General features: G+C 53.2%; 113 protein-coding genes, 2 tRNA genes, 2 rRNA genes and 1 other RNA gene (2 of these 118 cut by a window edge). 67 read left to right on the forward strand and 51 right to left on the reverse strand.

Translation table 11 applies throughout. From position 1 onward, the window contains the following. The 4 genes from BB497_03645 to BB497_03660 all read right to left on the reverse strand — a co-directional run. Positions 1–678: ribosomal RNA gene (locus tag BB497_03645) — 23S ribosomal RNA — on the reverse strand; it reaches 2,237 nt to the left of the window's first position. A 259-nt stretch (positions 679–937) separates the two neighbouring features. Further along, a tRNA-Ala gene (locus tag BB497_03650) sits at positions 938–1,013 on the reverse strand. Between the two features lie 112 nt (positions 1,014–1,125). Beyond that, positions 1,126–1,202: transfer RNA gene (locus BB497_03655), tRNA-Ile, on the reverse strand. 81 nt (positions 1,203–1,283) lie between these two features. Further along, a 16S ribosomal RNA gene (locus tag BB497_03660) occupies positions 1,284–2,821 on the reverse strand. Together the 16S and 23S rRNA genes with 2 tRNA genes alongside form the textbook arrangement of a ribosomal RNA operon. 570 nt (positions 2,822–3,391) lie before the next feature. On the opposite strand from BB497_03660, the gene BB497_03665 reads away from it, so the two are divergent. Continuing rightward, the gene (locus BB497_03665) at positions 3,392–4,417 is read left to right on the forward strand and encodes an aspartate carbamoyltransferase (GenBank protein ID AVI61858.1); all 1,026 of its coding nucleotides are present in this window, start codon (positions 3,392–3,394) and stop codon (positions 4,415–4,417) included. Between the two features lie 14 nt (positions 4,418–4,431). Here the strand turns inward: BB497_03665 and BB497_03670 are convergent, their stop codons facing one another. From BB497_03670 to BB497_03700, 7 genes are all read right to left on the reverse strand, one after another. Then, positions 4,432–4,887, reverse strand: a complete 456-nt coding sequence (locus BB497_03670; protein ID AVI61859.1) for a Holliday junction DNA helicase RuvA — start codon at positions 4,885–4,887, stop codon at positions 4,432–4,434. A gap of 12 nt (positions 4,888–4,899) precedes the next feature. Then, positions 4,900–5,457: a hypothetical protein gene (locus tag BB497_03675; GenBank protein AVI61860.1), complete on the reverse strand. Its 558-nt coding sequence runs from the start codon at positions 5,455–5,457 to the stop codon at positions 4,900–4,902. Positions 5,458–5,524: 67 nt separating this feature from the next. After that, positions 5,525–6,481, reverse strand: a complete 957-nt coding sequence (locus BB497_03680; GenBank protein AVI61861.1) for a glutathione synthase — start codon at positions 6,479–6,481, stop codon at positions 5,525–5,527. A 79-nt stretch (positions 6,482–6,560) separates the two neighbouring features. Then, positions 6,561–7,265, reverse strand: coding sequence for an RNA-binding protein (locus BB497_03685; GenBank protein AVI61862.1), 705 nt, complete (start codon positions 7,263–7,265; stop codon positions 6,561–6,563). A 165-nt stretch (positions 7,266–7,430) separates the two neighbouring features. Further along, positions 7,431–8,198 carry a 16S rRNA (uracil(1498)-N(3))-methyltransferase gene (locus BB497_03690; protein AVI61863.1) on the reverse strand — a complete coding sequence of 256 codons (768 nt, stop codon included), beginning with the start codon at positions 8,196–8,198 and terminating at the stop codon, positions 7,431–7,433. Between the two features lie 3 nt (positions 8,199–8,201). Further along, complete coding sequence (locus BB497_03695; protein ID AVI61864.1) at positions 8,202–8,711, reverse strand: protein-export chaperone SecB; 510 nt, start codon at positions 8,709–8,711, stop codon at positions 8,202–8,204. A 61-nt stretch (positions 8,712–8,772) separates the two neighbouring features. Then, the gene (locus BB497_03700; protein ID AVI64248.1) at positions 8,773–9,195 is read right to left on the reverse strand and encodes a sulfurtransferase; all 423 of its coding nucleotides are present in this window, start codon (positions 9,193–9,195) and stop codon (positions 8,773–8,775) included. Between the two features lie 254 nt (positions 9,196–9,449). Here BB497_03700 and BB497_03705 point away from each other — a divergent pair, with 254 nt between their 5' ends. The 3 genes from BB497_03705 (at position 9,450) to BB497_03715 (ending at position 13,559) form a co-directional block, all read left to right on the forward strand. Then, positions 9,450–11,015, forward strand: coding sequence for a phosphoglycerate mutase (2,3-diphosphoglycerate-independent) (locus BB497_03705; protein ID AVI61865.1), 1,566 nt, complete (start codon positions 9,450–9,452; stop codon positions 11,013–11,015). Continuing rightward, positions 11,015–12,160 (forward strand): peptidase M23, encoded by a 1,146-nt coding sequence (locus BB497_03710; GenBank protein AVI61866.1) that lies wholly within the window; start codon positions 11,015–11,017, stop codon positions 12,158–12,160. The genes BB497_03705 and BB497_03710 overlap by 1 nt, the downstream gene beginning before the upstream one ends. Before the next feature lie 94 nt (positions 12,161–12,254). Beyond that, positions 12,255–13,559 (forward strand): peptidase S41, encoded by a 1,305-nt coding sequence (locus tag BB497_03715; GenBank protein AVI61867.1) that lies wholly within the window; start codon positions 12,255–12,257, stop codon positions 13,557–13,559. On the opposite strand, the gene BB497_03720 is transcribed toward BB497_03715, so the two are convergent. The 4 genes from BB497_03720 to BB497_03735 all read right to left on the reverse strand — a co-directional run bounded on the left by BB497_03720 (position 13,556) and on the right by BB497_03735 (position 18,106). Next, on the reverse strand, positions 13,556–14,812 hold the full coding sequence (locus BB497_03720) for a 2-octaprenyl-3-methyl-6-methoxy-1,4-benzoquinol hydroxylase (GenBank protein ID AVI61868.1): 1,257 nt from the start codon (positions 14,810–14,812) through the stop codon (positions 13,556–13,558). The two genes, BB497_03715 and BB497_03720, sit on opposite strands and share 4 nt — an antisense overlap. 26 nt (positions 14,813–14,838) lie before the next feature. Further along, positions 14,839–16,065 (reverse strand): 2-octaprenyl-6-methoxyphenyl hydroxylase, encoded by a 1,227-nt coding sequence (locus BB497_03725; protein AVI61869.1) that lies wholly within the window; start codon positions 16,063–16,065, stop codon positions 14,839–14,841. A gap of 73 nt (positions 16,066–16,138) precedes the next feature. Further along, entirely contained in the window at positions 16,139–17,479 is a 1,341-nt protein-coding gene (locus BB497_03730; GenBank protein ID AVI61870.1) for a Xaa-Pro aminopeptidase, read from the reverse strand. A gap of 48 nt (positions 17,480–17,527) precedes the next feature. Beyond that, a complete protein-coding gene (locus tag BB497_03735) occupies positions 17,528–18,106 on the reverse strand; it encodes a hypothetical protein (GenBank protein AVI61871.1) in 579 nt (192 codons plus the stop codon). 169 nt (positions 18,107–18,275) lie between these two features. Here BB497_03735 and BB497_03740 point away from each other — a divergent pair, with 169 nt between their 5' ends. The 3 genes from BB497_03740 (at position 18,276) to BB497_03750 (ending at position 19,462) form a co-directional block, all read left to right on the forward strand. After that, a complete protein-coding gene (locus tag BB497_03740) occupies positions 18,276–18,584 on the forward strand; it encodes a cell division protein ZapA (GenBank protein ID AVI61872.1) in 309 nt (102 codons plus the stop codon). A 42-nt stretch (positions 18,585–18,626) separates the two neighbouring features. Then, positions 18,627–18,809, forward strand: a non-coding RNA gene (gene ssrS, locus BB497_03745) — 6S RNA. A gap of 5 nt (positions 18,810–18,814) precedes the next feature. Beyond that, positions 18,815–19,462, forward strand: coding sequence for a 5-formyltetrahydrofolate cyclo-ligase (locus tag BB497_03750; GenBank protein AVI61873.1), 648 nt, complete (start codon positions 18,815–18,817; stop codon positions 19,460–19,462). A 415-nt stretch (positions 19,463–19,877) separates the two neighbouring features. On the opposite strand, the gene BB497_03755 is transcribed toward BB497_03750, so the two are convergent. Further along, on the reverse strand, positions 19,878–21,392 hold the full coding sequence (locus BB497_03755; GenBank protein ID AVI61874.1) for a PLP-dependent threonine dehydratase: 1,515 nt from the start codon (positions 21,390–21,392) through the stop codon (positions 19,878–19,880). A 160-nt stretch (positions 21,393–21,552) separates the two neighbouring features. Here BB497_03755 and BB497_03760 point away from each other — a divergent pair, with 160 nt between their 5' ends. Next, on the forward strand, positions 21,553–22,227 hold the full coding sequence (locus tag BB497_03760; protein ID AVI61875.1) for a ribose 5-phosphate isomerase A: 675 nt from the start codon (positions 21,553–21,555) through the stop codon (positions 22,225–22,227). Here BB497_03760 and BB497_03765 read toward each other — a convergent pair whose 3' ends face one another. Genes BB497_03765 through BB497_03775 form a run of 3 tightly spaced genes read right to left on the reverse strand, consistent with a single transcriptional unit; the run spans position 22,228 to position 26,037 of the window. Continuing rightward, positions 22,228–23,520, reverse strand: a complete 1,293-nt coding sequence (locus tag BB497_03765) for a 3-deoxy-D-manno-octulosonic acid transferase (protein ID AVI61876.1) — start codon at positions 23,518–23,520, stop codon at positions 22,228–22,230. Further along, complete coding sequence (locus tag BB497_03770; protein ID AVI61877.1) at positions 23,520–24,950, reverse strand: bifunctional heptose 7-phosphate kinase/heptose 1-phosphate adenyltransferase; 1,431 nt, start codon at positions 24,948–24,950, stop codon at positions 23,520–23,522. Before BB497_03770 ends, BB497_03765 begins: the two co-directional genes overlap by 1 nt. Beyond that, positions 24,940–26,037, reverse strand: coding sequence for a glycosyl transferase (locus BB497_03775; GenBank protein ID AVI61878.1), 1,098 nt, complete (start codon positions 26,035–26,037; stop codon positions 24,940–24,942). Before BB497_03775 ends, BB497_03770 begins: the two co-directional genes overlap by 11 nt. Here BB497_03775 and BB497_03780 point away from each other — a divergent pair. From BB497_03780 to BB497_03805, 6 genes are all read left to right on the forward strand, one after another. Continuing rightward, the gene (locus BB497_03780; protein AVI61879.1) at positions 26,036–26,758 is read left to right on the forward strand and encodes a 3-deoxy-D-manno-octulosonic acid kinase; all 723 of its coding nucleotides are present in this window, start codon (positions 26,036–26,038) and stop codon (positions 26,756–26,758) included. The genes BB497_03775 and BB497_03780 overlap by 2 nt on opposite strands. A gap of 13 nt (positions 26,759–26,771) precedes the next feature. Continuing rightward, complete coding sequence (locus BB497_03785; protein ID AVI61880.1) at positions 26,772–27,530, forward strand: hypothetical protein; 759 nt, start codon at positions 26,772–26,774, stop codon at positions 27,528–27,530. After that, positions 27,527–28,357, forward strand: a complete 831-nt coding sequence (locus tag BB497_03790; protein AVI61881.1) for a hypothetical protein — start codon at positions 27,527–27,529, stop codon at positions 28,355–28,357. The genes BB497_03785 and BB497_03790 overlap by 4 nt, the downstream gene beginning before the upstream one ends. Beyond that, complete coding sequence (locus BB497_03795; GenBank protein AVI61882.1) at positions 28,323–29,354, forward strand: hypothetical protein; 1,032 nt, start codon at positions 28,323–28,325, stop codon at positions 29,352–29,354. Before BB497_03790 ends, BB497_03795 begins: the two co-directional genes overlap by 35 nt. Further along, positions 29,351–30,331, forward strand: a complete 981-nt coding sequence (locus tag BB497_03800) for a hypothetical protein (GenBank protein ID AVI61883.1) — start codon at positions 29,351–29,353, stop codon at positions 30,329–30,331. Before BB497_03795 ends, BB497_03800 begins: the two co-directional genes overlap by 4 nt. A gap of 92 nt (positions 30,332–30,423) precedes the next feature. Next, positions 30,424–32,079: a phosphatidylglycerol--membrane-oligosaccharide glycerophosphotransferase gene (locus tag BB497_03805; protein AVI61884.1), complete on the forward strand. Its 1,656-nt coding sequence runs from the start codon at positions 30,424–30,426 to the stop codon at positions 32,077–32,079. A gap of 52 nt (positions 32,080–32,131) precedes the next feature. Here BB497_03805 and BB497_03810 read toward each other — a convergent pair whose 3' ends face one another. Together BB497_03810 and BB497_03815 are read right to left on the reverse strand one after the other, a co-directional pair. Further along, on the reverse strand, positions 32,132–33,148 hold the full coding sequence (locus tag BB497_03810; GenBank protein ID AVI61885.1) for a lipopolysaccharide heptosyltransferase II: 1,017 nt from the start codon (positions 33,146–33,148) through the stop codon (positions 32,132–32,134). Next, entirely contained in the window at positions 33,141–34,097 is a 957-nt protein-coding gene (locus BB497_03815; GenBank protein AVI61886.1) for an ADP-glyceromanno-heptose 6-epimerase, read from the reverse strand. The genes BB497_03810 and BB497_03815 overlap by 8 nt, the downstream gene beginning before the upstream one ends. 109 nt (positions 34,098–34,206) lie before the next feature. Here BB497_03815 and BB497_03820 point away from each other — a divergent pair, with 109 nt between their 5' ends. From BB497_03820 to BB497_03835, 4 genes are all read left to right on the forward strand, one after another. Beyond that, on the forward strand, positions 34,207–35,178 hold the full coding sequence (locus BB497_03820) for a glycine--tRNA ligase subunit alpha (GenBank protein AVI61887.1): 972 nt from the start codon (positions 34,207–34,209) through the stop codon (positions 35,176–35,178). Beyond that, positions 35,178–37,244, forward strand: coding sequence for a glycine--tRNA ligase subunit beta (locus BB497_03825; protein ID AVI61888.1), 2,067 nt, complete (start codon positions 35,178–35,180; stop codon positions 37,242–37,244). Before BB497_03820 ends, BB497_03825 begins: the two co-directional genes overlap by 1 nt. A 248-nt stretch (positions 37,245–37,492) precedes the next feature. Beyond that, on the forward strand, positions 37,493–38,290 hold the full coding sequence (locus tag BB497_03830) for a hypothetical protein (GenBank protein AVI61889.1): 798 nt from the start codon (positions 37,493–37,495) through the stop codon (positions 38,288–38,290). An 8-nt stretch (positions 38,291–38,298) separates the two neighbouring features. After that, complete coding sequence (locus tag BB497_03835; GenBank protein AVI61890.1) at positions 38,299–38,877, forward strand: D-glycero-beta-D-manno-heptose-1,7-bisphosphate 7-phosphatase; 579 nt, start codon at positions 38,299–38,301, stop codon at positions 38,875–38,877. 101 nt (positions 38,878–38,978) lie between these two features. On the opposite strand, the gene BB497_03840 is transcribed toward BB497_03835, so the two are convergent. The 4 genes from BB497_03840 to BB497_03855 all read right to left on the reverse strand — a co-directional run bounded on the left by BB497_03840 (position 38,979) and on the right by BB497_03855 (position 45,264). Beyond that, positions 38,979–41,399, reverse strand: a complete 2,421-nt coding sequence (locus BB497_03840) for a DNA gyrase subunit B (GenBank protein AVI61891.1) — start codon at positions 41,397–41,399, stop codon at positions 38,979–38,981. 39 nt (positions 41,400–41,438) lie between these two features. Beyond that, positions 41,439–42,542, reverse strand: a complete 1,104-nt coding sequence (locus tag BB497_03845; GenBank protein ID AVI61892.1) for a DNA replication/repair protein RecF — start codon at positions 42,540–42,542, stop codon at positions 41,439–41,441. 95 nt (positions 42,543–42,637) lie between these two features. Further along, a complete protein-coding gene (locus BB497_03850) occupies positions 42,638–43,741 on the reverse strand; it encodes a DNA polymerase III subunit beta (protein AVI61893.1) in 1,104 nt (367 codons plus the stop codon). Between the two features lie 56 nt (positions 43,742–43,797). Next, positions 43,798–45,264 carry a chromosomal replication initiation protein DnaA gene (locus BB497_03855; GenBank protein ID AVI61894.1) on the reverse strand — a complete coding sequence of 489 codons (1,467 nt, stop codon included), beginning with the start codon at positions 45,262–45,264 and terminating at the stop codon, positions 43,798–43,800. A gap of 533 nt (positions 45,265–45,797) precedes the next feature. On the opposite strand from BB497_03855, the gene BB497_03860 reads away from it, so the two are divergent. The 4 genes from BB497_03860 to BB497_03875 all read left to right on the forward strand — a co-directional run bounded on the left by BB497_03860 (position 45,798) and on the right by BB497_03875 (position 49,631). Beyond that, on the forward strand, positions 45,798–45,932 hold the full coding sequence (locus BB497_03860; protein ID AVI61895.1) for a 50S ribosomal protein L34: 135 nt from the start codon (positions 45,798–45,800) through the stop codon (positions 45,930–45,932). Between the two features lie 73 nt (positions 45,933–46,005). Then, a complete protein-coding gene (locus tag BB497_03865; GenBank protein ID AVI64249.1) occupies positions 46,006–46,347 on the forward strand; it encodes a ribonuclease P protein component in 342 nt (113 codons plus the stop codon). A 115-nt stretch (positions 46,348–46,462) separates the two neighbouring features. Then, positions 46,463–48,151: a membrane protein insertase YidC gene (locus BB497_03870; protein AVI61896.1), complete on the forward strand. Its 1,689-nt coding sequence runs from the start codon at positions 46,463–46,465 to the stop codon at positions 48,149–48,151. Between the two features lie 109 nt (positions 48,152–48,260). Continuing rightward, entirely contained in the window at positions 48,261–49,631 is a 1,371-nt protein-coding gene (locus BB497_03875; protein AVI61897.1) for a tRNA uridine(34) 5-carboxymethylaminomethyl synthesis GTPase MnmE, read from the forward strand. Positions 49,632–49,638: 7 nt separating this feature from the next. Here the strand turns inward: BB497_03875 and BB497_03880 are convergent, their stop codons facing one another. The 4 genes from BB497_03880 to BB497_03895 all read right to left on the reverse strand — a co-directional run bounded on the left by BB497_03880 (position 49,639) and on the right by BB497_03895 (position 53,081). After that, a complete protein-coding gene (locus BB497_03880; GenBank protein ID AVI61898.1) occupies positions 49,639–50,484 on the reverse strand; it encodes a hypothetical protein in 846 nt (281 codons plus the stop codon). Between the two features lie 106 nt (positions 50,485–50,590). After that, positions 50,591–51,265, reverse strand: a complete 675-nt coding sequence (locus BB497_03885) for a cell envelope biogenesis protein OmpA (GenBank protein AVI61899.1) — start codon at positions 51,263–51,265, stop codon at positions 50,591–50,593. 45 nt (positions 51,266–51,310) lie between these two features. Next, positions 51,311–52,480: a YggW family oxidoreductase gene (locus tag BB497_03890; protein AVI61900.1), complete on the reverse strand. Its 1,170-nt coding sequence runs from the start codon at positions 52,478–52,480 to the stop codon at positions 51,311–51,313. Beyond that, a complete protein-coding gene (locus BB497_03895) occupies positions 52,473–53,081 on the reverse strand; it encodes a non-canonical purine NTP pyrophosphatase, RdgB/HAM1 family (GenBank protein AVI61901.1) in 609 nt (202 codons plus the stop codon). The genes BB497_03890 and BB497_03895 overlap by 8 nt, the downstream gene beginning before the upstream one ends. 281 nt (positions 53,082–53,362) lie before the next feature. Between BB497_03895 and BB497_03900 the strand changes: the two genes are divergently transcribed. From BB497_03900 to BB497_03925, 6 genes are all read left to right on the forward strand, one after another. Continuing rightward, positions 53,363–54,055, forward strand: a complete 693-nt coding sequence (locus BB497_03900) for a helix-turn-helix transcriptional regulator (protein ID AVI61902.1) — start codon at positions 53,363–53,365, stop codon at positions 54,053–54,055. A gap of 16 nt (positions 54,056–54,071) precedes the next feature. After that, positions 54,072–54,599, forward strand: a complete 528-nt coding sequence (locus BB497_03905) for a curli production assembly protein CsgE (GenBank protein ID AVI61903.1) — start codon at positions 54,072–54,074, stop codon at positions 54,597–54,599. Further along, complete coding sequence (locus BB497_03910) at positions 54,599–55,021, forward strand: curli production assembly protein CsgF (protein AVI61904.1); 423 nt, start codon at positions 54,599–54,601, stop codon at positions 55,019–55,021. The genes BB497_03905 and BB497_03910 overlap by 1 nt, the downstream gene beginning before the upstream one ends. A 91-nt stretch (positions 55,022–55,112) precedes the next feature. After that, complete coding sequence (locus BB497_03915) at positions 55,113–55,943, forward strand: curli production assembly/transport protein CsgG (GenBank protein AVI61905.1); 831 nt, start codon at positions 55,113–55,115, stop codon at positions 55,941–55,943. Positions 55,944–56,243: 300 nt separating this feature from the next. Then, entirely contained in the window at positions 56,244–56,783 is a 540-nt protein-coding gene (locus BB497_03920; protein ID AVI61906.1) for a hypothetical protein, read from the forward strand. A gap of 60 nt (positions 56,784–56,843) precedes the next feature. Then, positions 56,844–58,094, forward strand: a complete 1,251-nt coding sequence (locus BB497_03925; GenBank protein AVI61907.1) for a hypothetical protein — start codon at positions 56,844–56,846, stop codon at positions 58,092–58,094. Positions 58,095–58,159: 65 nt separating this feature from the next. Here the strand turns inward: BB497_03925 and BB497_03930 are convergent, their stop codons facing one another. From BB497_03930 to BB497_03950, 5 genes are all read right to left on the reverse strand, one after another. Beyond that, a complete protein-coding gene (locus BB497_03930) occupies positions 58,160–58,537 on the reverse strand; it encodes a hypothetical protein (GenBank protein AVI61908.1) in 378 nt (125 codons plus the stop codon). A gap of 87 nt (positions 58,538–58,624) precedes the next feature. Then, positions 58,625–59,905 carry a glutamate-1-semialdehyde-2,1-aminomutase gene (locus BB497_03935; protein AVI61909.1) on the reverse strand — a complete coding sequence of 427 codons (1,281 nt, stop codon included), beginning with the start codon at positions 59,903–59,905 and terminating at the stop codon, positions 58,625–58,627. A 36-nt stretch (positions 59,906–59,941) separates the two neighbouring features. Beyond that, on the reverse strand, positions 59,942–60,751 hold the full coding sequence (locus BB497_03940) for a hydroxymethylpyrimidine/phosphomethylpyrimidine kinase (protein AVI61910.1): 810 nt from the start codon (positions 60,749–60,751) through the stop codon (positions 59,942–59,944). Then, positions 60,751–61,182, reverse strand: a complete 432-nt coding sequence (locus BB497_03945; protein ID AVI61911.1) for a TIGR00701 family protein — start codon at positions 61,180–61,182, stop codon at positions 60,751–60,753. Before BB497_03945 ends, BB497_03940 begins: the two co-directional genes overlap by 1 nt. A gap of 50 nt (positions 61,183–61,232) precedes the next feature. Continuing rightward, positions 61,233–63,038, reverse strand: a complete 1,806-nt coding sequence (locus BB497_03950; protein ID AVI64250.1) for a Cl- channel voltage-gated family protein — start codon at positions 63,036–63,038, stop codon at positions 61,233–61,235. A 223-nt stretch (positions 63,039–63,261) separates the two neighbouring features. Between BB497_03950 and BB497_03955 the strand changes: the two genes are divergently transcribed. The 20 genes from BB497_03955 (at position 63,262) to BB497_04050 (ending at position 80,874) form a co-directional block, all read left to right on the forward strand. Next, positions 63,262–64,296, forward strand: a complete 1,035-nt coding sequence (locus BB497_03955; protein AVI61912.1) for an N-acetyl-gamma-glutamyl-phosphate reductase — start codon at positions 63,262–63,264, stop codon at positions 64,294–64,296. A 103-nt stretch (positions 64,297–64,399) separates the two neighbouring features. Next, positions 64,400–64,753 carry an iron-sulfur cluster insertion protein ErpA gene (locus BB497_03960; protein ID AVI61913.1) on the forward strand — a complete coding sequence of 118 codons (354 nt, stop codon included), beginning with the start codon at positions 64,400–64,402 and terminating at the stop codon, positions 64,751–64,753. 148 nt (positions 64,754–64,901) lie between these two features. Beyond that, positions 64,902–65,675, forward strand: coding sequence for a hypothetical protein (locus BB497_03965; GenBank protein ID AVI61914.1), 774 nt, complete (start codon positions 64,902–64,904; stop codon positions 65,673–65,675). 90 nt (positions 65,676–65,765) lie between these two features. Then, on the forward strand, positions 65,766–66,437 hold the full coding sequence (locus BB497_03970) for a nickel transporter (GenBank protein ID AVI61915.1): 672 nt from the start codon (positions 65,766–65,768) through the stop codon (positions 66,435–66,437). Between the two features lie 11 nt (positions 66,438–66,448). Then, positions 66,449–67,207, forward strand: coding sequence for a peptide ABC transporter ATP-binding protein (locus BB497_03975; GenBank protein ID AVI61916.1), 759 nt, complete (start codon positions 66,449–66,451; stop codon positions 67,205–67,207). A gap of 195 nt (positions 67,208–67,402) precedes the next feature. After that, positions 67,403–67,720 (forward strand): hypothetical protein, encoded by a 318-nt coding sequence (locus BB497_03980; GenBank protein ID AVI61917.1) that lies wholly within the window; start codon positions 67,403–67,405, stop codon positions 67,718–67,720. A gap of 40 nt (positions 67,721–67,760) precedes the next feature. Next, positions 67,761–69,665 (forward strand): tRNA uridine(34) 5-carboxymethylaminomethyl synthesis enzyme MnmG, encoded by a 1,905-nt coding sequence (locus BB497_03985; GenBank protein ID AVI61918.1) that lies wholly within the window; start codon positions 67,761–67,763, stop codon positions 69,663–69,665. After that, positions 69,662–70,327, forward strand: a complete 666-nt coding sequence (locus BB497_03990; protein AVI61919.1) for a 16S rRNA (guanine(527)-N(7))-methyltransferase — start codon at positions 69,662–69,664, stop codon at positions 70,325–70,327. Before BB497_03985 ends, BB497_03990 begins: the two co-directional genes overlap by 4 nt. Continuing rightward, positions 70,327–71,094, forward strand: coding sequence for a chromosome partitioning protein (locus tag BB497_03995; GenBank protein AVI61920.1), 768 nt, complete (start codon positions 70,327–70,329; stop codon positions 71,092–71,094). Before BB497_03990 ends, BB497_03995 begins: the two co-directional genes overlap by 1 nt. 43 nt (positions 71,095–71,137) lie before the next feature. Further along, a complete protein-coding gene (locus BB497_04000) occupies positions 71,138–72,067 on the forward strand; it encodes a chromosome partitioning protein ParB (protein ID AVI61921.1) in 930 nt (309 codons plus the stop codon). Between the two features lie 203 nt (positions 72,068–72,270). Further along, positions 72,271–72,675, forward strand: coding sequence for a F0F1 ATP synthase assembly protein I (locus BB497_04005; GenBank protein AVI61922.1), 405 nt, complete (start codon positions 72,271–72,273; stop codon positions 72,673–72,675). A 15-nt stretch (positions 72,676–72,690) separates the two neighbouring features. Next, positions 72,691–73,518, forward strand: coding sequence for a F0F1 ATP synthase subunit A (locus tag BB497_04010; protein ID AVI61923.1), 828 nt, complete (start codon positions 72,691–72,693; stop codon positions 73,516–73,518). Positions 73,519–73,583: 65 nt separating this feature from the next. After that, the gene (locus BB497_04015) at positions 73,584–73,811 is read left to right on the forward strand and encodes a F0F1 ATP synthase subunit C (GenBank protein ID AVI61924.1); all 228 of its coding nucleotides are present in this window, start codon (positions 73,584–73,586) and stop codon (positions 73,809–73,811) included. Positions 73,812–73,887: 76 nt separating this feature from the next. Next, on the forward strand, positions 73,888–74,358 hold the full coding sequence (locus BB497_04020; protein ID AVI61925.1) for a F0F1 ATP synthase subunit B: 471 nt from the start codon (positions 73,888–73,890) through the stop codon (positions 74,356–74,358). Positions 74,359–74,369: 11 nt separating this feature from the next. Further along, positions 74,370–74,906, forward strand: coding sequence for a F0F1 ATP synthase subunit delta (locus BB497_04025; GenBank protein AVI61926.1), 537 nt, complete (start codon positions 74,370–74,372; stop codon positions 74,904–74,906). 16 nt (positions 74,907–74,922) lie between these two features. After that, positions 74,923–76,467: a F0F1 ATP synthase subunit alpha gene (locus BB497_04030; GenBank protein AVI61927.1), complete on the forward strand. Its 1,545-nt coding sequence runs from the start codon at positions 74,923–74,925 to the stop codon at positions 76,465–76,467. A 65-nt stretch (positions 76,468–76,532) separates the two neighbouring features. After that, on the forward strand, positions 76,533–77,423 hold the full coding sequence (locus BB497_04035; GenBank protein AVI61928.1) for a F0F1 ATP synthase subunit gamma: 891 nt from the start codon (positions 76,533–76,535) through the stop codon (positions 77,421–77,423). Between the two features lie 76 nt (positions 77,424–77,499). Beyond that, a complete protein-coding gene (locus BB497_04040) occupies positions 77,500–78,879 on the forward strand; it encodes a F0F1 ATP synthase subunit beta (GenBank protein AVI61929.1) in 1,380 nt (459 codons plus the stop codon). Between the two features lie 24 nt (positions 78,880–78,903). Continuing rightward, positions 78,904–79,332: a F0F1 ATP synthase subunit epsilon gene (locus BB497_04045; protein ID AVI61930.1), complete on the forward strand. Its 429-nt coding sequence runs from the start codon at positions 78,904–78,906 to the stop codon at positions 79,330–79,332. A gap of 153 nt (positions 79,333–79,485) precedes the next feature. After that, positions 79,486–80,874 carry a magnesium transporter gene (locus tag BB497_04050; protein AVI61931.1) on the forward strand — a complete coding sequence of 463 codons (1,389 nt, stop codon included), beginning with the start codon at positions 79,486–79,488 and terminating at the stop codon, positions 80,872–80,874. A gap of 29 nt (positions 80,875–80,903) precedes the next feature. Here BB497_04050 and BB497_04055 read toward each other — a convergent pair whose 3' ends face one another. The 9 genes from BB497_04055 to BB497_04095 are packed head-to-tail and all read right to left on the reverse strand — an operon-like array spanning position 80,904 to position 89,298. Then, positions 80,904–83,717 carry an NADH-quinone oxidoreductase subunit N gene (locus tag BB497_04055; GenBank protein AVI61932.1) on the reverse strand — a complete coding sequence of 938 codons (2,814 nt, stop codon included), beginning with the start codon at positions 83,715–83,717 and terminating at the stop codon, positions 80,904–80,906. Further along, complete coding sequence (locus BB497_04060; GenBank protein AVI61933.1) at positions 83,711–84,016, reverse strand: hypothetical protein; 306 nt, start codon at positions 84,014–84,016, stop codon at positions 83,711–83,713. The genes BB497_04055 and BB497_04060 overlap by 7 nt, the downstream gene beginning before the upstream one ends. Then, positions 84,013–84,948, reverse strand: a complete 936-nt coding sequence (locus tag BB497_04065; GenBank protein ID AVI61934.1) for a sodium:proton antiporter — start codon at positions 84,946–84,948, stop codon at positions 84,013–84,015. Before BB497_04065 ends, BB497_04060 begins: the two co-directional genes overlap by 4 nt. Then, positions 84,920–85,246 (reverse strand): Na+/H+ antiporter subunit G, encoded by a 327-nt coding sequence (locus BB497_04070; GenBank protein ID AVI64251.1) that lies wholly within the window; start codon positions 85,244–85,246, stop codon positions 84,920–84,922. The genes BB497_04065 and BB497_04070 overlap by 29 nt, the downstream gene beginning before the upstream one ends. Further along, complete coding sequence (locus BB497_04075; protein ID AVI61935.1) at positions 85,233–85,529, reverse strand: multiple resistance and pH regulation protein F; 297 nt, start codon at positions 85,527–85,529, stop codon at positions 85,233–85,235. Before BB497_04075 ends, BB497_04070 begins: the two co-directional genes overlap by 14 nt. Before the next feature lie 6 nt (positions 85,530–85,535). Then, positions 85,536–86,063 carry a cation:proton antiporter gene (locus BB497_04080; GenBank protein ID AVI61936.1) on the reverse strand — a complete coding sequence of 176 codons (528 nt, stop codon included), beginning with the start codon at positions 86,061–86,063 and terminating at the stop codon, positions 85,536–85,538. After that, the gene (locus BB497_04085) at positions 86,053–87,222 is read right to left on the reverse strand and encodes a cation transporter (GenBank protein AVI61937.1); all 1,170 of its coding nucleotides are present in this window, start codon (positions 87,220–87,222) and stop codon (positions 86,053–86,055) included. Before BB497_04085 ends, BB497_04080 begins: the two co-directional genes overlap by 11 nt. Continuing rightward, on the reverse strand, positions 87,219–87,929 hold the full coding sequence (locus BB497_04090) for a hypothetical protein (GenBank protein ID AVI61938.1): 711 nt from the start codon (positions 87,927–87,929) through the stop codon (positions 87,219–87,221). Before BB497_04090 ends, BB497_04085 begins: the two co-directional genes overlap by 4 nt. A gap of 19 nt (positions 87,930–87,948) precedes the next feature. Then, positions 87,949–89,298 carry a magnesium transporter gene (locus BB497_04095; GenBank protein AVI61939.1) on the reverse strand — a complete coding sequence of 450 codons (1,350 nt, stop codon included), beginning with the start codon at positions 89,296–89,298 and terminating at the stop codon, positions 87,949–87,951. Positions 89,299–89,916: 618 nt separating this feature from the next. On the opposite strand from BB497_04095, the gene BB497_04100 reads away from it, so the two are divergent. From BB497_04100 to BB497_04125, 6 genes are all read left to right on the forward strand, one after another. Next, the gene (locus tag BB497_04100) at positions 89,917–90,717 is read left to right on the forward strand and encodes an undecaprenyl-diphosphatase (protein ID AVI61940.1); all 801 of its coding nucleotides are present in this window, start codon (positions 89,917–89,919) and stop codon (positions 90,715–90,717) included. A gap of 31 nt (positions 90,718–90,748) precedes the next feature. Then, positions 90,749–91,870 carry a thiamine biosynthesis protein gene (locus BB497_04105; GenBank protein ID AVI61941.1) on the forward strand — a complete coding sequence of 374 codons (1,122 nt, stop codon included), beginning with the start codon at positions 90,749–90,751 and terminating at the stop codon, positions 91,868–91,870. A 1-nt stretch (position 91,871) separates the two neighbouring features. Continuing rightward, positions 91,872–93,239: a UDP-N-acetylglucosamine diphosphorylase/glucosamine-1-phosphate N-acetyltransferase gene (locus BB497_04110; protein ID AVI61942.1), complete on the forward strand. Its 1,368-nt coding sequence runs from the start codon at positions 91,872–91,874 to the stop codon at positions 93,237–93,239. Between the two features lie 64 nt (positions 93,240–93,303). Further along, entirely contained in the window at positions 93,304–95,142 is a 1,839-nt protein-coding gene (locus BB497_04115) for a glutamine--fructose-6-phosphate aminotransferase (protein ID AVI61943.1), read from the forward strand. Positions 95,143–95,171: 29 nt separating this feature from the next. Beyond that, positions 95,172–96,095, forward strand: coding sequence for a GCN5 family acetyltransferase (locus tag BB497_04120; GenBank protein ID AVI61944.1), 924 nt, complete (start codon positions 95,172–95,174; stop codon positions 96,093–96,095). A gap of 191 nt (positions 96,096–96,286) precedes the next feature. After that, the gene (locus BB497_04125) at positions 96,287–97,117 is read left to right on the forward strand and encodes a cytochrome C (GenBank protein ID AVI61945.1); all 831 of its coding nucleotides are present in this window, start codon (positions 96,287–96,289) and stop codon (positions 97,115–97,117) included. Between the two features lie 103 nt (positions 97,118–97,220). Here the strand turns inward: BB497_04125 and BB497_04130 are convergent, their stop codons facing one another. Further along, positions 97,221–99,290, reverse strand: coding sequence for an ATP-dependent DNA helicase Rep (locus tag BB497_04130; protein AVI61946.1), 2,070 nt, complete (start codon positions 99,288–99,290; stop codon positions 97,221–97,223). 94 nt (positions 99,291–99,384) lie between these two features. Here BB497_04130 and BB497_04135 point away from each other — a divergent pair, with 94 nt between their 5' ends. Next, positions 99,385–99,852, forward strand: a complete 468-nt coding sequence (locus BB497_04135; GenBank protein AVI64252.1) for a tRNA (cytosine(34)-2'-O)-methyltransferase TrmL — start codon at positions 99,385–99,387, stop codon at positions 99,850–99,852. Here BB497_04135 and BB497_04140 read toward each other — a convergent pair. Both BB497_04140 and BB497_04145 read right to left on the reverse strand, forming a co-directional pair. Next, entirely contained in the window at positions 99,849–100,403 is a 555-nt protein-coding gene (locus BB497_04140; GenBank protein AVI61947.1) for a hypothetical protein, read from the reverse strand. The genes BB497_04135 and BB497_04140 overlap by 4 nt on opposite strands. 57 nt (positions 100,404–100,460) lie before the next feature. Beyond that, positions 100,461–101,120, reverse strand: a complete 660-nt coding sequence (locus tag BB497_04145) for an orotate phosphoribosyltransferase (GenBank protein ID AVI61948.1) — start codon at positions 101,118–101,120, stop codon at positions 100,461–100,463. 138 nt (positions 101,121–101,258) lie between these two features. On the opposite strand from BB497_04145, the gene BB497_04150 reads away from it, so the two are divergent. Next, positions 101,259–102,026: an exodeoxyribonuclease III gene (locus BB497_04150; GenBank protein AVI61949.1), complete on the forward strand. Its 768-nt coding sequence runs from the start codon at positions 101,259–101,261 to the stop codon at positions 102,024–102,026. Positions 102,027–102,125: 99 nt separating this feature from the next. Here the strand turns inward: BB497_04150 and BB497_04155 are convergent, their stop codons facing one another. Next, complete coding sequence (locus tag BB497_04155; GenBank protein AVI61950.1) at positions 102,126–102,875, reverse strand: ribonuclease PH; 750 nt, start codon at positions 102,873–102,875, stop codon at positions 102,126–102,128. Between the two features lie 122 nt (positions 102,876–102,997). Between BB497_04155 and BB497_04160 the strand changes: the two genes are divergently transcribed. Beyond that, complete coding sequence (locus tag BB497_04160) at positions 102,998–103,876, forward strand: YicC family protein (GenBank protein AVI61951.1); 879 nt, start codon at positions 102,998–103,000, stop codon at positions 103,874–103,876. Between the two features lie 127 nt (positions 103,877–104,003). Here BB497_04160 and BB497_04165 read toward each other — a convergent pair whose 3' ends face one another. Further along, entirely contained in the window at positions 104,004–104,309 is a 306-nt protein-coding gene (locus BB497_04165; protein ID AVI61952.1) for an XRE family transcriptional regulator, read from the reverse strand. 577 nt (positions 104,310–104,886) lie between these two features. Between BB497_04165 and BB497_04170 the strand changes: the two genes are divergently transcribed. The 3 genes from BB497_04170 to BB497_04180 all read left to right on the forward strand — a co-directional run bounded on the left by BB497_04170 (position 104,887) and on the right by BB497_04180 (position 107,675). Beyond that, the gene (locus tag BB497_04170) at positions 104,887–105,969 is read left to right on the forward strand and encodes a polyphosphate kinase 2 (protein ID AVI61953.1); all 1,083 of its coding nucleotides are present in this window, start codon (positions 104,887–104,889) and stop codon (positions 105,967–105,969) included. Between the two features lie 151 nt (positions 105,970–106,120). Beyond that, entirely contained in the window at positions 106,121–106,696 is a 576-nt protein-coding gene (locus BB497_04175) for a histidine phosphatase family protein (protein AVI61954.1), read from the forward strand. 103 nt (positions 106,697–106,799) lie between these two features. Continuing rightward, positions 106,800–107,675: a nuclease PIN gene (locus BB497_04180; GenBank protein AVI61955.1), complete on the forward strand. Its 876-nt coding sequence runs from the start codon at positions 106,800–106,802 to the stop codon at positions 107,673–107,675. Positions 107,676–107,686: 11 nt separating this feature from the next. On the opposite strand, the gene BB497_04185 is transcribed toward BB497_04180, so the two are convergent. Then, complete coding sequence (locus BB497_04185) at positions 107,687–108,313, reverse strand: DNA-3-methyladenine glycosylase (protein AVI61956.1); 627 nt, start codon at positions 108,311–108,313, stop codon at positions 107,687–107,689. A 112-nt stretch (positions 108,314–108,425) separates the two neighbouring features. Between BB497_04185 and BB497_04190 the strand changes: the two genes are divergently transcribed. Continuing rightward, positions 108,426–108,677, forward strand: a complete 252-nt coding sequence (locus BB497_04190; protein AVI61957.1) for a hypothetical protein — start codon at positions 108,426–108,428, stop codon at positions 108,675–108,677. A gap of 12 nt (positions 108,678–108,689) precedes the next feature. Here the strand turns inward: BB497_04190 and BB497_04195 are convergent, their stop codons facing one another. Further along, positions 108,690–109,385 (reverse strand): extensin, encoded by a 696-nt coding sequence (locus BB497_04195; protein AVI61958.1) that lies wholly within the window; start codon positions 109,383–109,385, stop codon positions 108,690–108,692. 214 nt (positions 109,386–109,599) lie between these two features. Here BB497_04195 and BB497_04200 point away from each other — a divergent pair, with 214 nt between their 5' ends. The 4 genes from BB497_04200 to BB497_04215 all read left to right on the forward strand — a co-directional run bounded on the left by BB497_04200 (position 109,600) and on the right by BB497_04215 (position 113,248). Then, on the forward strand, positions 109,600–110,232 hold the full coding sequence (locus tag BB497_04200) for a guanylate kinase (GenBank protein ID AVI61959.1): 633 nt from the start codon (positions 109,600–109,602) through the stop codon (positions 110,230–110,232). A gap of 91 nt (positions 110,233–110,323) precedes the next feature. Further along, positions 110,324–110,578, forward strand: a complete 255-nt coding sequence (locus BB497_04205; protein ID AVI61960.1) for a DNA-directed RNA polymerase subunit omega — start codon at positions 110,324–110,326, stop codon at positions 110,576–110,578. A 49-nt stretch (positions 110,579–110,627) separates the two neighbouring features. Continuing rightward, positions 110,628–112,766 carry a bifunctional GTP diphosphokinase/guanosine-3',5'-bis(diphosphate) 3'-diphosphatase gene (locus BB497_04210; GenBank protein AVI61961.1) on the forward strand — a complete coding sequence of 713 codons (2,139 nt, stop codon included), beginning with the start codon at positions 110,628–110,630 and terminating at the stop codon, positions 112,764–112,766. Between the two features lie 92 nt (positions 112,767–112,858). Next, positions 112,859–113,248, forward strand: coding sequence for a reactive intermediate/imine deaminase (locus tag BB497_04215; GenBank protein AVI61962.1), 390 nt, complete (start codon positions 112,859–112,861; stop codon positions 113,246–113,248). Positions 113,249–113,335: 87 nt separating this feature from the next. Here BB497_04215 and BB497_04220 read toward each other — a convergent pair whose 3' ends face one another. Next, positions 113,336–114,217 carry an NAD(P)-dependent oxidoreductase gene (locus tag BB497_04220; GenBank protein AVI61963.1) on the reverse strand — a complete coding sequence of 294 codons (882 nt, stop codon included), beginning with the start codon at positions 114,215–114,217 and terminating at the stop codon, positions 113,336–113,338. Positions 114,218–114,387: 170 nt separating this feature from the next. Between BB497_04220 and BB497_04225 the strand changes: the two genes are divergently transcribed. Next, positions 114,388–115,317 carry a LysR family transcriptional regulator gene (locus BB497_04225; protein AVI64253.1) on the forward strand — a complete coding sequence of 310 codons (930 nt, stop codon included), beginning with the start codon at positions 114,388–114,390 and terminating at the stop codon, positions 115,315–115,317. Continuing rightward, positions 115,314–115,343 carry the start of an ATP-dependent DNA helicase RecG gene (locus tag BB497_04230; GenBank protein AVI61964.1) on the forward strand. Its footprint extends 2,049 nt past the window's final position, so 30 of the gene's 2,079 nt are visible here — the first part of the coding sequence; its start codon is at positions 115,314–115,316; its stop codon lies off the right edge, out of view. Before BB497_04225 ends, BB497_04230 begins: the two co-directional genes overlap by 4 nt.

The following is a 115,343-nucleotide window of genomic DNA, read 5'->3' on the forward strand; positions in this document are numbered from 1 at the left end:
TCGGTTTCGGGTCTATATCCAGCGACTGTGTCGCCCAGTTAAGACTCGGTTTCCCTACGGCTCCCCTAAACGGTTAACCTCGCCACTGAATATAAGTCGCTGACCCATTATACAAAAGGTACGCAGTCACAGAACAAGTCTGCTCCTACTGCTTGTACGCACACGGTTTCAGGATCTATTTCACTCCCCTCTCCGGGGTTCTTTTCGCCTTTCCCTCACGGTACTGGTTCACTATCGGTCAGCCAGGAGTATTTAGCCTTGGAGGATGGTCCCCCCGTCTTCAGTCAAGGTTTCTCGTGCCCCGACCTACTCGATTTCACATGATCAGATTTTCGACTACGGGGCTATCACCCGCTACGGCCGCGCTTCCCAGCGCGTTCGTCTAATCAGTCACATGCTTAAGGGCTGGTCCCCGTTCGCTCGCCGCTACTAGGGGAATCTCGGTTGATTTCTTTTCCTCAGGGTACTTAGATGTTTCAGTTCCCCTGGTTCGCCTCTTACGCCTATATATTCAGCGTAAGATACTCATCTTATGATGAGTGGGTTTCCCCATTCAGAAATGCCCGGGTCAAAGGTTGTTTGCCACCTCGCCGAGCCTTATCGCAGGCTACCACGTCTTTCATCGCCTCTGGCTGCCTAGGCATCCACCGTGTGCGCTTAATTGCTTGACCCTATAACCCGAAGGAGTCTGGATTTCGCAATAATAACGATTGCCGGATACGCTTGAGACGTATCACAAAACAATTACGTATAAACACTTCTACGAAGCGTTTATGTCAGCATGATATACATTGTTAAAGAGCGGCTGTTCAATGAACAGTGATAAAGCAGTATGTTAAAACAACGTGTTAAAACACAGTGACTTATCAATGGTCACGAAACATTCACAAACGGTCGTTAAGGTACGATAAAACAATATGTACAACACAGTACGTAATGGTGGAGCCAAGCGGGATCGAACCGCTGACCTCCTGCGTGCAAGGCAGGCGCTCTCCCAGCTGAGCTATGGCCCCATTGTTTTTTGCTGACCTTACCTCTTGCCATTAATTTCTGTGAAACAAGGCAAAATGCGACGACGTATAGCCTGCTATACGAGGAGCATTTTAACGCAGTATCGCAGGAATTTGGTGGGTCTGGGCAGACTTGAACTGCCGACCTCACCCTTATCAGGGGTGCGCTCTAACCAACTGAGCTACAGACCCAAGAGGGGATCGTGCTTAAACCGTTTGCTCTATATCTGATCAGGTAATTCATTGTGAGCGCTTACCGCGAGGAGTGATGCATCGTTTAAGGAGGTGATCCAGCCGCAGGTTCCCCTACGGCTACCTTGTTACGACTTCACCCCAGTCATGAACCACACCGTGGTGATCGCCCTCTTGCGTTAGGCTAACCACTTCTGGTGCAGTCCACTCCCATGGTGTGACGGGCGGTGTGTACAAGGCCCGGGAACGTATTCACCGTGACATTCTGATTCACGATTACTAGCGATTCCGACTTCACGGAGTCGAGTTGCAGACTCCGATCCGGACTGAGACCGGCTTTTCGGGATTAGCGCACTCTCGCGAGTTGGCAACCCTTTGTACCGGCCATTGTAGCACGTGTGTAGCCCTACTCGTAAGGGCCATGATGACTTGACGTCGTCCCCACCTTCCTCCGGTTTGTCACCGGCAGTCTCCTTAGAGTTCCCACCATTACGTGCTGGCAAATAAGGACAAGGGTTGCGCTCGTTACGGGACTTAACCCAACATTTCACAACACGAGCTGACGACAGCCATGCAGCACCTGTCTCTGCGTTCCCGAAGGCACCAAGTGATCTCTCACAAGTTCGCAGGATGTCAAGAGTAGGTAAGGTTCTTCGCGTTGCATCGAATTAAACCACATGCTCCACCGCTTGTGCGGGCCCCCGTCAATTCATTTGAGTTTTAACCTTGCGGCCGTACTCCCCAGGCGGTCGACTTATCGCGTTAACTTCGCCACAAAGTGCGCTAGGCACCCAACGGCTGGTCGACATCGTTTACGGCGTGGACTACCAGGGTATCTAATCCTGTTTGCTACCCACGCTTTCGCACCTCAGTGTCAGTGTCAGTCCAGAAGGCCGCCTTCGCCACTGGTATTCCTCCCGATCTCTACGCATTTCACCGCTACACCGGGAATTCTACCTTCCTCTCCTGCACTCTAGCTTGACAGTTCCGGATGCCGTTCCCAGGTTGAGCCCGGGGCTTTCACAACCGGCTTATCAAGCCACCTACGCGCGCTTTACGCCCAGTAATTCCGATTAACGCTTGCACCCTCCGTATTACCGCGGCTGCTGGCACGGAGTTAGCCGGTGCTTCTTCTGCGAGTGATGTCTTTCCTAGGGGGTATTAACCCCTAGGCGTTCTTCCTCGCTGAAAGTGCTTTACAACCCGAGGGCCTTCTTCACACACGCGGCATGGCTGGATCAGGCTTTCGCCCATTGTCCAATATTCCCCACTGCTGCCTCCCGTAGGAGTTCGGGCCGTGTCTCAGTCCCGATGTGGCTGATCATCCTCTCAGACCAGCTACGGATCGTTGCCTTGGTGAGCCATTACCTCACCAACTAGCTAATCCGACATAGGCTCATCCAATAGCGGGAGCCGGAGCCCCCTTTCTCCCGTAGGACGTATGCGGTATTAGCCTGGGTTTCCCCAGGTTATCCCCCACTATCGGGCAGATTCCTATGCATTACTCACCCGTCCGCCGCTCGTCAGCATCTAGCAAGCTAGATCTGTTACCGCTCGACTTGCATGTGTTAGGCCTGCCGCCAGCGTTCAATCTGAGCCATGATCAAACTCTTCAGTTTAAAATCATTGTGATGCTTACTCGTTGCTTAAGGACTAGCCGAAAGCAACAAAAGCGCATCAAACTTGGCTCAAGGTTCAAACGAATTCATTCAAACTTACGTTTTCATGACCGCTTGCCTTGATATTTGGTGATTTATCACCCTCATCGGCAAGCGCCCACATGAATTACCTGATCAAATTGTTAAAGAGCGTTTCGCTAATAACTGGCTTGCCGTTGAATTGGCTTGCCTCAGCGAGGAAGGCGTATTCTACGCATTTCCTGGTGGTTGTCAACCGCTATTTTCAATGACTGGATTCAGCGAACGAGGCGAGCCATACAACCGCTCTAACCTACTGACAAACCGAAGGTTTTCACCTTCATTCACCGCTGGTAACGCTTGGCGTCCCCGGCAGCGGATGCGTACTTTACGGATTCGCCGCCGTCTTGGCAAGGGCTTTTAGAAAATAAGGAGAAGAAAGTTTCAATACGCTCAGATTTGGCTTTTGAAAGCACTTCGGCGCCACTGCTTTGGCAGTTACACTTATACCTGCCTTATAGCACTGAATGCCTATCTACTTTGAGGTCTACGATGAGCCAGCACTTATTAACCGTCGATTCATTAAGCCGCGAAAGCGTTAATCACTTATTGCGTGTTGCCTCGCGCATGGAGCCGATTGCACAGCGGCGCCAGGTGACGCGTGTGCTGGAAGGCGCGGTGCTCGGCAATCTTTTCTTTGAGGCCAGTACACGAACGCGGGTGAGCTTTAATGCTGCTTTTTGCCGCTTAGGGGGCAGCGTATGCGACACCACCGGTTTTACCTTCTCTTCCATGGCGAAGGGAGAATCGCTCTACGATACTAGTCGGGTAATGAGTGGCTACTGCGATGCGATTGTCATGCGCCATCCTGATCAAGGCTCAGTGGCAGAGTTTGCAGCGGCGACCAACGTGCCGGTGATTAACGGTGGGGATGGCCCGGGAGAACACCCAAGCCAAGCGTTGCTAGACCTTTATACGATTGATAAAGAGTTTCAGCGGTTAGGTAAATCGCTCAGTGGCGCGCATATCTTACTGACCGGCGATTTAAAGTATGGCCGTACAGTGCATTCGCTGATTAAGCTGTTGTCCCTTTACGATCCGCTGCGCATTACCCTGGTTTCTCCGCCTGGGCTTGAGATGCCTTCAACACTGATTGACTTAGTGACCTCACGCGGGCACCGCATTGAACAGCGCGACTCATTGGCCAGCGATTTCTCGGACCTGGATGTGGTTTACACCACGAGGATTCAGAAAGAGCGCTTTACCGACGAGATGAACGAGAGCTTTCAGGGGCTTTCCGACGACTTTATGGTCAATCGCGAATTTCTTGACCACCGTTGCAATCAGGGCACGATTGTCATGCACCCACTGCCCCGAGATAGCCGCCCGGGCGCCAATGACCTGCATGTAGACTTAAACGGGGATCCGCGTTTGGCGATTTTCCGTCAGACGGATAACGGTATTCCCATGCGCATGGCTATTTTCGCAACGCTTCTGAACGTTGACGATTTGATTGAGAAAGACCTGCGCTCAGTACGCTGGTTCGTCCCCTCCCAAACCGGTACGCTGGATCGATAATTTTCTATACCGCGTTAATAAGCGCTACGCCCGCCGGGTAGTCCTTCCTGGTGGGCAAACCAGCCTTCTAAAATAAGCACGGCGGCGATGCCGTCAACGCTCTCTTCCCGGTAATTACCACGGTGGCCCGCCGCATGCGCAATTTGCTTGGCTTCGCGAGTAGAGCCTCGCTCATCAACCATTTCAATCGGCTTGCCGAAACGCCCATGAAGGCGATTAGCAAACTTACGTGCCCGCGTGCTCATCGCTGATTCAGTGCCATCCATATTGAGTGGCAACCCCACTACAAACAGATCAGGCTGCCACTCCTCTACTAAACGTGTGACAAGGTTCCAATCAGGAATGCCGTCGCGTGCGGTGAGCGGCGACAGTTCTCGCGCACTCTTTAGCAGCTCGTTCGCCACGGCAACCCCTATGCGCCGGGTGCCAAAATCAAATCCGAGGATCAGCCGCTGCCCGCTATCAGCCATGACACTTCACCATCACGCATGCCCTGCATCACGGGTCATCAGATTTAGGTCAACGCCCAAAATTCCAGCGGCGGCAGTTAAACGCTCGGCTGGGGGCGTATCAAACAGCACGCTTCCCTCGCCTTCAACGGTCAGCCACGCGTTCTCTTTTAGCTCCTCCTCCAACTGCCCAACATCCCAGCCCGCACAGCCTAAACAGACCAGAAAATGCTCAGGCCCTGTGCCATCAGCTAGCGCCTGGAGAATATCCATTGAGGTGGTAAGCGCAATATTATCTTCCACTTGGACGCTGGAGTCCCACTCTTGACTATCACCCAGGTGCAAAATGAAACCACGATCCTTATGCATGGGGCCGCCATAATAAACCGGTGCATTACGATGTGGACTGTCGTCGCCCCCTAATGAGAGCTGTTCAAACAGGGCGTCCAAGGTAATCTCTAGCGGCCGGTTAGCGATAACGCCCATGCAACCATTGTTATCATGGTCACAAAGATAGATCAGGCTGCCGGCAAAATTGGGGTCTTCTAAGTGCGGCATTGCCATTAAAAAGTGATGCTTTAAACTTTGCATGCGTCTCCTACGGCCCGCCGATTGCTCGGCAAGCCTCGAATTATTTAGCGACTAGAACGTTCAACCTTTAGGTAAGCCGACGCTCAATCGCGTCCAGCAGCATGCCAGCAATATCGGTACCGCGCTGGTCATCGATTTCACGCACGCAGGTTGGGCTAGTGACGTTAATTTCGGTGATGTAATCGCCGATCACGTCTAAACCAACAAACATCAACCCTTTTTCGCGAATCATGGGCTGCACCTGCTGGATGAGCCAGTGGTCACGCTCGGTCAGCTCTCGGCTGACGCCACGTCCACCGGCGGCAAGATTGCCTCGGGTTTCCCCTGCTGATGGTATACGTGCCAACCCAAAGGGTACCGGCTCACCATCAACCAACAAGATACGCGTGTCGCCATCTTTGATTTCCGGCAAATAGCGCTGCGCCATAATTTGCCGTTGGCCACGCAATGTCAGCTGCTCAATCACGGCACCAATGTTACGGCCATCGGGGCCAATATGGAAAATACCGGTGCCGCCCATGCCATCAAGCGGCTTGAAGATCACATCGCCGTGCTCGGCGTGGAAAGCACGCAGTACGTCATCACGGCTAGCGACTATCGTGGGGGCACAGCAGTGGGGGAACTGCTGGGCAAAAAGCTTTTCGTTGCACTGCAAAAGCGCTGCGGTGGGATTGACCACTAGCACGCCATCTCGCTCGGCAAACCCTAATAGATGAACCGCATTGGTAAAATCAGCATCTACCGGCGGGTCTTTGCGCATTAGCACCACGTCTAACTCAGCGAGCGGACGCTGCGCCGCTTCTCCCAAGTCGAACCAGTGACTGGGGTCACGATGCACCGTCAGCGGGCGCATACGCGCGTAAGCTTTTCCCGCCTGCAAGAAAAGATCCTCCTGCTCCATATAGTGCAGGGTGTAGCCGCGCTCTTGAGCTGCCCACAACATAGCCATAGTGGTATCTTTCTTGTAAGCGATGTCGCTGATGGGATCCATCACCACACCGAGATGCAACGTTGCCTGGCTCATTGAGGTACCTATCCATACATGAACAATAGCCGCCAGTATGCCGCACTGCCTGTACGGCTCCAACCATCACTATTTGCGGCTACTTAGTTTGCTCATCAGTGAGGGCGCCGACAACAAGGCGCACAGCCCCCGGTTCTAAGGTGATTAACTGCTGCTTGTAGAGCCGCCCAATCGCCTGCTTATAAGCGCTCTTACTTACCCCCAACCGTGTTTTGATTTCGTGAGCCGAGCTTTTATCGCCCAAGGGCAAGTAACCACCGCTTTCGCGCAGCGCCTGTAGCACCTTGTCACCCACCACGTCTAAGCGGGCAGCCCCTGGTGGCAGTAGCGAAATATCCACTCGGCCATCTTCACGGCGCTGCTTAACATAGCCCTTAAGCGACTGCCCACGGCGCAGCGGCTGAGTAATATCATCTTGATAAATCAGCCCCCAGTAGCGGTGATTAACCACGACCTTCATACCTAAATCCGTTCGGTCGGCAACCACCACAGAGACTTCATCCCCCTTCTCCAGGGCCCAGGCATCGTCGGTTAAAAAACGGTCAAGACGCATGGTGGCCACTGGACGCCCCTGGTCATCACTATAAAGCATGACCAGTACCCGCTTGCCGGGGTCAGGCCGAAAGCGCTGCTCACTGTAAGGCAACAGCACATCTTTAGGCTGCCCCCACTGTAGAAACGCCCCCGTACTGTTGACCGCCGTCACGGTTAAGTACGCCACATCACCCAACTGGGCAGATGCATCGCTAGCGGAGCGGGGAGATGAGTGTGACTCACGGACCATGGGTACCGTCCTTACAAGAAGTAGAGCTTCATTATGGTGGGTTGCGCACGCAAGGCAAAGCGTCGCGGCGGCCAGCCAAACCAACCGAGGGGAAAAGCGTATAAAAACGCTGCCACCGCATTGCTGGGCAGCGACTGCGTGGAAGGTGTTTACACTAATCAGTGCTTACAAATCACCAAAGTGATGCTGCAGTAGCGTTAAAGCCACCACCGGGGCGGTTTCAGTACGCAGTACCCTAGGCCCTAGCGTGAGCGGCGTAAAACCGCTGGCAATAGCGGCGTTAATATCCACGTCGCTTAAACCACCTTCAGGGCCAATCAACAGCGCCGCCGCATTAGGGCGAGACTGTTGGTTAAAGGCGTTGCCTGTTGCCAAGTGCAGCATTAAACGCAGCGGCTCCTGGCGATCGGCGAGCCACTCATCAAGCGCGATGGGTGGATAAACCGGTGGCACTACCGCACGCCCGCACTGTTCGCAGGCACTGGCAGCGACTGCCTGCCAATGCGCCAGCTTTTTCTCTTCCCGGTCACCTTTGAGGCGTACATCACCCCGCTCGGTATAGAGCGGGGTAATCGCGGCAACGCCTAACTCCACGGCTTTTTGAATGGCGTAGTCCATTCGGTCGCCTTTGGAAATCGCTTGACCAAGATGCACGGCCAGTGGCGACTCGCCGCTGCCTTGCCAGAGCGCCTTAATACGCACCGTCGTGTGTTTGCGACTCACGTCAGCTAAGCGCACGCCCGCCTCTCGCCCCTGACCGTCAAACAGCATCAGTGGCGCGCCTTCGCCCATCCGCAGCACCCGCGTAACGTGTCGCGCAGGGCCTTCCGGAAGCGTTAAGGTTGCGCCTACTACAAACTCAGCAGGCACATAGAGACGCGGCATTTTACCGTGCAAGGCAACCCAATCAGCGGCGAGCAACGTTTCCGACATAGCTTAGTGAGTATTCTCTGCGGCTTGTTGAGCCTGCTGCGCTTCACGCTGCTTGCGCTGGGCGTACATGGCTTCAAAATTTACCGGCGCCAGCATCAGCGGGGGGAAGCCGCCACGATTGACGAGGTTGTCCACACACTCACGGGCGTAAGGGAACAGCAGGTTAGGGCAGAACGCACCTAACGTTTGCTCAAGCTGGGCACCTTCGATACCCGAGATACGGAATAGGCCCGCTTGCTCGACTTCAGCGAGAAACGACGTGGTGCCCGTTTCGCTATCGTTAACCTGAGCCGTCACCTTCACCACGACTTCGTACTGGTCGTCAGCGATTTTCTGGCTGGTGGTGTTAAGGTCGAGATTGACCTTAGGTTTGAACGCCTGCTTAAACACAGAGGGCGAATTAGGCGCTTCAAACGAAATATCTTTTACGTAGATACGCTGTAAAGAGAACTTCAGCTGTGGCTTTTCGCCTTCTGCGGCGCCAGCCTGGGGGGTATTGTTATCTTCCGCCATTGGAATGCTCCTGATAATTCATTCGATAAATAACGTCACGCAGATATTACCAACCACGTGATTACTTTTTAACGACCGGTAAACCATCGGCCTGCCATTGCGCCATACCACCTTTAAGCTTGGTAGCACGCTCGAAACCCGCTTTGGAGAGTTTTGCATGGGCAGCGCCAGAGCTCTGGCCATGCTTACACACCACGATAATCGGCTGGCTTTTAACTTTCTCCAGTTCGCTCATGCGGCTATCAAGGCTGCTTTGGGGTATGTTGCGTGCGCCAGCGATATGCCCGGCTTTAAAGTCTTTGCTTTCACGAATATCCAGCACCACCGCGTCTTCACGGTTAATGAGCTGGGTGGCCTCTGTAGAGGTCACGGCATTGGTGGCAGCACTGCGCGTTTCATAGGTAATCCACGCTATCAGTACCAGCAAAAACGCCCCCACTAATAGGGGGTGATTCATTACGAATTCGAACAGCTGATCGATCATCGCGAACATAATCTCTTGGTCTATGCAGAAAAAAGCGGCCTAGCCACTGTCAGAAACGCGACAAGTATACACGTCACACAGCATTCCGCGCAGGCCATGACGCCCGACGGCTGCCTGCGTTATGATGCCCCATGCACGCGAGCGTCGCGACCCCGATCATAAGGTGTTGCCTGAAAACTGCCTGAGCAGCCTTTAATAAGGTTTCAAAGCGCTCCTCACATTGTTTGACGGACCCACTTAACGAGGTTTTTTCCATGGCTACATCTACTACTCCGCGCCCCGTGGCGCTGATCATTTTAGACGGCTACGGCCATAACCCCGACAGCGCTCACAATGCCGTGGCCGCCGCCAACACGCCTGCCATGGATAAACTGTGGGCCAACCGCCCCCACGCCTTCGTCCACACCGACGGCCTTCATGTGGGTTTGCCTGAGGGGCAAATGGGCAACTCCGAAGTGGGCCATATGAACATCGGCGCCGGGCGCGTTGTGTATCAGGACTTTACCCGTATCACGAAAGCCATTGAAGAAGGCGACCTAGATACGATTGAGGTGCTAACCAAGCCGATTGACGAAGCCGTCGCCAACGGTCGTCCTGTCCACCTGCTGGGGCTACTCTCCCCTGGCGGCGTACATAGCCATGAAGACCACTTTATTGCCATGGCTGAACTGGCCGCCCGCCGCGGTGCTCAGCGTATTTATGTCCATGCTTTTTTAGACGGCCGCGATATGCCACCACAAAGTGCGCTACGTTCAATTGAGCGTGCTAACGCCCGTTTAGCGGAGCTGGTTGGCGCTGACAACGGTTTCGTGGCCTCGGTGATTGGTCGTTTCTACGCCATGGACCGCGATAATCGCTGGGAACGCGTTGAACAAGCTTACCGTCTACTTACCGACGGTCATGCCGACTTCATTGCCTCCAGTGCCGAAACCGCCCTACGAGACGCTTACCAGCGCGGTGAGACCGACGAATTTGTAGCTTCTAGCAGTATTCCGCTCAATGAAGGCGCTATTACCCTACAAGATGGTGACGCGGCGATTTTCCTCAACTTCCGTTCTGACCGCGCCCGCGAGCTAACCCGCGCCTTCACCGAGCCCAATTTCACGGGGTTTGAGCGTCGCGTTTGTCCAAAACTCGCGGGTGACGGCTTAGTAATGATGACCCAGTACGCTGCCGACATTCCCGCGCCAGCGGCGTTTCCGCCGTCAGATCTGAGCGACACTCTTGGTGAAGTGGTTGCTAAGCGCGGCCTTACCCAGCTACGCATTGCCGAAACCGAGAAATACCCTCACGTTACCTTCTTCTTCTCGGGTGGCAACGAAGCCGAGTACGAAGGCGAAGAGCGCATCCTCGTGCCCTCACCGCGGGACGTCAAAACCTACGACGAAAAGCCCGAAATGAGCGCTTTTGAAATCACCGATAAGCTAGTAGAAGCAATCGACAGCGGCCGTTTTGACCTAATGATCTGCAACTATGCCAATGGCGATATGGTCGGCCACACCGGCGATTTTAATGCTGCCGTTAAGGCAATTGAAACCGTCGACACCTGCGTTGGCCGCGTGGTAGAAGCCATCGAGCGCGCAGGCGGCGCCTGTTTGATTACGGCTGATCACGGTAACGCTGAACAGATGGTGCATCCAGAAACCGGCGCCCCGCAAACCGCCCACACCACCTTTATGGTGCCGTTGATTTACGTAGGTGAGCGAAGCGGCGCTTTAGAAGATGGCCGCCTGTGCGATTTAGCGCCTACGCTGCTGACGATAATGAACCAACCCCTTCCCGAAGCAATGACCGGGAAGCCGCTCATACGTTTTAATTAATGCCCATGCGGCACTGTTTAACGCTCCTGGCTATGCTGGCGCTATGGTATGCGCCAGCGGTTACTTTCGCCCAGCCAAATGAAAGTGCCGCACGCCAGCAGCTAGATGCCCTTGGCCAAGAAATTGATTCGCTCTCCCAGCGCCTGGGCGCCACTGGTCAAGCGCGCGACAGCGCTGAACGCGAGTTAAAAGAGGTAGAAACCGAGCTGGCCGACACCCACCAGCGCCTGGATACGCTTCAGGCCGAACGCCGCCAGCTAAACGAGGAAACCACGCAGTTACTTCAGCACAGAGATCGCTTACAAACTGAGCGAGATGCTCAATACACCGCGCTCGCTCAACAGCTGGCCGCGCTCTTCCGCCTTGGCCCAACGCCTCAGCTTAAACTCCTGCTTAACCAAAACGACCCGGCTGAGCTAGATCGTATGCAGGCCTACTTAAACCGACTGACCCAAGCTCGCCAGCAGCGTCTAGCAGACATTAGACGCCTTGATACCGCGCTTGCCGATACGCAACACGCCTTGAGCGAGCGCCAAACACGGCTTGATACATTGGCAGACGAGCTGGAGGCCCAGAGCGAGCTACTCGCCCAGCGCACTACTGAGCGACGCGGCGTCGTGGCAACGCTAGATGACCGTTATGGCAGCGAAGCTGATCGCCTTGCGGACCTTAACCAGAGCCGGGAACAGGCAGAGCAGCAGCTGCGCGCTATTCAGGCAGAGCTTGCCCGCTTATCGCAACCCACCCCTACCACCCATATCACCCGCACCCAAGGCGACCTGCCCTGGCCAGTGCAGGGGTCAATTACCGCGGATTTCCAACGCCGTGACGGCGTACACTATAACGGCATTGTTATCCAGGCCAACGAAGGCACTGCGGTAACGGCGGTTCACAGCGGCCGCGTCGTTTTTGCTGAATGGATGCGTGGTTTTGGCAACCTGCTGATCATCGACCACGGCGACCAGATTATGACCCTGCACGCCCATTTACAGCAGTTCAGCGCTCGCCCTGGCCAACAAGTCAGCCGGGGCGATGAAATTGGCCGGGTCGGTAACAGTGGCGGCCAGTCACGCTCGGCGCTCTACTTTGAAGTGCGCCGTGGCGGTGAACCAATTAACCCTCAACGTTGGATTGCACGCCGCTGACGGGATAAGCTGACGTGTATCACCACCTATAAAGCTTTAACGATTAACTTTGCGCAGCGCAGAGATGCGCTGCCTTTCGCCTAGCGGAGTCTGCATGACGCTATCTGTTACCGAGGTATCGGTCCCCGCCAAGCGTTTTTTGGCTACCCTGCTACCGCTTGCCCTGTTGTTAGCGCCGCTACCGCTAGTGGCCCAGCCCGCAGGTAACAGCGCGGCTGACGATCTTCCGTTAGAAGAGATTCAAACCTTTGCGGAAGTATTTGAGCGCATTAAACGCGGCTATGTAGAAGAAGTGGATGACCGCACGCTGCTGCGTAACGCCATGCGCGGCATGCTCAACGAGCTGGATCCTCACTCGGCCTATTTGGACGAAGAGGAGTATCAAAGCCTGCGTGAATCCACCCAGGGCGAGTTTGGCGGCATTGGCATTGAAGTGGGCACCGAAAATGGCCAGCTGATGGTTATTACGCCCATTGACGACACCCCCGCCTCCCGTGCTGGGCTGCTCTCCCGGGATATTATTATTGCCATTGACGGCACCCCCACCGACAACATGTCACTTCAGGAAGCGGTCAGCATGATGCGCGGTGAGCCGGGCAGCCAGCTTCGTATTTCCGTACTGCGCGCAGGCGAAGATGCGCCCCGCGAATTTACCCTGAACCGAGAAATCATTCGCAGTGAAAGCGTCAAGCATGAGGTGCTTGAACCTGGCTATGGCTATTTACGCATCAGCCAGTTCCAGTCACGCACCCCAGATCAGGCGCGCCAAGCAATAGAACGCATGGGCCGCGAAAAACCTCTTGAAGGCTTAATTCTCGATTTACGTAATAACCCTGGCGGCGTGCTGCAGGCCGCTGTCGGCGTGGCCGACCTGTTCCTAGATGAAGGGCTGATTGTGTACACTGAGGGGCGGCTTTCCGACACCGAAATGTCGTTTTCAGCCTCACCGGCAACGCCCGCTGGTGACGTACCGCTAGTGGTGCTGATTAATAGCGGCAGCGCCTCAGCGGCTGAAATTGTCGCAGGGGCACTGCAAGACCAGCGCCGCGGGGTCGTCATGGGTACCGAAAGCTTCGGTAAAGGCTCAGTGCAACAGATTATGCCGCTGGGTAACGGTGAAGGCCTTAAGCTCACCACCGCGCTTTACTACACGCCCAACGGGCGCTCGATTCAAGCACAAGGCATCGCGCCGGATGTAGAGGTAGTACGTGGCCGACTAGAGGTTGCCGAAAGCCGCCGCGAGATCCGCGAAGCCGACCTTGATGGACATCTGGGCGGTCAATCGGCTCTACCTCGTGAGCGCTCCGCCGCCGTCCAGCGTTTGCAGGATGATTACCAGCTCAGCGAAGCGCTTAATCTGCTTAAAGCGCTCAACGTTGTGGACCGCCGCCGCCGCTAACGGCACGACAGCGGCAGGCGACCACGCTCTCCAGTGGCCTGCCGCATAATCACGCGCTTTAACGGCACCAGTTGATTCATACCGCTCATACCTATATTTCGCGCGAGGGTGAGCACCGGCACATGACTACCAAACAGCACCTTAAAGCCTTTCATGAGCCCTAACATGGCGCTGTTATCAAAACGCCGCCGCCGCTCGTAGCGGGTCAAGGTGGTTAACGCCCCCCACGGCGCGCCGCGTTGCCAGGCAGTGATCACCTCTTCAGCCAACACCGCCGCATCCATAAAGCCCAGGTTTACGCCCTGCCCAGCCAGCGGGTGTATGCTGTGGGCGGCGTCGCCTACCAGGGCAAGGTTGGGCTGCACGTAGTGCGCTGCATGCCGCTGCACGAGCGGAAACCGATGGGCACTATCTACCACTGTCACCTCACCCAGCCGGTGACTAAATGCACTCCCCAGCGCGTCACCTAATGCTTCCCGGGAAAGACTCGCGAGTGACGTTGCATGGTCTGGGGTGGTAGACCATACAATTGAGCAGTAACGATCATCGCCCTTCACCGTCAGCGGTAAAAAGGCTAAAGGGCTTCCTGCAATAAAAGCCTGACGCGCCGTGGCACCATGCGTTTTTTCGCACAAAACCGTCGTCACTAGCGCATCCTGCTCCATCGCCTCTTCAGCGACCTCAATCCCTGCCAGCTCACGCAGGGCAGAGCGAGCGCCGTCTGCAGCGACTAACAGCGGGGTATGCAGCTGACGACCGTCCTCCAGTACCAGCCAACGCCCGGTATCGGTGGTTTGTAACGCTTGAATACGCGAACCGAAAAGGGGGCTAACCCCGGGCAAATGAAGCACCTGCTCATTGAGCGCCGCTAAGGTGACATCGTTTTCAACAATATGCCCCAGCACGGGGGCGCCCGCTTCATCGGAAGAAAAATCAATGCTGCCGCTGCCGTCAGCATCCCACACCTGCATATAGCGGTAAGGCGTTACTCTGGTCGCCTCCATGGCGGGCCATGCCCCTAGGTGGGTCAACAGGCGCTGGGAAACCGGTGTAAGGGCGCTTACCCTTGGCGCAGGCGCATGGCCACCAAACGCGCTAAGTTGCAGTGGCGACGCTTTCGCTTCTACCAGTGCTACCCGCATACCCGCTTTTGCTAGCAACCCTGCCAGCGCCGTTCCGACCATGCCCGCTCCAACAATCACCGCGTCAAAGTCTTCAACCGGCGCTTTGCTTGCCGCTGTTTGCGTTGTCATAGCACGTCCCTTAATTGCTTAGTAAATCAACGCTCCAGGCCCATGGCCCGACGCGCAAGGCCACGGCGCAGCGGGCCTATCAAATTAAGCCCAATCAGCCCAGCCGCGCGGGCATGGGGCAACAGAGGCAGTGAGTATCCGAATAAACGCACCAAGCCGTCGCTAAATCGGATAACGTTGGCCCGGTCTCGGGCACGCCGCTGTTCAAAGGCAAGCAGCGTTGGCATATCGCCCAACGAGCGCTGATGTTGGGCACCCTGCTCTAGCGCTTCCACTAGATCCATTACCGAGCGTAGCGCAAGATTGAACCCCTGGCCTGCTACCGGATGAAGCGCATGGGCCGCATTGCCCAGTACCGCCAACCCAGGCCGTACGGGTTCTTCGGCAGTAACTAGCGATAGCGGATAGCTGAAACGCTGCCCAACCCGCGTAAAACGTCCAACCCGATCGCCAAAGGCGGTTTGTAATTGATGCAAAAACGCTCGGTCAGATAGGGCTAAGCGCGCTTGGTCGGCGCCACTGGTATGGGTCCATACTAGCTCCATGGCTTGGCCTGGTAACGGCAGTAGCGCAATGGGCCCCTCTGCGGTAAATCGTTCATAGGCCACACCTTGATGGGGTTGGCTTACCCCAACATGGGCAATCAGCGCGGTTTGTTCATAAGAGTGGTGGCGGCTACTGATCCCCAGTTGCTCTTTAAGATCGGAACGTCCACCGTCTGCCAAAATAGTGAGCGCCGCCGTTAGCTCGCGCCCATCAGAGAGCACTAAGTGGTGGCCGTAGGCTTGGGGCGTTAGCTGGTCAACCTTAGCCGGGCAGTACCACTCTATGGGCAATCGCTGAAGCTGCTGGTGAAGCACGCGTCCCATCCAGGCATTGGGTATAACATGCCCTAATGCTGCAACACCCAGCTCTTTAGCGCTTAACCGCGCTGCGCCTAAGCGCCCTCGTTCGCTAATATGAATGCGCTCAATGGGCGCGGCTTCTTGCTGCATGGCTTCCCAAACGCCCAGTTGGCGAAAGCGCTGGGCAGACCCTTCGGCAATAGCGCTGGCCCTGGCATCAAAGCTGGGCTGCCAGGGCGTTTCCTGACTGTTTTCAGGCAACGCTGCCGCTTCAATAATCGCCACGCGCCAGCCGTAACGCTCAATCAGCGGCGCCAATGCACAGCCCAAGCTTGCCCCTACCAGCCCACCGCCGACTATCACGATATCGTGGCTGAGCGTTTGTTTCTCCTGATTAGCGCCTAGCATGGGCTTCTCCTGAAACTCTATCGTAAACCGTAACGTAATTTACATAATGCAGAAACAGCTTAATTCTCAGCGGTTATTTAGTAGCCATCAACTGCTCAATTTCAGCCACCTGCTTAGGCACGCCTGAGGTAAGCACCTCATGCCCTGCTGAAGTCACCACCACATTGTCTTCAATACGAATGCCTATGCCGCGATACACCGCTGGCAGTTCGTCGTCCTCAGGAATATACAGGCCAGGTTCAACCGTCAGCACCATGCCTTCTACTAGCGGGCGCGGGGTTTGCTCATCAAGGCGGTAAGTACCCACATCGTGAACATCCAGCCCTAGCCAGTGAGACGTAGAGTGCAGATAGAAGCGGCGATAGCTCTCATCATCAATACGCGCCTCTACATCGCCCTCTAGCAGCCCTAGAGAGATCAAGCCTGCCGTTAAGTCACGCACCACCCTTTGGTGGATATCCACCAAGCTTGCACCAGGCGCAACCGCTTGGATAGCGCGCTCTTGGGCCTCTAAGACGACTTGGTAAAGAGCCCGCTGGGCTTCGCTAAAACGCCCGCTAACAGGAAAGGTGCGCGTGATATCCCCGGCATACAGATCAAATTCGGCGCCTGCATCGATCAGCACCAGCGTATCCGCATCCAGCACATCGCTATTTTCAATATAGTGCAGCACGCAGGCGTTAGCGCCACCGCCCACAATAGTGCTGTAAGCCGGCCCGCTGGCACCCTGCCACTTAAACTCGTGCTCCAGTTCCGCCTGCAGTTGGTACTCGCTCAACCCTGGTTGGCAAACGCGCATTGCACGAACATGGGCCTGGGCGGAAATAGCTGCTGCATGACGCAGCAGTGCGATTTCTGCAGGGCTCTTAATCAAGCGCATTTGGTGAGTTAACGGTCGGCTATCGAGCCAGCCTTTTAGCGCTGGTTTACCACGCCGCAATCCCGCCTGCGCATGGGCTAGCGCGTTTTCTGCAATGCTTAAGGCCTCGGGGTTATCCAGCGGTACATAAAGCAATTCGCGGCCTTCCAGCAGGCTTGGCAACAGCTCATCGCGCTGGGCATTTTCATACGCCTGGTCAATACCATGCAGGCGTTCAACACCCAGGGCGCCCAGCCGCCTACCCGTCCAGGCTTCCAGAGTGGGGTCGCGGTCTTGGCAAAACACCACGCTTTGACCCTCCTCGCGGCCGGGCAACAGCACCAGCAACCCATCGGGCTCTTGAATGCCGGTAAGGTAGTAGAAGTCGCTCTGCTGGCGAAACGCGTACTCGCTATCGTGGGAGCGCGTTACCAAAGAAGCACCTGGCACCACCATGGCAGCATTTTGCGGTAGCTGCGCTATCAGCGCCTCGCGCCGCTTCAGGTACTCGGCTGGCTCAATCGCTGCGGGGCGGGGCAATAGCTCAGGCAACATATCGACTCCTAACAATTAATGGGCTGGTTAGAGATTACGTAAAAAAACTTAGTGAACGGGGGTGTCTGTTTGTTCAACCTGAGGCATGCCGGGGTGTTGTTCGGTATACAGCAACATGGCCGCCATACGTGCGTGTTCAGTCAGCGCAAATAGGTCATTCTCGTTTTCAGGGCTATCGTCGATATCAGTTTCGATCTGCGCAAGCCCTGCCAAGTCCTCAATGGCTTCACGCAGGGTTTGCGACCAGCGTTCACGCATCGACTCGTCGGCAGCGTCTTCGACAACTTCCATAAAGCCTAGCGTCCACTCTTTCAGACCCTGGGCCTGCTCGGCCAACGAGAACAGTTCATCAGGCAGCAACGGGGCATAATTCAAATCGCTGGCGCTAAGCGCTTCCAGCGTTTGCCGACGCCAGCCTAGTAAGCGTTCAGCGCTGGCCTCGTCACGGGGTTGCTCAACGCCTAGACTTAAGCAGACCTCCTCCAGCCACGCTTGGGCGGTAATGTCACGCAGCGCCAAGAGGCCAGACAGGCGACCGTCCAAGAAAGCCGGGGACTGCATGCTGCCATGCAGTAGAAACACATCCGCAACGTCAGAAAAGTCCTGGCGCTCTTCAATAAGAGACATGGTAATAACTCGCTTTAGAGTAAGTGAAGACGAATACAATAGAACAACGGTCGGCGCGCCTGCGCGTTGACCCCACGTAAGCGGCTCTCTTATAGTGAACGCCGTCTATCCTTCCTATGCAGTGATGTTAACGCATCGGTCAACAAAATGACCTGTGCTGGAGCCTTTGATGAGTAACGCTAAGCGGCCAACTAAAGAAGTCACCCTACTGGGTCGCAGCTATGTAATTGCCTGCGATTCCGGTGAAGAAGCCAAGCTTGAGCGCGCTGCTCGCTATTTAGACCGCGCCATGCAAGGCATTCATGCTCAAAGTAGCGTGCTGGGCAGTGAGCGGATTGCCATTATGGCGGCGCTTAATATTACCCATGAGTTGCTTGAAACGTTAGACGAGCACCGTGCTGGCGAAGCGAACCTCAGCCGCTTGAATGACCAGCTTGAACGCGCACTGGCCAAAACGCGCCGTGCCGAAGAACCTTAACGCGATACTTTGGCATTAGCCCTGGCTCTGGTAGGATAGTGGTGTTCTCTGGGGTGTACGCCAGTCGTTATAGTCCCTCGAGCCTATGCGCAGTACCCAGGGGGCCAAATGCTAGCCAGGCCCGTGTGCATGTCCGTGCGTCGGAAAGCCTGACGGTCTGGCTGCGGCCACCCACCTGAACCAGTAGGTTCAGGGCCAGAACGACAGCGGCACTCTGGGGAACACTTTCAATGCACGACCTCTCTTCCCGCCATACCACTTACCATTGCCGCTTGGATGATAAGCGCGCCCTGCGGCGCGAACTCAAGCGCAAGCGACAGGCACTTTCCCCTTACCAACAGCGCCAGGCCGCCATGGCCCTTTGCCAACGGCTAAAACGGCTGCCCGAAATTCGCCGAGCTAAACGCATCAGCCTCTATCTACCGGTGAATGGTGAGATTGACCCAACACCGCTACTTCCTTGGCTACGCCAGCGTAATGTCGAGGTTTATCTACCGGTGCTTCGCCCTTTCAGCGCCAATAGCCTCTGGTTTGTGGTTTACCGGGCTACAACACCGATGGTTAAAAACCGGTTTGGCATTGCCGAACCGTGCCCACGCTTCGCAGCTAACAGGCGTCATCGGTTACCTGCCTGGGCATTGGATACGTTGATTGTGCCACTGGTAGGCTTTGATGCTGAAGCAAACCGTATGGGCATGGGCGGCGGTTTTTATGACCGTAGTCTCGCCTTCATGCAAAGAAAAGGGCCTGCCCCCGCACTGATCGGTGTTGCCCATGCCTGCCAGCAGGTAGAGACGCTCCCCGTGGAGCCTTGGGACATTCCACTTAATGCCGTCGTCAGCGACCAAGTGACGGTGCGTCCAACAAAAACGGGCTAACCCTAGAGGGCAGCCCGTTTGCAAAACAATTAATTACCAATAGGTGCAGCAGCGTGAGCTGAATGCGCGGGAGGTATAACCTGATGAGTTAACTCCCCGACACTGCCTGCGCATATCCAGTGGCAAGTACGCCGAGTAAAAACACCACTGTTAACGCCATCACCATATCAGGCTTCTTCCGCCGCATGCCTCTTCTCCAACATCTTTCACGGTTGCCAAATACCCCTCAGTGCGTCACCCAGGCTTTACCTTTGGAAAGGAGACACACTGCATTAATTTCGATCATGACTATAGGGCTATAAGGCCCTGCTGACAACAGCGATAAGCGCTATTTTTAACGTCCAATTAAACGTTTCATAGCGTTTAGACTGCCTAGCTGCTCTCACTCATGGCGTTAGTAAGCGCTTACATACTACTAAGCCATAAACAAACGATAGGCTGGGTTATCGCTCTCCTGCCAATAGCGGTATCCAATTGCATCTAAATATTCAGCCACGTGGGTGCGGTCACTGCTCGGCACTTGCATCCCCACCAATACGCGGCCGTAGGCGGCACCGTGGTTGCGGTAATGAAACAGCGAAATATTCCAGTCGTGGGGCAGCTGGGTTAGGAAGTTCATCAACGCCCCTGGCCGCTCTGGAAACTCAAAGCGATAAAGCTCCTCTTCGAAGCGCTCGCTGGGGCGGCCGCCACTCAGGTGACGAATATGCAGTTTCGCTAGCTCGTTATCAGTAAGGTCTTCCACCTGGTAGCCCCCTTCGCGAAGCTTATCCAGTACCGCTTGGCGGTCTTCCCCGCCGGGCTTCACCTGCACACCGACAAAGATGTGGGCTTCGCTATTGTCAGCGTAGCGATAGCTAAACTCAGTCACCATACGCTTGCCTAAGGTACGGCAGAATTTTTTAAAACTGCCGGGCTTCTCGGAAATCGTCACCGCCAAGATCGCTTCACGCTGTTCACCAAGCTCGGTGCGCTCAGCGATATGCTGCAGGCGGTCAAAGTTGGTGTTAGCCCCCGAGTTGATGCAAATCAGCGTTTGGCCTTCAACGCCCGTTTGCTGCACGTACTTTTTCAGCCCCGCCAGCGAAAGCGCACCCGAGGTTTCCGCCACCGCACGCGTATCTTCAAAGATATCTTTCACCGCAGCGCACATTTCATCGGTGTTAACCGTAATCACCTCGTCCACCAAATCGCGCACAAGAGAGAACGGCACCTCGCCAATTTGTGCAACCGCCACACCCTCGGCAAATACACCCACCTGATCCAGCACCACCCGCTCACCCGCCTCTAAGGCGGCTTTCAGGCAGGCACTGTCTTCGGCTTCTACACCAATAATCTTGATATCAGGACGCAAGTACTTCACATAGGCGGCCACTCCAGCGATTAACCCACCGCCGCCCACCGGAATGAAAATAGCGTCTAGGCGGCCACTGTGCTGGCGCAGAATTTCTACGCCAATGGTGCCCTGGCCTGCCACCACATCGATATCATCAAAGGGTGGGATGTAGGTATAGCCGTGCTCTTTGATCAATTCCTGCGCGTGCTCGGCAGCGGCGGCAAAGGCATCGCCTTTCAGGATGACTTTAGCCCCACGAGCACGCACCGCCTGAACCTTGATGTCCGGCGTAATGCGTGGCATCACAATGATGGCTTTAACGCCCATTAGCTTGGCTGCCATAGCCAACCCCTGGGCATGATTGCCTGCTGATGCAGCGATCACCCCCTTGGCCTTCTGCTCTTCGGTGAGCTGAGCCATTTTGTTATAGGCGCCGCGAATTTTGAACGAGTACACCGGCTGCAAATCTTCGCGCTTAATTAAAATTTGGTTATGGAAGCGACGCGACAAAAAGGGAGCAGGAGAAATGGGGGTCTCACAAGCGGCTTCGTAAACGCGGGCTTGGAGGATCTTTTTGACGGTTGCTTCTAGCATGCGGAATTCCCAGAAAAATAGCGTGACCCATAGGGGTACGGACAAGGCTCTTATTGGTAGCAGATTACGCCTAGCGACGTCTAGCAGCGTTTCCATCGGCAGTTATCGCTGGGGCCGTTATACTAGGGATCACCTGCCAACCCTGACGCTGGAAAACACAATGACCCAAGATGAACTAAAAGCCGCCGTGGCGGACGCTGCCATTAAAGAGATAGAACTACACCTTGAGAAAGATACCGTGTTGGGTATCGGCACAGGTTCAACCGCCAACCTGTTTATTGACTGCTTAGGCCCGCTACGTGACCGCTTCAGAGGGGCCGTTGCCAGCTCAGAGGCGAGTGCCAAGCGCCTACAAGCCTTAGACATTGAGGTGTTTGAGCTTAACAGTGTTGGCAGCATTCCTTTCTATATAGATGGTGCAGACGAAGTTAATGCTCACTTACACATGATAAAAGGCGGCGGAGCCGCGCTTACCCGTGAAAAAATTGTTGCCGCCTGCGCTGAACGTTTTATCTGCATCGCCGACGGCTCGAAAGAAGTGGCTCGGCTCGGTAGCTTTCCACTGCCGGTAGAAGTCATCCCGATGGCGCGCTCTTACGTTGCCAGAGAGCTGGTCAAGCTAGGCGCAGACCCTGTGTATCGGCAAGGTGTAGTGACCGATAACGGTAATCAAATCATCGACTGCTTTGATTTTATGATCGACGATCCCGTCGCTATGGAAACACGGATTAATGCCATTGTGGGCGTGGTTACCAACGGCTTGTTTGCTGCTCGCGGTGCCGATGTATTGCTATTGGGTAAGGCAGATGGCGTAGAACGCACTGCGCTACGCTAATCAACGCTCCAACCAACCATCAAGCCCTTCGAGAGTGCGCGCTAGCGCGCCTCGATGGGCATTGATGGCAACACGCCCTGCCTCACCCTGCTCGCGAGCACACTCTGGCGCGTCAAAATACTCGACTAGCCTTACCGCTAGCGCATCGGGCGTGCTGACCAACGTGAGTGCGCCAACGGCTAACAGCGGATCGGCCACGTCGTTAAAATTCTCGATAAAGGGGCCGCTGAGCACCGGTTTACCCAACGCAGCCGGTTCAAGCACGTTGTGGCCACCCAATGGCACTAAGCTCCCCCCCACATAGGCCACGCAGCCTGCTGCATACAGCGTAGCCAACTCACCTAACGTATCCCCCAGGTAGACCTGCGTTTGTGGCGTGACTGCCTGTTGCTGGCTGCGGCGGCTTAACACCCACCCGCCGTCAGTGCAGAGAGTCGCTACCTCATCAAAACGCTGGGGGTGACGCGGCACTAGCACCAATAGCGCATTAGGAAAGCGCTTACACAGCTGGCGGTGCGCTTCTAACAGTAGCATCTCTTCCCCTTCACGGGTGGAGCCTGCTACCCATACAGGCCGCTCCGCCCAGCCGCGAAGTAAGCGCTCACTTTCTTTTATCGCCTTATCTTTAGGGGCAAGCTCGAATTTTAACGACCCAACCACAGTCGTGATCTCGGCCCGCGCGCCGAGGGCTTGAAAGCGCGCAGCATCGGCTGCCGATTTCGCCGCCAGCCACGTCAGGTTCGCTAAAGCGCTAGCCATCAACGGGCGCAGACGCTGATAGCGTGTAAAGGCCCGCGGCGATAGCCGACCGTTCACCACGACAACAGGCACCCCTTGTTGATGGCAAGCGTGGAGCAGGTTGGGCCACAGCTCGGTTTCAAACAGCAGGGCAACCTTAGGTTTCACACGGTTGAGGAAGCGCTTTGCCGCGCCAGGATAATCTAGCGGCAGAAAACAGTGGGCAAGCCTTACGTTGTCGGCTGCAGTTTGCTCATCCATCAGCACTTGGGCCTGCTGGGCGCCGGTAGCGGTCATGGTGGTAAGCAGCAGGCTGTGCTTCGGGTACCGCGCCAGCAAGCCCTCTATTAACGGGCGGGCAGCGCGCACCTCCCCCACCGAGGCGCAGTGCAGCCAAATGCGCGGCGCCGGGGGGAGTTCGCCAAGGCGCAAACCAAGCCGCTGAAGGCGGGAGTAAGTAAGTACTTGCTCTCGCCAAATACGCCAAGTAATCAGCGGAGACAGTACATAAAGCACCGCTGAGTAAGCCCACCGAGGCCACGTCGGAAGCGACATTAACGCTCGCGATCCAAAATAGAGCTAATCATTGCCGTCGTCGATACGCCATCTTCAAAGCCTAATACCTTTACTTCGCCACCGTTGGCCATCACCGCGGCCCCACCAGCAATGTCTTCAGGGCGATAGTCGCCGCCTTTCACCAAAATATCCGGCAAAACGGCTTCAATTAGTGCCTGAGGCGTATCGTCACTAAAAGGCACGACCCAATCGACGGCGCCTAACCCTGCTAGTACCTGCATCCGTCGGTTTAGCGGGTTAATAGGGCGCTTGGGGCCTTTTAGACGGCCTATGGATGCATCGTCATTGACGGCCACGATCAACCTGTCCCCCAAACGTTTAGCCTGCTCAAGATACGCCACGTGGCCAGCATGGAGGATATCGAAACAACCGTTGGTCATCACCAACCGCTCGCCGCGAAGCTGGGCACCTCGAACCGCTTCCACCAGCGGGGTCTGCTCAATTACGCCAAACTCCGCAAGCTTGTCACCGTGCAGCGCGGTATATAGCTCGGCAACCGAAAGCGTTGCGGTGCCCGGCTTAGCAACTACAAGGCCAGCACCCAGGTTAGCCAGCATCATGGCTTCGGGCAGTGCGTGGCCTGCCGCCAGGGCGAGGCCCATCAAGCCAATCACGGTATCGCCCGCGCCGGTTACGTCGAATACTTCCTGGGCGCGGGTAGGCAAGTGCAGCGGCGCATGGCCTTCACGAATGAGGGTCATGCCTTTTTCACTGCGGGTGATGAGCAAGGCTTCCAATTCAAGCTCGGTGCGCAGCGCCTCACCGCGTTGGGCAAGCACGTCATCGGTCGCACACAGCCCAACCACCGCTTCAAACTCGGTTAAGTTGGGGGTAATCAAGCTAGCGCCGCGGTACTTGCTAAAGTCCTGGCCCTTAGGGTCAATCAGCACCCGTTTACCATGGGCGCGTGCCATCGCGATTAACTTCTCCACCTGATTGAGCGTGCCTTTCCCGTAATCAGAGAGGATCACCACATCACAGGCTGGCAGCGCTTTTTCGACTTGTGCTAACAGCGCTGACGTATCGACCCCCTCAAGGCTCTGCTCAAAATCTAAGCGCAGCAACTGTTGGTTGCGGCTCATCACACGCAGCTTCGTAATCGTGGGTACTTCTGAGCTACGCTGAAAGTAAGTACTTACATTTGAAGCCATCAAGCGCGACGTCAACAGCTCAGCGTTGTCATCCTCTCCGACGACGCCTGCTAAAGCAGCATGGCCGCCCAAGGAGGCCACATTAAGCGCGACGTTCGCAGCGCCGCCTGGACGGTCGTCGGCGTTCTCTACACGCACTACCGGCACCGGCGCTTCTGGCGAAATACGCGTTGTGCCACCGTGCCAGTAGCGGTCGAGCATTACGTCTCCCACCACCAGCACGCGGGCGTGTTCTAGGGCGGTTAAATCAACTTTCATCCGAAGGTCCTGTTGTTGGCTGCGCTGCGGTATACGCCAGCAGCGCGTCTAGCTTTGCAATCACATCATCAGCTTTGATTAGATCCATCGCATCGGCATGGCGCACCCGCTGCCCCCAACTAACCTCCTCTACCGATTTATGTAGGTACGTGCGCACCGCATCAGGGTAGGCATTGACGGCAAAGTCGCGCCACAAATAAGGCGCTGCCCTCTGCGGATTGGTGGTGGCATAAAGGCCAAGCGTTGGTGTCCCCATGGCGTTGCCCATATGGACAGGGCCAGTATCCGGGGCAATCACCGCCTGTGCATTATCAATAAGGGCCAGCACCCCTTTTAACGATGTGCCGCCTATGGCGTTAATCACGCTACCTGGCTGGCATAGCGCTTCAATCTGGTCACTCACTTCACGCTCAAGGGAGCTACCGCCGCCGGTTAAAACGCTCTTCAAGCCATGCTGCACCCACGCATGTTCTATAACGCTAGCGTAGCCTTCCACCGACCAGTTGCGAAAGTTACGCAGCCGCGCGTTGCTGCAGGGGTTAATCACTAAATAAGGCCCTTCGCCGCTGATCACCCGCGCCTCATCGTAGGCCACCGGGGGTACGGCTAAGTTCCACTCGAGGCGGTCGTCTTCTACTCCCAATAAGCGTGCGAAGTCCATAAACGACTCCAACACATGGGCATTGGGGTGTGGCGCAAGCTGGCGCTGGGTAAACCAGTGCTGGGCATCTTTGGCGCGGGCTTTGTCGTACCCTACCCGCACATCGGCCTTTAACCCCAGTGAGAGCACGCTGGCGCGAATGGCCTGCTGCATGTGCAGCAGCACATCAAAACGCGTATCGGCCAGTTCCCGCCAAATGGCTCGCATGCCGGAAAGACCGGTAGACTTGTCATAGACAACAAACTCGACCCCAGAAAGCCCCGCCAGTAAACTGTATTCCCCCTTGCCGATAATCCAGGTAATACGTGCGTGGGGCCACTGGCGCTGCAATGCCCGCACCGTGGGCACGAGATTGCACACGTCTCCCAACGCGGAGAGGCGCAAAATGGCAATATGGTTGGGTTGAGCAGGCAGAGAGGGCTTCATGCGCTTAGCGGCACTCCGGAAGGAAAGTTGGCTGATTTTATATGATGTAGACAGTTTAAGTGACGCTGGCGCATCACACCAACTCGATACAACGCTGTTTGAAGAGGAGTATTGGCGCAAACAGGGGTTAATCGTCGGTGAGGCGCCTGGGCGTGGCAGTAGCCTTTTTTTACAGGCCCGCGCTAACGAGCAGTGGGTAATGCGCCCCTACCGCCGTGGCGGGCTGGTCGCCAAGCTAAGCCAAAAACGCTATCTATGGCTTGGAGAAGAGCGCACCAGAGCGTTCCGCGAGCTACGCTTAACCGCCAAGCTGTATGAACAAGGTTTACCTGTGCCACGTCCGGTTGCCTGCTGCGTAACGCGCTTCGGGGTCACCTACGAGGCGGCACTGCTTACGGTGCGAGTACCAGGCGCCCAGGCGCTGGCATCCTTACTCGCTGCTGATAAAGCCGACCATGCACTGCTAAAGCGCGTTGGCGCGATGATTAAACGCTTTCATCAGGTAGGGCTTGACCATGTGGATCTCAACGCCCGCAATATTTTAATCGACCCTAATGGCGAACCTTGGCTGATTGACCTGGACCGCTGTCGCCTTCGGCCACCTGGCAAGTGGCAGGAACGAAACTTGAAACGGCTGGAGAGGTCGATATTAAAATTTACTCGCACCTTAGATGCAATGCTGACGATAAAAAGCAGCTACAATTCAAGCAGAATTATTTAATATTAGGCTTTTTATGTTATTAGAAAATATAACGCCCGTCATCATTTCAAAGAATAGCGAAAATACCATTAAGCAATGCTTGGAGTCTCTTAAAGGCTTCAAGAATGTGCTTGTTTATGACAACGGTTCTACCGATGCCACTATCAGTATTTGTCGCTCGTTCGACAATGTTATTGTTATTGAGGGCGATTTTTTTGGGTTTGGGCCAACAAAAAATTATGCTGCAGAGAAAGCACCAACAGACTGGGTATTCTCTCTTGATTCAGACGAAGAGCTTCATCAAAGTGCCTTTGACGAGCTTTCAAGCTGGGACATTAAGGATACTCAAACCGTTGGCCAGATATTAAGAGAAAATTGGTTTTGCGGTAAAAAAATTACCACAAATGGCTGGGGAAATGATTCTATCATTCGACTTTATAATAAAAAAATACATAGATTTACTGATAGCCAAGTTCATGAAAAGATCGAGACCAATAGCCAAACCAAAATCATAAAGCTCAAAGGAAAAATAATACATTACGCTATTTTTGATATAAAACAGACATTAGACAAGGCACAGCTTTATTCCGAAATATATGCATCTTCTAACAAAAAAGTTAAATACAGCTTCTTTTTTATTATCGTGAAGACTTTTTTTGCGTTCTTCCGATCATATATTTTAAAGCTGGGTATCACTTCTGGCTGGCGTGGCTTTGTTATTTCCTTTGGCGATGCAATCGGCGTTTTCTTCAAATATGCCAAGGTATACCAAAGGTCTGAGGCTAAAAAATGAAAGTGAGCTTAATAGTCACCACGTACAATTGGCCAGAGGCTCTAAAGCTTGTGCTTAAGAGTGCCTTAATGCAAGACTATCAAAACTATGAAATTATCATTGCGGATGATGGCTCCGATGAGAAAACAAAGCGATGCATTGAAGGATTCACTAAATTAAGTAATATTGTTATAAAGCATGCTTGGCATGAGGATATAGGCTTTCGGGCTGCCCAAATACGGAACAAGGCCGTTTCTATATCTGATGGAGAGTACCTTATCTTTCTTGACGGGGACTGTATTCTTCCTCATAGCTTTATCACAGATCATGTTCACCTATCTCAGCCAGGATTTTTCGTACCGGGCTCAAGGTTAAAGCTTTCTGAAAATTACACTTACCAATTAATTAATAATGGTGTACCACATCAATTCCAACGTAATGAAATTGTTAAGCTATGGCTTAAAAGAAAAATAAAGAGAGTCCACCCTATTTTCAGAATGCCAGCCAACTCCTCATTTCGTTTTAAACGAAAAAATAAATGGCAAGGAGCTGTTACGTGTAATCTTTCATTATGGCGAAAAGATTTCTTCGACATAAATGGCTTTAATAATGACTTTATAGGCTGGGGCCTAGAAGATAGTGACTTAGTTATAAGGCTAATGAACAACAATATTTATAGAAAAGATGGCAAGTTTTACAGTTATGTCATGCACCTTCATCATAAAGAAGCTTCACGCCTTAATGAAAGTGAAAACTATGCAAAATTTAAGCTCTCTTTAGAGAAGGGAACAACATTCTGCACATTCGGTGTAAATGATATGGCAAAGGAAAGCAATGAACTTATCTAGCCGCTTGCAAAAAACCAACAAAAACCTAGAGAAAGCAAGGCGCTACTTCAAGTATGCGGCATTAAAAATTACATCTAAAAATCATCAAAAGAAAAAGTTAAATCACCTTTTTGACATGTGTTACACGCAGGCCAGTCCTTGTGAAAAAAACGACATACTTAAAAGAGTAAACTACTATAACAAGTTGAACCATAACTTCGAAATAAACAAAGAACTGCTCGTTCACAATGTTTTAAATTTAAAGAAGACTGGCAGCTGGTTTTACCACTATGACTTAACGATGCAGCTAGCTGCTTTTACGGATAACCTGCTGTTTCACTATACCCCTGGTGACGTACAAACCATTCCTTGCACGCCAACGTTTGTAAAGAGCAGGCCCATATCTCAGAAGAACGAAAACTCAATTTTATTAAAATTAAACACTATCAGGCATTTTAATTTTGTAGATGACCCTTTTGATTACGCTACAAAAAAAGATCAACTAGTTTGGCGTGGGGCTTGTCATCAACCCCATCGCCGCTATTTTATCGAGTATTTCCATGCTCACCCATTATGTAATGTTGGAGACACTAACAGAGATGCTGAACTAGGCAAGAAACCGTTCATGAGCATTCAGGAACAATTGAAATATAAATTTATTTTAAGCATCGAAGGCAATGAGGTAGCCAGTAATTTAAAGTGGATAATGGCATCCAATTCACTTTGCTTTATGGTAAAGCCTAAATTTGAAACCTGGTTTATGGAAGGTTTGCTCATCCCTAACGTCCACTACGTCGAACTAAAAGATGATTATTCTGATCTGGAGGATAAAATTAATTTCTATCGAAAAAACGAAGACGCAGCTGCCAGAATAATTAAGAATGCTAACAACTATGTAAAACCTTTTTTAAATCACCAGCGAGAATTATTAATATCACATCTAGTGCTGCAGAAATATTTCTTAATGAGCAAGCAACCTCACGAGCCCAACTATTTTAACTTGGTTTCAAGTATATGAAGAAAATACATATTTTTAATAGCTTCAAAACTGAACACGGAGGAAGCGAACAGGAAGCCCTACACTTAGCTAAGATGCTTTCAAAGCATGTAGAGGTAAAACTTTGGGCGAGCACCTCTCGCGCCTGCCCTAAATTAATGGAAAAGTACGGCATACAAAAAATTTCGCTCCTTACTAAGGGTAGCTACCCTAAGGGAGGCACTTATGTCTTTGTAGGCTGCCACTGGCGTAATAAGCTTTGGCCTTATCTAATACCTCGCCCAGAAAGACTCATTAATATTTATAATACTTTTCATCCTAAACATGTAAAGCTAACCTCACATCACCCTAAATTACTCAGGTGGCCTGATGTTGAGTATGTTGTTGTGTCTAATTACCAAAAAAATGCTGAAAATATAGATGCAAAGGTTTTCCCGTCACCCATTGATATTTCTACATTTCTTCAACATAAAGAAAGAGATTTGAACGATCAAAAAATGATTGTTGTTGGCAGAATGAGTAGAGATGATCCGGGCAAACACAACATTTCAGACGTAGATATTTATAAAAGCTTAGCCAAGTCAAACGTTAAAATCATCCTCCAGGGAGCCTCTTGTTTAAAGAATGAACTTTCAAACACTGAGAATATAGAAATATTTAACACCGGTACTTTAAAATCAAATGATTTTTACCATCACATAGATATTTTCTACTATCGCACTGGCGAACATATTGAAACATTTGGTCGCGTTGTTTTTGAAGCAATGGCAGCTGGTTTACCTATCGTAGTTGAAAGAAAGGGTGGATACGTAGATTGGATTGAGCATGGAAAAAATGGTTTTCTTTTTGATACTACTGAAGAGGCTAAGAAGTTGTTAGAAATGCTTATTAACGATCAGCATCTTAGAGAGTTTATAGGTAGAAATGCAGTTAAAACAACTCAAAATATGTACGGAGAAGAAAATATGTTGAAGCAAGTAGAGTTTTATACTAGATAAAAGTGAGCTTGATAAAATTTTCAACGCCTGGGTAGTTTGATGAGTTACATAGAACTTAAATGGCTAGTTAACATAAACAGTGTGGGAGACTCATGCCTCAATTAATAACACCCAAGCTTTCTCCATGGCTACCTCTGCTTATTATTGGCTTCAGCATTAGCTACTCCATTACCGTGCTGACCCGCCTCCCCTGGTGGACGCTGTTTGTCGTCACGAGCATATGGCTGATCGTCAGCCTGAAGCTTCACTGGGGAACATCAGCAAGCTACCGCAGAGCATGGCCCTGGTCGCTATTACCGCTCTGCCTGTGGGGTTTATATGTCTATCTAGCAGATAGCTTCGGAATTGTTGATTTAGGCGCGGTCTTCTTCCACTTACAGGCCGGCATAACCGATCACGGTGGATCAGGGCGCATGGTAGCTGCTGTGTTGTACACAGCCTGCATGCTGAGCTTGTTAATTGCTTTTACCTGGCTTATTCGCCATGACCACCGCTGGCGACGCGTGGAACCCTTGATTGCTATTGCCCTACTGGTTACCAATCCCCTGATTTTTGGCATCGGTCAGCGTAGTGCAGCCGTGGTCACTGACGATGGGGGCTGGCTGGACAGGCGCTATGTCGAACCCGTTATCAGCGCTCAGGAAAATCCTCCCAACCTTCTGCTGCTGTATCTGGAGAGCATTGAGCGCACCTACGATGATCCACGCTTTGGTGATGCTTACGCCGATTTAAGTGCCATTGGTGAATCGGGAAAAGTCTTTGAGGGTGTTCGTCAAATTGATAATACCGGCTGGACGATGGCGGGCATGATCGCTAGCCAATGTGGAACGCCATTGATGCCTGCAGGGTTACTACACGACCGTCAATTTGAGCCGCTCTCCACGGTTGTTCCGGGCGTTCGTTGTCTGGGTGACCTCTTGTCAGAGCAAGGATACCGTCTCAGTTATTTAGGTGGTGCAAGCACTGAGTTCGCCGGTAAAGGCTTATTCTATAGAGACCACGGCTTCGATAACGTTTACGGACTAAGGGAGCTGCAACCGCGTCTGGACGACCCCAATTATGTCAATAACTGGGGACTGTACGACGACTCGTTATACGACTTTACGGTGAAAGAGATTGAGCGTTTAGACGCTGAGAGCGACGGCCCTTGGGGTGTCGTCAACCTGACTATTGCAGGGCACGCTCCAAATGGATATCCCGCCCAGCGTTGCATAGAACGACAGGGAGAGTGGGACGGTGTGGATATTCTTTATTCCGTTGAGTGCTCGGCTTGGCTAGCGCGAGATTTGCTGGAACGACTCACAGAGCAGGGTCTACTAGAAAACACCGTGGTCGCCATTGCGAGCGACCATCTCACCATGCGTGTTTCTGTTTGGGATGAACTTATCACCATGGATCGTGATAACACATTTATGCTACTGGGGGACGACCTTAGCCCTAAGCGTATTATCCGTGAAGCCTCAATGGTAGACATATTTCCTACTCTATTGGATGCCATGGGCTATAAGCCGGAAGATTCCCGTGCGGGTCTGGGCGTTTCACTTCTCGACAGCGAAACACGCACTTTACTTGAGCGCCATGGTCTTGCGGATATCAATGCGCGACTGCGCGAAGAGAATGTTCTTCAGCAGCGCTTGTGGGAGGGGCTAGCCCCTCAACGTCGTGAAGCTGACGAAGCAGCGAACGAAGGAGAGCAGGTAACAGAGACCCCTAGCGACAGTGCTGACGAAATCATTATTTCGTATTAATATTTTAAAAGCTAGACAGTCGCTAGAGCGGCCAGGTGAACTCAAAAAACTACTAGACGCATCTCTTCACTGCCTGATGCACCTGCTCAACGCTCAAGTCATTAAGGCAATTGGTGTGGCCCAGTGGGCAGGTGCGCTTGAAGCACGGCGAACAGGAGAGTCCAAGGTAGTGAATAGTGGCATTATCCGTTAGCGGCGGTGTGTAAGCAGGCGATGAGGAGCCGTACAGGGCGTGAATACGCACGCCTACTGCGGCCGCCACGTGCATTAAGCCTGAGTCGTTTGTCACCACCTGACGGCAGTCGGCCAACAGATCAACCGCATCCGCTAGCTGGGTTTTACCGCACAGGTTATGCGCGTGGGAAAGCCCTTTGATAATGGCCTCCCCCGCTTCGTGGTCTTTTGCCCCGCCTAGTACGCGCACCTCAAAACCATCGGCGATAAGCCGCGCCGCCAAGGCGTGAAAATACTCCAGCGGCCACTGTTTGGCAGGCCCATATTCGGCGCCGGGCATCATGCCGATGGCAGGGCGTGATGACAGCGCATGAGTAAGGCGCAGGTTCACCAGATTATCTCGGTCGATGGATAAGCGTGGCGTGGGGATGGTGAAATCACCGTGTAGGGTTTCTTCCAGGGGCAAGCCTAGGGAGACAAACCGCTTTACGGTTTGATCCAGCACTTGCTTGTCCAGCTTGCGGCGCTCTTTAAGCAGGCCATAGCGGTGCTCACCTAAAAAGCCCACACGCTCGGGGATGCGTGCCATAAACGGTACTAACGCTGCTTTCCAGGAGCGCGGCAGCACAATGGCGCGATCATAACGCCCCCGCAACCTAGCCGCCAATTCGCGGCGGCTTCCCAAGCCAAACTCGCCATGCCCCACCGCCAGCGGCAGTACTTCGTCCACCTCGGGCATACGCTCAATAATAGGCTGCGACCAAGCCGGCGCGACAACGCCCAAGGTTGAGCCAGGGTAGCGAGCTTTTAACGTCATAAACAGGCTTTGTGCCATGACCATATCGCCCACCCAAGAGGGGCCTATAACGAGCAACCGCTTGGCAGAATTAGCCATTCAGCCACTCCAAGTAGGCGTTAACGCCTTGAGCAACAGTTTTGAACTCCACATCGCAGCCAGCGGCACGCAGGTTACTTATATCCGCACGCGTATAGCTTTGGTAGCGCCCTTTTAGCTCTTCTGGGAAAGGGATGTAATCAATCTCACCCTGGCCGTAAAAGTCGATTACCGCTTCACCAATGGCTTTAAACGGCTCTGCTCGGCCAGTACCCAGATTAAAAATACCGGATGCGCTGGGATTATCTAAAAACCAGAGGTTTACATTGACCACATCGCCTACGTAAACGAAGTCGCGGCTCTGCATGCCCGCCTCATAGCCGTCGTAAGCCCCAAACAGCTTCAAGGTTTCGCCATTACGAACCTGCAGATGGTTGTGATACGCCACGCTGGCCATCTTGCCTTTATGCTGCTCCCGCGGCCCGTAAACATTAAAGTAGCGGAAACCCACCACCTGGGTGGTTAGCTCGCTCCAGCGCGAGCGCACGTGCTGATCAAACAACAGCTTGGAGTAACCGTATACATTGAGCGGCTTCTCGTGCTCAGGCGCTTCTTTAAACACCTCGCTGCCACCATAGGTAGCCGCCGACGAAGCATATAAGAACGGGATCCCAAACTTCTCACAGTAGTTGAGCAGCACTTTGGAGTACTCGAAATTATTCTCCAACATATAGTGCCCATCCCACTCGGTGGTATCGGAGCAGGCACCCTCATGGAAAATCGCATCGATAGTCGGCAGGTCAACCATCTCACCACGTAGCGCTGCCTTAACCCGTGCCAGAAAGTCATTTTTGTCCAGGTAATCGGCCAACGTGCAGTCAGCTAAATTGACAAACTTGGTGCCATCGCGCAAATCATCGACGACCATCACATCATTTCGGCCACGAACATTTAGCGCTTTGACAATATTGGCACCGATAAAACCGGCCCCGCCTGTTACAACGATCATCTCGTTCTCCTTACCAAAAGCGGCTCTTTGGCTAACGTGCCTATAACCCATCTGCCTGTGATTGTATACTTGACGGCTTATGAATTCATGGCCAACGGTGCTTTCCGCGATGAGTGTTTCGACAAACCAATCGACACCCGATGTGTCGACCTTTCAAGGCTTGATCCTTGCTCTTCAGCAGTACTGGGCAGAGCAAGGCTGCGTCATCCTTCAACCCCTCGATATGGAAGTCGGCGCGGGCACCTTCCACCCCGCCACGTTCCTGCGGGCGATTGGCCCTGAAACCTGGAACGCGGCCTACGTGCAGCCCTCTCGACGCCCTACCGACGGCCGCTATGGGGAAAACCCGAACCGTCTGCAGCACTACTACCAGTTTCAGGTAGTCATGAAGCCCTCACCCAGTAATCTGCAGGATCTCTACCTGGGCTCGCTAAAGCGCCTGGGGCTCGACCCGCTGATTCACGACGTGCGCTTCGTGGAAGATAACTGGGAATCCCCCACCTTGGGCGCCTGGGGCCTGGGCTGGGAGGTCTGGCTTAACGGCATGGAAGTGACCCAGTTCACCTACTTCCAACAGGCGGGCGGCATTGAGTGCTACCCCGTCACCGGCGAGTTGACCTACGGGCTTGAGCGTATCGCCATGTACCTGCAGAACGTCGACAGCGTATATGACTTGGTTTGGGCGATAGCACCCGATGGCAGTAAAGTCAGCTACGGTGACGTTTACCTACAAAACGAGCGTGAGCAGTCCGCCTACAATTTCGAGCACGCGGATGTGGATCAGCTCTTCGCGGCGTTTGATCACCAGGAAAAAGAGTGCAGCAAACTGCTAGCCGTTAATCTACCGCTGCCCGCCTACGAACAAGTGCTGAAAGCTTCCCATACGTTCAACCTGCTTGATGCCCGCCATGCGATCTCCGTGACCGAGCGCCAGCGCTTTATTTTACGTGTACGCACCATGGCAAGGGACGTCGCCACCGCTTACTTCGAGTCACGCAAAGCAGCGGGGTTCCCCATGGCCCCCGAGGCCCTGCGCCGCGAACTGTTACAAGAACCACTCGCCGACCAGGGAGAGACATAATGGCTGTTGATACACTTTTATTAGAACTGGGTGCCGAAGAGCTGCCGCCCACGGCACTGGATGCGCTGTCAGATGCGTTTGCAGCGGGTATTAAAAAAGGGCTACAAGAGGCTGACATTCCTTTCCAGGCGATTAGCGCTTACGCCACACCACGCCGTTTAGCGGTGCAGGTGACCGGTCTTGCGGACAAGCAGCCTGACCGCGCAGTAGAGCGCCGTGGCCCCGCCCTGGCCGCTGCGTTTAAAGATGGCGTGCCCACCAAAGCGGCCGAAGGCTTTGCCCGCTCTTGCGGTGTTAGCGTGGATGAGCTGATTCATCTGGAAACCGACAAAGGTACTTGGCTAGGTTTTCAGGAGCAGCAGCAAGGCGAAAGCGTTCAAGCGCTGCTGCCGGAGATGATTCGCAAAACGCTGCAATCACTGCCGGTGCCCAAAAACATGCGCTGGGGCGCATCCCGGGTTGAGTTCTCCCGTCCGGTTCACTGGCTGGTCACCCTTTACGGCAGCGATGTGATTGCCGCTGAGGCACTTGGCCTAGAGGCTAGCCGCACTACCTATGGTCACCGCTTTCATGCCCCGGATGCCATTCAGCTCGCGCATGCCGACGACTACCTCGCCACGCTAGAAAACGCCTACGTACTGGCCGACCGTCAGCGCCGCCGTGAACGCATTCGTGAGCAGGTGTTAGCAGAAGCCGAAGTGCAGGAAGCTCATGCGGTCATCGATGAAGACCTGCTAATCGAAGTGAGTGGTTTGGTGGAGTGGCCTGTCGCACTGACCGGCAGCTTCGATGAGCGCTTCTTGGAAGTGCCTGCGGAGTGCCTGATTTCTTCCATGAAGGCTAACCAGAAATACTTTCACCTGCTGGATGACCAAGGCAAGCTGAAGCCGCTGTTCATTACCATTTCGAACATCGACAGTGCCGACCCCCAGCAGGTGATTTCAGGGAATGAGAAAGTCATTCGTCCGCGTCTTGCAGATGCCGCCTTCTTCTACGACACCGACCGCAAGCGCACTCTTGCATCGCGCATTCCTCAGTTGGAAAGCGTCGTATTTCAGCAGCAGCTGGGCACGCTGGCCGATAAAGCACGCCGCAGCACGGCAATTGCCACCTTTATTGCTCAGCAAATTAATGGCGATGTCGCCCACGCCCAGCGCGCTGTAGCGCTCGCTAAGTGCGACTTGGTCTCTGAGATGGTGCTCGAATTCCCTGAACTCCAGGGTATTATGGGCCGCTACTACGCCGAGCAAGATGACGAGCCTGCTGAGGTTGCTCAGGCGTTAGAAGAGCAGTACCTGCCTCGGTTTGCCAGCGACATTATCCCACAAAGCCTAACTGGCCAAGCCCTGGCGCTGGCGGATCGCTTGGATACTCTGGTGGGTATCTTTGGTATTGGTCAGCGCCCTACCGGCGCAAAAGACCCCTTTGCTTTACGTCGTGCGTCCATCGGCGTACTCAACATTCTGGTGAAAGGTGAGCTCAGCCTCGACCTCCGTGAGCTGCTAAGCGTTGCCGCTGAGCAGCACCGGAACTTGCCTAGAGCAGAAGGCTTGGTCGACGATGTGTTGACCTACATGCTGGACCGCTTCCGCGCATGGGGTCAAGATGAAGGCATTAGTGCGGAAATGTACCTCGCGGTACGCGCCCGGCCGGTCACTAAGCCGCTGGATTTCGCTCGTCGCCTGCGCGCTGTTAAAGCATTTGCCCAGCGGGAAGAAGCCGCAGCCCTGGCCGCAGCCAATAAGCGGGTTTCTAATATCCTGAGTAAGCAGGAGCACGATGGCAGCACCCAGGTCGACCAGCCTTTGCTACAAGAAGAGGCAGAACTGAATCTGTTCAACGCCGTCTCAGCTAGCCAACAACAGGTGGCTCCGCTATTTGCAGAGGGTAACTATCAGCAGGCGCTTGATGCCTTAGCGACGCTGCGCGAGCCGGTTGATGCGTTCTTTGACCAGGTTATGGTGATGGCCGATGACGAAGCGGTGCGTCGGAACCGCCTTGCGTTGCTAGCCAGCCTGCAGGCGCTGTTTCTTGAAGTTGCGGATATTTCCCAGCTGCCACAGTAAGACGCTTTTAGTAGCATGCTATAAAACGCTGTCTAGCGTGTGCAGGCCAACATCCCAACCGGCACTTTAAAAGTGCCGGTTTTTTATTGCTAGTTCTCGCCTCCTGAAAAGCCTGCAAACCTTTTTGTTTCACGTGAAACATACAGGTAAGATTAGTGAAACATTTACCCTACTCGCTGTGCCTTACTGCTAACTAGCTAAGCTTTGCATTCAAAGTCGACGAGCGAAGACTCGCCATGGAACCGGCTATGTACGAATTTTTTCTTTTAGACACACTTCCCCAGCAGCAAACCAACATTGCGTCTTATACGCTTGATGGGCGCAAGGTCTGGCTTAAAAAAGCCGCTAAACGTAACTCACGCCTTACCTATCTGCCACTTACTCTACTCGCCAAATGGCTGCGTGTTGATGCGCTCAAGCCGGTTCACAACCTGGGGGGCAAACAGAGCATTGCCCAAGAAGCCGCGCGCATTAAAGCACTTTCCTCGGCCGGCGTGGCAGTGCCCACTATTTTGGCTGAGACACCTGAAGCACTATTGCTGGCCGATGCTGGCAGTGAAAATCAGCCATCGCAAACGCTGCTGGATAAACTACTCACAGCGCAGCAAGTGGAAGAGATCGATCATTACCTTATGCTGGGAACGCAGGCGCTAAATGATGTCCATGCACGCCAGTGTTATCTCAGTGAAGCGTTTGCGCGCAATATTTTGGTAAACCAGGAAGAAGTTGTTTTTATCGATTTTGAGACCGATCCAGGTGAGCGCCATGAGCTAATAGACTGCATGGTGCGCGACTGGCACTGCTTTATTTTTTCACTGTATGGCAAACTTAGTAAACGTGACACACATCGAGAGCGTTTAGCTTTTGCGCTACTTAACGGCTTACGCCAGGCCCAACCTGCTGTAAGGGAGCGATTTCTAACGACGCTGCCACGCCTTGCACGCTTAAATCGGTTTCCGTTCCAGCGCTTTGGTAGTGATGGGAAAAAAATCGCTATTACATTACAAGCGCTGTCACTACTCAACCAACAGCTAAGCGCTAAATAGAGCTAAAAATGCCCCCTACTAACGAACGCTACGTTAATGTGCCTCCTGAAAAGCTGGTTATCCTAGACCGAGATGGCGTGATTAACCGTGACTCAGACGCCTATATAAAGTCCCTAGCAGAATGGATACCGTACCCTTCCGCCATTAACGCTATTGCTCGTTTAACTAAGGCAGGATTTACCGTTACCGTCGCGACGAATCAATCCGGCATCGCTCGTGGTTACTATGATGAAGCGACGCTGCACGCCATGCATGAGTGTCTAAATGCACTCGTAGAAGCAGAAGACGGTCGTATTGCTCATATTGCTTACTGCCCACACGGGCCTGACGATGGCTGCAGTTGCCGCAAACCACTGCCGGGGCTACTGCTAGAAATTCAGCAGCAGTTAGGTATAGAGAGTTTAGAGGGCAGCTGGATGGTCGGCGACAGTTTGCGTGATTTACAGGCAGGCGAAGCAGTCGGCTGCCATAGCGTACTTGTCAAAACGGGAAAGGGAGAGAAAACCTTGGCCCACAATGCGGGACTTGAGAATGCTACTGTTTTCGCTGATTTGGCTGCATTTACCGACTGGCTTTGCCAGCAGTAGAGCGTGATAAGTATCAAAAAACGGCCCCTGGTTTTTAACCAGGGGCCGTTTTTTATTCAGCAATCACTATTTTGTTTCACGTGAAACATCAGCAGTGACGCCTAGACATCAAGATTAGCCACTAGCGCATTTGTCTCAATAAACTCGCGACGAGGTTCAACTTCATCTCCCATGAGCGTATTGAACATCATGTCGGCGGCAACCGCATCTTCGATAGTAACGCGCAGCATGCGGCGGCTGTCAGGATCCATGGTGGTCTCCCAAAGCTGGTCAGGATTCATCTCACCCAACCCTTTATAGCGCTGGAAAGAGAGCCCACGCTGACCTTCTTGCATTAACCAAGCCAGCACCTCGGAGAAGTGGGAAACCGGTTTCTGCCGCTCACCACGGGCAATATAAGCCCCCTCCTCCAACAGCCCATTGAGCGTATCGCCTAACCCGGTAATGGCGCGGTAGTCGGCGCTTTCAAAGAAATCCAAGCCCCAAACGTACTCTGTGGTTACCCCATGGGCAATGAGCGACACCGCGGGCAAATGCAGACCACGTTCAGTATCTTCGTGAATATAGAACTGGTAACGAGGGCCACCTTCATAGGCCACCTTATCGTCCATCGCTTTTTGAAGCTCAGCGATCCAGTTTTCCATTGTCACCCGATCTTTCAGGCTCGTTTCGCCTAGCAGCGCCGCTGTGTGCACCGTCTGCTTGAGCACTTCAATCGGATAGACACGGGCTAGGCGATCGATTCGTTTCATCACGTTGCGATACTGATTAACCAGCGCTTCCAGCTGTGAGCCCGTGATGCCTGGCGCATCGGCATTCACGTGAAGCCCCGCTCCATCCAGCGCGGTGGTCGTCAGGTAGTCGACCATTGCCTGCTCATCTTTAAGGTAAAGCTCTTGCTTGCCTCGCTTGATTTTATATAGCGGCGGCTGGGCAATAAAGATGTGGCCACGTTCAATCAGCTCCGGCATTTGTCGGAAAAAGAACGTCAGAAGCAGTGTGCGAATGTGAGAGCCGTCTACATCCGCGTCGGTCATAATAATGACCGAATGGTAGCGCAGCTTGTCAGGGTTAAACTCTTCCCGCCCAATGCCACAGCCAAGCGCAGTAATTAACGTGCCCACTTCCGCTGACGAAAGCATTTTGTCGAAGCGTGCTTTCTCAACGTTTAGGATCTTACCTTTCAGCGGTAAAATCGCTTGGGTGCGGCGGTCTCGCCCCTGTTTCGCGCTGCCACCTGCCGAATCACCCTCCACCAAATAGAGTTCTGACTGGCTAGGATCTTTTTCTTGGCAGTCCGCCAGCTTGCCCGGCAAACCGGCAATGTCCAGCGCGCCTTTGCGTCGTGTCATATCCCGCGCTTTACGGGCAGCTTCACGGGCGCGGGCGGCATCCAGCATTTTGTTGACGATGGATTTTGCTTCACTAGGCTTTTCAATTAAGTACTCTGAAAACAGCCTGCCCATCTCCTGCTCAACAGCTGTTTTTACTTCACTGGAAACCAGCTTTTCCTTAGTTTGAGACGAGAACTTAGGGTCTGGAACCTTAACAGATATAACCGCGGTTAAACCCTCGCGCGCATCGTCGCCCGAGGTATTTACTTTGGATTTTTTCAGCAACCCTTCCGCTTCAATGTAGTTATTGAGCGTACGGGTCAGCCCCGCACGGAAACCCGCCAAGTGGGCACCGCCATCTCGCTGTGGAATATTGTTGGTATAACAGAAAATATTTTCTGTGAAGGCTTCGCTCCACTGCATGGCGACTTCTACTTCAACGCCATCTTCACGCACTGCATTAAAATGAAAAACCGGATTCAAGACAGTTTTATTCTTATTCAGGTGGTCAACAAATGCTTTTAGACCACCTTCATAATGAAACAGCTCTTCTTTCCCGCTGCGCTCATCCACTAGACGAATGGCAACACCTGAATTTAAGAAAGAGAGCTCACGCAGGCGTTTTGCTAAAATATCGTAATGAAATTCGATATTTGCGAATGTATCCGGTGATGGACGGAAATGGATGCTAGTGCCAGTCTTTTCAGTTTTACCCACCACACCTAGCGGTGCTTGTGGTACGCCGTGGCGATAAATCTGCTCAAACACTTCATTTTGGCGCCATATGGTCAAACGCAGCTCTTCCGACAGCGCGTTGACAACCGAAACCCCTACACCGTGAAGTCCACCTGAGACTTTATAAGAGTTGTCATCAAACTTACCGCCAGCATGCAGCACCGTCATAATAACTTCTGCTGCTGACACCCCTTCCCCTTCATGAAGCTCGGTAGGAACACCACGGCCGTTATCACTGACAGTTACTGATTCATCGGGGTGAATAACCACTCGAACTTCACTGCAGTGGCCTGCCAAAGCCTCATCGATGGAGTTATCCACCAACTCGAAAACCATGTGGTGCAGACCGGTACCGTCGTCGGTGTCACCGATATACATACCTGGGCGCTTGCGTACTGCATCTAGCCCTTTGAGCACCTTGATGCTTGATGAATCGTAAGCCTGCTCGCTCATTGACCACTCCGTCGTGAAGTCTGTCTCATTCCATGTCACCTACCCATCCGTTACTAACTGGCTTAAGCCTTGCTCAGTATGTTTCACGTGAAACATCTTAACCGTAGTCTCAGGTTGCCACATATCGCGTAAAGCGGCTGGGTCGACGCTGGTAATAAATGCTTGGCACTGCATCTCTTCAAGTAATTTGCAAAACCGCAAGCGATGCTGTTCATCCAGTTCCGCAGGCAAATCATCTATCAGGTAAACACAGTGCCGCTTTGCTGTACTTTCCAGAAGCCGCCCTTGGGCTAGCTTAAGCGCGCTAACAACCAGCTTTTGCTGGCCTCTGGAAAGCACTTCAACTGCTGGCTGCTTATCAAGACGAATCCGTAAATCTGCACGCTGAGGCCCCTGCTGAGTAAACCCCATTTGCTGATCTGTTTCACGGCTACTCTCTAGCACATCCGCTAGGGACCTCTGCTTATCCCAACCTCTGGCATAACGAAGCATTAGCCCAGGCACTGAGAATAGCCTTGCCAGCGTTTCCTCAAAAACAGGTAAAAATTGACTAAACCAGCTTTGACGCAGCGTATCCATCTGCTCGCCCCAGGTAGCTAGCTCCTGCTCCCACACTGCAATTTCGCCGGGTACTATTCTACCACGCCTAAGCAGCGCATTCCGATGTTTCACCGCCCGGCGCGTTCGCTTCCATGCCTCCAAAAATTGATGTTTCACGTGAAACACTCCCCAATCGAGAAACTCTCTCCGACCAGCCGGTGATCCCTCTAACAAACGAAACGCATCGGGATTAATCAGCTGTAACGGCATGGCTTCCACCAGCTCAGCCAAGCGTACCCCTTTCTCGCCCCGCAGGCGCAGCTCAAGTTCTCTCTCCGCTCTTAATCGCCTAACCCCAAGGGCAACCTCAGGGTCACCTGCCAAACGGCCATAAAGCGTCATATATGGAGCATCTGACTGGATAACATTCTTAAGCTGACGAGTACGAAATGAACGGCCCATCCCTAATATATGGATGCCTTCTAACAGGCTGGTTTTCCCACTACCGTTAACCCCATGGAGAATATTAATACGCAGAGAGGGGTCCATTTCCACGGGTGCGAGATTACGCAAGCCTTGCAGGTGTAACCGAGTTAGGCTCATTAACAGTCGCCGCCAAATTAAGTCATGTTGGTATTAAACGTGAAAACGGCGCTTCTGACAGCAGAAGCGCCGTTTTATCATAGAGCTAAAGCTTGCTATAAACGCATGGGCATCACTACATAGAGTGCGTCGCCGCCACCTGGCTCTTCTAACAGCGCACTACTATTGGGGTCAGCCAGAGTCACCTGCACCCGGTCCTCATCTAGCACCGAGAGCACATCGACTAAATAACCCACGTTAAAGCCCACTTCCATAGCGCCGCCGCTGTACTCAACCGCCACATTCTCTTCGGCTTCTTCCTGCTCTGGGTTGTTAGCCATTACCTTGAGATTATTCTCCTCAAGATAGAGGCGCACACCACGATACTTCTCATTGGAAAGAATGGCAGTACGCGAAAGCACCTGACGCAGTTCAGCACGCTCAGCAATCAACACTTTGTCCCCGTTACGTGGCACCACGCGCTCGTAATCAGGAAACTTGCCGTCAATCAACTTAGACGTAAAAGTAAAGTCGCCAGTGTGTGCTCTTACGTGTGTAGAACCTAGCGTTAAGCTAACCGGTTCGTCGCTATCGTCTAATAGACGCGACAACTCGAGAATCCCCTTACGTGGCACTATTAGCTTTTGGGACTGGTTAACAGAGATATCGATAGGACGAGAGCACATAGCCAAACGGTGACCATCAGTGGCCACTGTACGCAACAAATTACTCTGAATCTCAAGCAGCATGCCATTAAGATAATAGCGTACATCCTGCTGCGCCATGGCGAACGAGGTAGCTTCAATAAGGTGTTTTAACGTACCGCGGGGAACGCTTATCTCTTGGCTACCATCAGCATCTTCAATATTAGGGAATTCGGCTGCTGGCAGCGTTGAAAGCGTGAAACGCGAGCGTCCACTACGCAGAACAGCCCGCCCCTCTTCGACGGCAAGCTGAATATCTGACTGGTCGGGCAGTGACTTACAAATATCCATCAGCTTGCGTGCAGGCACCGTTGCCGCACCTTCCTGGTCCACCTGGCTTGCAACCGTGCGCCCGATCAGCTCAACTTCAAGGTCGGTACCCGTGAGTGAAACTTGATCACCTTCAACTTGAATCAGCACATTAGAGAGCACAGGCAGTGTTTGGCGCCGTTCTACCACGCCCGCCACCAGTGTCAGCGGGCGCAGCAGCGCCTCTCGGGAAATTGAGAATTTCATCAATACTCCGGTTGTATATCCTGAAAGGCCTCTCTACTTAAGACCCAACAATATGGTTAACTGGTTAACAGACGCAGCAGATTTTTATAATCTTCGCGTATATCCGCACTCTCTTCCTGCAACGCTTTTACCTTTCGACAAGCATGCAAGACCGTCGTATGGTCACGCCCACCAAACGCATCGCCTATCTCGGGTAAGCTGTGATTCGTCAGCTCTTTGGCAAGCGCCATAGCAACTTGGCGGGGCCTGGCCACTGAGCGCGAACGTCGCTTGGACAGCAAATCCGCTACCTTAATTTTGTAATACTCGGCCACCGTGCGCTGAATATTGTCGACCCCTACTTGCTTATCCTGAAGCGCGAGCAGGTCCTTTAAGGATTCACGAATAAAGTCTTGGGTAATGGTTTTACCCATGAAGTGAGAATCTGCAATGACTTTTTTCAGCGCACCCTCAAGCTCACGGACATTAGAACGAATTTTTTGGGCAATAAAAAAGGCAGCATCGTGAGGAAGGTCCACTTTTGCTTGGTCGGCCTTCTTCATCAGAATTGCGACGCGGGTTTCCAGTTCAGGGGGTTCAATCGCGACGGTAAGCCCCCAACCGAAGCGCGACTTCAAACGCTCTTCAACACCACTGATCTCTTTTGGGTAGCGGTCAGAGGTAAGGATCATCTGCTGCCCCCCCTCTAACAGCGCGTTAAACGTATGAAAAAACTCTTCTTGAGAGCGCTCTTTACCCGCGAAGAACTGAATATCATCGATTAATAGTGCATCAACACTGCGATAAAAGCGCTTGAAGTCATTAATCGCATTTAGCTGCAGCGCTTTGACCATATCTGCGACAAAGCGCTCCGAGTGCAGATAAACCACTTGAGCATTTTCACGCCGATCCGCCAGGGCATTCCCTACTGCGTGCATTAAGTGTGTTTTACCTAAACCAACTCCCCCGTATAAAAACAAGGGGTTATAGGCGCCGCCGGGGTTTTCTGACACCTGACGTGAGGCAGCGCGAGCTAGTTGGTTCGATTTACCCTCGACGAATTTATCAAAGGTGAAATTAGGGTTCAGGCCGCTACCATGCTTCAGGCTGCCTTCAACCTGCACCTGACGCTCATTACCTCGTCGGACAGGCGCCTCTTCTCTTAGCTGACTAATTTCTCGTTCATCAGAGACGTTACCGCGGGGTGAGGTGTGGACTGCTGGAGCCATTCGTTGGGTGGGCGTAGCCGAAACAGGATTACCCAACTCTCGGGGCTGTGGCGCAGGAGTCGCGGCACGGCGGCTACCCACTGTTAAGCTAACTTTGGGAGGTTTTCCAGGTGCCAGCTCACGAATCAGTTCACTGATTCGTTTGGCGTACTTATCACTCACCCAGTCGCGCACAAAGCGATTCGGCGCCAACAAGCATAGCTCGTTGGCCTCTCCTTCTTCTGCCTGTAACGGACGTATCCAGGTGTTGAACTGTTGAGAATTCAGTTCGTCCTGTAGGTAGTCCAGGCACTGTTGCCAAAGCGCGAGTGACACTCATCTCACCATCGGTTGAAAACGGTCGACCATTGTAGCGCCCAACGAAGCGGTTATCCACACGCAGTAGAGGCTCTTTTTTACCTGTGGACAACTTCTTTTGAGCTACAAGGAAAACCTCATGATGGAATCGGGATAAGTCGAAAAAGCGCTATTTCCGTTGCATCTAGTCACACCTAGTTAACAGCTTATTTAGTGCTTATTTGATAGTTATGCACAGATTTTTTATGATTTTAACCTGTTGATAAAATTATCTTTAAATAGCTTATCCACAATTAGTATCCCCACTATTAATAACAATAGGTTTTAAGTAATACTACTAGTAATAATAGTCCATCGGTGTGGCGCCACTGATGAACAGTCACTAAAACGGGCATTGCCTTTTTAACGCTTTTTATGCAAGGAAAAATTGCACCGGCGGCGGGAAGTCTCTACAATTTCCGGTCTTGAATTGAATCTACCCGGCTAGTTCTCACTGGACCGGGTCTTTTGGAATTCATTTTCCGTCCTAAACCACGTGGGAATAACGAGTTATGAAACGCACTTTTCAACCTAGCGTTCTCAAGCGCAAGCGCGCGCATGGCTTCCGTGCTCGTATGGCAACCAAAAACGGCCGTGCTGTAATTTCACGCCGCCGCGCCAAAGGCCGCAAGCGTCTGAGCGCCTGATTTCGGATTGCGTGTGCTGCATCAAGGCTTTCCCCGGTGCTTGCGTTTGCTAAACGCTGGGGATTTTAGTCACGTGTTTGAACAAGCAGACCTAAAAGTTCATGGCAAAGGTATGATGGCGCTAGCGCGCTTAAGTACTCGGGGGCATCCCCGCATTGGACTGGTGGTCAGCAAAAAAAATGTGAAGCGCGCTGTTGATCGCAACCGCTTTAAGCGTCTTGTTAGAGAATCCGCTCGGCTTCGCCAAGATCACTTACCCTCAATGGATATAGTAATTCTGGCTAAGCGTGGTGTTCAGGATATTGATAATGAAACGCTCCACCGCCAGCTACACGGCATGTGGAAGCGACTTCAGCGTGACGCACAGGCGGTGTCTTCAACTCCCCCGCTTGATGGCGTAACACGTGACGCTTGACGACACACCTCGCCGCTCGACCTCGGCCTGCCGCCTGGCAGGCTTTCGTGTGTCATGGGTCGAGTAAATGACACTGCGCCATTAGCATGTTCACCACCCATCGGGCAGAACCCTCATGGACGTAAAACGACTTTTATTACTGATTCCACTGGCTGTACTGGCCTACCTACTGGTAGTCCAATGGAATCAGGATTACGGGCAGATCTCCTACGATTCGTCGCCTGAGATTACACAAAGTAGCAACGGCGCCCCGGCAAGCGATCCCTCCAATGGCGATGATTTGGCGGTTCCCAGCACCTCGGCCCCCCAAAGCGCTATCGGCGATGGCATGCAGGATGCGACTGAAAGTGAAACGGCAAGCCGCGACTTTATTGCCGTTACCACTGATGTTCTCGATGTGCGTATTGACCCGCACGGCGGCGATATCGTCTATGCAGCGCTACCTCAGCATAAGTTAACCCTGGATTCAGACCGGAACTATGTACTGCTTTCAGACAACACAAACCGCAGCTACGTAGCACGTTCAGGCCTACAGTTAGATGGCCAGGCTAGCCGCATCGTGTTTACCCCTGAGCGCTCTGAGTATCGCCTGGGTAATAACGAAGAGCAGCTAAGCGTGGATCTAACCGCCGAGGTTAACGGTGTCGATATCATCAAGCGGCTCTCGTTTGAGCGCGGAAGCTATGCTGTCGAAGTGAGCTACTACTTAGCTAATAATACCGACGCGCCTGTTAGCGCACGCTTTATTGGCCAACTAGCGCGGGATAACAGCCCCGACCCGTCTAGCGGTGTTGCAATGGGTATGAGCTCCTATTTAGGGGCTGCCTATTCCACGCCAGATACGCGCTACGACAAGATCGACTTTGACGATATTCAACGTGGTCGATTCGAAAACCGTGAGGCGCAAGGTGGCTGGGTGGCCATTATCCAGCACTACTTTGTTTCTGCCTGGGCGCCTGCACAAAATCAGCAGAACCTTTTTTACGCCACGACCGATTCTCGCGACCGTAATGTAGCTGCTTTTGCAGGCCCAACCACCAGCATTGCTGCTGACGGTGAGGCCACGTTAAGCGCAACGCTCTATATGGGCCCTAAGGTTCAAGACTATCTTGAACAAGTGGCACCCAACCTGCGCTTAACCGTGGATTACGGCTGGCTATGGTTTATCGCCAACCCGCTGTTCTGGCTACTGGATAAAATCCATGATGTGGTCGGCAACTGGGGGTGGTCGATTGTACTGCTGACCGTATTGGTGAAACTGGCACTGTTCCCGCTTTCTGCCAAGGCATACAAGTCTATGGCACGTATGCGGAAACTCGGCCCGGAGATGCAGCGTCTCAAAGAGATGTATGGCGATGATCGTCAGAAAATGTCTCAAGAGATGATGAAGTTCTACCAGAAGGAGAAAATCAATCCTCTGGGCGGCTGCTTACCGATCCTGGTGCAAATGCCGGTGTTTATTGCACTTTACTGGATGTTGCTTGAATCCGTTGAGCTTCGCCACGCACCCTTTATGTTCTGGATCCAGGATCTATCGGTGAAAGATCCGTATTTCATTCTGCCGATCCTGATGGGTATTTCGATGTATGTTCAGCAGTTGCTGAACCCGACACCGCCGGACCCCATGCAAGCGAAGATTATGAAGATGCTACCGATTATCTTCACTTTCTTCTTCCTGTGGTTCCCGGCAGGTCTGGTCATCTACTGGGTGGTCAACAACATTATCTCGGTCGCGCAGCAGTATGTTATTACGCGTAATATCGAGAATGACCCCAGCGTGGGTAAAGGGATGCGAACCAAATAGCGCATCTTACGAAGCAACCAGACCCCCGCTCTTGCGGGGGTCTGGCGTTTTAGGCGTAACTTAGGCATAACAACGCCTCACTATTTTCCATTCAGTAACGGGAACCGCCATGGCCGATCGACTTTATACCCAAGACACTATTACCGCCCTGGCAACCCCTCCTGGCCGTGGCGGAGTAGGCATTATTCGCGTGTCAGGCCCTGCCTGCCGTGATATCGCCTCCGCCATACTTGGGCACTGTCCAGCCCCACGCTTCGCCCACTACGGGTCATTTAACGGCGCTGAAGGCACCATTGATGAAGGGATAGCCCTGCTATTCAACGGCCCATCCTCCTTTACCGGTGAAGATGTGCTCGAGCTTCAAGGGCATGGCGGCCCGATCATCATGGATATGCTGTTGGAACGCTGCCTTCAGTTGGGCGCCCGCTTGGCGCGTCCTGGCGAGTTCTCCGAGCGCGCTTTTCTCAACGACAAACTTGATCTCGCCCAGGCCGAAGCGATTGCCGATTTGATTGATGCTTCCTCGCGTTCGGCGGCCGAAAACGCCGTGAGGTCGCTACAAGGTGAATTTTCTCAGCGCGTTTCAGCCCTCGTGCAGCGGCTAATTGAGCTGAGGGTTTATGTAGAAGCCGCCATTGATTTCCCTGAAGAGGAGATCGATTTCCTTGCCGATGGCCATGTAGCCCAGCACCTAGCAGGCGTGCAGCAAGCATTAGCCGATGTACGTAAAGCGGCAGGCCAAGGTGCCTTGCTGCGTGAGGGTATGAGCGTGGTTATCGCTGGGCGCCCCAATGCGGGTAAGTCCAGCTTGCTAAACGCGCTGACGGAGCAGGATACCGCTATTGTGACGGATATCGCCGGCACCACCCGAGACGTGCTGCGCGAACATATCCATATTGACGGCATGCCGTTGCATATCATTGACACCGCAGGGCTGCGCGACACCCCGGATGCTGTTGAAAAAATTGGCGTAGCCAGGGCGTGGGAAGAGATTGAAAAAGCAGATCGGGTGTTATTGCTGGTCGATGCCGCGACGACTGAAACAACGGATCCGATGACTATTTGGCCAGAATTTGTGGCACGTCTTCCCGATAAAGCACGCTTGACGCTGGTGCGTAATAAGATTGATACCAACGCTGAACAGGCGGGTATTGATTTATCCACAACCACTCCCACACTAAGACTCTCGGCTAAAACCGGTGAGGGTGTGGATAGTTTAAAAGCCCATCTAAAAGAGATCATGGGCTTTTCAACCACTACAGAAGGGCGTTTCTCAGCGCGCCGCCGTCATCTAAATGCCTTAGACCGCGCTATGACCGCACTAGAAACCGGGCGAGCCCAGCTAGATGGCTACGGGGCTGGAGAGTTACTTGCTGAAGATCTACGTGATGCCCAGCAAGCCTTGGGAGAGATCACCGGTGAATTTAGCGCCGATGATCTGCTTGGCGAGATTTTCGGCAGCTTCTGTATTGGTAAGTAACCGATTTCTATTCACCTACTAACCATTCACTGTGATAGCGGCTTTCAGCGCCTAGCAGCGGCGACATTTGCGCCATTGCCGCAGCTAAGTGCTCATTGAGCCCCCAGGGGGGGTTAATAACGAGCATGCCACTGCCATACATACCGTGGCTTTGTGCGTTAGGTTGGCGCAGCTGCAGCTCGCTGCGCCAAATTTTACGGATGCCGCTCTCCTCCAAGCCTGTTAATAGCGTGTGGTGATGGCCTGCTGGCAGCAGTGGGTACCAAATCATTAGTACTGCATGGCGCGCTTTTTCCATGGCGTACACCGCCGCATCGGCCACGTCTTGATACTCTGTTTTAAGCTCGTAGCTGGGGTCAATTAGCGCGCATAAGCGTGGCGTTGCCACAGGCACTAACTTTCTCAACCCAGCCAAGCCGTCACCATAAATTCGCTGAGCCTGCTTAGGAAGCGCTTGACCGTTTAAGTGCTCATGCTCCCCGGGGTGCAGCTCATAAAGTTTAAGCCGATCTTGTTCACGCAGCGGTTGGGAGAGCCACCAAGGTGATCCCGGATAATGGGTTAGCTCATCCCCTTTAGGCTGAGCGCTAACCAGCGCTTCTAACCACGCTTCCAACAGCGGATTCTTCAACTCGCGGCGAGCCTGCCATAGCGGCCAAATACCTGCGCGGTACTCTTGTAGCCGCTGGGTCTCTTTTGTGGCAAGGGGATAGAGGCCTCTTCCAGCGTGGGTGTCTATATATGTAATGGCTGTTTTTTTACGTAATAAATAATCAATGACTGCGTAAAGCGTGAGGTGTTTATGTACATCGGCAAAATTGCCGGCATGGTAGGCGTGTTGATAGGACAGCATGGCAGCTCGCTAACAGTTAATCGAAAAAAGCCCGCTATGTGAGCATAGCGGGCTTTTAGCAGCAATACCGGAGTTAGATGATCGTTGCTAACCCAATAGTGACTGGCTAGCCTTGGCCATCGCCAGTGGGCGTAAGAGTAATCTCAACTCGGCGGTTTTGGGCGCGGCCTTGGTCTGTGTCGTTACTCGCCACTGGCTGGTTAGCACCATAACCCCTGGTATTAAGGCGCGTGGAAGAAACGCCATTTTGGCTTAAATAACTGCTTACCGCCTGAGCGCGACGCTCAGAGAGACGCTGGTTATAGCTGGGGTCACCTACACTATCGGTGTGGCCCGCAATGTTCACCCGAGTGTCTTGATACTGCGTCAATACATTGGCTACTTCGTTGAGTGCACCACGAGCTTCACTAGTAAGGTCTGCTGAGTCAAAGCCAAACGTCACGCCGCTTGGCATATTGAGAACAATATCATCACCGCGACGGTCAATTTCGATACGTGACCCTTGTAGGTTTTCACGCAGCTGCTGCTCTTGGCGATCCATATAAACGCCAATCCCTGCACCTGCAGCTGCGCCAACGGCCGCGCCAATTAATGCACGATCACGTCGGCTGGTACTGCCATCACCGGATAACGCACCTGCCGCTGCACCCACAGCCGCGCCAATGCCCGAGCCCATCGCAGTACTAGAGCGTTGCGTTTGGCCGCCATAAGGGTCTGTGGTCGCACAACCGGCCACTAAGATAGCAGCCGCTAGCGGGGTCAGTAGTCGAAAAATACGCATCGCTCACTCCATTTTATCTTCAGGGTAATGCTGTTATATCGCTGATCACTCATCACTTATCAAGGCCAGCAACTCATTCAAGAATAATAGACCTTGAGGCGAAGCACGTAGCTTTTCAGGCATTTCCATCAAAAGTCCTTTTTCATGGGCACTTTGTAAGCGTTTAAGTAACACAGCCTCAGGCTGCCCGGTATGGCGTGTCCACTTCCCCACGGTGACACCATCCGTTAAACGCAGTGCGTTCATCGCAAATTCGAGCGGTAGCTCATCAACACTGATGAGCTGCTTCCCCGCAATAAAGCCACGCGGGTCATTTACACGCCGTAAATAAGCGTCTGGTTGGCGTGTTTTCCAACGCCGCCCTATATGCCACTGCCCCTCTTGGTCAATGGTCGTCAGCTTACCGTGAGCTCCCGCCCCAATGCCAAGATAGTCTCCAAACTGCCAGTAATTGATGTTATGACGACTTTGCTGGTGAGGCTTTGCATAGGCAGATATTTCATAGCGATGTAGGCCCGCTTGCTCAAGACGCTGATGGCCCGCTTCTTGGATATCCCAAAGCGCCTCCTCTTCAGGGAGTACCGGAGGATGAGAAAAGAAGGCGGTATTAGGTTCAAGCGTTAATTGATACCAAGAGAGATGCTCGGGTGAGATCGCCAGGGCTTGTTCTATATCCTCCAGTGCTTGTGCAGGCGTTTGCTGAGGCAGCCCATGCATCAAATCAATATTGAGATTATTAAACCCCGCTTTACGAGCCTGCTTGACCGCTTGTAGGGCTTCTTGGCCGCTATGAATACGCCCTAACGCTTCGAGCTGCGTGGCATGAAAACTTTGCACGCCTAACGATAAACGGTTAATACCCGCTTCTCGGTAGCCAATAAAACGTTCTTGCTCGGTTGTCCCAGGATTGGCTTCAAGGGTAATTTCAATATCGGCAGCAAAGGGAAGGCGTTGGCTTATTGCGTAAAATAGTTCGCGATAAAACGCTGGCGATAGCAGGCTGGGAGTCCCCCCTCCAATAAAGATCGTCTCGATCGTTCGCCCAGCCGCCAGGGTAAGATCCCCATCAAGGTCTTTCAGAAGCGCGCCTAAATAAGCCTTTTCCGGCAGCTCACTGCGCTCAGGCTCATGCGAGTTAAAGTCGCAATAGGGACACTTGCGCACACACCATGGCGTATGGATGTAGAGCGAGAGCGGAGGTAATGGCTCAGCCATGCGCCACCTTCAAAAGGTCCACTAAACTCTGTAGCGCGCGACCTCGATGACTCAAACGGTTTTTGGTTTCACTGGGTAGCTCAGCCACACTCATCCCCTGGTCGGGTAACCAAAAAAGCGGATCGTAACCAAAGCCGCCCTCTCCTCGTGGATGGGCCAGAATCTCACCCTCCCAACTGCGTTGAACAATAACTGGAACAGGGTCTTCAGCATGGCGCAAATAGACCAGCACACACCAGTAGCGACCGGTTCGCTGCCCCTCTGCGCACTCACTAAGCGCTTCTAATAGCTTTGCATTGTTTTTCTGATCGCTTTTCGGCTCCCCAGCATAGCGCGCTGAGTAAATCCCCGGCGCCCCGTGGAGTGCATCTACTTCTAAGCCAGAATCATCAGCCAACGCGGGTAACCCACTGACTCGGCTCGCCTCTCGTGCTTTTAGCAATGCATTTTCTACAAACGTAAGCCCTGTTTCTTCCACATCACATACGCCAAATTCTGCCTGAGGGCGGACATCAAACCCTAGTGGCATCAGTAACTGGTTGAACTCTCTAAGCTTTCCATCATTGCCGCTGGCTAACACCAGGGGAGTAAGCGTTGACATAGGTAAACCTCCAAACAAGAGACGCTCAGTCTACGCCTATCGAATACGCATCAGAAGCCAACAAAGTGTTACTCAATGTATCGTTGCTTATTATTCTAAAATTTATTTTAAACCGAACAAATATATTCAAAACAGTCACTTAGCATTCATATAGTCAAAAAGAATATGCATATAGCATATATTTTTACCATATATCTAATAACAAAACTTTACGAAATGTATCTTATAGACAACACTTGGGTGATCCCTTGCTCACTCTTTCTATCTATGAGGACTCCACAATGCCGCAGGAAAACGCAGATGAATTGGTGTATATCATCACAGAGAAAAGCCCCCAATCTCAGCTTTTTGCTGATTATTTACATGAGCATACAGGCTGCACGGTCAGCATTTACTCTCCGGGCATAGCACTTCCCGCGACAACTGCAGAGAGACTGCTGATTCTCATCGACAGTGACCACATCAGTGTTGAGGCACTGCCGGATTGGCAAGATGCGTTGACAGAAACGCTCGCAAAAGCCCCCCTTGCGGCGTTCAACATCCACGATATGGATCACGCATTAGAAGCGCTCTCCTGTGCTCAGTTGAAGGGCGTGTTTTACCGTAATGAAAGCCTCGAAGTTATCTGTAAAGGTATCCATGCACTGATGGAGGGTGACCTTTGGATGTCACGCGACCTGATGGCGAAGCTCATCCTTTTTTATCGCAAGTACCAGAGTAACGCCTTCCGACCAGCGTGCGGCCTTACGAATCGTGAAATGGAAATTATCTCTTTATTAAGCGCGGGCTCATCTAATCAGCAAATAGCTGACAAGCTATTTGTCAGTGAACACACCGTTAAATCTCACCTTTACAACATTTTCAGAAAAATAAACGTGCATAACCGAATTCAAGCACTTAACTGGATACATCAAAACTTGGGGCCAATGTTTCCCTCTGTGGAAACTAACCGCCAGGCACACCGTAACCACTAAGCGTAAGGGCATCATTATGAAGCCGTTAAACTTTAAACAGCTTTTGCTAACTGCTACAGCGATGCTGATATGGAGTGGTGGAACAGCCTATGCTGAAGTACTGAACGATGGCTATTCACCAGGGCAACAGGAACAAACTGAAGTAGAAAATATTAACCAGTTAAGCAGCCAAGATGGCCCTGTCATAGAACAACGCTCAAATGGCTCAGGTAGCAGTGAGCTCACTGGAGTCATGGTCGACCGCACCATCACCATGGCGGGCAAAACCTTTTACCGCGCTTTTAGCCAGCGCGCCATGGATAACTTAATGATAGGTAACTCAACTCTCACTATTCATGAGCGACCTGATGCACGCTGGGGTAGCCAGGTATGGATTATGGATGGCAACCGAATGCACTTCCGAACACAGCTCTCCCCCAGAATAAATGATGCCAGTAATACTGCGGGAGAAGCCGTGCAAATTGTCGAAGAAGCTCTTTTGCGTCATCAGTTGACCTCTGCGCTTACTTCTGACCGAGACTTAGGTAGAGAGGAGATATTCTAATGACCACCTTAACCAAACATGCCAGGATCTATGCCGTTGCTACATTGCTTTTATGTTCTCCTTTAGTAGTCCAAGCGGGTGAATTAATCTATCGGCCACTAAATCCTTCTTTTGGGGGAGACCCCTTTATGGGCAGCTATATGTTAGGTAAAGCCCAGGCACAGGATACGAACACGGACCCTAATGCAAGACGCACCCAACCACTTAGCCCTACCCAACGATTAATTCAAAATTTAGAAAGCCGCCTCATTTCACAGCTTATTTCTGATGTAGGGCGAGGCGAAATAAGCAATGGTGGGTTTGATAGTGATGATTTCAGTGTAGTGGTCAGTGATGCAGGCGGGGAATTAACCGTGCGCGTAGTCGATAAGCTAACAGGCGATGTAACTAGTATCAGTGTTGGTGGGCTTTTTAACCCATGAAGACACTGACGTTTTACTTAAATATATCAAAAAATTAATAGAGCTTTTCATGAATCTTAAAGGGTAAGTTGTCTTAAAAAAGGGGAACACAATGAAAACAACGATTGTAATATTTTTAATTCTCCTGCTTAGCGGTTGCGCTGGTGTAGTAGCCAATTCAGAAAATTTAGAAGGCGCACAGGCAACATTAACGCCACGTGGCGCTACCTATCAAGATTTAGTCTCTCTTCCTCCTCCCGCAGGACGAATTTTTGTATCTGTCTATGATTTTCGTGATCAAACAGGACAATATCGACCAGCGCCAGCTAGTACGTTCTCTACAGCTGTAACACAAGGGGCCGCTGCGATGCTTACCGGCGCACTAGCAGACTCGGGTTGGTTTATTCCACTGGAGCGGGTGGGGTTGCAAAACCTACTTACCGAACGGCGAATTATCCGCGCTGAATTTGAACGTTTTGGCCAGCCAGATACACTCCCTTCACTTAGAGCGGCTTCGGTAATGCTAGAAGGCGGCATTATTGCCTATGAATCTAATATTCGAACCGGTGGAGCAGGTGCTGAGTACTTTGGGATTGGCGCTTCAGGGCAGTATCAAGTTGACCAAGTCACCGTTAATTTAAGGGCTGTTGAAATATCAACAGGTGAAGTGCTAGCTAACGTTACAACCACCAAAACTATCTATTCGAAAGAGCTTCGAGCAGGCGTTTATCGCTTTATTGATTTTCGTCGCCTCCTTGAAGCAGAAGCTGGCATCACCACCAATGAGCCAGTACAGCTAGCGGTGATGTCTGCTATCGAGTCGGCAGTTATTCATTTGATTGCTCGCGGCGTGGAAAATAGCTTATGGAACTTACAGCCTAATACCAACATGCAAGACACCGTTTTAGGCGAATACCTGAACGCCACGATACCAATGCTTTAATTTTTCATATGTTGTAATAGATTCGACAATATATAGCAAAGCATACTCATAAATCTAGTGACGGCTACCTTATATGGGTAGCCTTTTTAGGTAAATAACCAAAAAAGTCATACTCAGACAAAATATCTGATCAAAAAATTAGTCAACTAGAAATTAAATAATACATTAACAGTTATAGGTTTATTAACTACCAACTTAAGCTAAACAATATAAAAACTTACGATGGCATGAATCCTCCAATAGTCCAAACTCAACACAAGAAACAAAAAGATACAAAAAGTTTCAGAAGAGGATAGAGTAATGAATGGGCTTACCTATAAGCGCTTTTACAAACAACAAATAGCTGTTGTGGTAAGTGCTATTAGTTTAATCGTCGCGGGCGCAACGATAAGCCCTGTGCACGCAAACAACTTAGAAGATGTTTTTGAGTCAGGGCGCGTTCTCCAATATGCGAATAGTATTGCCACCAGCCAGTCCCAAGGCAACACCAGTATTATTCAGCAAATTGGTGATAATAACCGAGCAAGTGTTGTTCAATCACGCTCTGCAAACTACCAGCTAGGTAACTTTGCTCATATTTATCAACGGGGAAATCAAAACCAAGCCAGTATTCAACAAGAGAATGGCAGCAATATCGGCATTATATTGCAAGTAGGCAACAACCATGTTGCTAACATTAAACAACTTGGCAATAGCTTTTCATTAGATGCCAATATTCACCAAATCGGTTTTAGCAGTGATATTACGCTTTCACAATCGGGCAGCGGCTTACGTAGCATCAGCGTCGAACAACAGAACTTCTCGGGGCAGGCACGGCCAGTCGCTATCGATACCTACTGAGTTGACAAAAGTCTCTCAGTAAACAACCAAAGCAAGACGATCGAAAAAAGGGGAAAGACCATGAAACTTCAAATGACCGCACTCGCCGCTGCTGTTAGCCTTGCTTTAAGTGGTGCTGCTTTTGCTCAACAAACGGTACAAGAACAAAATAACTTACAATACAATAGTGTTACATCACCAGCTCAAGGGGGAGGGTGGGGGCTAGATAACTTGAACACCCCCATCGATAATGATGCATGGACAACGTCAGGTTTCCCTATACCTCGTAACGGTGAGTTCAGTGGTTTTCAGGGTGATCTAGATGCTATGACCGGAAGTACAGCTAATGGTAATGAGTCAACCATTAATCAGACAACAACTTTATCAAGTACAACTGGCAACGTTGCAAGTGTATTGCAGGGCGGTGGCACTGACAACCAATCAACAGTAACGCAAAATAAAACCGGTACGGGTGATGCATTAAGCGCTTATGTTGATCAACAAGGTAACGACAACGTCTCCTCTGTTGAGCAAGACTTAAGCTATGATGCAACAGCTAACGTATTCCAAGACGGCAATGCTAACCAAGCACGTGTAACTCAGTTGGGAGCAAATCAAAACCGTGCTCAAATTTCACAAACAGGTGCTGATCATAAATCGATTATTGAGCAAGGGATTTTAACGGGCGGAGCCTCTGGTAACGTTGCATGGTCAGAGCAAAGTGGTGCAGCTAACGAAAGCTTCATTAAACAAGGCCGCCAAGATAACTATGCTGACGCACAGCAGCACGGAAATGATGGTCTAAACATGATGCGTCAACGTGGTAACGATAACGATGCATATTTAATGCAAACTGGCAATGACAATGAGTCTTACGTCTTCCAAGATAGTCGTAATGCAGGCGCAGGCAACTCAGCAGTTATCACGCAATCAGGCAGCGATAACGACTCTTACGCAGACCAAGTCGGCGGTGGTAACGAAGTAACAGTCACACAAAGTGGTAATGATGCACTTTCTACTATTTACCAACGGGGCGATAATAACGTTGCTGATGTTTCTCAATCAGGAGGATTTGACGCATCAAACATCCTACAGTTTGGTGACGGCCATGAAGCCAACGTTATACAATCTGGCAATGGCGTCTATAACACTATCAATGAATCGCATATTTTACAAACCGGCAGCGCCAGTCATTTTGCTTCCGTTACTCAACAGCACGTAGGTTCTGGTTGGAATAACATTTCCACTATAACCCAAGATAGCGCAGCCAATGCCTCTGCTACTGTTAATCAAATGGGAAGTGGCAACCGGGCTTCTACCATCCAGTACTAATCCTTGGTTAACCAATGCTCTCAAACCGCCCTATCGGGGCGGTTTTTTGTGTTTTTATTTAATCGTTAACGTACCATTACCGTTAAGGTGCCGCCTTTCCCTTGGGTAGAGGAGCGCGAGCGGTTACTACCTTTAACGATATCTACTTCTAAACGCTCGTCATCACTTAGCAGTTTTACCGTGCCTACTAAGGTGGAGCCTTCAAAGGTAAATTCAGCAGGAACTGTGCCGCGTGTTTCGGGGTGTTCAATGGTTTCATCGTTATGAGTGATACGCCACTCGGCGGAAAATTCAGCGCCTGGCGAGCCACTCATTGTAATGTGAATCTTTGTCATAGCTTGCTCCTGTGCAGCAGTTGCGCTTAAGGGTACACCCAGGGTAGTTACAGCGGTTAAAAGTGCGTAATTAAACAATTTACCATGCCAAGCCGTTTGCCCTTTCATGCTTGCCTACCTCATTAACCACAAGAGCCGCTCACAATGAGCGGCTCTTGCAGTGTAGCAGTAGAAGCAGACCTCCGTTACTTTGCGTTACATAACAGAGAAGGCTTTTTCTGCGGCATCCAAGGTGAGCTGAATATCTTCCGGTGTATGAGCGCTAGACATAAAGCCAGCTTCATAAGCGGAAGGAGCAAGATACACACCGTGGTCGAGCATGGCGCCAAAGAAGCGACGGAAAGCGTCAGGGTTGCAAGCGGTGGCCTGAGCAAAGTTATCCACACGGGATTGCGACGTAAAGAAAACGCCAAACATGCCGCCTGCGGATTGGGTCATCATCGGAACACGCGCTGCGTTAGCACGCTCTTGCAAACCAGTACAAAGCGTTTGCACCCGTTGAGTCAGCGCATCATGGAAGCCTGGCATCTGGAGCTTGGTTAACAGAGTAACCCCTGCGGCCATGGCCAGCGGATTACCGGAAAGCGTACCCGCCTGATAAACCGGTCCCAGCGGCGAGATATTTTGCATAATTTCGCGTTTACCGCCAAACGCCCCGACGGGCATGCCACCGCCAACAATTTTACCTAAGCAGGTGAGGTCGGGCGTGACACCGTAATGTGCTTGAGCACCACCTAACGCGACCCGGAAGCCAGTCATGACTTCATCAAAAATCAAGATGCTGCCGGATTCATTACACACCCGGCGCAACGTTTCCAAGAAACCAGGCTGGGGGGGAATACAGTTCATATTGCCCGCAACCGGCTCCACGATAATACAGGCAATCTGCTCACCGATTTCTGCAAAACACGCCTCAACCCCTTCAGGGTCGTTAAACGAGAGGGTAATGGTGTGTTCAGCAAGTGAAGCGGGCACACCGGGCGAGCTGGGTTCGCCGTGAGTTAACGCGCCGGAACCCGCCTTAACAAGCAGTGAGTCCGAGTGGCCGTGGTAATTACCTTCAAATTTAACAATCTTGTCCCGTCCTGTCGTACCTCGTGCTAGGCGAATGGCCGACATCGTCGCCTCAGTGCCCGAGCTGGTCATGCGCACCATCTCCATGGTGGGGATCATCTCGCAGAGAAGATCCGCCATGGTGGTTTCAACCGCCGTTGGCGTACCGAAGGAGAGGCCGTTATCCAGTCGCGCGCGCACTGCTGCCAGTACGTCTTGGTCAGCATGACCAGTAATCATCGGCCCCCAGGAGCCAACATAATCTACGTAGCGGTTACCCTCCACATCAAACAGATAAGCGCCTTGAGCACGCTCCATAAATACTGGTGGGCGATGTAAGCCTTTAAACGCACGGACAGGCGAGTTAACGCCACCCGGGATATGGCGACTCGCGAGGTCAAACAGTTCAGCAGATGTGGTCATGGCATCCTCAATATAAATGGTTTACCGCCAATGAGATCAAAAACGTACAGGGTATGGCAAGCGATTGGGCAAGCACTGACCACTGGGTGGCTGATAGCCTTGAGACAGGCTTTCCCAGGTAAAGTGCTGCGCCTGTTCACAAGCCGATGGTAAGCGCTCACCCACGGCTAATCGTGCAGCAATTGCTGATGCGAGCGTGCAGCCAGAGCCGTGAAAGATTTCTGGTAAGCGAGGCCATTGCCACTGGCGGGTGGTATCTGGTGAGTGGAGGGTATGTATCACTTGCTGCGTGTTGCCCGGCAGAGGGTCGTCGGTTGCCGTCACTAAAATCGCTTGGCAACCCTTTGATAGTAAGACCACAGCACGCGCCGTATCGTCAAAAGGCGCGGTGACCTCAGGTGTCAGCGCAGCAAGCTCAAAACGGTTGGGGGTTAAAATATCCACAAGGGGTAATAAACGGTCCACATACAGTTTCTGCAAAGCAGGTGTGGATAACTCAGTTCCCCCCCCTGCTTTAAGCACCGGGTCAGCCACCACCGGTACGCCTGGAAACCGGCGAATAATTTGCTCTGCCGCACGCAGCGTTGGCTCATCGGCTAGTAGGCCAAGTTTAATCGCGGCAATCTGCATATCACCTAACGCCTCGGCCATTTGGCGCATGGCGCCGGGATCGGCGGGTAAAATTCGCATCACATCGTGACAATTTTGCACGGTTAGCGCGGTAGGGATTGTCACCGCCCAACCGCCACAGGCCCTAATCGCTTCACTATCGGCCACTAGCCCAGCACCGCCGGTTGGGTCGTGGCCTGCAAGCACTAATACCACGGGAGGAAGAGGTTGGCGCATCAAAAGGGCTTCACCACCGCAAGAATAATAATTGCGATTAACGCAATGACGGGCGCTTCGTTAAACCAGCGGAAAAACACGTGGCTTTTGGTGCAGCGGGCTTGTTCAAATTGTTTTAAATAAATGAGACATATATGGTGATAAGCGATCAGCAGCGCGACCAGCGCTAACTTGGCGTGCATCCAGCCTTGGCTAAACCACGCGGGCACCAAATAGAGCAGCCAACCGCCAAAGATCAGTACCACAATCATTGAGGGCGTCATAATGCCCCGATACAGCTTACGCTCCATGGTTTTGAAATAGCCTATGGCCTGTTCATCGCCTTTGTCCCGGGCCATGGCGTGGTAAACGTATAGGCGCGGTAAATAAAATAGCGCGGCAAACCAAGTGATAACAGCCATTAAATGAATGGCTTTTATCCATAAATACATGGTCTCTCCTTAGGCGGTGGGGTCATTGCTGGAAAATAGCAGCATGGGATTCAGTGCTTTTTTTCAGTGCTGTGATTTTCAACACTGAGTGGGTCAACGTAGTGATAGTAACGCTCGATGGCATCACGGGTAATGATACCTGAAATACGCTGATGCTTTGGTCGATTGCCGTGTACCACGTAGAGCGCATCCAGGGTATCCGCCTGCAATGTTAAAAACGCTTCCGAAAGCGTTGCCTGCAAAGCGATAGGCGACATCTCTAGACGCTGCCCAGGAACTTCAAGCAAGTCGATCAATTCATCTTCTCGTGGGGTTTCTCCCTCAAGCGCTTTATCGTGCTCCAGCAACCAGCGGGCAAGTTCCGCAGCCTTTAACGCCAGCACCGGTTTTTCACTGCTTGAGCGCTCAATCACCAGCCAAACGGGGCTAGTTTCTAACAAACGACGGGCATGGGCTGGCGTTATCATGCGCTCAGTACGCACCAGCTGCCGCTCCATCACCGCGGGCACAGAAACCCGCGAAAGCGCCTGCATCAACGGCTGCTGAAGGGGGTGCAAACCGTAACGTACCGAGCTAATAAAAAAGCCCTCACAGCCTATTAGCTGGCGTGACGTTAAGCAGGCCACTACGACCACTAACATGCCCGGCAGCATAATGTTCGGCGAGTGGGTTAGCTCAAGCAGCGCCATCAACGCTGCCAGCGGCGCTTGAAGCACCGCCCCCATCATCGCTGCCATCCCCAGCATGGCATACACCCCAGGGTCTGCGGCTTTATCTGGCCATAGCCAACCGCCTAACATCCCCCCTAACGCGCCAGTGGCAGCGCCTATCACTAGTACCGGGCCAATAATGCCAATGGGTACTCCCCCCGCGACGGTAATCGCGGTAATCAGCAGTTTGGCAATCATCAGGGCAAACAGCACATTGAGTTCAAGCTGATTATTAAGTGCCGCGGCAACGCTGTCGTAACCAATGCCCTGCACTTCGGGAAACCACCAGGCCACGGCGCCGGTTGCAACACCCACCAGCGCTAAGCGCAGCCATAGTGGCCACGCCTGCAGCTGTTGGCTGCGAGATATGTGAATGAACAGCCCCGCCAACAGGCCAATCACCAACCCTATCACCACCACCCAAGGCAGGTTCATCAATGAACCCAACGCCACTTCGGGGATACGAAATGCGGGTTCGTTGCCATAAGCCATTTGGGCCACCAGCGCGCCCATGGTCGATGCCAGAATAACCGGCATAAAGCTCATCAGGGTGTACTCCATCATCACCACCTCCATGGCGAAGATCACCCCAGCAATCGGCGTGTTAAACGAGGCTGAAATGCCCGCGGCGGTACCGCAGGCAACTAATACGCGCAGGCTATTGTTAGGCAAGCGAAGCTTAAGACCTAAGCCGCTGGATGCAGCAGCGCCCAAGTGGATAGCAGGCCCTTCACGCCCAGCAGAAAGCCCACCTAAAACAGACACTGCCCCCACCCACCACTGGTTTAACCAGTTGCGCAGGGGAAAACGCCCTTGGTGATAGGTAAGGCGCTCAATGACATGCCCTACCCCCAACTTACGTGCCGTGGCTTTTTGACGATATAGCAGCGTGCCCACGAGGCTTACCGCTACTATTGGCAGTAGCGCCCGCAGCCATGGTGCCAAACCTTCAAAGGCTTCCGGGTCACCCTCAGGCATATAGAGCGCCGCGCCCGCCTCGAGCAGTAAGCGAAAGGCTACCATCAACGCGCCAGTAATCACTCCTGACATCAGCCCCAGCACGCATAGCTGCGGTAGGGCATCCACGTTCGCTAATTGGCGACGAAAACTCTCTAAGGTGAAATCTGATCGGGAAAAGCGTGCCACAGCGACCATCCTTGCGCTTAGGTTACGAAGGGTTCTATCAGGGTACCCGAGTTAGCTAACACAGTGGTTATTAGGGTTCGTACCATTGAGCGCTCTTATGGGGGACGCCTCTTGTGTATCATAGCTTGATACGCTTCGACAGCCTGTTTCCATTTAATAAGGCTGTTTATGACTAGCGCTTTATTGTTAAGACATAACGTGCTCAACGCGCAAGGAGTGGTTTGTGATTAAGGTTGGTATTGTCGGCGGTACGGGTTACACCGGTGTAGAGCTCTTAAGGCTTCTCGCCCAGCACCCCCACGTTAGCGTAGAAGCGATTACCTCACGATCGGAAGCGGGCGTTAAGGTGTGCGATATGTACCCCAACCTGCGCGGCCACTACGATACGCTGGCGTTTAGCGAACCCGATGCCAACGCACTAGGGGCGATGGATGCCGTGTTTTTTGCCACACCCCACGGCGTGGCCCACGCCCTTGCCGGGGAACTGCTCGATAACGGTACGCGGGTCATCGACCTATCGGCGGATTTTCGCCTGCGCGATGCAGCGGAGTGGAGCCAATGGTACGACCAGCCCCACGGCGCACCAGAGCTTCTAAAAGAAGCCGTCTACGGCCTGCCAGAAATGCATCGTGAAGCGATTAAAAATGCCCGCTTAATTGCCGTACCTGGCTGCTATCCAACGGCTGTTCAACTTGGCTACCTGCCGCTTTTAGAAGCTGGACTAATCGACCCAAGCCAGCTAATCGCCGACTGTAAATCAGGGGTTACCGGCGCTGGCCGTGGGGCCAAAGTGGCGTCACTTTTAGCTGAAGCCAGCGAATCCATGAAAGCCTATGGCGCGGCGGGTCATCGTCATTTACCGGAAATTCGCCAAGGCTTGGGGGATATGCAGCAACATCCGGTAGGACTCACCTTTGTCCCCCACCTAACACCGATGATTCGCGGTATTCACGCGACGCTCTACAGCACACTCACCAGTGAACCCGACGATTTACAGGCGCTGTTTGAGCAGCGTTATGCCAACGAACCGTTTGTGGATGTAATGCCTGCAGGTAGCCACCCGGAAACACGCAGCGTGAAAGGCAACAATACCTGCCGTTTAGCTATCCACCGTCCGGGCAACGGCAATACCGTCGTGGTGCTCTCGGTAATTGATAACCTGGTCAAAGGCGCTTCGGGCCAGGCGATTCAAAATCTCAACTTAATGTTTGGTTTTGAAGAGAATACCGGCCTAACAGCCCCCGCCTTAATGCCGTAAGCCTTCACTAATTCCCAGCAATAGTTGACCCTTTTGCTGGGAATTACCCATAATAATTCTCTAATGCCGATTATTCGTTCTTTAAAGCTCGCGGGAGGTACCCATGAGCGGTGCAGAAGCTTTTGTTCCAACCCCTCTACTTTTATCTGATAGCGCACGCAGTCGTATCAACGCGTTAATTGAAGAAGAGAGCAACCCAGCGCTGAAACTACGCGTTTACGTGACCGGCGGCGGCTGTTCAGGGTTTCAATACGGTTTTGATTTCGCTGAAAACGTCGCCGAAGACGATACGCTTATCGAGTTTGGCACTGCCACTCTGGTGGTCGATCCACTCTCCTATCAGTATTTAGTCGGCTCAACCATCGATTACGAAGAAGGTCTTGCCGGCGCGCGTTTCCGGGTGCAAAACCCCAACGCCACCACCACCTGCGGCTGTGGCGCCTCTTTTATGGTCTAACCAACGTTGGTAGCAAGCTCTCCCCGTGACTTGACGCCTTGGCGGTTTCTCGCCAAGGTTAAAAGGTCAATAACGGTTGTTAACCCGATTTTTAAAGAAACACCTTCTTTAAATATCGCTAACAACAACATAAAACACGGGGAAACTAATGAAACTCACTATTCAAAAGTCGGTCATTGCCACTGCTGTCACCTTTGGTCTTGCCAGCATGGCTACCTCCGCCATGGCCGAGACGCCCACCGTCAACGTGGTCACCGACCCAAGCTTTGTCCCTTTTGAAATGATGGATCCCGAAACCGGTGAAATGATCGGTTTCGATATGGATATCATTAATGAAGTCGCCGATCGTGCAGGCTTTGAGGTCAACCTAACTACCATGGAATTCGCCGGAATTATTCCAGCCGTGCAAACCGGTAGCCAAGAGATTGCCATTGCAGGTGTCACGATTACCGAAGAGCGCGCAGAGATCGTCGATTTCTCCGACCCCTACTACGACTCAGGTCTGCAAATCATTGTCCGAGCGGATAACGATGATGTTGAAACCATCGAAGACCTCGCCGGCCTCACCATTGCTACCCGTATCGGCTCCACCAGCTACGACTTCCTTCAAGAGCAGCTGGGTGACGATGCCGACATCACCCCCTATCCCGGTAACAGCGATATGTATATGGCGCTGTTAGGCCGTAACGTCGACGCTGCCTTTTACGATGCCCCTAACGTTGCCTACTTCTCCCAAACCCGGGGCGAAGGCCGCACTAAAGTGGTCGGCCCGCTGTATGAAGGCCAGCAGTACGGCATCGTGTTCCATAAAGGCAGCCAGTGGGTAGAACCCGCTAACGAAGCGCTGGCAGCCATGCGCGAAGATGGCACCTACGATGAAATCTACGAAAAGTGGTTCGGTGAAACGCCCAGCGACGATTAATCCTTCGTTATACAGTGAATGACTAATACAGGGCCGGGCGGCCTCGCCCCCGGCCCTGCGTTGTTTGGTTGCCTTTCAGGAGAAAGACACGTGGACGTCACTTTTCAGTTTGATTGGGCGGCAGCGTTTCGCTCAATTCCCCACTTGCTGCCAGGTATCCCCTGGACGCTTATGATTTCGTTTGGCGGTCTCGCCATCGGCTTCTTTATCGGGATTTTATTCGGCCTACTGCGCATCAGCCGCCATCGCTGGTTACGCTGGCCCGCCATTTTCTATGTCGAAGTATTTCGCGGGACCCCTATTCTTGTTCAGGTGCTGTTTATTTTTTATGGCTTGCCGCAGCTACTGGGCAGCCCTATTAACGCGTTGGTGGCCGGTATTGCCGCCATTGCTATTAATTCAGGGGCATATATCTCTGAAATTGTGCGTGGTGGGGTTCAATCCATCGAACGAGGCCAAAGCGAGGCATCGCTCTCGCTCGGGCTATCCCGCTCCCAAGCGTTTCGCTACGTCATTTGGCCCCAAGCGTTTCGCCGCATGATCCCGCCCTTGGGCAACCAAGGTATTATCAGTATTAAGGACACATCGCTGTTTTCCGTTATCGGGGTAGGTGAGCTGGTACGCCAAGGCCAGATCTATATTGCGACCACGTTTACCGCCCTTGAGGTCTACTTCATGGTGGCGCTAATGTACCTCGCCATTACCTGGACTCTCTCCATCTTGCTGCGTCAATTAGAGCGCAGAGGCCTCGTCGGACAATAAGGACAAGCGCAATGAATAACGCAACACAGCCCATTGTGCGTATGCAGCAGCTCAACAAGCATTTTGGCAGCCTGCACGTACTCAATAATATTGATCTTGAGATTGTTCCTGGTGAGGTGGTCGTCGTGATTGGTGCCAGTGGCTCCGGTAAATCGACGTTGATTCGCTGCATTAACGGCCTAGAAGAGTTTCAATCTGGCTCGCTAGTGGTGGATAGCAATGAACTGCTACCCCACGGCAAAAGCGGCAAAGCGCTGCAAACCATTCGTACCGAAGTGGGCATGGTGTTTCAGCAATTTAACCTGTTTCCCCACCTAAGCGTGCGGGACAATATCACCCTTGCTCCGATGAAAGTGCGCGGCTGGAGCCGCCAGGACGCCCAAGAAACGGCTCAACGACTGCTTGAGCGCGTGGGCATTGCCGATCAAGCTGATAAGTACCCAAGCCAGCTCTCTGGTGGCCAGCAACAGCGCGTTGCGCTAGCCCGTGCGTTGGCCATGGAACCACGGCTAATGCTGTTCGATGAGCCAACCTCAGCGCTTGACCCTGAAATGATCGGTGAAGTACTGGATGCCATGCGTGAACTAGCTAAAGAGGGCATGACCATGGTGATCGTCACCCACGAAATGAGCTTTGCACGAGAGGTGGCTGACCGGATTATTTTTATTCACAAAGGAGAAATCACCGAGCAAGGTTCCCCTGAACAACTCTTCGATACCCCACAACATGAGCGTACCCAATCATTTTTAGCACGCGTGTTAAAGCATTAGGGGGACCGAAAACCACTAATATCTGCCCGTTTTATGGCCTGTCAGTGCGACAGGCCATTTTTTTTGCCTGTGGATACTATTTTTTAGTTTTGTAACTCTTCGGCTCTACATCCCTTGCCATGGACACCTATCAGCACTTCTAGTGTTCGGCTGATGCCTTGTTCACAGGTGCGGTAACAAACTCGGTATGGCGAGGTGGATAACCTCTTATTAGCTGGCCCTGTGTGTAAGTCACTTTTTCATCCACAGCTCAAACACCGCTTCTACGCAGGCACTCCTCCGTTTAAACGCCTAAATACCAACAATTTAAATAAATGTTTTTATTGGGAAAAAGTTAGTTATGCACAGATTTTGTCCACACCAGTAATTACAGCATTAACAGAACTTCTCTTATATATTTTTATTTTGTTATTAATAATAGGTGAAGTAGTTATTTGGGGTGTGGAAAAACCTGACGGTTACCCACAGGAGGTTTATACTGGCGAGCTTATTTCGTCAGTATCGATTTACTGACCACATCATCCGTGCCAACTGGCACAAGACGAGGTGTCTCTTGAACTATCCCGACCGCTTTGACGTGATTGTCATCGGCGGTGGCCATGCGGGAACTGAAGCCGCATTGGCCTCTGCTCGTATGGGTTGTCAAACCCTATTGCTGACCCACAACATCGAGACGCTCGGCCAAATGTCGTGCAACCCGGCGATTGGTGGGATCGGCAAAAGCCACCTGGTGAAAGAAATCGATGCACTTGGTGGTGCAATGGGGCTAGCCACGGACCTCGGCGGCATCCAGTTTCGTGTGCTTAACGCACGCAAAGGACCAGCAGTACGAGCAACCCGCGCTCAAGCGGACCGCATTCGCTACAAATCAGCCATTCGCGGCATGCTGGAAAACCAGCCCAACCTGACGATTTTTCAGCAGGCGGCAGGTGATCTGATTGTGGATAATCACACCGTACGCGGCGTCGTGACCGAAACAGGCATTCGCTTCCACGCGGAATCTGTCGTGCTCTCAACCGGTACCTTCCTGGGTGGTGTTATCCACATCGGGTTAGATCAAAGCCGCGGTGGCCGCGCGGGTGACCCACCTTCGAACGCGCTTGCAGAGCGGCTGCGTGCGTTGCCGTTTCACGTTGACCGGCTGAAAACCGGGACGCCGCCACGTATCGATGCCAAGACGGTTGATTTTTCCCAATTGGAAGAGCAGCCAGGCGATACGCCTACTCCGGTGATGTCTTACCTCGGCTCCCGGGAAATGCATCCCCAGCAGGTGAGCTGCCATATCGCGCACACCAACGAGCGTACCCACGAGATTATTCTGGGTAACTTAGATCGTTCGCCGATGTACTCCGGCGTGATTGAAGGGATTGGTCCGCGCTACTGCCCGTCGATTGAGGACAAAGTGCACCGCTTTGCCGATAAATCGAGCCATCAGGTGTTTATCGAACCTGAAGGGTTAGATACCCACGAACTCTATCCCAACGGCATTTCAACCTCGCTGCCTTTTGATGTGCAGCTACAGGTCGTGCGCTCGATCAAAGGCTTAGAAAACGCGTACATTACGCGTCCTGGCTATGCCATCGAGTACGATTTCTTCGATCCGCGGGATTTGAAACACTCGCTGGAAACTAAATTTATCCACAACCTGTTTTTTGCCGGGCAAATCAACGGCACTACCGGCTATGAAGAAGCAGGTGCCCAGGGGCTGCTGGCTGGCCTAAACGCCGCACGGCGCGCAAAACAGCTTGAGGCGTGGTACCCCCGCCGTGATGAAGCCTACCTGGGCGTACTGGTAGATGACTTAATCACCATGGGCACCAAAGAGCCCTACCGCATGTTCACATCTCGGGCGGAATACCGTCTTCTGCTACGCGAAGACAACGCCGATCTTCGCCTGACCGAAAAAGGCCGTGAACTTGGTCTGGTAGACGATACCCGCTGGGCAGCCTTTAGCGAGAAACGCGAAGCCATCGAGCGTGAAACAGCGCGGCTAGCCACCGTATGGGTGCAGCCAAATACCCCTGCAGCAGATAAAATTGCTGAAAAAACCGGCAAGCCATTGCCACGTGAGTACTGCTTAAGCGATCTACTCAAGCGTCCTGAACTTACTTACGCTGATATTTCAACGTTGCCTGGTTTGGAAGAGGCTGGCGTTGAAGACGATGCCGTTACTGAGCAAGTACAAATTCAGGCGAAATACCAGGGTTACATCGAGCGTCAACAGGACGAGATCGATAAGCTAAAGCGTCATGAAGCAACGCCGCTACCTGCTGGACTAGACTATGACCGCGTAGAGGGCCTCTCTAACGAGATTCGCCAGAAGCTGAGTGAAGCACGACCGGAAACGCTGGCACATGCAGCACGCATCTCGGGCGTAACGCCCTCGGCGATATCGATTTTATTAGTCCATTTGAAAAAGCGTCGTTTGGTGAGTAGTTCTGAGGTAGTTAACGGATGAACCCTTTGCAGCCTCTGATAAAGAGCTTACCCACTGGCGTTGCGCCCCGTTTGGATGAAGGCTTGGCCGCGCTTAATGTGGGCGCTACCCCCTTGCAGCGCGAACAGCTGCTGGCGCTGTTGGCTTTGTTGCATAAGTGGAACAAGGCTTATAACCTCACCGCAGTGCGTGATGTGGAAGAGATGGTCTCCCGTCACGTGCTTGATAGCGCCGCTGTGGCTCCTTATGTGCATGGGCCAAGGTTGCTTGATGTAGGCGCTGGGCCAGGGCTGCCGGGATTAGTGTTAGCAATTCTCAAGCCTGAACTGCAGGTAACGCTGCTTGATAGCAACGGTAAGAAAGTACGCTTTCAACGCCAAGCGGTGATGGAGTTAGCCCTTAACAACGTCACACCCACCCAAGTGCGCGTTGAGCAGTTTAACGGCCAGGCGTTTGACCAAGTCATTTCACGCGCGTTTGCTAGCTTGGTGGATTTTGTCACGCTCACCCAAGCATTACCGGCGGCAGACGGACAGTGGCTAGCCATGAAAGGCCCCGGCGCCGATGAAGAATTGAAACAATTACCTCCAGGTATCGTGCTCCAAGAGCGTCATCTGTTGAGCGTACCTTTTGAAACGGCCGAGCGGCAGCTGTTGATTCTGACCCCAAAAGGAGTTGAGTAGTGAGCCAGATCATTGCCCTGACCAACCAAAAAGGCGGCGTGGGCAAATCCACCTCAGCCGTAAATCTAGCGGCCAGCTTGGCAGCGCTGGATCGCCGTGTACTGCTGGTTGATTTAGACCCACAAGGGCATGCCAGTATGGGCAGCGGCATCGACAAATATGAGCTGGATAAAAGCGTTCTCGATGTACTGCTGGGGGAGGCAACTGCGAACGAAGTTATCGTGCGTAACCTGCCGGTAAAGTTTGATGTGTTGCCCGGCAACGGCGATTTGACCGCGGCCGAAGTAGAGCTACTGGACATCGACCAGCGCCAAAGCCGTTTATCGCTAGCGCTTAACGCGGTGGCCGATGACTACGATGTGGTGCTCATCGACTGTCCGCCGTCGCTTAATATGCTTACCGTTAACGCACTGACAGCAGCGGATGGCGTACTCATCCCGCTTCAATGCGAGTTTTACGCGCTGGAAGGGTTGTCAGCACTGCTTGATACAGTGGAGCAGATCAAACAGAGTGTTAACCCTGAGCTGGCGATTTCTGGCATTTTGCGCACCATGTACGATAAGCGCACCAGCTTAACTCGGGAAGTTGACAAACAGCTGCGGGAATTTTTCGGTGATGCGTTGTTAAAAACGACTATTCCGCGCAATGTAAAAGTTGCTGAGGCGCCTAGTCACGGGCTTCCTGTGACTCAATACGCGCGCTTTTCACGCGGCAGCCAGGCATATCGGGTGCTAGCGAAAGAGATGATTCGTCGACTGTCGCTATAACGATGTCGCAGTTACGTATTGCTAAAAGTTCGAGGGGAAGCGAATGACGCGTAAACGCGCGCTAGGACGTGGCCTGGATGCCCTGATTGGTGCGGGCGCCCGTCGTCGTGACAGTTTAGATTTAACCGGTGGTGCTACGCTAGATAGCGCAGGCGCTCCGTTATTGCCAGCTGCCTCCCATGATGCGTCAGCGGAACGCCTAGAGCGTCTGCCCTTAGGCCAGCTTTCCCGCGGCAAGTATCAGCCTCGCCGGGATATCCAGCCCGAAGCACTGGAAGAACTCGCGGATTCTATTCGCGCCCAAGGGGTTATGCAGCCCATTGTGGTGCGTCCCGTAGGGAAGGAGCGCTACGAAATTATTGCCGGTGAACGGCGCTGGCGTGCTGCTCAGCTGGCAGAACTGGATGTAATCCCGGCGGTTATTCGCGATGTCACCGATGAAGTTGCCCTTGCCCTGGCGCTGATTGAAAACATTCAGCGTGAGAACCTTAACGCCATCGAAGAAGCCCTAGCGCTAAAACGCTTAGGTGATGAATTTGAGCTGACTCAACAGCAAATAGCCGATGCGGTGGGTAAATCGCGTACTCAGGTCTCTAACTTATTGCGCTTATTAGCGCTGGATCCTGAAGTACAAACGTTGCTTGAGCGCGGTGATCTCGATATGGGGCATGCACGGGCGCTGCTATCGCTAAACAGCGCACAGCAACGTCAGGTTGCCCATGAGGTGGTCAATAATGACCTTACTGTGCGGGCGACCGAAGCGTTGGTCAAAAAGGTTCAAACTAGCCAAGCGCCTATCCCGCCTCAGTCACGTACAGCTAAAACGCCAGACGTTGCAAGATTAGAAACTCATTTAGGTGAGCTATTAGGTGCGCCTGTCTCGATAGATCACGGGCAGAAAGGCAAAGGCAAAGTCACTATTCGCTATACCAGTCTCGAAGAATTAGACGGTATCTTGGCGCACATTAAATAGCAGGCTTATAAAATAGGCGGGTTATATAGCCATTTCTTTAACCCTTTGGTCGCAAGTAGTTGCTAAAACGCGTCAAATCCGTGCAACTTCGGTTGAAGGTGTGATAGCGCTTCCCTATAATCCGCCGGTGTTTGTTAAAAGGTTATGTGGGACGATAGGCGTCAGGCAATAACGCTCAACGCTGGTAAAAGCAGTAGGGGGTAGTGATCAACGTGCAAAATGTCTCTACTGCTAAACGCCGCACGTTAGATTTTAAAAGGCTATTTCAAGCCCAGTTAATAGTAACAGCCCTCATTATGGCACTTGCTGGCGGCGTATCAGGCAGCCAAGCAGCACTATCAGCCTTGATGGGTGGCGTGGTTAGCATATTGCCAGGCATCTATTTTGTGTGGCGTGGTCTACGCCGCACAGGTCGGCAATCTAAACAAAATGTACTGAATTTTTATCAGGCAGCTGCAGGTAAGTTTGGTTTGACGGTGGCGCTATTCGTGATTGTGCTAGTATCAGTGCCCCCTTCAAACCCAGCTTTTTTCTTTGTCGCCTATGTGGTGGCCCAACTCATGTACTGGCTAGCACCTTGGCTCGTACGTGAGCGGTCAACCCCTTAAACTTGAGGAAGCAGTATGGCAGCGGATAACGAAATATCGGCCATCTATTACATACAGCACCACCTCCAGAACCTCACGTTCGGTAAGCATCCGGAAAATGGCTGGTCGCTTGCGTCCACCTCTGCCGAAGCCACTGAAATGGGATTTTGGGCTATCCATTTGGATACGATGGGTTGGTCTATTGGCATGGGTGCTCTGTTCCTATGGCTATTTCATAAGGCGGGTAAAGCAGCCACGACAGGCGTCCCCAGCGGTCTGCAGAACGCAGTGGAAATGGTTGTCGAGTTCATCGAAGGCCTAACACGCTCCACGTTTCATGGTCACAATAAAAATATTGGGCCAATCGCGTTGACGCTTTTCATGTGGATTTTGCTCATGAACAGCTTAAAACTGCTACCGGTGGACTACTTGCCTGAAATGTTTGGCAAGCTTGGCTTCGAGTATATGAAAATAGTACCGACCACTGATATCAATGCCACGTTAGGCATGGCAATCGGTGTGTTCTTAATGATTATTTACTACAGCTGCAAAGTGAAAGGGGTTGCTGGTTTTGCGAAAGAACTAGCGCTGACACCTTTCAATACTTGGCTGCTTGCACCGTTCAACCTGATCCTTGAGATCGTAGGGTTGTTGGTAAAACCAATCAGCCTTGGCTTCCGTTTGTTTGGCGCCATGTTCGCTGGTGAAGTTATCTTCATCCTGATCGCCCTGTTACCCTTCTGGGCAATTTGGATGTTGGATGTGCCTTGGGCCATCTTCCACATTTTGGTGATTTCGTTGCAGGCCTTTATTTTTACAACGCTGACGGTTGTATATTTAAGTGCCGCCCACGAGCATCACTGAACCAGAGCAACGTTTTGCACAATACCCTTAACCCTTGAAACTAACGCACTATCAGGAGCTTTAAAATGGAAATCGTCTACCTTGCTGCCGCCTTCATCATCAGTGTTAGCGCCCTGACTACTGGCTTTGGCTTTGCCATGCTGGGTGGCAAACTGCTTGACAACACAGCACGTCAGCCTGAGTTAAGCGACCAGCTACAAACCAAAACCTTCATCATGGCGGGTCTGCTTGACGCCGTTCCGATGATCGGTGTTGGTATCGCGATGTACCTGATCTTCGTTGTTGCCGGTTAATGCAGCTTAACCGAGCGGCTATCCGCTCGGTTTTGTTTCACTCCGGTCGCCACGAATTTGTCAGAGGTACATCCCTGTGAATATCAACATGACGCTTATCGGGCAAACGATCGCCTTCGCGATCTTTGTCTGGTTTTGCATAAAATATGTGTGGCCTCCGATCAGCAACGCGCTTCATGAGCGTCAAAAGAAAATTGCTGATGGCTTGGACGCAGCTAGCCGTGCTACCCGTGATCTTGAGCTAGCTCAAGAGCGTGCAGAACAGACGCTGCGTGAAAGCAAAGAGCAGGCATCTCAAATTCTCGAGCAAGCCAACAAGCGCTCTGCCCAAATGGTCGAAGAAGCCCGCGAACAAGCGCGTGCGGAAGGCGAGCGTTTGGTAGCCGGCGCTCGGGCAGAAATTGAGCAAGAAATTAATCGCGCTAAAGACGAACTGCGTGCACAGGTTTCCCACCTTGCGATCGTAGGCGCTGAGCGTGTTCTTGAAGCCTCTGTTGACGAGAAAGCGCACCGCGACTTGCTTGATAAGCTTGCCGCTGAACTGTAAGGAGGTGACCCATGGCGGAACAATCTACCGTCGCTCGTCCTTACGCCAACGCGGCGTTTGAATACGCGCGCGATCATCAGGCGCTTGACGCTTGGTCACAGGCACTGGCAATGGCGGGATCAATCGTCAAAGATCGTCAAGTTGCTGGCCTGTTAGGTAGCCCTAAACTCAGCAGTGAAAAGAAAGTGGAACTGTTGGCAGAAATGCTGACCGACAACGCAGATGATGCGTTCAAACGCTTTCTGACCACCTTAGCTGATCAGCGCCGCTTAGCGACGCTGGATGCTATTGCTGATCAGTTTGAGCGCCTACGCGCAGAGCATGAAAAGCGTATCGACGTCACTGTGGTTTCAGCTTACAAGCTGGACAGCAAGCAGAAGACCAAGCTAGCAACCGCGCTCAAGAAACGTCTGAATCGCGAAATCTCCATTACTACTCAGGTGGACAAGTCGCTTATTGGCGGTGTCATCCTGCGTGCCGGCGACACCGTCATTGACGGGTCGGTGCGTGGTCGATTGAACCGCCTTTCCGAAGCGCTGACCATTTGAGTCTGAGGGACATGGCATGCAGCAACTGAATCCTTCCGAGATCAGCGACATCATCAAGCAGCGAATTGAGAAGCTTGACGTCGCATCCGAAGCCCGTAATCAGGGCACCATCGTCAGCGTTTCCGACGGTATCGTGAAAATTCACGGCCTCGAAGACGCGATGTTTGGTGAAATGATTGAATTCCCCAACAGCATTTTCGGCATGGTACTTAACCTGGAGCGTGACTCCGTAGGTGCCGTTGTCCTGGGTGACTACCTGCAGCTTGAAGAAGGCATGACCGCCCAGTGTACCGGTCGTATTCTTGAAGTGCCGGTGGGCCCTGAGCTGATTGGTCGTGTTGTCGATGCGTTGGGTAACCCCATCGATGGCAAAGGCGACATCAACGCGAAAATGACCGACGCGGTAGAAAAAGTAGCGCCCGGCGTTATTACCCGTCAGTCCGTTGATGAGCCAATCCAAACCGGTTTGAAATCTATCGATGCCATGGTACCAATCGGTCGTGGTCAGCGTGAGCTGATCATCGGTGACCGTCAGATTGGTAAGTCCGCTATTGCTATCGATGCGATCATCAACCAGAAAGGCAAAGGCGTTACCTGTGTCTACGTAGCCATCGGTCAAAAGCAGTCGACCATTGCTAACGTCGTCCGCAAGCTTGAAGAGCATGGCGCGATGGAACATACCATCGTTGTCGCTGCTGGCGCTGCCGATCCGGCACCCATGCAGTTCCTGGCCGCTTATTCTGGCTGCACCATGGGTGAGTACTTCCGCGACCGCGGTGAAGACGCACTGATCGTTTATGATGATCTATCCAAGCAGGCTGTGGCTTATCGCCAGGTGTCCTTGCTGCTGCGTCGTCCGCCGGGCCGTGAAGCCTACCCTGGTGACGTTTTCTATCTCCACTCGCGTCTGCTGGAGCGCGCTGCCCGCGTTAACGCTGACTACGTAGAGAAGTTCACTAACGGTGAAGTGAAAGGTAAAACCGGTTCTTTAACCGCGCTACCGATCATTGAAACCCAGGGTGGCGACGTATCAGCATTCGTTCCGACCAACGTGATTTCGATCACCGATGGTCAGATCTTCCTGGAAACTAACCTGTTTAACTCCGGTATTCGTCCGGCGATTAACGCAGGTCTCTCGGTTTCTCGTGTTGGTGGTGCTGCACAGACTAAAATCATCAAGAAACTGGGCGGTAGTGTGCGTCTGGCATTGGCTCAGTACCGTGAACTGGCGGCGTTCTCGCAGTTTGCGTCTGATCTTGATGAAGCAACGCGCAAGCAGCTTGAGCACGGTCAGCGTGTTACGGAGCTGATGAAGCAGAATCAGTACTCGCCGATGTCTGTGGCGCAAATGGCGCTGTCTCTGTACGCCGCTAACGAAGGTCACCTGGATGATGTGAGCGTCGATAAAGTGTTGGACTTCGAGCGTGCCCTGCACGACTACATGAAGTCTGAGCACGGCGACCTGCTCGACAAGATCAACCAGACCGGCGACTACAATGGCGAGATTCAGGACGGCTTGAAGTCGGGTCTCGAGAAGTTCAAGGCGACTCAGAGCTGGTAATGTCCGGCCCGCCTGCGGGCGGGCTAGCATGCTTTCTGAGAGCCACGAACGAAGGGTAGATCGCTATGGCAGCTGCAAAAGAGATACGCACCCAGATCGGGAGCATTAAAAATACGCAGAAGATTACCAGCGCCATGGAAATGGTGGCTGCATCGAAAATGCGTAAAGCACAAGATCTGATGAAGGCCAGTCAGCCCTATGCTAATCAGATCCGTAACGTGGTTGCTCACATTGCGGATGCTGATATTGAGCAGGACGACAAACACCGTTATATGGTGGAGCGCCCCGTCAGCCGTGTCGGTTACATTGTGGTATCTACCGACCGCGGCCTATGTGGCGGCTTAAACGTCAACTTGTTTAAGGCGGTATTGAAAGATGCCATGGCCTGGAAACAAGAGGGTGTTGAGCTGGATTTCTGTGCCCTTGGCTCGAAAGCCGGTGCCTTTTTCCGTAACTACGGGGGCAATCTGGTTGCCGCCAAAAGCGGGTTAGGGGGAGCACCGACGGTTGAGGGTCTGATCGGTAGTATCAAGGTCATGCTCGAAGCGTACGACGACGGGCGTTTAGACCGTCTGTACGTGGTATATAACGAATTCGTTAATACCATGACACAGCGTCCCGTTGTACGTCAGATTCTTCCGTTATCGCCCGATATGGGCGCTGAAGCGAAGCATGACGAAGAAAACGCCCGTCCCGGAAGCTGGGACTACCTGTATGAACCGGATGCCAAGGCGTTGCTAGACAGCCTGTTGGTTCGATTCATCGAATCGCAGGTGTATCAGGCGGTAGTCGAAAACGGTGCGTGCGAGCAGGCCGCCCGAATGATCGCTATGAAGAGTGCCACTGATAACGCGGGCAACCTGATCGACGATCTGGAGATGGTATACAACAAGGCCCGTCAGGCCGCCATCACCCAGGAAATTTCTGAGATCGTCGGCGGCGCTTCTGCCGTATAACGCCTAGGGAGCTAGCCAATGCTTAGGTGGCTCCCGGCAGACAGGTTTCATTTGCAGGTTTTTGAGAGGAACCAAGATGAGCGGACGTATCGTACAAATCATCGGCGCGGTGATTGACGTAGAGTTTCCGCGGGACTCTGTGCCCAAGGTCTACGACGCGCTGAAGGTCTCCAATGCTGAGACCATCCTCGAAGTCCAGCAGCAGCTGGGCGACGGCGTGGTGCGCACCATCGCCATGGGCTCTACTGAGGGCTTGAAACGTGGCTTGGACGTGACCAGCACAGGTGCCGCGATTTCCGTACCGGTTGGTAAGGAAACGCTGGGCCGTATCATGAACGTTCTCGGCGAGCCGATTGATGAAGCGGGTGACATCGGTGAGCAAGAGCGCATGCCGATTCACCGTAAAGCACCGAGCTATGCCGACCAGGCAGCCTCTAACGAGCTGCTGGAAACCGGTATCAAAGTAATCGACTTGGTTTGCCCCTTCGCGAAAGGCGGTAAAGTCGGTCTGTTCGGCGGTGCGGGTGTTGGTAAAACCGTTAACATGATGGAGCTTATCCGCAACATCGCCACCGAACACAGCGGCTACTCAGTATTTGCCGGTGTTGGTGAGCGTACGCGTGAGGGTAACGACTTCTATCATGAGATGACTGAATCCAACGTTATCGACAAGGTAGCGCTGGTATACGGTCAGATGAACGAGCCGCCCGGCAACCGCTTGCGCGTAGCCTTGACTGGCTTGACCATCGCTGAGAAATTCCGTGATGAAGGCCGCGACGTTCTGCTGTTCGTTGATAACATCTACCGCTACACCCTGGCCGGTACCGAGGTATCTGCACTGTTGGGTCGTATGCCGTCTGCGGTAGGTTACCAGCCGACACTGGCTGAAGAGATGGGCGTTCTGCAAGAGCGTATCACCTCGACCAAAACCGGTTCTATCACTTCCGTACAAGCCGTTTACGTCCCTGCGGATGACTTGACTGACCCGTCGCCGGCTACCACCTTCTCGCACCTGGACGCCACCGTTGTACTGGCACGTTCGATTGCTGAGCTAGGTATCTATCCGGCTATCGATCCGCTGGACTCGACGTCGCGTCAGTTGGACCCGCTGGTCGTTGGTGAAGAACACTACAACACAGCACGTGGCGTGCAGAACGTTTTGCAGCGTTACAAGGAGCTGAAGGACATTATCGCGATTTTGGGTATGGACGAGCTGTCTGATGAAGATAAGCTGGCCGTATCTCGTGCGCGTAAAATCCAGCGCTTCCTGTCGCAGCCGTTCTTCGTTGCCGAGGTATTCACTGGTTCGCCCGGTAAGTATGTTTCTCTGAAAGATACTATTGCTGGCTTCCAGGGCATCCTCGCGGGTGAGTATGACGATCTGCCGGAACAGGCCTTCTACATGGTCGGCTCCATCGACGAAGCTGTCGACAAAGCCAACCAGATGAAGAAGTAATCCCGTCCATTAGGGGGATTCGCTATGGCGAATAGCTTCACTTGCAATATCGTCAGCGCTGAAGCGTCTATCTTCTCGGGCAAGGTAGAGCAGGTTGTGGCTTCTGGGGTCATGGGTGACTTGGGTATTTTGCCGGGTCACGTACCGCTGCTGACTGAGCTTCAGCCGGGTCCGATCCGCGTGATCCACGATGATGGCAAGGAAGAAAACTTCTTTGTCTCGGGTGGTTTCATGGAAGTCCAACCGGATGTGGTGACGATTTTGGCCGATGCGGCTTCGCGTGCCAGTGACCTCAACGAGGCTGCAGCCGAAGAAGCGCGTCAACAGGCGCTGAAAGCCTTCAACGACAAGTCAGCGGAGCTGGATTATACCCGTGCTGCTGCTGAACTTGCCGAAGCCGTTGCCCAGCTGCGAACGATCCAGCAGCTGCGTAAAAAGGCTGGTAAAGGCTAAAAACACGCCTCTGGCGTGTATAAATCGCCCCTTGAACCCGTTAGGGTTTAAGGGGCGTTTTTTTTGTCTGTTAATATAAGCGGCGTATGCAGTCATTGAGCTTGTCTGCAGTACTTTATCGGCTAAAACGGGCCTGCAAAAAGGGAGATAGCGATGTCATTGAATGATGAAACCTTGCAGGAATTAAAAAATGAGCTTCTAGACGAGTTGGTTAAAGAAGAGCCGAGTAAAGCTCTGCTTTCCGAACGGCTCTCGGAAATACGTTCGGCAGATATTGGTGAAGTGCTTGAAGAGCTCATCGAAGATGATGAGGAGTTGCCGGTAGCGCTGTCAGTACTTGATATCCTCTCCACCGAGCGAGCAGCCAACGTACTGGGTTACTTACCGGGTGAAAGCCAGCTTGAAGTCGTCGGTGAGCTGTCGGATACCCAGGTGCTCAAGCTTCTTGGGGAGATGGGCTCTGATGAGCGGGCTGACTTGTTCAACTTGCTTGATGAAGATCGCCGCGAGGCGCTGCTGCGCCGTATGGCCCATCAAGAGCGGGAAGACCTAAAGCGTCTATCGAGTTATGAAGAGGGCACCGCAGGCGCCATCATGACCTCTGACTATGTGGCAATAGCCAGTGGCATGACGGTGTCGCAAGCCATGATGCGGGTGCGCCAAACAGCCCCCGATGCGGAAACGGTTTATCAGCTTTATGTGCTTGATAGTGAAGGGCAACTGATCGGTACGATGTCATTGCGTCAGCTAATGGTGGCACGCCCTGGTGCGCTGGTGGATGACATCATGATTAAAGATGTTATCCACACCCCCGTTGATGAAGAGCAGGAAGAAGTCGCGCGTATTGTCGCCCGCTACGACTTACTCGCTTTACCTGTGGTCGACACTGACGGTCGCATGGTGGGGATTGTCACCCACGATGACGCGATGGATGTCGCCGAATCAGAGGCCACTGAAGATATCCACAAGGGGATGTCGATCGGCCAGCTGGAAGATGGCGTTAGCCGTGTACCGCTATGGAGCCTTTATCGTAAACGGGTCTTCTGGCTAGTACTGCTGGTGTTTGCCAATCTGTTTTCAGGCGCGGGTATTGCTTACTTTGAAGACACCATTGCTGCTCAAGTGGCGCTGGTCTTCTTCTTACCGCTGCTGATTGGTAGTGGGGGTAATGCGGGTGCCCAGGCAGCAACGCTGATGGTGCGGGGTATGGCAACCGGTGATGTGGGTGTCAAAGATTGGAGCAAAATGCTTGGCCGTGAGCTGCTGGTAGCCGGGTCACTGGGCCTGACAATGGCGTTAGCAGTAGCACCGATAGGCGTTATGCGCGGTGGTGAAGCAGTAGGTATGATCGTTGCGCTTAGTATGATCACGATTGTGATATTTGGCAGCATAATGGGTATGTGCCTGCCATTTTTGCTAGAGCGCTTTAAAGTCGACCCGGCGACGGCATCAGCGCCGCTGGTCACTACGTTGATTGATGCCACGGGCGTACTGATTTACTTCAGTATTGCCACCGCCATTTTGGCTGATGTAAGCATGTAGCGAACCGCTATAACCTCAAACGCTATGCGTTAATATATCGCTATAAAAAGCCCAGCTACGATGAGCAGCATAAGACCGATGACGGGCCAGTGCCGTAGCTGGCGCTCAATGCGCCAGGCAAGCCGAACGCGGCTTGCCTGGCTCCATTGTGGTATGCGTTGCGGCAGCGGCAATGGAGGCAGCTGAAAAGCGCTGGTTATACGCAGGTACGCTATTGCTATGGCAGCGCTTCCACTAACCATGACTATCCCTAGGGCTTTCATGTTGGCTGCTAACCAGCTTCCGGGGTAGGGCAGCCACCACCACCAAATAAGCGGCACTAGCCAAGCGCTGGCGCAGAGGATAAACCATCCCCCCCAGAGCCAGCGGTGTGGTGACGTTTTGCCGTCGAGCGTTGATTCAGTCGGATGTTTTAAAAGTAACCAACCGAACCGCAGCATGGCGCCTGCGGTTGCCACACTGGCCAGGGTTAATAGCTCTCCCGCTAAGCCTTGGCTGTTCATTGCGTATGTCAGCCAGCTTTTAATATATAGCCCGCCGCTCAACGGTACGCCCACCAGTGAAAGGGCAGCGATAACCATGCCTGCAGCTACCCACCATCGCTGGTAGCCCGCAAGGTAACGCCATTGCCCTGCGCCAATAAACAGCGCCGCTTTAGCGAGGCCATGGCTAATCACCAGTAGCATAAGAACGGTACGCAGGGCATCACTTTCAGGTATCCAGAGCAGTGCGCCAAGCCCTGCTGTTAATAGCCCAATTTGGCCGACGCTGGACCATGCCAATACCGCTTTAGGCAGTGTTGCTAACGTGCCGCGTATGCCGCCATAAAGTGCGCCCATTAGCCCCCAATAAAACAGCAGCTGGCCAATGGGTAAACCTTCAGCGTTTGGGGGTGTCAGCCGCAGTAACCCTAAAATACCTAGCTTAATCATCACACCAGACAGCAGCGCACTGGCCAACGCAGGTGCAGCAGGGTGAGCAATGGGTAGCCAGCCGTGTACGCCTAACACGCCTGCTTTAATGGCTAATCCTCCCCCTATGAGCAGCGCTGTGCCTGTTGAAAGAGTGGCAAAGGTGGCGTTTGTAACGCTGAGCGCTCCCTGTAGTACCAGGCTGGCGGTCGCGGCAAACAGTAAGACCTCTGCGAGCAGCATCATGGCCAAATAGACCTGTGCAGCAGTACGGTTTGTGCCGTGTAAAATCAACAGCCACCCCATCACTCCCAGCCAAGCCAGCGCGGTATAAAACGTCAGCCACTCTTGAGCAGTCAGAGCAACGGCATGGAGCAGTGCGCTTAGCCACAGCAGTACGCTGAAAAAGTGTGAGGGTGGTGAGGGGCGCCAGTGCTGCCAAGCGAGCACTAACGGCCAAATCAGCAGTGCCGGTAGCGCAAAAAAACCGTTGGTACGGTCAATGTGAGGCAGTGAAAAGTAATCATGATGAATTAATAAAATAATCCCCACGCACCACGCTAACCCGCCGAGCAGTAAGGGAGCGAGTGCAGAGAGGACGCTAGGGGCCAGCGTTATTGGAGTGCCCGCTGCCGGGCGCAACGCAATGGTAAGCACACGGGCTAAGTAAGCGGCGGTCAGCAGTGTTCCCAGGAGAAAAGCGATGGCGCTTAACCAGCGTTGTTGCTCTAAAAGCCCTATAAAAAGCCACCATTTACCGACAAAACCGCCGCTGGGCGGTAGCCCTATTAAGCTGGCCGCTGAGAGGGCAAAGCCTGCCCACAGCCAAGGCAGCTGATAGGCACTGCCGGTAAGCTGCCGCAACTGGTCGCTTTGGTGATAAGCCACCAGGAAACCGGCGGTTAAAAATAGTCCAGCTTTAGCCAAACCGTGGGCAACCAGCAGCGTGGTCGCCCCTTGCTGGGCGAGGGGGTAAGTGCTCAGCTCAGGGGAAAGGCTCAGGATCAGCAGTGCATAGCCCATCTGAGAAATTGTCGAGTAGGCAATTAAGCGCTTTAACTGCGTTTGTTGGAGTGCATTAAACCCTCCCCAGAGCAGTGAAAGTCCGCCTAAAAAGGCAAACAGTGGCTGCATCGAAAGCCCTTGGAAAGGCCCTTGCCAGAGTTGCCACAGCCAATAAAGCGCGACCGCGACCACCACTGCGGACAACATGGCGCTGACCGGCGGGGTGGCCCGGGTGTGGGCTTGGGGTAACCAGCTGTGCACTGGCACCAGCGCCGCTTTCATCATTAGCCCAAGCGTCATGCACAGTGCCGCCATTCCATGCAGCATGTCAGAAGACGCCCGCTCGCTGAGTAAATTGATGTCTAGCGTGGCGTGGGTACCATACATAAGCCCCACCCCCAGCAAGTACAAAAGCGACGCAATAAGCGCCACCATCACATAGCGAAGCGCGGAAAAGCCGTAGGGGTCTTTGGGTGACAGCGCTATTAAGCCAGCGGCGCTTAAGGTTAATAGCTCAAGCGCCACATAGGCGTTAAACAGATCTTGGGTGAGCCATAGGGCATTAAGTGCCGCCCACATTAACCACCATAGCGTCCAGTATTCGCCTTGTTTGGCTTTTTCACCGTAGGCCGTCAGGCTAGCGACACTAGCTACCACGGTGGTTAAGCTAAGTAGCGCAAGCCCCGCGGGGTCAAGGTGCCAACGTATGCCTATGGGTAGTGCCCAACCGCCTAGCGTCCACTCGGGGCTAAGGCTAAGCTGCCAGGCCCCTAAGGCGTTGCCTAGCGCGATTAGCGATATCCCAATAATCAACTGATGCTTAACCCGTAAACGCTGGGTAAATGCGGCTATGCACAGCAATAAAGGGACGATGACTAACAGCGCAGGTATGCTGCTAGCGCTTAGGGGAAGAGGCTGCGTCAGCATGGTGGCTTCATGCGGTAGCGACGCAGATAGAGCGCTAGCACCACGGCTGTTGTGCTAACCGACACAACAATGCCGGTTAGCACCAAGGCGTGGGGAACGGGATCAGTACCATCGGCGGTACGTGCTATTAATACCAGCAGCAAAAACACCGCGCTTGAGAGGATATTAAGCGCCAGTAAGCGCCGGATTAGGTGCCGCGCGGTAAACACGCTCGTCAGCGCGAGCGCCACCAGAAGAGAAGCCACCAAGGCAAAAAGCGTTTCGGTGGTCAGCGCTATGTTGCTGAACAGGTGTGTCATCGCGGGGCTCCTGGCCGCCCAAAAAGATAAAAGGCCATCAACATGAGCGCGATAGAGAGGGCCGTCGCTACTTCAATCGCCATAATAAAGTAGCCCGCTAATTGAGGCGGTAAACCGTAGAGCGTACCGGTCATTAGTAAACCGCCTAACGCGGTGGCTAGAAAGAGCAATAACCCCGCCGCCAGCAGCCAGCGTAGCAGCAGGTTAAAATCTCGTTGATGCATCCAGGTGATGCTGCCGGTTAACAGCAGCAACACGCCTCCAGCACCCAGTACGGCGCCAGCGGGAAAAGCCCCCCCCGGCGCATGGGTTCCTTGCCAGAGAAAATAGCTAAACATCAATAAAAACAAAGGGTGTAGCCAGCGCGCCAGCGTCGGCAGGCCTGGGTAGTGGCCGCCTAGGGCTGGCGGAGGAATCGCTTGTTGGAGTGACCAAATAGCGGCAACCGCGCAAAGCATAACGGCGATTTCCAGTAAGGTATCGATTCCTCGCAGGTTGAGCAGAATCGCGGTCACCGTATGCTCAGCACCACTCTTTGGCAGTACCGCTGCTACTTCTTCAACCAAACCGGGTTTAGGGAGAGCCAATACGGTTGCCCAGAGTACACCGGCTATTAACAGCACCAACGGCGTTATGGGGATGAGTAGGCGTAAAGGACGGTCGCGCGTAGGTTGAATACTGCGCTGGGACGCAGGCAGCTGCCCAAGGGCGGTGAGCAGCAAAGCGCCGGTAATGCCTGCGCCAATGGCAGCCTCGGCTAGCGCCACATCAGGGGCTTCTAAACGCACCCAAATAAGCGCCATTACAAGACCAAACGCCATCAAATTGGCCACTGCCCGAAATAGACCGGGTAGCAGTAGGCACTGGCCTGCAGTGGCGAGTGCCGCTAGGGCGAGTAGCAGGTCAACGGCCAGCATGGGTGTCTTCGTCATTACGGCGCAGAGGAGCGGGGCCGTGGCGTATGGCGGAGGTCGCAATCAAGGTAGCCCCCGTGCTTGATGCTAACAGAATCAGACCCCAAATCAGCGCTATCTTAAGGGCGACGGCGACACTGTTGGCCTGTAGGGCAAGGCCTAAACAGATTAGCCCTAAACCAATGTTATCTGCCTTGGTAAGGGCGTGTAGGCGGGTATAAACATCAGGAAAGCGCAGTAGGCCCACTGTACTAGCAATAAAAAAGGGGATACCCAGGAGAATAAACCCAGCGCCCAGCAGCTCACGCATCGTTATCTGGCTCCTCTCGCTGGGGCGGGTGGTGCCGCACAACGAAATTTGCGGTGCCCAGCGCGGCCAGTAGGGCAAACAGCAGGGCAATATCCACTAAGGCCGGGAGGGTAAAGTAGGCACTAAATAGCAGTATGATGGCCAGCGCCGACGTTGTAAAAAACTCCACCGCCAGCATCCGGTCAGCGCTGGTAGGCCCCCGGTAGAGCCGCCAAAGCGATACCACAGCGTTTGCCAGCAGCACAGCGCTGGCCAGTAAATAAACGATGGTTAACCCCTCTTTAAAAATCCTGTTTCAAGGTTCATCACTCAGACCATAGAGCGCTGCGATGCGGCTTTCAAGCACCTGAAGCTGCGCTTCTACCTGCGGGTGATGGTGGAGGATGTGAATCGCGAGCGTATCGTTGTGAAGCCGTAGCGTCAGAGTGCCAGGGGTTAGGTTGACCAGGTTGGCCATGAGCAACTGCTGAGGGTGATGCGTTAAGCGGCGAAAGCGATAGTGCTGGGTGTGCGTATTGGCCTGATAGCGTCGGGCTAATGCTAATCGTGCCACTTCAAGCGCACCCAAAAGGCTATGTTTGAGTACAAATCCGATAAAACCCGGCAGCTTCCACCAGCGTAGCTGCTTCGGCCAAGTGGCTATATTGAGCGGTGCGCACAGGGCGATGAGAAGCGCTAACACAACGCCTAACCCGATATGCCCGTTACCTTCCGTGATGACCCACCACAGGCCGCTATAAAAGGCTACGCGTAGTAACAATGCCGGCCAGGGAGGCAGCTGCCACTGGCTAAGCCACCTGCTTATAAGCGTATTAAGGTGCATTACTCGCAGCGCGAGTAATGAAGAGGATCTCTACATGGCCCAGCCACTCGATATCGCTGGCTAAGCTTTTAAGCTGGCTGGCAAGGCATTGGGGGGGTTGGTTCACCGCGTCACCAATAATCAAAGAAACCGATACTTTATCGTCCAAGTAGTGCAGCTGTAGCTCACTTAATGTTCGCCATACAGGATGGCGATACCAGCGCTCATTCAATGCCGCTTCCACTTCAGGGCGCAGTGGCAGGCCCGGTAAACGGCTGGGGTCGCCCTCCCCAGCGTCGTCCTCGGGGTCTACGTGGAAAATAACATCGGTGAGCAGTGGAAACCCATTTCGCAGGCGGCGGCTTACTTCGTTACCAATTTCATGGGCTTCCGATACGGTGATTTTAGGGCCCACGACCACATGCAAATCGACCATCACCCAGCCAGCCGACTGGCGAGTACGTAAATCATGCACGCTATCAACGCCAGGGACACTGCAGGCGACATCGTGCATTTGCTGCTGGACATCCTCGGGTAAGGCAGTGTCGACCAGCTCTCTAGCCGACTCCCACAACAGATCCCAACCGACTTTACCGACCAGCAAGCCAACCACAATCGCGGCCACCGCATCTAACCAGCCAAAACCAAACTGGGCACCAATGAGTGCCACCAGCACCACTGCTGTAGAGAGCGCATCGCTGCGTGAGTGCCAGGCATTGGCCTCAAGCAGCTTTGAGTTGACACGCTTGGCGACCCGCATGGTGTAGCGGAAGATCCACTCTTTGCTCAGCAGTGCTAAAATGGCCACTATGATAGCCAGCATACCAGGGGCACCCACCTCGGTGCCGCTGAACAGGCGGTCTAAGCTTGACCAGGCAATCCCGCCTGCAACGAAGATCAATACACTGCCGAGCAGCAGAGTCGTCAGGGTTTCGATACGGCCATGGCCGTAATGGTGGTCAATATCCGGTTCTTGGCGCCCATAATGAATCGCTGCCAGCACGAAGCCGTCAGTCACTAAGTCAGAAAGGGAGTGAATGCCATCGGCGATCAGCGCCGCTGAACCCACCATAAAGCCGATGGCGACCTTGACCACGCTAAGAATACCGTCTAGCCACGCACCGATGTACGTAACCCGTTTCGCTTCCTGGCTATGGTGCTGCTCAATCATTTGTGTCATGAGATGTCCCAGCCAGCCGTGCTGACTGATGGTTCCAGGCTCAGGCGTCCGATTACTTTTTCAACTAAGGCATCGTGACGCTCTGTTGCCAAGAGTTTGGCCGTTACGCGAACTGTGCGCTCATCTTCTCGATGGACGCTTTCCAATTTTTGCAATTGTAACGCATCGCCTAGTAACCCCTGAAGTAGCAACGCACGAATATGCGCTTCGTGATCATTATGACAGGTAATGTTTAACTCGTACTGCCAATCTCCCTCCTCTTGACTGCTTTCAATGGGCTGCCGGTTAATCAGCAAAACCAGCGGGCGCAGCAAAATATTGACGGCCAGAATACAGACGGCAACGAAGATGGCAGGCACATAAAACCCGGCGCCCGCCATGACGCCGATAGCCGCTGAGCACCAAAGCGTCGCTGCCGTATTGAGGCCGCGGATATTGGCACCCTCTTTCATTATCACACCCGCACCAAGAAAACCTATGCCTGATACCACTTGAGCTGCCATGCGTGTTGGGCTGATTTCACCCTCCACCATCATCGACATAAGGGTAAAACTGGCGGCGCCTAGCGCCACCAGTGCATTGGTGCGCAGCCCCGCCATGCGCTGCCGCCATTGCCTTTCCAGCCCAACGGAAGCGCCCAGAACGGCCGCTAGCATTAGCGGCCATAGTGGCTGTAATTGAGCTGAGAGTTGAGCAAATAAGGTCATCAGCTGACCTCCTGATTCATTAGCTGGGCAGGCCCAGGATAGCGGTAGCTAGCGCAAAGTAGATCAGCACCCCTGACGCGTCAGCAATAGATGTGACCAGTGGCGCCGAGGCGGTCGCTGGATCAACATTAAACCGCTGCAAAATGAAGGGCAGAATCATACCGATTAGGCTGCCGACCATCACAATCAGTACCATGGAGAGCGCCACCACCATGGCGATTTCCGTCCCTGCACGGAAAACACCTACGACTGATACTGCTAACGCCATCGTCAAGCCAAGCCCGAGTGCCACGCCTACTTCACGGCCTAGCATTTTTGCCCAGTCACGGGTGCGTACATCGCCGGTTGCCATCCCACGAACCATCAGCGTGGCAGCCTGCGAGCCTGCGTTACCGCCGCTATCAACCAGCAGGGGAAGGAAAAAGACGAGCGCAATATAGGCTTCAATGGTTTCTTCGAAATGGGCAATGCCCGCGCCGGAAAAAATATTGGCAAACACTAACAGCACAAGCCACACCACGCGTTTGCGGTAGAGCTCAAAAAAACTAGCTGAGCGTAGGCTGCCCTCCAGTTTGCCCACTGAGACGCCTTTATGTATGTCTTCAGTGGCTTCCTCTTCGGCGACGTCCATCGCATCATCGTAGGTGACGATGCCGACTAGGCGCTCACCTCCGTTAATCACCGGCAGCGCCAACAAGTCGTAACGCGCAATAAGTCGGCTTGCCTCTTCTTGGGGCGTATCCGCAGTGATGAAGACTACATCCTCAACCATCAGCTCCGTGATGGGCAGGTGAGGCGCCGCTAAGATCAGCTGGCGCAGTGAAACCGCTCCTTTTAAGCGCCCTAGCGTGTCCACACAGTAGATCTGATAGATCGTTTCTGCATCCGGCGCACTAGCACGTAGTAGGCTTAACGCTTCAGCAACGTCAATGTTGTCAGGGACAGCTACATACTCGGACGTCATTACCGCACCAGCGGTGCCTTCCTCATAGCTGGCTAGTTTGCGCAGATCATCGCGCTCACGTTTAGAGAGCTGGCGAAGTATGGCCGGTTGACGGCCAGGCTCCACAAGGTGAAACAGATCAGCACGCTCATCTGCATCCATTGAAGAGACTAATTTTGCGAGCTCCTCATCTGTCATTTTTTCAGCAATATCGCGCTGCTGTTCGGCCTCTAGGTAGCCAAATGTAGAGCCACGCTGCTCCTCGGGTAGCAGCATCAGCAGAGAGAGCACGGTATAGGCTGGTTCATAGCGGGCAAAATCCGCAATATCAGCAGGCTGCATTTCTGAAACAACGTGGGAAATCGCGCTTTGGTCATTGCGCTGCATAGCGCTGCGTAATGACGCAGCTAATACGGCATAGCTCATGTGTCGCCTCCGGAATATCCGTTTTAAAGGCGAGACAACCCTGTCTTATAACGCTTATAAGTTTGCAAGCGTTATAAGAGTGTTATAAATCCACGGCGCTTAAGGGAGTGTTAGGATAGTTAGCAATGATCTTTCTTGTGATCATGGGCTTAACTATCACTATGCATCATCTTAAACGCAGTACGATCAATTATTGGTAATGGCGAGTAACACAGTTACCTCGCGATGAGCGCGAGGCAGCAAGTAAGGTAGGCAAAATAAGAGGTGTCAGGCTACGATAGCCTGAAAGAGCAGAGAGCGCTTAAAGGCTAGTCGTATGCGCTAACGGGCCAAGCCTATAGGCTGCCTCACGCATGCATAATCGACTACTGGGATCTTCCATGGGCTGCTCTCGTAACCTCGTTAATCAATTAGAAAGGTAATCGTCTATAAGTTAGACGCTGTAGCGATGAGCTTTTTAATACTGCTTTATTTAAAAACACTACTAAAAAGCAGCGCCATGCTAAAAGCCCCCACAAACGATGTCAATGTTTTAAAATTTGCAGGCGGACAGCACCTCATCTGACGTGTATTCTTGTGTCCATTCTCGCTTACTATTCACTGACATTGGGATGCCGTATGGATTGGCTACAAGTTGTTGTATTAGCGGTAGTTCAGGGATTGACCGAGTTCCTGCCAATTTCAAGCTCAGCCCACCTAATTCTAGTGCCGGTGCTCACTGCCTGGGAAGACCAAGGCTTAGCTTTTGATGTTGCCCTTCATTTAGGGAGCTTAGCCGCCGTTATTCTTTACTTTAGATATGAAATTTTGCGGATGCTCAAAAGCAGCGTCACCGCTCTACAGGGTAAAGGGGTCGATGAAGACGCCCGGTTAGGATTCTGGGTGGCGCTAGCGACATTACCCGTTTGTGTCATAGGCTTTTTAAGCCGTGATTTGATAGCAGACCAGATGCGCTCAACGTTGATTATCGGCATCAGTCTCATTGGTTTTGGACTGCTGTTAGGGTATGCCGACTGGAAAAAGCGCGGGACACGTAGTGAATATAGCCTGGGCCTGAAAGATGTACTGATTATCGGCTTTGCCCAGGCGCTGGCGCTGATTCCAGGCACCTCGCGTTCCGGTATTACCATTACCGCTGCGCTGCTGGTGGGCATGAGCCGAGAAGGGGCGGCACGCTTCTCTTTCCTGCTTTCTATTCCAGTGATTATTTTGGCAGGTGGCTTGGAAGTGGTCGGGCTGATTCAAAACCCCGAACTGATCGATTGGCCGGCTATGTTGATGGGCGCTCTGCTATCAGGCATCAGTGCTTACCTCTGCATACACTACTTCCTCGTTATTATTAAAAAGCTGGGGATGCAGCCGTTTGTAGTGTACCGGGTGCTGTTTGGTGCTTGGCTACTGTGGTTTTTCCACTTTTAATACGCATACCTAATTGTTCAAGGGAAATATAATGAATCGCTACCACCGTTTGTCAGGTGCTGTCGGCGTAGTGCTGCTAGCCACTTTCTTACTTGCAGGCTGTTCAGAAAACGATCGCCCCCTGGATGCTCCCGTTCGTTTTGAAGGCGCTATCTTTGGCTCTTTCTATCAGGTAACGGTGATGGATCCGTTGACCCAAGGCGAGGCTAACGCGCTTGAAGAGGGGTTCCTGGCAGAGCTTGAGAGCGTTGATCAAGCGATGTCGACCTATCGTGACGATGCAGAGCTGATTGCCTTTAACGAGGCACCCCTCAACGAGTGGCAGCCCCTCTCTAATGAATTGATTGAAGTGCTCTCTATTAGTCGGTCGGTATCCGAGGAGAGTGGCGGTGCGTTCGATATTACCGTGGGCGGTTTGGTCAATTTATGGAGTTTTGGCCCAGAAGCCCGCCCGGAAGAAGTGCCTTCTGAGGACGAGCTAAACGAGCGCTTAGCTATCGTAGGGTATGACGCGATCGACGTAGACACCCAAAGCATGCAGGCGCGGCGTACGCGTGATGTATTCGCCGACCTGTCTGGCGTTGCTAAAGGCCACGGTGTCGACCGCGTAGCTGCCTACCTTGATCAACAGGGCATCGAGCACTACTTGGTGAACCTAGGGGGAGACATTATTGCGCGTGGTTATCGCCATCCTGATGAGCAAACACCGTGGCGTATCGGCATCGAAGTACCTCATACGGGGCCGCAGGAGGCGCAACATATACTGCCACTGGACAATATGTCGTTGGCGACTTCAGGCGATTACCGCAACTATTTTGAGGAAGATGGCGAGCGCTACTCGCACACCATCGACCCGCGCACCGGCCGCCCGGTCAATAACCGTTTAGCGTCTGTTTCCGTGTTTCACCCTTCTAATGCGTGGGCCGATGCCTGGGCCACCGCGCTAACCGTAACCGGCAGTGAAGCCGGTATGCAGCTGGCACTGGAGCACGATCTAAATGCGCTGTTGTTAATTAAAATTGATGAAGGCCAATGGCAAAGCCTTGGCACCCCCGCATTTATCAACTATTTCGGTGACGCGCTGGTGGAGGAACTAGGTATTGATGCCTGGGAAGACCCGTCTGCCCCACGCCAAACGGCCACAGGTGAATAAGATGCAAGACCTCGATATTGTCATCCTTGCCGCGGGAAAAGGCACCCGCATGCGCTCGCAAACGCCCAAAGTACTTCACACCTTGGCAGGCAAGCCCATGGTACAACACGTGCTGGATACGGCGGCTGGGCTTAACCCAACGCGTACCCACGTCGTGATTGGTCATGGCGCTGAACAGCTGCGCGAAGCGCTCGCTGAAAGTGCTGTTTCCTTTGCCATTCAGGCTGAGCAAAAAGGCACTGGCCACGCGGTTGCCCAAGCGCAGCCCCAGTTAGGTAGTGGTAACGTGCTGGTGCTTTATGGGGATGTGCCGCTGATTCGACGCGAATCGTTAAATGCCCTGTTAGCCCAGGTGGATGAGCAGCATATGGGGCTGTTAACCGTCACTCTAGACGACCCTTCCGGTTATGGGCGCATTGTGCGTAACGAGGCAGGTGACGCGGTAGCTATTGTTGAGCAAAAGGATGCCGTTCCCGCACAGCTGGCGATTACCGAATGCAATACCGGTATTATGGCGATGACCAGCGCCCAGCTAAAACGCTGGCTCCCCCAGCTTTCCGCTGAAAACGCCCAGGGTGAATACTACTTAACCGATGTGATTGCCATGGCCGCTAAAGATGGCATTAAAGTATGTACCGCCCAACCAGCCACCGCAGTAGAGGTTGAAGGGGTGAACAACCGCGCTCAGATGGCCCGGCTAGAGCGTGCCTATCAGCAGCAGCTGGCCGATAAGCTGATGGAACAAGGGGTTGCCCTTGCTGACCCGGCAAGGCTTGATATACGTGGCAAGCTGACCTGTGGTCACGATGTATTTATTGACGTGGGATGTGTGTTTGAAGGGGAAGTAGCGCTTGGTGAAGGTGTGCGGATTGGTCCCTACTGTGTGATTAAAAACAGCACGATTGGCGCCGAAAGCGTGATCGAGAGCCACAGCGTTATTGAAGCAACGGTAGCCGCCGGGCTGAACCAGATAGGTCCCTATGCACGGCTACGCCCCGGCACGCGATTAGCGGTCAAAGCTAAGGTTGGCAACTTTGTTGAAACCAAAAATACCGAGGTGGGAGAAGGCAGCAAAATCAACCATTTAAGCTACGTTGGCGATGCCCATTTAGGCAAAAACGTTAACATCGGTGCAGGTACGATTACCTGTAATTACGATGGCGCCAATAAGCACCGCACGGTGATTGGTGATGACGCTTTTATTGGCTCCAATAGTGCGCTTGTTGCGCCGGTCACCGTGGGTAAAGGGGCTACCGTGGGTGCTGGTTCCACCATCGCTAAAGACGTTAGCGATCAGGCGCTGGCTGTCACCCGTAGCCGGCAGCTGGAAAAAGCTGGCTGGCCGCGTCCGGTGAAAAAGACCAATTAATTCGGCCGGTTATTTACTTTATTAGTGTTCTAAAAGCGCGCTAAAACGCCAAGGAGAATCGTCTATGTGTGGCATCGTCGCTGCGGTTGCGCAACGTAATGTGCAAGGAATCTTGCTAGAAGGGCTTAAACGCCTAGAGTACCGCGGTTACGACTCATCTGGCATGACGGTGCTTCATGACGGCGCGCTAACCCGTCATCGCGCTTTGGGGAAAGTGGTAGCCCTTGAAGAGCAGCTAGCCAAGTCGGCGCTGCCCGGCGTCGCCGGTATCGCCCATACCCGCTGGGCTACCCATGGCAAGCCTTCTGAAGCCAATGCTCATCCGCACCATAGTAGCGACCAGGTTGCCGTGGTGCACAACGGTATTATCGAGAACTACGAACACATTAAGGCAACGCTTCAAGCGAGCGGTTATACCTTTACCTCAGAAACCGATACCGAAGTTATTGCCCACCTGCTGGCAGATAAACTGCAAAGCGGGTTGGGTCTGTTTGAGGCCATCCAGCAGGTTGTGAATGGGTTGGGCGGCGCTTATGCACTGGGCGTAATGAGTGCTGCTGAGCCGGGCATCGTCGTTGGCGCACGCCAGGGCAGCCCGCTCGTCGTGGGCGTGGGAATTGATGAGGCATTTTTAGCCTCTGACCCGCTGGCGCTTTTGCAGGTCACCGACCGCTTTATCTACCTAGAGGAGGGCGATTTAGTAGAACTTGGCGAGCAAGGGTCTATTCGCATTGTGGATCACCAGGGCAATGGGGTAGAACGGCCCATTCATACCTTTGAACACGGTGACGGCGCCGCTAGTAAAGGCGATTACCGCCACTACATGCTGAAAGAGATTTTTGAGCAGCCGGAGGTGATCAACGCTGCCCTTGAAGGCCGTTTAAGTGCTAGCAGCGTGCTGGTGGAAAGCTTCGGCCCAGAGGCTCAGGCGCTGTTTGAAAACACCCGCCATATTCATATTATTGCCTGCGGCACCAGCTATCATGCGGGGTTAGTGGCGCGCTACTGGCTTGAGCGCTACGCTGGGGTTCCGGTGCAGGTAGAAGTGGCCTCTGAGTATCGCTACCGCCACCCTGTAGTGCCCGAAGGCACGCTCTTTGTCACCCTATCTCAGTCGGGAGAAACCGCCGATACCTTGGCCGCGCTCCGCTTTGCCAAAACGCTCAACTACCTAGGTACCTTGGCGATTTGTAACGTACCAGGCAGCTCGTTGGTGCGTGAGTCCAATATGGCGCTGATGACCCGGGCAGGCCCGGAAATTGGCGTAGCTTCTACCAAAGCGTTCACCACACAGTTAGTCGCCCTGATGCTGCTGACGCTCTCGGTGAGCAAAGCCAAAGGTCAGCCCGAAAAAACCGACTTGATCGCTGAGATCGTCACGGCACTGCGTCAGCTACCCGCGCTTTGCCAACAGGTTTTAGCGCTGGATAGCCAAATTGAAGCACTCTCGCAGGCGTTTGCTGAAAAGCACCACGCGCTGTTTTTAGGCCGTGGCGCCCACTACCCCATCGCACTTGAAGGGGCGCTTAAGTTGAAAGAAATTTCCTATATTCATGCCGAAGCCTACCCCGCTGGCGAGCTTAAACACGGGCCATTGGCGTTGGTAGATAGTGAAATGCCGGTCATTTCGGTTGCGCCTAACGATGACCTGCTTGAAAAGCTTAAATCCAATCTGCAGGAAGTACGCGCCCGAGGCGGCCAGCTATTTGTGTTTGCCGACCACAGCGTGGGTATCAGCGAGCAAGATGATATTCGTGTACTGGAGCTGCCCCAAGTGCATGAAGCGCTGGCGCCGCTTCTTTACACCCTACCGCTGCAACTCCTCAGCTACCATGTTGCCGTGCTAAAAGGTACCGACGTGGATCAGCCCCGTAACTTGGCAAAGAGCGTAACTGTCGAGTAATTACTCCAAGTTCCACAGCGAGGTGTTTTTTGAACGCTACGCTTGTCGAATGCCCCGCCGCCCAGCGGCGGGAGGCGCTGCTGCATTTAGCCGCAGTACACGATGCCGCCTTGCAGCCTGGATTGCAGGAAGCGCTAGCGGAGGTGAAGAAGACCCCTACTTTTAACTGGCAAGGCCTATGGATAGCCCAGCAGGCTGGGCGAATTGCAGCGGCGGTGTGGGTTCAACCGTTAGCCAACCGTACCGCTCAGCTATGGTTACCGAAGATGCTGGATAGCACGGGCCTTGCGCTAATAAACGTGGCGTGCCAATGGGCAAAGCAGCAAAGGATTACGCTCTGCCATACCCTGTTAGCGCCGCAGCAGTTTGCGTGGCAAGCGCCGTTGGTAGCCCAAGGTATGCGGCCTATGGCCGAACTTGAGCATCTTCGGTGTAGCACAGGAGGCAAGCAGCCTTCTACACCGTTGATAACCCTAGTTCCTTTCAGCGCGCTAACGTCCGCACAGCAGCTAACCTTAGTCGAGGCCGTTAGCCAGGACTCTTTAGACTGCCCTGCTTTGCACCAGCTGCTTTCAATAGATGAACTGCTGGCTGGCTTCTATACCAAAGCGCCCCAAGCGCCTGCTCATTGGTATCAGGTGCACTATCAAGAAGCGTGTGAAAAAGGGGTTGAAAAACAGTGTGTAGGCGTCTTACTGCTGGCGCCTTACCCTACCACCCCGCGCTGTGAACTACTCTTGATGGGGCTACTGCCTGCGTGGCGGGGAAAAGGGCTAGGCCAGGCAATCATCAAGCACGCCTTTGCGCTGGCGGCACAAACGGGGGCTAACGAGTTAGTATTAACGGTGGATGCTAGCAACGTGCCTGCCAAGCGGCTTTATGAACGCTGCGGATTTAGGTGCTATGCCCAACAGCGTTTATTAGCCTGGCATCCTGAAGAGTGGCCGGAATGAGCCACTTTTGGGAGAGCATTCGTGAATAAGGTTGAAGTAGGTTAAATTGCGGCGCTTAGTAGCATTTTCTTACTCTTTGGGTTCTCGGTATACTAGCCCGATACGCATGTCTTGGCGTTTCGACGCAACGGGTCGGTGCGCGCAGGGGTTAAGCACAAACGTTTTATGACAATACTCAAGAGGTGGTGAGAGTGAAATCTAAGCTGATCATGAGCGGGCTGGCAGCCCTTGGCGTCATGGCAGGCACATCCGGTGCTTATGCCGACGATGCCGCACGTGACGCAATGGCCCAGCGCCTAGCACCCGTAGGCCAGCTCTGTTTACAGGGCCAAGAGTGTGGTACGGCAGCAGCCCCAGCGGCCGCTAGCAATGGCGGCGACAGTATTGATGGCGCCAGCATCTATGACCGTGTCTGTATGGCGTGTCACGAAACAGGCGCCGCCGGTGCACCGGTTCGTGGTGACGAAGCGGCTTGGTCTGAGCGCATCGAGCAAGGCTTTGCCACGCTGCTGGAACACTCCATCAACGGTATTGGCGCAATGCCTGCCCGTGGCGGTAACCCCAACCTTTCTGATGAAGAGATGGAAGCCTCAACGGCCTATCTACTTGAGCCAGTGATGGATGTGCCCGAGCTAGGCGGTGGTGATGCAGCCGATGATGCAGCGGCTGAAGAAACCACGGCTGAGGAAGGCGCTAGTGAAGACGTAGCTGCTGCCGAAGAAGCTGCTGATGAGGCCACCGCCGCTAGCGAAGAAGACGTCGCCAGTGCTGGTAACGGCTTAGACGGTGAAGCGCTTTACGGCACCTCTGGTTGTGCAGCATGCCATAACAACGGCGTAGCGGGTGCCCCCGTGCTAGGTGATGCAGATGCGTGGGCAGAGCGTCTCGATAAAGGCATCGATACGTTGTATGCCAACTCTATTGGGGGTATCGGCGCTATGCCGCCCAAAGGTGGCAACATGCGTCTTGAAGATGAAGAAGTCATGGCCATTGTCGATTACATGGTTGCTGAAGCTGAGTAATTCATAGCAGCCAGCGGTAGAGTGCGTTATCCACAGGCGGGTTTTAAACTCGCCTGTGGATATTTTTTTGCCTATCACTTTTACTGATAGCGCTACGGGTCACTTAGCCCAACAGCGAGCGTAGCCCGGCAATAGCATCCTTGCCCCGCGCCTGCTTTTTCTCCGGGTCCTCTTTATCCGCGCGACCCTCCCACTCCAAATCATCACTGGGCAGCTCGTCTAAAAAGCGGCTGGGCTGGCAGTCCATCAGCTCTCCGTAGGCTTTGCGCTGGCGTGCAAGCGTCAATGTCAGTGTGCGCCGCGCCCGGGTAATGCCAACATAAGCTAGTCGCCGTTCCTCTTCCACGGTGCCCATCTCTATGGCGTTGCGGTGGGGCAGCAAGTCTTCTTCTAAACCCATTAAATAGACATGGGGGAACTCCAGCCCTTTTGAGGCGTGCATGGTGAGTAGCTGTACCCGGTCGGAGTCATCCTCTTCAGCCTGCTGTTCCAGAATATCCCGCAGTACTAAACGGGAAATTGCTGCTTCCACGCCGTCTGTTTCGGTAGCCGTGGAATCATTGGCATCTTCTGGTTCTCGGTTAAGCGACTTCTCCAACTGATCAATTAAAATCCACACGTTGGCCATACGCCGTTCAGCCACCGTGGGCGCGCTGGCGTTTTGATAGAGCCACGCTTCGTAATCCATATCCCGCAGCATGTCACGAATGGCGGCGATGGCATCGTCTTGATCCATGCGCTTGCGGACACTGTCGATAAAATGGGTAAAGCGCGCTAGCCGCTCCACGGCCCGGGTGGGCAGCGTTTGCTCTAGCCCCATCTCATGACAGGCGGCAAACAGCGAAATAGAGCGTTCGGTGGCGTAGTTAGCGAGTTTTTCCACGGTGCCGGGGCCTACTTCTCGCCGCGGTACGTTCACAATGCGTAAAAAGGCGTTGTCGTCGGCGGGGTTAATCAGCAGCCGCAGGTAGGCCATGGTGTCTTTGATCTCGTTGCGGGAGAAAAACGACGTCCCGCCGGAGAGCTTGTAAGGGATTTGATAGTGCTGGAGCTTGAGCTCTAATAAGCGCGCCTGGAAGTTACCCCGATAGAGCACCGCAAAATCACGCCATTCGGCTTTCTCTTTGATGCGCCGAGTGAGCATCTCGCTGGCGACCCGCTCGGATTCTGCGTCTTCATGGCGATTGACGATCACGCGAATGGGCGCGCCATCGCCCATATCCGACCACAAGGTTTTATCGTACACATGGGGGTTGTTGGCAATTAGCGTGTTAGCCGCGCGCAAAATAGTGCCGGTGGAGCGGTAGTTCTGCTCCAGCTTAATGACCTTCAGGCGTGGGAAGTCTTCTCCAAGGGTAACCAGGTTTTCAGGCCGCGCACCCCGCCAAGCATAAATCGACTGATCGTCGTCGCCGACCACGGTAAACGTGGCCCGTTCGGCCATCAACAGTTTCACCAGCAGGTACTGGGAAACGTTAGTGTCCTGGTACTCATCTACCAGCATGTACTGAATTTTACGCCGCCAGCGCTCAAGCGCTTCCGGGTCGCGGCTTAGCAGTACCACTGGCAATAGAATGAGGTCATCGAAATCTACCGCGTTATAGGCTTTTAGGTGGCGCACATAGGCTTCATAGACCCTGGCGGCAAAGTGCTCGTCATCATCCGCAGCAAATGAGAGCGCATCGCTGGGCAGCACTAAATCATTCTTCCAGGTGGAAATTTTGCTCTGCACTGCGTTGATCTGCTCGGCGTCTACCTGGGCGTCTTTGTTCATCAAATCGCGCAGCAGCGCTTTGGCATCTTCCGGGTCGAACAGCGAAAAGCCCGGTTTGTAACCCAGGGTTTTTAGCTCGCCGCGAATAATCGTCAGGCCCAGGTTGTGAAATGTCGACACCGTTAGCCCGTGGCCCTCTTTACCCTTCAGCATTTGCCCAACGCGCTCTTTCATTTCCCGAGCGGCTTTGTTGGTAAAGGTCACGGCGGCAATTTTACGCGCGCTCATGCCACACTCTTGCACCAAATAGGCAATTTTGGTGGTGATCACGCTGGTTTTACCGGAACCTGCGCCCGCCAGTACAAGACAGGGGCCATCGATATAGCGCACCGCTTCCTGCTGGCGCGGGTTGAGCCCTTTAATACGGCTAAGGATGCTCATTGGCGGTTGGGGCGTCATGGCGAAGGGTGACCTCTACAAGTGTTTCTGGGCAAATTCCATTACAATCAGCGGCGCTGGCGAATGCACAATGAGCAATAATAGGCAGGTGGTGATGTTTGAAGTAGCGCTATTTGAACCGCGAATGGCCCCCAATACGGGCAACATTATGCGCCTGGTGGCCAACAACGGCTGTCGTTTACACCTAATTGAACCGCTAGGCTTTGATCTCGAAGAGAAAAAGCTGCGTCGCGCGGGCTTAGACTACCGCGACTTAGCCAACGTGACACGCCACGCGAATTTTACGGCGTTTCAAACCGCGATGCAGGGGCGCACTATTTGGGCGATTACCACTAAAGGGACTCAAGTCCACAGTAACGCCGCCTTTGCCCCTGGCGATGTGCTGCTGTTTGGCTCGGAAACCGCCGGGCTCTCTGCGGAGGTGCACGCAGCGTTGCCCGCCGCACAGAAGCTGCGCATTCCCATGCAGCCCAATAACCGTAGCCTGAACCTTTCTAACGCGGTGGCTATCGTTAGCTATGAAGCGTGGCGCCAGCATGAATTTGCTGGCGCAGGCGACTAAAAACGTAAATTAACCCCGACGTGCACGCTATTATCAAGCGTGCGCGAGCTACGTTGGTCGTCAAAATCAGCGGTCATACGACGATACCCCACATAACCATCAACGGTAGGCGTAAAATCGTAGCGCATACGAGCGCCAGCTAGAAAACTGTCATCAAGCTTGCCGCTGGTGGCCACACTGGGCGTAAAAAAGCCGTAACCCCCAACCGAAACCGCAGGAGCATTGGGTAAATAGACATAGCCGTAGCCGCCTAAGCCTAACCCGCCACCATTGCCGTAATCCGTATTAAACTGCGTCCAGCGCGCCCCTACACCGATGTCCATGCGGCGATTACGCTCGACGCCCATGATTTGACCATGCAGCATGGTGGCATCTTCGCGGTATTCACTATGCAGTACACCCGCACCAATGGCGATACCCTCGGCAATGGGCGCGGCAAGGTTAAGCTCGATGGCGTTATTGCCAAGGTTAAGATCAAAACTTCCTGCTTGCGCAGTACTTGCCGCCCACAGTGCAGTTACTCCGACTAGCAGAGGTGTCCAACGTGGCATCGATTGCTCCTAATCTATACAGTTGCTTCTAAAAAATGTGGGGTAGATAACGATATGTTAAATGCCATAACGGTCGCGGTAGGCCCGCACAGCCTCGGCGTAAGCTAGCATTTCGCCCCCGGCATGCTCTTCCAGGTACGTCAGCACTTGCTCTAGATTGACGATGCTGACGACCGGGATAGCAAACTGGGCCTGAACTTCCTGAATGGCGCTCTGCTCGCCCTGGCCGCGCTCTTGGCGATCTAGCGCAACGATCACGCCGCCTGCACGGGCACCGCTCTGTTTAATCAGGCCCATTACCTCGCGGATCGCGGTACCGGCGGTAATCACATCATCAATGATCAAAATATCGCCAGCAAGCGGCGCGCCGACAATATTACCGCCTTCACCGTGGGTTTTGGCCTCTTTGCGGTTAAACGCGTAGGGCATATCACGGTCGTGGTGGTCGGCCAGAGCGGCTGCCGTAACCGCTGCCAGCGGTATGCCCTTATACGCCGGGCCAAACAGCACGTCGGCTTTTAGGCCGCTATCGACAATCGCTTGGGCGTAGAATCGGCCCAGCTTGGCCAAGGCGCGGCCGGTCTGAAACAGGCCCGCATTAAAGAAGTAAGGGCTTACTCGCCCCGACTTAAGCGTGAACTCGCCAAACTTGAGCACGCCCTGTTCAATAGCGAAGGCAATGAAATCGCGTTGGTAGGGTTGTAGAGTGGTAGCCACAGCGGTCTTCTCTTGTCGATAGGAATGTAAGTCAAACGCAATAATAAAACGGGGTTAAATAGCAAGATTTTGTTTGTCTATTTACCCAAACGTCTAAACGTCGGGTATCATACAGCAGCGACGCAAAAGGGACGATTTATGAAAATTGCCAGCATCAATGTCAATGGTATACGTGATGCCGTCGACCGTGGCTTCCTGGACTGGCTGGCTCAGCAGGACGCCGACGTGGTCTGCGTGCAGAACATCAAGGCAAAAAGTTTTGAACTGGGTGATCATATTCTCTATCCGGAAGGCTACGAAGGCTACTTCCTGGATGCCGAAGAAGATGGTTTCTCTGGTGTGGCACTCTATTGCCGCAAAATCCCCAAGGCCATTATGTACGGCTTGGGGTTTCCTCAGTGCGACCACGAAGGGCGTTTTCTGCAGGCGGATTATGACCGCTTCAGTATTGCTACCTTCCTGATGCCTGATGGGAGTGATCAAAAAGCCAAACAAGCGTTTATGGAACAGTACCAAGAGTATCTGACGAAGATGTCACGCAAACGTCGTGAATACATCATCTGTGGTACTTGGCATATTGCCCACAAAACGGTCGATTTGGCTAACTGGTCGGACAACCAGCTGACCTCTGGTTTCCGTCCGGAAGAGCGCGCCTGGATGGATCAAGTGCTTGGCCCAACGGGCTTTATTGACACCTTCCGCGAAATTAATCGCGATGCGGGTGAATACACTTGGTGGCCCAAGCTCAATCAAGACGTGCCCCGTGAGCGCCAAGAAGGCTGGCGGATTGACTACCAACTGGTCGGCCCCAACTTCCGTCGCCATGTGGTAGACGCGTGGATTGATTACGATGCGACCTTCTCTGAGTTCGCACCGCTAATCGTTGAGTATGATTTAGCGCTCTAAGCGTTAGCTACTTCCCGCGTCGCTCCGCCATGGTAACAAGCAACAGGCCAGCTTATAAGCTGGCCTGTTTGCGTATGCGCGCGTTAATACTTTGCGTGATTAACCACGAATCCCTAGCGCCTCACGCTGCTTTTCGCGCAGCTCATCGCCTGCTTTCTCGGCTAGATCAAGCATCGCGTTTAGCTCAGCGCGATTAAACGCACCCGCTTCCGCAGTGCCCTGCACCTCGATTAGCTCGCCGCTTTCGGTCATCACCACGTTCAGGTCGGTGTCGGCTTTGCTGTCTTCCGGGTAGTCCAGATCCAATACCGGCACACCTTTATAAATACCCACCGAAATCGCGCTGACTAGCTGTTTAAAGGGGTCGCCTTTGATCTTCTTCTCGCGCTGTAGATAGCGAATAGCATCTACTAGGGCCACGCAGCCGCCGGTAATCGCGGCGGTACGCGTACCCCCATCGGCTTGGATAACGTCGCAGTCTACGGTAATGGTGAACTCACCCAGCTTCTTCAAATTCACTGCGGCGCGCAGGCTGCGGCCAATTAACCGCTGAATTTCCAAGGTCCGGCCACCCTGTTTACCACGAGTAGCTTCACGGACACTGCGCGAGTGAGTGGCGCGGGGCAGCATGCCATACTCAGCAGTGATCCAACCCTGATTTTTACCGCGCAGCCAGCGCGGTACGCCTGCTTCCACGCTCGCATTACACAGCACCTTGGTATCGCCAAATTCCACCAGCACGGAGCCTTCTGCATGGCGGGTGAAGTCGCGGGTTAAACGAATTTCACGGAGCTGGCCAGCTTCGCGACCGCTGGGGCGAACAACATCAGGACGCTTAGCACTGCTCACAGATAGCACCTCTCAATAAACGCGTTTCAGGGAAAAGCCGACCATTGTACACGTCTAGGCGCACGCTGATTGGCCTATCGGGTAGACTGGTGAATAACCGTTGCCCACTATCAGGATGCACTATGGCCACTTCCAGCCGCGTACACAGCATGACCGCCTTTTCCCGCACCGAGCAGGCAGCCGCTTTTGGCACGCTGCAGGTAGAAATCCGCTCGGTAAACCAGCGCTATTTAGAGCCGCATTTTCGCCTGCCTGATGCGCTGCGTGATTTAGAGCCGCTGCTGCGGGACGCCCTACGCACCCGACTAGCACGAGGCAAAGTAGAGTGCAGCCTGCGCTTTGAGGCTGCCGAAGCCAATCTAGCCCCCGCCGTAAACGCCCAACGGCTCAAAGAGATCGCCAACGCTTTAGAAGCTATTCAAGAGCAAGTACCCAGTGCTATACCGCCTAATACGCTGGCGATACTCAACCAGCCCGGCGTGATGGAAACCCAGCACTTAGACCAAGACGCCATCAAAGCCGCCGCCAAAGGGCTATTTGACCAAGCGCTGGACGGGCTAATTGACGCCCGCGCCCGGGAAGGCGAAAAGCTCACTGAGATGATCACCACCCGCCTAGACGCTGTCAGCGAGCAAGTAGCCACCGTACGCAGCCTGCTGCCGCAGATACTAGAGCGCCAACGCGCTCAGCTTCTAGAGCGTTTAGAAATCGCCAAGACCGAACTCGACCCCCAGCGCCTGGAAGCCGAGCTGGTACTAGTAGCGCAAAAAGCTGATGTGGACGAAGAGTTAGACCGCCTAACTGCGCATATCGAAGAAGTGCGCCACCAGCTCGCCCAGAAAGGCCCCAAAGGCCGCCGCCTGGATTTTCTAATGCAGGAGCTTAACCGTGAAGCGAATACGCTCTCGTCGAAATCCGTGGTGGCAGAGACAACGCGTTGTGCGGTGGAGTTGAAGGTGCTGATTGAGCAGATGCGGGAGCAGATTCAGAATATTGAGTGATAAAGTATTGGTTTTGCTGCATTGATAAGGACGCCGCCACGGCTTGAGTCACTATAAGCCAACTGACCAATTAACAGTGGTTGCTCAATGGGATGCCAATCCGCATACACCTCTACCAATTCACGGCTCATTTTGAGCCTTCCAGAAGCTTGATATTTTGCAGTTTGATGCCTAACTCGTCATGTGCGGCCACTTCAGAGAAGTTACTTTCCATGCCCAGCACGGCCATAATTTTTAAATAGGTGCCAATTGCCACACCAGGATCACCAGCAAACACCTTGTTCACGGTTTTATGATCAAAGCCCGTGCGCTCGCAGAGCATCTTTTTGGTTAACCCACGTTGCTTCGTCGCTAGCAACAAATCCTCACCAAAATGAGTGAGAATTTTGCGTTGCTTTGGAAACAGCACGCTGTGTAAATTTCGCTTAGCCATACAATCACCAGTAATAGGGCTATATTCCTATTTTTAATTGAATTACGGGAACATAGTCCTAGAGTTTGGCGCTTCAGCTTTGATGGATAGCTTCTAGCAACTACTAGTGGTGGGCTTGGGCATTCTCCACCCGTAGTAGAGTTCGATAGTGCACCCAGCTCAATTCGGTACGCACTGCGTTCCGTTTCGGAAAGCTTTGATAAAACTGGCGGATATTGCGTAGGTTGCGGACATCAAAGCTTTTACACAACTTCGTTTAGCTGTTGTGAGAGCTGCTGTAGCGGCTTCTTACCATACTTGGCACGACGACAGCCTTGCTGTTCGTGCTCGACAACTAAGCGACCTACTTCCCAGTAGCTCTGCACCATGGCCGTATTCACGGCTTGGCGTACCTGCCCGCGTGCTTGCGTTATCTGGTTTTTGCCGTCGCCAGCAGGTGGCCTCGCTCAGGTGCAAAAAAAGTAGGTTTACACAGCTGTTCTGTTTGGCGTTTTTGATGCGTATCACGGTAGGGCGCATTAGCATTTTATATGATGTTTAGCCCCGCTGTCGTGAACGTTGATAAGAGAGAAGTACAATGGACAAAACAAGCTGCGATAACAAAACGGCAGACACGCTATCCAAAGGGCAACCCTCATGGGTTGATGAATTTAGCGTTGTGAAGAAGACTCATGGTGCCCAAGAGGCGCAGGCAGTTGCCATTGCCGATATATTGGGGTTAAAAGGCCCGCTTCCTGAGCCTCATGAAGAAACGCTAAAAGCGGTTGCTGATATTATCGAAGGTGCGTCATTGGATGACGTGGCTGAGCTGAAAAAAGCGCTGCTGCATTGGAAACAGTTCGAAAAAGGTCGCACGGTTTCAAAGGATGAAGCGTTAGTCGACGATTGGCGCTCCGCGCCGTATCCCTACAAGCACCGGCTGTCTCGTAAAACGTACGAAAAGCAGAAATACTACCTTCAGGTGGAACTGCTAAAGCTTCAAGCGTGGATTAAAAAAACGCGTCAGCGTGTCGTCATTATTTTTGAAGGTCGCGATGCTGCAGGAAAGGGCGGCACCATTAAGCGCTTTATGGAGCATCTAAACCCGCGTGGCTCCCGGGTCGTAGCGCTTGAAAAGCCGACAGAAACAGAGCAGGGGCAGTGGTATTTCCAGCGCTATATTAAACACTTGCCGACGCACGGTGAACTCGTTCTGTTTGACCGCTCCTGGTACAACCGGGCGGGCGTTGAGCGGGTCATGGGATTTTGCACCGACCAGCAGCACCAGGACTTTTTACGTCAAGCGCCTGAACTTGAGCGCAACTTGGTGGGCAGCGGAGTGCATATCATCAAGTTCTGGTTTTCGGTCAGTCGTGAAGAGCAGCAGCGTCGTTTTAAAGAGCGTGAACTACATCCACTCAAACGTTGGAAATTGAGCCCGATTGATTTGGCATCGCTGGAAAAATGGGATGAGTACACGGCTGCTAAAGAGACCATGTTCTTCCATACGGATCACTCTGAGTGCCCTTGGGTGGTCATCAAGTCGAACTGCAAAAAACGTGCGCGCTTAAATGCCATGCGCTACGTATTAAATGCCTTCGATTATGAAGGTAAAGATATTAATAACATTGGGGCAACTGATCCCTTGGTGGTAGGTCGTGCTGAGTTTTCTAACGGCTAAAGCCCCGTGGAGAGGTATTCTCGGCCCATAGGTAGGCAGTGCAAGGCTAGCATCTAGTGCTACTGTTAACTTAGCACCCAACTAGCTTTGCCGCTGGTACTAGCAACACGCTAGGCAATGGTGCTTCTACCTTGATTGAGGATGCCCTGCCATGCTGACTTTGCGCTACCTCTCTTTCGCTCTCCTGCTCGGTATGCTGAGCATGCTCCCCCTCACCACCCACGCCAACACCGCCACCTGGCAAGCCCTCCAAGAAGGTGGCTTGGTGATCTTAATGCGCCATGCGCTGGCGCCAGGAATCGGCGACCCACCAGCGTTCAAGCTTGAAGAGTGCGATACCCAGCGTAATTTATCGGCGGAGGGGCGTGCTCAGGCAGTGAGGGTAGGCCAGGCGTTTCGTGAGCGGGAAGTGCCCATTGACGCGGTATATTCGTCGCGCTGGTGCCGGGCGTTAGAGACCGCCGAGCAGCTAGCGTTGGGAGACGTTGAGCCAACGCCGTGGTTAGACTCTTTCTTTCGCAATCCGGGCGAGCGGGAAGCGCTAACCCAGGCCCTGCGCGACAATATTATGGCGTGGCAAGGGCCGGGCAATCTGATGTTGGTAACGCATCAGGTCAATATTACGGCACTTATTGGGGGCGTAGTGCGCTCGGGTGATATGGCCGTTGTACGCCCAGAGGGGCAGGTGCTGAACGTAGTGGGGTCGCTAAGTAGTAACGGGGAGTGAGGCTGGGTTTATAACAATTTACTTCAATGAAGCGCGGCAAATTATTCGCTCCTTATCCGCTGCGGTAGGTTTTACGCTGGGCAGTGTTGATAAGGAGTAAATTATGCCACCAGACACTACCCCAACAGCACGTCGCGTGATCGCCCAGCATCCGGCCGAGCGCGATGATATCGGCGATTTAGTCACCCGGCGGCCACTGCCGGGGCCAGGGCTGGATCAGCTTGATCCGTTTCTGTTTTTGAATCACCACGGCCCGCAGACGTACCCGGCCAATAATCGCGGTCTGCCGTTTGGCCCACACCCGCACCGGGGCTTTGAGACGGTGACGTTTATTTTAGAAGGCTCGCTTGCCCACGCCGACAGCGCCCAGCATCAAAGCGTGATTCACGCGGGCGGCGTGCAGTGGATGACCGCGGGCAGCGGTATTGTGCATGCGGAAATTTCGCCGCCGGAGTTTTTACGCGACGGCGGCTCGCTGGAGATTTTACAGCTGTGGGTCAACCTGCCGTCGCACCTGAAAATGAGTGAGCCGCGCTATGTGGGGCTGCAGCAAGCATCCATACCCGCTATCGCGCTGCCGGGCGGCGGGGAGCTAAACCTGATTGCCGGTGAGTGGCAGGGAAGCGCGGGCCCTATCGACACGCTGACGGGCGTGTTTATGTCGACACTAAGGCTGACTGCCGGTAGCCACGAGCAACTGCCCGTTGCGTCAGGTCGGCAGGTATTTCTCTATGTGGTAGATGGCGATGTGACGGTAGGCGGCGAGCCCGTTAAGTCCCACCATTTGATTGAAGTGAATCGCGACGGTGATAGCCTGGACATCGGCGCCAGCAGTAACGCGCGGCTGCTGTTTGGACACGGCGAGGTGATTGATGAGCCGGTTTATTCCCATGGCCCTTTCGTGATGAATACCCGCGAAGAAATCGTCCAGGCGGTTGAGGACTATCAGAACGGCAAATTTGGCGGGCTAACGCTCTGAAGACCACTCTCCTACAGGGGTTCGCCGCGATAGTAATGCCACAGAAACAGCGAGCCTACACTACGCCAGGGAGCCCAGTGCTCTACCAACTGGCGGGCTTGCTTGGGCGTGGGTTTGTTATCCATGCCCTTCAAGCGGCCCAGCGCAACTCGCAGGGCGAGGTCGTCGGCGGGGAAAATATCGGGGCGTTGCAGTGAGAACATCAGGTAGATCTCTGCACTCCAACGGCCAAAGCCGCGTAGCGCGGTAATGGCGGCAATGGCTTCGTTATCATTTAGCTGTTCAAGCCCATCAGCGCTAAAGGTGCCTGCCAACTCCGCTTCAGCAAGCCCCTTAGCGTACTCAATCTTACGCCATGAGAGCCCCGCCTCGCGCAGCGCTTGGCCCTCCACTTCCAGCACAGCCTTGGCGTGTAACTCCGGCAGTAATGTATTGACCCGGCCCATAATGGCGCGGGCCGCCTCGGTGGAGATCTGTTGGCTGACGATGGTTGAGAAGAAGGTGGCAAACCCAGGGTCGCGTTCGCGGGGCAAGGGCGCACCCACTAGGGGATAGGCACGGGCAATATCGGCATCGGCCTCAGCGAGCGCCGCCATGGCTTTTTCAATTTTGCTAACGGCTGTGTCCTTAGCTGTCATTCTCGGCCTCTTTAAATAAGAGTTTAGGGCTAATAGCGTTGCTTATAAAAGGTGGCAAAAAGGGCTAATCGTTTCTAGGGTATAAGGGTGCAACTCATAAGGAGGTGACGCTATGCATACTCAAGTAATGAAGACTTCACGCGTACTAACCCTGAGTGCCATTGCCGCGTTAATGCTGGTGCTAGCTGGCTGCGGTTCAACCACTGGCGAACGTGCTGCCAGCGGTGCTGGAGTGGGTGCCGCTGTTGGCGCAGGTGCTGCTGCCGCCACCGGTGGAAGCGTTGGCCAGGGCGCGGTGATTGGTGGTGGCGTAGGTGCCGCGACCGGTGCTGCCACGGATGAAGACGATATCAGCCTGGATTAACGAGCAGGCCCCTTATCGGCAAAGCCGGAAGCCGCGCATGCCTAAATGAAAATGGTCGGCATGTGCGGCGTTGTAGTCTGGCCCCAGCACATTACCAAAGGTATCGCAGGCGCCATCCCGGGCTGCCCGCAAAAACTCACCAACGTCACCATCATCTTCCCAGTGATTAAGTAGTGTTACGCGCTGGCCACTCTCAAACTGAAACCCCGTTACGTCCAACGCTTCAGCGGTGGCATGTTCGCTGCGCCTGCCTGACTCGCGACCATACACATTGCGGCAGGCGAAACTGCCCACATGATTCACCTGGGCCACTCGGCTACCCATAATCTCTTCTGCGGCGGGCTGAAGGGCGTGGCGTTCATACATCACCCAAGCCAGGGCCAGCGGGCAGGTAGCCACAAAGCTTTGGTTGAAACGCACGCTGCTGGACTGCATGCGTACCACGTTGCTGAGTGGGCAGCTGTCGGTGGGGGCGTAGTCGGCCAGAGGGGTATAGCGAAGTTCACTCTCGGGCACTGTATCCAGTGCGGCTAAGCAGGCTTGACGGTTATCGTTTAAGCGTTTGAGCTTAAGCTGAGTGATGGGCGTGATGGGGTCATCGACATAAAGCGGCGCCCAAGGTGCCCAATGGCGGGGAACTTCGATGACTCCCTTCTGTAAGGCTACCCCGAGGGCAATGAAGCATAAAATCATTATCGTACTACGCATGCTGATCTCCTTATCGCTCTGCGCGAAACCCTACAGCCCACGCCATGGGTGTGCGATACTGCACGTTACTTTATGCATGTTTGTGTAGGGCAAGTGCAGACAGTAGCAGCGCTGCCAATAATGACAAACCGTTGGCGCGGCTATTTTTATCGCCTGTTTTGCCAACAGCTTGAGCAACTTTTCACTCGCTTTTTGCTAACTAGGGAAGCGCTTCATGTCCCAGGGTACGCTTTTTATCGTGTCTGCCCCATCGGGTGCTGGCAAAACCAGCTTGGTTCGCGAGCTAATCGAAAGCCTTGATGGTATTCAAGTGTCGGTGTCGCACACCACGCGCAATAAGCGCGAAGGGGAAGTGGACGGCGTCAATTACCACTTTATTCCTGTGGCCGATTTTGAAGCAAAGATCGCGGGTGGTGACTTTTTTGAGTATGCCAAGGTCTTTGATAATTACTACGGCACCTCGCGCCAAGCAGTACAAACGCTGCTAGATGCGGGGCAGGACGTTATTTTAGAGATTGACTGGCAGGGCGCCCAGCAGGTACGCCAACAGTTTTCCTCGGCGGTGTCGATTTTTATCCTGCCGCCATCGCGCAGTGAGTTAGAGCGCCGTCTTGCCAGCCGTGGCACCGATGAGCATGCGGTGATCGCCCGGCGCATGCGCGATGCGGTTAGCGAAATGTCGCACTTTGATGAGTATGACTACTTGGTCATTAACGATGACTTCACTACTGCGCTGCAAGAACTGCAGTCGCTGGTGATTAGCCGCCGCTTAACACGGGCCGCCATGCAAGAGCGTCATGCGCCACTGCTCGACGCGCTCTTGTCACAGGCGCCTAGCGTCGAGTAATCTATCAGGTTCTATTACCACTCTTTTTTTCGCTGGTCGGCGACGTTGTCCAACAACGCCGGCCCGGCGTCGTTATTACAGGAAGGCCCCCATGGCTCGCGTAACCGTTGAAGATTGTCTGGAAAATGTTGAAAACCGCTTCAAGCTGGTGATGATTTCCACCCAGCGCGCGCGTCAGTTGGCCCGTGGTTCTCGGGATTCGCAGCTGCCCTGGGAAAATGATAAGCCCACGGTGATGGCGCTGCGTGAAATAGCCGCGGGTCTGGTTGACCATACGGTACTGGATGAGCCGGTTGAAGCCCCGGTGCGTGCGCGTCCTGCAATGACGCCTCATATCGACGACTAAGGTTAAGAACCGAACGACTAGGGCTACGAACCGATTAGGGGCGCGGTAAATGTTCACCATTGATGACCTGGCCGACCGACTCGGCGGCTATTTACCACCGGATGAGATCCAGCAGGTCAAGCGCGCCTTCTACTACGCTGAGCAGGCCCACGATGGCCAGCGTCGCCGCTCTGGCGAGCCTTACGTTACCCACCCGCTAGCGGTGGCTAATATTCTTGCCAACATGCACATGGACCATCAAAGCTTGATGGCCGCTATGCTGCATGATGTCATTGAAGACACCGGCGTCTCGAAAAAAGCCTTGGTGGCGCAGTTTGGTAAACCGGTTGCTGAGCTGGTGGACGGTGTATCCAAGCTGACCCAGATCACCTTCGAAGACAAAGCCGTCGCCCAGGCGGAAAACTTCCAGAAGATGGTGTTGGCGATGTCGCGAGATATTCGCGTCATTATCGTTAAACTCGCCGACCGGCTGCACAATATGCGCACCCTGGGCGCGCTACGCCCCGATAAAAAGCGCCGTATTGCCCGGGAAACGCTGGAAATTTATGCGCGTATTGCCGGGCGTCTGGGCATCAATACCATCCGTATTGAGCTAGAAGACCTCTCCTTTCAGGCCATTCACCCCATGCGCGCCGAGCGTATTAAGCGTGCCGTGGCCAGCGCCCGCGGTAATCGCCGCAGCGCCATGCGGGAAATTCAGTCGTCGCTGCAGCAGAGTCTAGATGACGAAGCGCTGCCGGGAACGGTGGTTGGTCGCCAGAAGCATTTGCTGTCGATTTATAAGAAAATGCGCGACCAGCGCAAACCCTTCGCAGAAATCATGGATGTGTTCGGTTTTCGCATCATTACCGAGGACGTGGCCAGCTGCTATCGAATTTTAGGGGTGGTGCATAACCTATATAAGCCGGTGCCGGGGCGATTTAAAGATTACATCGCAATACCCAAAGCAAACGGCTACCAAAGCCTGCACACCACGCTATTTGGCCAGCGAGGCATGCCGATTGAGGTGCAGATCCGCACCCGTGAAATGGAAGCCATGGCCAATAACGGTATTGCCGCCCACTGGCTTTATAAAGCAGGGCAAACCGATCACCCGATTGCCGAAGGTAGTCATGCCCGCGCCCGCGCCCGCGCCTGGGTAAAAGGGCTGCTAGAGATGCAGCGCCACGCAGGGGACTCGTTAGAATTTATTGAACACGTTAAAAATGACTTGTTCCCCGACGATATCTACGTATTTACCCCCAAAGGCGACATCATGGAGCTGTCCCAGGGCGCCACGGTGATCGACTTTGCGTACAGCGTGCACACCGATATTGGCAATAACTGTATTGCCTGTCGTATCGACCGTCATCTAGCGCCACTGTCCACCCGGCTTGAAAGCGGCCAAACCCTGGAAATCATCACCGCCCCTGGGGCTAAGCCCAACCTGGCGTGGCTGAATTTTGTAACCACGGCGAAAGCCCGCTCGGCCATTCGTCACGCGCTTAAGCATCAGCAGCAGGCTGAGGCCATTATGCTGGGCCGCCGGCTGTTGAATAAGGCGCTGACGCCCTTTGAAACCAGCCTGGAAGAGCTGGATGAAAACGTGTTTAGCCAGGCGTTTAGCGAGTTAGATGTTCCCTCGTTGGATTCGCTGCTGGAGTCGCTGGGGCTGGGTAACCGGATGGCCCACGTGGTGGCGCGGCGGTTAGTGGATGTCGCCCACAGCGACCGCTGTGACCAAACGCTTACCGAGGGAAACGATAAAGCCGTCGTGATTAGCGGCAGTGAAGGGATGGTGATTAATTTTGCCCGCTGCTGCCACCCGCTGCCCGGTGACCCGGTGGTGGGCCATCTCTCGGTAGGCAAAGGTTTAGTGGTGCACCGCAGCGAGTGTAAAAATCTCACTGATCTGAAAAGCGACCCCGAGAAACTGTTTACCCTTGAGTGGTCGGAAACGATCGAAGATGACTTCCCCGTTGCGCTGCGCATAGAAATTGAAAGCCGTCGCGGGCTGGTGGCTGAACTGGCCGGGCTAGTGACCGATGCTGACGCTAATATTGAGCGCATCGGCATTGAGGAGCGTGACGCACGCCTCTCCACCATTAATTTAACCCTATCGGTGAAAGGGCGTGTCCATCTCGCCCGTATTATCAAGCGTATCCGCAACTTGCCCAACGTCGGCAAAATTACCCGAATGGCGAATTAATAGCCCGTATCAGTGAGCCGCCGGCTAAATGCTGGCAGCGCTGGTGATGGGTAAAATAATCATGTTCACACCATTAAGGAGCACGAGCACCTATGAGCAATAAAGCCGTTATAAACACTGAGAAAGCACCCGCTGCCATTGGCCCCTATTCACAGGCGATTAAAGCAGGTAATACGGTGTATATGTCGGGGCAGATCCCACTCAACCCAGAGACAATGGAAATCGTCTCTGAGGATTTCGAAGCCCAGGCACGCCAGGTATTCACTAACCTGCAAGCGGTATGTGAAGAAGCCGCAGGATCGCTTGGCGATATCGTGAAGCTCAACCTCTATTTGGTGGATTTAGACAACTTCGCCATTGTTAACAAGGTTATGGAAGAGTTTTTCTCCCAGCCGTTCCCCGCCCGCGCAGCGGTAGGTGTGAAGGCGCTGCCCAAGGGTAGCCAAGTTGAAGCCGAAGCCGTGATGGTGATTGGCGACTAAACACCGGTTAAACGCGAACACCATAAAAAGAGCGGCCCCTTCAAGGGCCGCTCTTTTAGTGTTTTACGCAAAATAGCTAGCCAGCGGCTAGATTGTTTGCGGCGTTAAGAAGCCGCCCTCTTTAAGCACTTGGGCGTAGCCCTCTTTGTAGCTTGGGTAGCGGAAGTTATAACCGGTTTCACGGATTCGGCTATTATCGCAGCGCTTACTGGCCCGGCGACGCAGCGGTGATTGCATGGTCTCAGTGGACTCCACTTTTAGCTGTGTGGCTAACCACGCCATTACGTTGTGCATGGTAACCGGTTCACAGTCGCTGCCGAGGTAAAGGTCGGAAAGGGGCTGGCCCTTTTCTTGGCAGCGAATTAAATGTGCCAAAATGCCGGTGCAGTCGTCCCGGTGAATGCGGTTGGAGTAGATGACTGGCGTTACGGCGGCAATGCGGCCTTCTGCCACCTGATGAATTAGCCGGTCACGGCCTGGGCCGTAAATGCCGGAAAAGCGCACGACGGTGCCGGGTAGCGAATGGTTGAGCAGCGCCTGCTCCGCTTCGCACATCAGTTTGCCTGAGAAACTGGTCGATTCGGTGGGGCTTGCCTCGTTTACAACCTCGCCCTCCTGCTGGCCATAGACGCTGGTCGATGAGACGAAGAAAATGCGCTTTGGCGGCTTTTTGTGCTGCTCCAGCACACCTAATACGCGCTTAAGGCCATCGGGGTAAGCACTTTGATAGGCGCTCTCTTCAAAGCGGTCGGCACTCACGGTGTAAACAACGTAGTCGGCTTGAGGCAGCGCCGAGGCATCGGCGCCTTCAAGGTCATTGAGATCCAGCGCTAGCGGCTCAATGCCGCTACCCTGTAAAGCATCAGCTTGGCGGCGTATACCGATGACACGATGCCCCTCGCTGAGTAGCTCGCGACCTAAGGTAATTCCGATATCGCCACAGCCGACAATCAATACAGTTAGCTTCACCTGGCTCACTCCTCTTGATAAATATTCCCTATCAGATACAAAGTCTCTATGAGATGTGACATCTTCAATAGGACTTGCTTGTCCTTGCCATCCCGTTAACCGTCACGATTAGTAGTCACAAGCTACTATTAATCCTAAGCAGCAACGAGAGGATGCCAACTGGCACCGTTATGACTTTAACAGAACTTCGCTATATCGTAACCCTTGCCCAAGAGCGCCACTTTGGGCGGGCGGCAGAGCGCTGCCATGTTTCCCAGCCTACGCTATCGGTCGCAGTGAAGAAACTCGAAGATGAGCTGGATATCCCGCTCTTCGAGCGCTCTAAATCTACCGTGCAGGTTACCCCGCTAGGTGAGAAAATTGTTGCCCAGGCGCAGCGGGTGCTAGAGCAGAGCAGCCTGATTTATGAAATGGCCAGCGCGGGGAAAGATCAGCTAGCGAACCCACTGCGTATTGGCGCTATTTACACGATTGGCCCCTATTTATTTCCCCATTTAATTCCTGCGCTGGCTAATGCTGCACCGCAAATATCGCTATATATCGAAGAGGGTATGACCGGCTCGCTACGCGCCAAGCTGCGTAGCGGTGAGCTTGATGTGATTATTGTGGCGCTGCCGTTTACCGAAACTGACGTGGTTACCAAGCCGATTTACGACGAGCACTTTGAAGTGCTGCTGCCTGCCAATCATCGCTGGGTGGAGCGTAAGATGATTAATAAAGAGGATCTGCTGGAAGAGCGGCTATTACTGCTGGGCGAAGGCCACTGCTTCCGCGATCAGATTTTAGAGGCCTGCCCGGCAATCTCCCAGAAACTCAACAGCCCCAATAACACACTCATTGCTGAAGGCGGTTCACTGGAAACTATTCGCCATATGGTGGCTTCAAAGCTGGGCATTACAGTGTTGCCGCAGTCGGCGCTAGGCACTGACCAGTACGAAAACGCCATGCTGGTGAGTAGGCCCTTTGCCGATCCTGCGCCCTCGCGCACGGTCGCCATTGCCTGGCGGGCCAGCTTCCCTCGGCCTAAAGCAATTGAAGCCTTGGCCCAGGCGATTAGCCAGTGCAAGCAGCCTGTTAAGATGGTTAAAGTCTCCTCATGAGTGAACTCACGTCACCGGTCACCGCG

This window comes from Halomonas sp. GFAJ-1, from assembly GCA_002966495.1.
Lineage (GTDB): Bacteria > Pseudomonadota > Gammaproteobacteria > Pseudomonadales > Halomonadaceae > Vreelandella.

Coding starts and splice junctions, on each gene's coding strand:
- BB497_03940 (AVI61910.1), bottom strand. CDS start 60,751: ATGCGCCAACCTCTTCCTCCCGTGGTATTAGTGCTTGCAGGCCACGAC.
- BB497_04185 (AVI61956.1), bottom strand. CDS start 108,313: ATGACAGCTAAGGACACAGCCGTTAGCAAAATTGAAAAAGCCATGGCG.
- BB497_04205 (AVI61960.1), top strand. CDS start 110,324: ATGGCTCGCGTAACCGTTGAAGATTGTCTGGAAAATGTTGAAAACCGC.
- BB497_03815 (AVI61886.1), bottom strand. CDS start 34,097: ATGATCGTTGTAACAGGCGGGGCCGGTTTTATCGGTGCCAATATTGTC.
- BB497_03720 (AVI61868.1), bottom strand. CDS start 14,812: ATGACAACGCAAACAGCGGCAAGCAAAGCGCCGGTTGAAGACTTTGAC.
- BB497_03845 (AVI61892.1), bottom strand. CDS start 42,542: ATGAGCCTAACTCGGTTACACCTGCAAGGCTTGCGTAATCTCGCACCC.
- BB497_03680 (AVI61861.1), bottom strand. CDS start 6,481: ATGAGCCAGGCAACGTTGCATCTCGGTGTGGTGATGGATCCCATCAGC.
- BB497_04045 (AVI61930.1), top strand. CDS start 78,904: ATGGCGAATAGCTTCACTTGCAATATCGTCAGCGCTGAAGCGTCTATC.
- BB497_03790 (AVI61881.1), top strand. CDS start 27,527: ATGAAAGTGAGCTTAATAGTCACCACGTACAATTGGCCAGAGGCTCTA.
- BB497_04035 (AVI61928.1), top strand. CDS start 76,533: ATGGCAGCTGCAAAAGAGATACGCACCCAGATCGGGAGCATTAAAAAT.
- BB497_03890 (AVI61900.1), bottom strand. CDS start 52,480: ATGGCTGAGCCATTACCTCCGCTCTCGCTCTACATCCATACGCCATGG.
- BB497_03810 (AVI61885.1), bottom strand. CDS start 33,148: ATGGCTAATTCTGCCAAGCGGTTGCTCGTTATAGGCCCCTCTTGGGTG.
- BB497_03675 (AVI61860.1), bottom strand. CDS start 5,457: ATGCAAAGTTTAAAGCATCACTTTTTAATGGCAATGCCGCACTTAGAA.
- BB497_04170 (AVI61953.1), top strand. CDS start 104,887: ATGGACAAAACAAGCTGCGATAACAAAACGGCAGACACGCTATCCAAA.
- BB497_03795 (AVI61882.1), top strand. CDS start 28,323: ATGATATGGCAAAGGAAAGCAATGAACTTATCTAGCCGCTTGCAAAAA.
- BB497_04100 (AVI61940.1), top strand. CDS start 89,917: ATGGATTGGCTACAAGTTGTTGTATTAGCGGTAGTTCAGGGATTGACC.
- BB497_04165 (AVI61952.1), bottom strand. CDS start 104,309: ATGGCTAAGCGAAATTTACACAGCGTGCTGTTTCCAAAGCAACGCAAA.
- BB497_03670 (AVI61859.1), bottom strand. CDS start 4,887: ATGGCTGATAGCGGGCAGCGGCTGATCCTCGGATTTGATTTTGGCACC.
- BB497_03905 (AVI61903.1), top strand. CDS start 54,072: ATGAAGCCGTTAAACTTTAAACAGCTTTTGCTAACTGCTACAGCGATG.
- BB497_03930 (AVI61908.1), bottom strand. CDS start 58,537: ATGAAAGGGCAAACGGCTTGGCATGGTAAATTGTTTAATTACGCACTT.
- BB497_03840 (AVI61891.1), bottom strand. CDS start 41,399: ATGAGCGAGCAGGCTTACGATTCATCAAGCATCAAGGTGCTCAAAGGG.
- BB497_04225 (AVI64253.1), top strand. CDS start 114,388: ATGACTTTAACAGAACTTCGCTATATCGTAACCCTTGCCCAAGAGCGC.
- BB497_03665 (AVI61858.1), top strand. CDS start 3,392: ATGAGCCAGCACTTATTAACCGTCGATTCATTAAGCCGCGAAAGCGTT.
- BB497_03880 (AVI61898.1), bottom strand. CDS start 50,484: ATGCTGTCCTATCAACACGCCTACCATGCCGGCAATTTTGCCGATGTA.
- BB497_03755 (AVI61874.1), bottom strand. CDS start 21,392: ATGCTAGAAGCAACCGTCAAAAAGATCCTCCAAGCCCGCGTTTACGAA.
- BB497_03715 (AVI61867.1), top strand. CDS start 12,255: ATGACGCTATCTGTTACCGAGGTATCGGTCCCCGCCAAGCGTTTTTTG.
- BB497_03805 (AVI61884.1), top strand. CDS start 30,424: ATGCCTCAATTAATAACACCCAAGCTTTCTCCATGGCTACCTCTGCTT.
- BB497_03830 (AVI61889.1), top strand. CDS start 37,493: ATGTACGAATTTTTTCTTTTAGACACACTTCCCCAGCAGCAAACCAAC.
- BB497_04085 (AVI61937.1), bottom strand. CDS start 87,222: ATGACACAAATGATTGAGCAGCACCATAGCCAGGAAGCGAAACGGGTT.
- BB497_03710 (AVI61866.1), top strand. CDS start 11,015: ATGCCCATGCGGCACTGTTTAACGCTCCTGGCTATGCTGGCGCTATGG.
- BB497_03690 (AVI61863.1), bottom strand. CDS start 8,198: ATGTCGGAAACGTTGCTCGCCGCTGATTGGGTTGCCTTGCACGGTAAA.
- BB497_04080 (AVI61936.1), bottom strand. CDS start 86,063: ATGCACCTTAATACGCTTATAAGCAGGTGGCTTAGCCAGTGGCAGCTG.
- BB497_04090 (AVI61938.1), bottom strand. CDS start 87,929: ATGACCTTATTTGCTCAACTCTCAGCTCAATTACAGCCACTATGGCCG.
- BB497_04200 (AVI61959.1), top strand. CDS start 109,600: ATGTCCCAGGGTACGCTTTTTATCGTGTCTGCCCCATCGGGTGCTGGC.
- BB497_03785 (AVI61880.1), top strand. CDS start 26,772: ATGTTATTAGAAAATATAACGCCCGTCATCATTTCAAAGAATAGCGAA.
- BB497_04055 (AVI61932.1), bottom strand. CDS start 83,717: ATGCTGACGCAGCCTCTTCCCCTAAGCGCTAGCAGCATACCTGCGCTG.
- BB497_03835 (AVI61890.1), top strand. CDS start 38,299: ATGCCCCCTACTAACGAACGCTACGTTAATGTGCCTCCTGAAAAGCTG.
- BB497_03725 (AVI61869.1), bottom strand. CDS start 16,065: ATGCTAGGCGCTAATCAGGAGAAACAAACGCTCAGCCACGATATCGTG.
- BB497_03735 (AVI61871.1), bottom strand. CDS start 18,106: ATGTCTCTTATTGAAGAGCGCCAGGACTTTTCTGACGTTGCGGATGTG.
- BB497_03990 (AVI61919.1), top strand. CDS start 69,662: ATGAACCCTTTGCAGCCTCTGATAAAGAGCTTACCCACTGGCGTTGCG.
- BB497_03975 (AVI61916.1), top strand. CDS start 66,449: ATGAATAACGCAACACAGCCCATTGTGCGTATGCAGCAGCTCAACAAG.
- BB497_03885 (AVI61899.1), bottom strand. CDS start 51,265: ATGCGTATTTTTCGACTACTGACCCCGCTAGCGGCTGCTATCTTAGTG.
- BB497_03780 (AVI61879.1), top strand. CDS start 26,036: ATGCGCTTAGCGGCACTCCGGAAGGAAAGTTGGCTGATTTTATATGAT.
- BB497_03945 (AVI61911.1), bottom strand. CDS start 61,182: ATGTATTTATGGATAAAAGCCATTCATTTAATGGCTGTTATCACTTGG.
- BB497_03935 (AVI61909.1), bottom strand. CDS start 59,905: ATGACCACATCTGCTGAACTGTTTGACCTCGCGAGTCGCCATATCCCG.
- BB497_04160 (AVI61951.1), top strand. CDS start 102,998: ATGGCCACTTCCAGCCGCGTACACAGCATGACCGCCTTTTCCCGCACC.
- BB497_03750 (AVI61873.1), top strand. CDS start 18,815: ATGCACGACCTCTCTTCCCGCCATACCACTTACCATTGCCGCTTGGAT.
- BB497_03915 (AVI61905.1), top strand. CDS start 55,113: ATGAAAACAACGATTGTAATATTTTTAATTCTCCTGCTTAGCGGTTGC.
- BB497_04065 (AVI61934.1), bottom strand. CDS start 84,948: ATGACGAAGACACCCATGCTGGCCGTTGACCTGCTACTCGCCCTAGCG.
- BB497_03900 (AVI61902.1), top strand. CDS start 53,363: ATGCCGCAGGAAAACGCAGATGAATTGGTGTATATCATCACAGAGAAA.
- BB497_04110 (AVI61942.1), top strand. CDS start 91,872: ATGCAAGACCTCGATATTGTCATCCTTGCCGCGGGAAAAGGCACCCGC.
- BB497_03925 (AVI61907.1), top strand. CDS start 56,844: ATGAAACTTCAAATGACCGCACTCGCCGCTGCTGTTAGCCTTGCTTTA.
- BB497_03875 (AVI61897.1), top strand. CDS start 48,261: ATGGCCGATCGACTTTATACCCAAGACACTATTACCGCCCTGGCAACC.
- BB497_04150 (AVI61949.1), top strand. CDS start 101,259: ATGAAAATTGCCAGCATCAATGTCAATGGTATACGTGATGCCGTCGAC.
- BB497_04215 (AVI61962.1), top strand. CDS start 112,859: ATGAGCAATAAAGCCGTTATAAACACTGAGAAAGCACCCGCTGCCATT.
- BB497_03775 (AVI61878.1), bottom strand. CDS start 26,037: ATGAAGCCCTCTCTGCCTGCTCAACCCAACCATATTGCCATTTTGCGC.
- BB497_03960 (AVI61913.1), top strand. CDS start 64,400: ATGAGCGGTGCAGAAGCTTTTGTTCCAACCCCTCTACTTTTATCTGAT.
- BB497_03760 (AVI61875.1), top strand. CDS start 21,553: ATGACCCAAGATGAACTAAAAGCCGCCGTGGCGGACGCTGCCATTAAA.
- BB497_04025 (AVI61926.1), top strand. CDS start 74,370: ATGGCGGAACAATCTACCGTCGCTCGTCCTTACGCCAACGCGGCGTTT.
- BB497_04040 (AVI61929.1), top strand. CDS start 77,500: ATGAGCGGACGTATCGTACAAATCATCGGCGCGGTGATTGACGTAGAG.
- BB497_03705 (AVI61865.1), top strand. CDS start 9,450: ATGGCTACATCTACTACTCCGCGCCCCGTGGCGCTGATCATTTTAGAC.
- BB497_03740 (AVI61872.1), top strand. CDS start 18,276: ATGAGTAACGCTAAGCGGCCAACTAAAGAAGTCACCCTACTGGGTCGC.
- BB497_04000 (AVI61921.1), top strand. CDS start 71,138: ATGACGCGTAAACGCGCGCTAGGACGTGGCCTGGATGCCCTGATTGGT.
- BB497_03700 (AVI64248.1), bottom strand. CDS start 9,195: ATGATCGATCAGCTGTTCGAATTCGTAATGAATCACCCCCTATTAGTG.
- BB497_03870 (AVI61896.1), top strand. CDS start 46,463: ATGGACGTAAAACGACTTTTATTACTGATTCCACTGGCTGTACTGGCC.
- BB497_04135 (AVI64252.1), top strand. CDS start 99,385: ATGTTTGAAGTAGCGCTATTTGAACCGCGAATGGCCCCCAATACGGGC.
- BB497_03765 (AVI61876.1), bottom strand. CDS start 23,520: ATGTCGCTTCCGACGTGGCCTCGGTGGGCTTACTCAGCGGTGCTTTAT.
- BB497_04010 (AVI61923.1), top strand. CDS start 72,691: ATGGCAGCGGATAACGAAATATCGGCCATCTATTACATACAGCACCAC.
- BB497_04130 (AVI61946.1), bottom strand. CDS start 99,290: ATGACGCCCCAACCGCCAATGAGCATCCTTAGCCGTATTAAAGGGCTC.
- BB497_04060 (AVI61933.1), bottom strand. CDS start 84,016: ATGACACACCTGTTCAGCAACATAGCGCTGACCACCGAAACGCTTTTT.
- BB497_04195 (AVI61958.1), bottom strand. CDS start 109,385: ATGCGTAGTACGATAATGATTTTATGCTTCATTGCCCTCGGGGTAGCC.
- BB497_03770 (AVI61877.1), bottom strand. CDS start 24,950: ATGAAAGTTGATTTAACCGCCCTAGAACACGCCCGCGTGCTGGTGGTG.
- BB497_04190 (AVI61957.1), top strand. CDS start 108,426: ATGCATACTCAAGTAATGAAGACTTCACGCGTACTAACCCTGAGTGCC.
- BB497_04050 (AVI61931.1), top strand. CDS start 79,486: ATGTCATTGAATGATGAAACCTTGCAGGAATTAAAAAATGAGCTTCTA.
- BB497_04175 (AVI61954.1), top strand. CDS start 106,121: ATGCTGACTTTGCGCTACCTCTCTTTCGCTCTCCTGCTCGGTATGCTG.
- BB497_03850 (AVI61893.1), bottom strand. CDS start 43,741: ATGAAATTCTCAATTTCCCGAGAGGCGCTGCTGCGCCCGCTGACACTG.
- BB497_03965 (AVI61914.1), top strand. CDS start 64,902: ATGAAACTCACTATTCAAAAGTCGGTCATTGCCACTGCTGTCACCTTT.
- BB497_04105 (AVI61941.1), top strand. CDS start 90,749: ATGAATCGCTACCACCGTTTGTCAGGTGCTGTCGGCGTAGTGCTGCTA.
- BB497_03695 (AVI61864.1), bottom strand. CDS start 8,711: ATGGCGGAAGATAACAATACCCCCCAGGCTGGCGCCGCAGAAGGCGAA.
- BB497_04015 (AVI61924.1), top strand. CDS start 73,584: ATGGAAATCGTCTACCTTGCTGCCGCCTTCATCATCAGTGTTAGCGCC.
- BB497_03910 (AVI61904.1), top strand. CDS start 54,599: ATGACCACCTTAACCAAACATGCCAGGATCTATGCCGTTGCTACATTG.
- BB497_04180 (AVI61955.1), top strand. CDS start 106,800: ATGCCACCAGACACTACCCCAACAGCACGTCGCGTGATCGCCCAGCAT.
- BB497_03860 (AVI61895.1), top strand. CDS start 45,798: ATGAAACGCACTTTTCAACCTAGCGTTCTCAAGCGCAAGCGCGCGCAT.
- BB497_03820 (AVI61887.1), top strand. CDS start 34,207: ATGAGTGTTTCGACAAACCAATCGACACCCGATGTGTCGACCTTTCAA.
- BB497_04095 (AVI61939.1), bottom strand. CDS start 89,298: ATGAGCTATGCCGTATTAGCTGCGTCATTACGCAGCGCTATGCAGCGC.
- BB497_04210 (AVI61961.1), top strand. CDS start 110,628: ATGTTCACCATTGATGACCTGGCCGACCGACTCGGCGGCTATTTACCA.
- BB497_04030 (AVI61927.1), top strand. CDS start 74,923: ATGCAGCAACTGAATCCTTCCGAGATCAGCGACATCATCAAGCAGCGA.
- BB497_03895 (AVI61901.1), bottom strand. CDS start 53,081: ATGTCAACGCTTACTCCCCTGGTGTTAGCCAGCGGCAATGATGGAAAG.
- BB497_04115 (AVI61943.1), top strand. CDS start 93,304: ATGTGTGGCATCGTCGCTGCGGTTGCGCAACGTAATGTGCAAGGAATC.
- BB497_03920 (AVI61906.1), top strand. CDS start 56,244: ATGAATGGGCTTACCTATAAGCGCTTTTACAAACAACAAATAGCTGTT.
- BB497_04140 (AVI61947.1), bottom strand. CDS start 100,403: ATGCCACGTTGGACACCTCTGCTAGTCGGAGTAACTGCACTGTGGGCG.
- BB497_03800 (AVI61883.1), top strand. CDS start 29,351: ATGAAGAAAATACATATTTTTAATAGCTTCAAAACTGAACACGGAGGA.
- BB497_03825 (AVI61888.1), top strand. CDS start 35,178: ATGGCTGTTGATACACTTTTATTAGAACTGGGTGCCGAAGAGCTGCCG.
- BB497_03685 (AVI61862.1), bottom strand. CDS start 7,265: ATGGTCCGTGAGTCACACTCATCTCCCCGCTCCGCTAGCGATGCATCT.
- BB497_03730 (AVI61870.1), bottom strand. CDS start 17,479: ATGTTGCCTGAGCTATTGCCCCGCCCCGCAGCGATTGAGCCAGCCGAG.